The organism is Streptomyces sp. NRRL WC-3626 (assembly GCF_000718785.1).
Classification (GTDB): Bacteria; Actinomycetota; Actinomycetes; order Streptomycetales; family Streptomycetaceae; genus Streptomyces; species Streptomyces edwardsiae.
Map to the genome: position 1 here is coordinate 112,588 of NZ_JOCA01000012.1, position 83,354 is coordinate 195,941.

76 protein-coding genes, 1 rRNA gene, 1 pseudogene and 1 riboswitch (1 of these 79 running past the window's edge) are annotated in these 83,354 nt (G+C 70.9%); of the genes and pseudogenes, 35 read left to right on the plus strand and 43 right to left on the minus strand.

The features are described from left to right. A protein-coding gene (locus IF28_RS0120005; RefSeq protein ID WP_030222095.1) for a helix-turn-helix domain-containing protein crosses the window boundary here: on the minus strand, positions 1-44 show its 5' end (the start). 1,000 nt of this gene lie to the left of the window's left edge; 44 of the gene's 1,044 nt are visible here — the first part of the coding sequence; the start codon lies at positions 42-44; its stop codon lies off the left edge, out of view. A gap of 119 nt (positions 45-163) precedes the next feature. Between IF28_RS0120005 and IF28_RS0120010 the strand changes: the two genes are divergently transcribed. The 6 genes from IF28_RS0120010 to IF28_RS0120035 all read left to right on the plus strand — a co-directional run bounded on the left by IF28_RS0120010 (position 164) and on the right by IF28_RS0120035 (position 6,873). After that, positions 164-592 carry a hypothetical protein gene (locus IF28_RS0120010; protein ID WP_030222097.1) on the plus strand — a complete coding sequence of 143 codons (429 nt, stop codon included), beginning with the start codon at positions 164-166 and terminating at the stop codon, positions 590-592. Then, a complete protein-coding gene (locus tag IF28_RS0120015) occupies positions 579-1,007 on the plus strand; it encodes a hypothetical protein (protein ID WP_030222099.1) in 429 nt (142 codons plus the stop codon). The genes IF28_RS0120010 and IF28_RS0120015 overlap by 14 nt, the downstream gene beginning before the upstream one ends. 69 nt (positions 1,008-1,076) lie before the next feature. Next, positions 1,077-2,198: a hypothetical protein gene (locus IF28_RS0120020; protein ID WP_030222101.1), complete on the plus strand. Its 1,122-nt coding sequence runs from the start codon at positions 1,077-1,079 to the stop codon at positions 2,196-2,198. Beyond that, a complete protein-coding gene (locus tag IF28_RS0120025) occupies positions 2,195-2,548 on the plus strand; it encodes an ASCH domain-containing protein (protein ID WP_030222104.1) in 354 nt (117 codons plus the stop codon). Before IF28_RS0120020 ends, IF28_RS0120025 begins: the two co-directional genes overlap by 4 nt. Positions 2,549-2,758: 210 nt before the next feature. Continuing rightward, positions 2,759-6,223, plus strand: coding sequence for a type ISP restriction/modification enzyme (locus IF28_RS0120030; RefSeq protein WP_030222107.1), 3,465 nt, complete (start codon positions 2,759-2,761; stop codon positions 6,221-6,223). A gap of 131 nt (positions 6,224-6,354) precedes the next feature. After that, on the plus strand, positions 6,355-6,873 hold the full coding sequence (locus tag IF28_RS0120035) for a DUF4760 domain-containing protein (RefSeq protein ID WP_030222109.1): 519 nt from the start codon (positions 6,355-6,357) through the stop codon (positions 6,871-6,873). Between the two features lie 456 nt (positions 6,874-7,329). Here the strand turns inward: IF28_RS0120035 and IF28_RS0120040 are convergent, their stop codons facing one another. Both IF28_RS0120040 and cobN read right to left on the minus strand, forming a co-directional pair. Then, positions 7,330-7,971: a superoxide dismutase gene (locus IF28_RS0120040; protein ID WP_030222112.1), complete on the minus strand. Its 642-nt coding sequence runs from the start codon at positions 7,969-7,971 to the stop codon at positions 7,330-7,332. 220 nt (positions 7,972-8,191) lie between these two features. Continuing rightward, complete coding sequence (cobN, locus tag IF28_RS0120050) at positions 8,192-11,818, minus strand: cobaltochelatase subunit CobN (RefSeq protein WP_051713797.1); 3,627 nt, start codon at positions 11,816-11,818, stop codon at positions 8,192-8,194. Between the two features lie 52 nt (positions 11,819-11,870). Next, positions 11,871-11,948: riboswitch (cobalamin riboswitch) on the minus strand. Positions 11,949-12,050: 102 nt separating this feature from the next. Here cobN and cobG point away from each other — a divergent pair. The 3 genes from cobG to IF28_RS0120065 are packed head-to-tail and all read left to right on the plus strand — an operon-like array spanning position 12,051 to position 15,510. Then, positions 12,051-13,346 (plus strand): precorrin-3B synthase, encoded by a 1,296-nt coding sequence (gene cobG, locus IF28_RS0120055; protein ID WP_030222117.1) that lies wholly within the window; start codon positions 12,051-12,053, stop codon positions 13,344-13,346. Next, entirely contained in the window at positions 13,343-14,017 is a 675-nt protein-coding gene (locus tag IF28_RS0120060; protein ID WP_051713798.1) for a precorrin-8X methylmutase, read from the plus strand. The genes cobG and IF28_RS0120060 overlap by 4 nt, the downstream gene beginning before the upstream one ends. Beyond that, positions 14,014-15,510 (plus strand): precorrin-2 C(20)-methyltransferase, encoded by a 1,497-nt coding sequence (locus tag IF28_RS0120065; protein ID WP_030222122.1) that lies wholly within the window; start codon positions 14,014-14,016, stop codon positions 15,508-15,510. Before IF28_RS0120060 ends, IF28_RS0120065 begins: the two co-directional genes overlap by 4 nt. Here the strand turns inward: IF28_RS0120065 and IF28_RS0120070 are convergent. Continuing rightward, positions 15,495-16,283 (minus strand): cobalt-precorrin-6A reductase, encoded by a 789-nt coding sequence (locus IF28_RS0120070; protein ID WP_051713799.1) that lies wholly within the window; start codon positions 16,281-16,283, stop codon positions 15,495-15,497. The two genes, IF28_RS0120065 and IF28_RS0120070, sit on opposite strands and share 16 nt — an antisense overlap. A gap of 39 nt (positions 16,284-16,322) precedes the next feature. Between IF28_RS0120070 and IF28_RS0120075 the strand changes: the two genes are divergently transcribed. Next, positions 16,323-17,465, plus strand: coding sequence for a cobalt-precorrin-5B (C(1))-methyltransferase (locus IF28_RS0120075; protein WP_030222129.1), 1,143 nt, complete (start codon positions 16,323-16,325; stop codon positions 17,463-17,465). Here the strand turns inward: IF28_RS0120075 and IF28_RS0120080 are convergent. Genes IF28_RS0120080 through IF28_RS0120090 form a run of 3 tightly spaced genes read right to left on the minus strand, consistent with a single transcriptional unit; the run spans position 17,455 to position 19,809 of the window. After that, the gene (locus tag IF28_RS0120080) at positions 17,455-17,808 is read right to left on the minus strand and encodes a glyoxalase superfamily protein (protein WP_030222135.1); all 354 of its coding nucleotides are present in this window, start codon (positions 17,806-17,808) and stop codon (positions 17,455-17,457) included. The two genes, IF28_RS0120075 and IF28_RS0120080, sit on opposite strands and share 11 nt — an antisense overlap. Next, on the minus strand, positions 17,798-18,547 hold the full coding sequence (cobM, locus tag IF28_RS0120085) for a precorrin-4 C(11)-methyltransferase (protein WP_030222138.1): 750 nt from the start codon (positions 18,545-18,547) through the stop codon (positions 17,798-17,800). Before cobM ends, IF28_RS0120080 begins: the two co-directional genes overlap by 11 nt. Then, positions 18,544-19,809, minus strand: a complete 1,266-nt coding sequence (locus IF28_RS0120090) for a bifunctional cobalt-precorrin-7 (C(5))-methyltransferase/cobalt-precorrin-6B (C(15))-methyltransferase (RefSeq protein ID WP_030222141.1) — start codon at positions 19,807-19,809, stop codon at positions 18,544-18,546. Before IF28_RS0120090 ends, cobM begins: the two co-directional genes overlap by 4 nt. 144 nt (positions 19,810-19,953) lie before the next feature. Here IF28_RS0120090 and tsaD point away from each other — a divergent pair. Together tsaD and IF28_RS0120100 are read left to right on the plus strand one after the other, a co-directional pair. Then, a pseudogene (tsaD, locus tag IF28_RS36445) lies at positions 19,954-21,006 on the plus strand (tRNA (adenosine(37)-N6)-threonylcarbamoyltransferase complex transferase subunit TsaD). Next, entirely contained in the window at positions 21,006-21,578 is a 573-nt protein-coding gene (locus IF28_RS0120100; RefSeq protein WP_030222144.1) for a GNAT family N-acetyltransferase, read from the plus strand. Before tsaD ends, IF28_RS0120100 begins: the two are co-directional and overlap by 1 nt. Positions 21,579-21,791: 213 nt before the next feature. Here IF28_RS0120100 and IF28_RS0120105 read toward each other — a convergent pair whose 3' ends face one another. Beyond that, positions 21,792-23,147, minus strand: a complete 1,356-nt coding sequence (locus tag IF28_RS0120105; protein WP_030222148.1) for an NAD(P)-binding domain-containing protein — start codon at positions 23,145-23,147, stop codon at positions 21,792-21,794. Positions 23,148-23,239: 92 nt separating this feature from the next. On the opposite strand from IF28_RS0120105, the gene IF28_RS0120110 reads away from it, so the two are divergent. Both IF28_RS0120110 and IF28_RS0120115 read left to right on the plus strand, forming a co-directional pair. Then, positions 23,240-23,605 (plus strand): ArsR/SmtB family transcription factor, encoded by a 366-nt coding sequence (locus tag IF28_RS0120110; RefSeq protein ID WP_030222153.1) that lies wholly within the window; start codon positions 23,240-23,242, stop codon positions 23,603-23,605. Between the two features lie 50 nt (positions 23,606-23,655). After that, positions 23,656-24,081 (plus strand): arsenate reductase ArsC, encoded by a 426-nt coding sequence (locus tag IF28_RS0120115; RefSeq protein WP_030222155.1) that lies wholly within the window; start codon positions 23,656-23,658, stop codon positions 24,079-24,081. Between the two features lie 69 nt (positions 24,082-24,150). On the opposite strand, the gene IF28_RS0120120 is transcribed toward IF28_RS0120115, so the two are convergent. Further along, a complete protein-coding gene (locus tag IF28_RS0120120) occupies positions 24,151-25,656 on the minus strand; it encodes a SulP family inorganic anion transporter (protein ID WP_030222158.1) in 1,506 nt (501 codons plus the stop codon). A gap of 275 nt (positions 25,657-25,931) precedes the next feature. Between IF28_RS0120120 and IF28_RS0120125 the strand changes: the two genes are divergently transcribed. Then, positions 25,932-26,348: a MerR family transcriptional regulator gene (locus IF28_RS0120125; protein ID WP_030222161.1), complete on the plus strand. Its 417-nt coding sequence runs from the start codon at positions 25,932-25,934 to the stop codon at positions 26,346-26,348. Between the two features lie 80 nt (positions 26,349-26,428). On the opposite strand, the gene IF28_RS0120130 is transcribed toward IF28_RS0120125, so the two are convergent. From IF28_RS0120130 to IF28_RS0120160, 6 genes are all read right to left on the minus strand, one after another. After that, positions 26,429-27,694 (minus strand): ArgE/DapE family deacylase, encoded by a 1,266-nt coding sequence (locus tag IF28_RS0120130; RefSeq protein WP_030222164.1) that lies wholly within the window; start codon positions 27,692-27,694, stop codon positions 26,429-26,431. 140 nt (positions 27,695-27,834) lie between these two features. After that, on the minus strand, positions 27,835-29,244 hold the full coding sequence (locus tag IF28_RS0120135; RefSeq protein WP_030222167.1) for a HAMP domain-containing sensor histidine kinase: 1,410 nt from the start codon (positions 29,242-29,244) through the stop codon (positions 27,835-27,837). Further along, complete coding sequence (locus IF28_RS0120140; RefSeq protein ID WP_030222169.1) at positions 29,245-29,958, minus strand: response regulator transcription factor; 714 nt, start codon at positions 29,956-29,958, stop codon at positions 29,245-29,247. It abuts the gene before it with no gap. Positions 29,959-30,344: 386 nt separating this feature from the next. Further along, positions 30,345-30,971: an FMN reductase gene (locus IF28_RS0120150; RefSeq protein WP_030222172.1), complete on the minus strand. Its 627-nt coding sequence runs from the start codon at positions 30,969-30,971 to the stop codon at positions 30,345-30,347. After that, a complete protein-coding gene (locus tag IF28_RS0120155) occupies positions 30,968-32,062 on the minus strand; it encodes an LLM class flavin-dependent oxidoreductase (RefSeq protein ID WP_030222173.1) in 1,095 nt (364 codons plus the stop codon). The genes IF28_RS0120150 and IF28_RS0120155 overlap by 4 nt, the downstream gene beginning before the upstream one ends. A gap of 81 nt (positions 32,063-32,143) precedes the next feature. Next, a complete protein-coding gene (locus tag IF28_RS0120160) occupies positions 32,144-32,623 on the minus strand; it encodes a MarR family winged helix-turn-helix transcriptional regulator (RefSeq protein ID WP_030222174.1) in 480 nt (159 codons plus the stop codon). A 95-nt stretch (positions 32,624-32,718) separates the two neighbouring features. On the opposite strand from IF28_RS0120160, the gene IF28_RS0120165 reads away from it, so the two are divergent. The 3 genes from IF28_RS0120165 (at position 32,719) to IF28_RS39480 (ending at position 34,050) form a co-directional block, all read left to right on the plus strand. Continuing rightward, positions 32,719-33,054: a YnfA family protein gene (locus tag IF28_RS0120165; RefSeq protein WP_030222175.1), complete on the plus strand. Its 336-nt coding sequence runs from the start codon at positions 32,719-32,721 to the stop codon at positions 33,052-33,054. 79 nt (positions 33,055-33,133) lie between these two features. Further along, the gene (locus tag IF28_RS0120170) at positions 33,134-33,907 is read left to right on the plus strand and encodes an SDR family NAD(P)-dependent oxidoreductase (protein ID WP_030222177.1); all 774 of its coding nucleotides are present in this window, start codon (positions 33,134-33,136) and stop codon (positions 33,905-33,907) included. Beyond that, complete coding sequence (locus tag IF28_RS39480; protein WP_199809016.1) at positions 33,907-34,050, plus strand: hypothetical protein; 144 nt, start codon at positions 33,907-33,909, stop codon at positions 34,048-34,050. Before IF28_RS0120170 ends, IF28_RS39480 begins: the two co-directional genes overlap by 1 nt. Positions 34,051-34,094: 44 nt before the next feature. On the opposite strand, the gene IF28_RS0120180 is transcribed toward IF28_RS39480, so the two are convergent. After that, positions 34,095-35,288, minus strand: coding sequence for an RtcB family protein (locus IF28_RS0120180; protein WP_030222180.1), 1,194 nt, complete (start codon positions 35,286-35,288; stop codon positions 34,095-34,097). Positions 35,289-35,504: 216 nt separating this feature from the next. Between IF28_RS0120180 and IF28_RS0120185 the strand changes: the two genes are divergently transcribed. The 3 genes from IF28_RS0120185 (at position 35,505) to IF28_RS0120195 (ending at position 38,653) form a co-directional block, all read left to right on the plus strand. After that, entirely contained in the window at positions 35,505-36,308 is an 804-nt protein-coding gene (locus tag IF28_RS0120185) for a hypothetical protein (RefSeq protein WP_030222181.1), read from the plus strand. A gap of 119 nt (positions 36,309-36,427) precedes the next feature. Further along, positions 36,428-37,261, plus strand: a complete 834-nt coding sequence (locus IF28_RS0120190; protein ID WP_030222183.1) for a DUF3558 family protein — start codon at positions 36,428-36,430, stop codon at positions 37,259-37,261. A gap of 90 nt (positions 37,262-37,351) precedes the next feature. Beyond that, the gene (locus IF28_RS0120195; protein WP_030222184.1) at positions 37,352-38,653 is read left to right on the plus strand and encodes a DUF2637 domain-containing protein; all 1,302 of its coding nucleotides are present in this window, start codon (positions 37,352-37,354) and stop codon (positions 38,651-38,653) included. Positions 38,654-38,721: 68 nt separating this feature from the next. Here the strand turns inward: IF28_RS0120195 and lysS are convergent, their stop codons facing one another. Next, positions 38,722-40,464 (minus strand): lysine--tRNA ligase, encoded by a 1,743-nt coding sequence (gene lysS / locus IF28_RS0120200; RefSeq protein WP_030222187.1) that lies wholly within the window; start codon positions 40,462-40,464, stop codon positions 38,722-38,724. Positions 40,465-41,043: 579 nt separating this feature from the next. Here lysS and argS point away from each other — a divergent pair. Further along, positions 41,044-42,798 carry an arginine--tRNA ligase gene (gene argS, locus IF28_RS0120205; protein WP_030222189.1) on the plus strand — a complete coding sequence of 585 codons (1,755 nt, stop codon included), beginning with the start codon at positions 41,044-41,046 and terminating at the stop codon, positions 42,796-42,798. A gap of 88 nt (positions 42,799-42,886) precedes the next feature. Here argS and IF28_RS0120210 read toward each other — a convergent pair whose 3' ends face one another. Further along, entirely contained in the window at positions 42,887-43,789 is a 903-nt protein-coding gene (locus IF28_RS0120210; RefSeq protein WP_030222191.1) for an SAM-dependent methyltransferase, read from the minus strand. Positions 43,790-43,877: 88 nt separating this feature from the next. Beyond that, positions 43,878-45,506, minus strand: coding sequence for a helix-turn-helix domain-containing protein (locus tag IF28_RS0120215; protein WP_030222193.1), 1,629 nt, complete (start codon positions 45,504-45,506; stop codon positions 43,878-43,880). A 213-nt stretch (positions 45,507-45,719) separates the two neighbouring features. On the opposite strand from IF28_RS0120215, the gene IF28_RS0120220 reads away from it, so the two are divergent. Then, positions 45,720-46,454 carry a DUF4232 domain-containing protein gene (locus IF28_RS0120220; RefSeq protein ID WP_030222195.1) on the plus strand — a complete coding sequence of 245 codons (735 nt, stop codon included), beginning with the start codon at positions 45,720-45,722 and terminating at the stop codon, positions 46,452-46,454. A gap of 11 nt (positions 46,455-46,465) precedes the next feature. On the opposite strand, the gene hemB is transcribed toward IF28_RS0120220, so the two are convergent. Next, positions 46,466-47,467, minus strand: coding sequence for a porphobilinogen synthase (hemB, locus tag IF28_RS0120225; RefSeq protein ID WP_030222198.1), 1,002 nt, complete (start codon positions 47,465-47,467; stop codon positions 46,466-46,468). Positions 47,468-47,571: 104 nt separating this feature from the next. Here hemB and IF28_RS0120230 point away from each other — a divergent pair, with 104 nt between their 5' ends. The 6 genes from IF28_RS0120230 to IF28_RS0120255 all read left to right on the plus strand — a co-directional run bounded on the left by IF28_RS0120230 (position 47,572) and on the right by IF28_RS0120255 (position 52,214). Continuing rightward, a complete protein-coding gene (locus IF28_RS0120230; protein WP_030222203.1) occupies positions 47,572-48,339 on the plus strand; it encodes an alpha/beta fold hydrolase in 768 nt (255 codons plus the stop codon). An 11-nt stretch (positions 48,340-48,350) separates the two neighbouring features. Next, a complete protein-coding gene (locus IF28_RS0120235; RefSeq protein ID WP_030222206.1) occupies positions 48,351-49,310 on the plus strand; it encodes a D-2-hydroxyacid dehydrogenase family protein in 960 nt (319 codons plus the stop codon). Positions 49,311-49,426: 116 nt separating this feature from the next. Then, positions 49,427-49,987 (plus strand): hypothetical protein, encoded by a 561-nt coding sequence (locus IF28_RS0120240; protein WP_030222209.1) that lies wholly within the window; start codon positions 49,427-49,429, stop codon positions 49,985-49,987. Then, complete coding sequence (locus IF28_RS0120245) at positions 49,984-50,223, plus strand: hypothetical protein (RefSeq protein WP_030222212.1); 240 nt, start codon at positions 49,984-49,986, stop codon at positions 50,221-50,223. Before IF28_RS0120240 ends, IF28_RS0120245 begins: the two co-directional genes overlap by 4 nt. Positions 50,224-50,294: 71 nt before the next feature. Then, entirely contained in the window at positions 50,295-51,491 is a 1,197-nt protein-coding gene (locus IF28_RS0120250) for a membrane protein (protein ID WP_030222215.1), read from the plus strand. Positions 51,492-51,593: 102 nt separating this feature from the next. Next, entirely contained in the window at positions 51,594-52,214 is a 621-nt protein-coding gene (locus IF28_RS0120255) for a DUF4232 domain-containing protein (protein WP_030222218.1), read from the plus strand. 85 nt (positions 52,215-52,299) lie between these two features. Here IF28_RS0120255 and IF28_RS0120260 read toward each other — a convergent pair whose 3' ends face one another. The 4 genes from IF28_RS0120260 to IF28_RS0120275 all read right to left on the minus strand — a co-directional run bounded on the left by IF28_RS0120260 (position 52,300) and on the right by IF28_RS0120275 (position 55,266). Next, on the minus strand, positions 52,300-52,728 hold the full coding sequence (locus IF28_RS0120260) for an ATP-binding protein (protein WP_030222221.1): 429 nt from the start codon (positions 52,726-52,728) through the stop codon (positions 52,300-52,302). Between the two features lie 88 nt (positions 52,729-52,816). Further along, entirely contained in the window at positions 52,817-54,019 is a 1,203-nt protein-coding gene (tgmC, locus tag IF28_RS0120265) for an ATP-grasp peptide maturase system methyltransferase (protein WP_030222227.1), read from the minus strand. After that, positions 54,016-54,996 (minus strand): ATP-grasp ribosomal peptide maturase, encoded by a 981-nt coding sequence (gene tgmB / locus IF28_RS0120270; protein WP_030222230.1) that lies wholly within the window; start codon positions 54,994-54,996, stop codon positions 54,016-54,018. Before tgmB ends, tgmC begins: the two co-directional genes overlap by 4 nt. A 3-nt stretch (positions 54,997-54,999) precedes the next feature. Further along, positions 55,000-55,266: a putative ATP-grasp-modified RiPP gene (locus IF28_RS0120275; RefSeq protein WP_030222233.1), complete on the minus strand. Its 267-nt coding sequence runs from the start codon at positions 55,264-55,266 to the stop codon at positions 55,000-55,002. A gap of 205 nt (positions 55,267-55,471) precedes the next feature. On the opposite strand from IF28_RS0120275, the gene IF28_RS0120280 reads away from it, so the two are divergent. Together IF28_RS0120280 and IF28_RS0120285 are read left to right on the plus strand one after the other, a co-directional pair. Beyond that, positions 55,472-56,305 carry a helix-turn-helix domain-containing protein gene (locus IF28_RS0120280; RefSeq protein ID WP_030222236.1) on the plus strand — a complete coding sequence of 278 codons (834 nt, stop codon included), beginning with the start codon at positions 55,472-55,474 and terminating at the stop codon, positions 56,303-56,305. After that, complete coding sequence (locus IF28_RS0120285) at positions 56,302-56,508, plus strand: DUF397 domain-containing protein (RefSeq protein WP_030222238.1); 207 nt, start codon at positions 56,302-56,304, stop codon at positions 56,506-56,508. Before IF28_RS0120280 ends, IF28_RS0120285 begins: the two co-directional genes overlap by 4 nt. A gap of 57 nt (positions 56,509-56,565) precedes the next feature. Here the strand turns inward: IF28_RS0120285 and IF28_RS0120290 are convergent, their stop codons facing one another. The 5 genes from IF28_RS0120290 to IF28_RS0120305 form a co-directional block, all read right to left on the minus strand. Beyond that, entirely contained in the window at positions 56,566-58,113 is a 1,548-nt protein-coding gene (locus tag IF28_RS0120290) for an HsdM family class I SAM-dependent methyltransferase (protein ID WP_030222241.1), read from the minus strand. Then, entirely contained in the window at positions 58,110-59,696 is a 1,587-nt protein-coding gene (locus IF28_RS37905) for a restriction endonuclease subunit S (RefSeq protein ID WP_078621275.1), read from the minus strand. Before IF28_RS37905 ends, IF28_RS0120290 begins: the two co-directional genes overlap by 4 nt. Then, positions 59,693-63,283 carry a DEAD/DEAH box helicase family protein gene (locus IF28_RS0120295; RefSeq protein WP_078621277.1) on the minus strand — a complete coding sequence of 1,197 codons (3,591 nt, stop codon included), beginning with the start codon at positions 63,281-63,283 and terminating at the stop codon, positions 59,693-59,695. Before IF28_RS0120295 ends, IF28_RS37905 begins: the two co-directional genes overlap by 4 nt. A 290-nt stretch (positions 63,284-63,573) precedes the next feature. Next, positions 63,574-64,281, minus strand: coding sequence for a class I SAM-dependent methyltransferase (locus tag IF28_RS0120300; protein WP_030222245.1), 708 nt, complete (start codon positions 64,279-64,281; stop codon positions 63,574-63,576). 100 nt (positions 64,282-64,381) lie between these two features. Beyond that, complete coding sequence (locus IF28_RS0120305) at positions 64,382-64,849, minus strand: hypothetical protein (protein WP_030222247.1); 468 nt, start codon at positions 64,847-64,849, stop codon at positions 64,382-64,384. Positions 64,850-65,035: 186 nt separating this feature from the next. Between IF28_RS0120305 and IF28_RS0120310 the strand changes: the two genes are divergently transcribed. Next, positions 65,036-66,325: a helix-turn-helix domain-containing protein gene (locus IF28_RS0120310; RefSeq protein WP_030222254.1), complete on the plus strand. Its 1,290-nt coding sequence runs from the start codon at positions 65,036-65,038 to the stop codon at positions 66,323-66,325. A gap of 125 nt (positions 66,326-66,450) precedes the next feature. On the opposite strand, the gene IF28_RS0120315 is transcribed toward IF28_RS0120310, so the two are convergent. From IF28_RS0120315 to IF28_RS0120335, 5 genes are all read right to left on the minus strand, one after another. Continuing rightward, positions 66,451-68,148, minus strand: a complete 1,698-nt coding sequence (locus IF28_RS0120315; protein ID WP_030222256.1) for a uroporphyrinogen-III synthase — start codon at positions 68,146-68,148, stop codon at positions 66,451-66,453. Further along, positions 68,145-69,104, minus strand: coding sequence for a hydroxymethylbilane synthase (gene hemC, locus IF28_RS0120320; protein WP_030222258.1), 960 nt, complete (start codon positions 69,102-69,104; stop codon positions 68,145-68,147). Before hemC ends, IF28_RS0120315 begins: the two co-directional genes overlap by 4 nt. Then, on the minus strand, positions 69,101-70,801 hold the full coding sequence (locus tag IF28_RS0120325; protein ID WP_030222260.1) for a glutamyl-tRNA reductase: 1,701 nt from the start codon (positions 70,799-70,801) through the stop codon (positions 69,101-69,103). The genes hemC and IF28_RS0120325 overlap by 4 nt, the downstream gene beginning before the upstream one ends. Then, positions 70,798-71,565, minus strand: coding sequence for a redox-sensing transcriptional repressor Rex (locus tag IF28_RS0120330; RefSeq protein WP_030222263.1), 768 nt, complete (start codon positions 71,563-71,565; stop codon positions 70,798-70,800). Before IF28_RS0120330 ends, IF28_RS0120325 begins: the two co-directional genes overlap by 4 nt. Positions 71,566-71,854: 289 nt before the next feature. Beyond that, complete coding sequence (locus IF28_RS0120335) at positions 71,855-72,133, minus strand: glutaredoxin family protein (protein ID WP_030222266.1); 279 nt, start codon at positions 72,131-72,133, stop codon at positions 71,855-71,857. A 116-nt stretch (positions 72,134-72,249) separates the two neighbouring features. Here IF28_RS0120335 and IF28_RS0120340 point away from each other — a divergent pair, with 116 nt between their 5' ends. The 3 genes from IF28_RS0120340 to IF28_RS0120350 all read left to right on the plus strand — a co-directional run bounded on the left by IF28_RS0120340 (position 72,250) and on the right by IF28_RS0120350 (position 76,128). Further along, the gene (locus IF28_RS0120340) at positions 72,250-73,161 is read left to right on the plus strand and encodes an HAD family hydrolase (RefSeq protein ID WP_051713801.1); all 912 of its coding nucleotides are present in this window, start codon (positions 72,250-72,252) and stop codon (positions 73,159-73,161) included. A gap of 616 nt (positions 73,162-73,777) precedes the next feature. Continuing rightward, positions 73,778-74,626, plus strand: a complete 849-nt coding sequence (locus tag IF28_RS0120345) for an ECF subfamily RNA polymerase sigma factor, BldN family (protein ID WP_030222270.1) — start codon at positions 73,778-73,780, stop codon at positions 74,624-74,626. Between the two features lie 272 nt (positions 74,627-74,898). Further along, entirely contained in the window at positions 74,899-76,128 is a 1,230-nt protein-coding gene (locus IF28_RS0120350; protein WP_030222273.1) for a DUF5667 domain-containing protein, read from the plus strand. Positions 76,129-76,281: 153 nt separating this feature from the next. Here the strand turns inward: IF28_RS0120350 and IF28_RS0120355 are convergent, their stop codons facing one another. The 9 genes from IF28_RS0120355 to rrf all read right to left on the minus strand — a co-directional run. Next, positions 76,282-77,358 carry a lysophospholipid acyltransferase family protein gene (locus IF28_RS0120355; protein WP_030222275.1) on the minus strand — a complete coding sequence of 359 codons (1,077 nt, stop codon included), beginning with the start codon at positions 77,356-77,358 and terminating at the stop codon, positions 76,282-76,284. Further along, positions 77,355-78,434, minus strand: a complete 1,080-nt coding sequence (locus IF28_RS0120360) for an NAD-dependent epimerase/dehydratase family protein (RefSeq protein WP_030222277.1) — start codon at positions 78,432-78,434, stop codon at positions 77,355-77,357. Before IF28_RS0120360 ends, IF28_RS0120355 begins: the two co-directional genes overlap by 4 nt. Positions 78,435-78,639: 205 nt before the next feature. Continuing rightward, positions 78,640-78,738 carry a 30S ribosomal protein bS22 gene (locus IF28_RS37915; RefSeq protein ID WP_003948845.1) on the minus strand — a complete coding sequence of 33 codons (99 nt, stop codon included), beginning with the start codon at positions 78,736-78,738 and terminating at the stop codon, positions 78,640-78,642. A gap of 154 nt (positions 78,739-78,892) precedes the next feature. Then, positions 78,893-79,105 (minus strand): helix-turn-helix domain-containing protein, encoded by a 213-nt coding sequence (locus IF28_RS0120370; RefSeq protein WP_004984898.1) that lies wholly within the window; start codon positions 79,103-79,105, stop codon positions 78,893-78,895. Between the two features lie 129 nt (positions 79,106-79,234). Next, on the minus strand, positions 79,235-80,050 hold the full coding sequence (locus tag IF28_RS0120375) for a phosphatase (protein ID WP_030222279.1): 816 nt from the start codon (positions 80,048-80,050) through the stop codon (positions 79,235-79,237). Positions 80,051-80,138: 88 nt separating this feature from the next. Then, entirely contained in the window at positions 80,139-81,311 is a 1,173-nt protein-coding gene (locus IF28_RS0120380; RefSeq protein ID WP_030222280.1) for an acetoin utilization protein AcuC, read from the minus strand. Further along, a complete protein-coding gene (locus IF28_RS0120385) occupies positions 81,262-82,491 on the minus strand; it encodes an MFS transporter (protein ID WP_030222282.1) in 1,230 nt (409 codons plus the stop codon). The genes IF28_RS0120380 and IF28_RS0120385 overlap by 50 nt, the downstream gene beginning before the upstream one ends. A 60-nt stretch (positions 82,492-82,551) precedes the next feature. Beyond that, complete coding sequence (locus IF28_RS0120390) at positions 82,552-83,208, minus strand: HAD family hydrolase (RefSeq protein WP_030222284.1); 657 nt, start codon at positions 83,206-83,208, stop codon at positions 82,552-82,554. Positions 83,209-83,269: 61 nt separating this feature from the next. Then, positions 83,270-83,354: ribosomal RNA gene (gene rrf, locus IF28_RS37095) — 5S ribosomal RNA — on the minus strand; the annotation flags it as partial.

Genomic DNA, 83,354 nt, shown 5'->3' on the forward strand with positions numbered 1-83,354 from the left:
AGGGCACTCGCTTCCCGACCCGTCCATTGCTGCACGCTGACCACGGTTGACCTCCCTCCGTCACGTATAGAAGCACTCTCGGTGACGGCGTGGGACGGTAAGTGCAACGGAAGTACAACAGCAGGTCATTTCAGAGCCGTTCACGGCGGCCGACGCTTGGGGCATGGACGACGAACTCATCACCGAACGCCGCCCCGTCGCCTTCCCTCAGGTCTTCGGATACGTGCGCCACATCGCCGGCGGCCTGGCTCGCCACGCGGCTCTCGTCGACTGCCTCAGCGAGTACTGCCGTTGGCACGAGCTCAACCTGTGCGGTGTGTTCACCGAGTGCGACACCACGGTGGCCATTCGCTCCCCCGCCTTCGTCGGCCTCGTGGACGCTCTTGAACTGCCTGATACGTACGGCGCCATGATCCCGGCCCTCAGCCATCTCGGCCCCAAGAGCCTCGGCACCGAACGCAAGCGGCAGATAACAGCAAGCGGCGCCCGTCTGATCGTGGTGCGCTCCCTCAAGCCGACCACGGAATGCGCCTCTTCGCTCGGCGCGAGCCCCACCTCCAGCCGCAAGGGGACACGTGATGTCCGTCCGTGACGCGCTGCGCCGCGCCCCCATGGTCAACGACGTGCCTGGACTGCGTGTGCTGAAGGTCGGCGACGGCTGGGACGTTGTGCGTATCTCCGCCGAGACCGGCCTCCTGGCCCTGGCCTACCTTCGCGGCATTGGGACATCGGTCGGCCCGGTGCTCTACGACAGGCCCAACGAGCGCCTCTACTACGCAATCCCGACCGGTACCGCCGCCTGTTGGGACGACCTACCCGTACGGCACCTCTCCACCAACTCCTGGCTCGTCGCACCAGGCTTGGAGCTGCTCGACGACTGGATCGGCGGCTGGTGCGAGCTGCCCGACGACGACACCCTCACCGACGCGGACGCCCTCCGCACCGCGCTCCAACACCCATACGTCGCGGCTTCCAAGGAAGTAGCGCGCTCCGATGCCGGCCTCTAGGGCCCGACACCCGCCGTCCCGGCCCACCAAGCCCTCACTGCCCTCCGCCCCAACCGCAAGGGGACATCCGTGACGCCCCACCTCGTCTCACCGAACACCATCCTCGCCAACGCCCTTCTCCGTGCCGAGGACGTCCTGACCCCGCACATCCTGGCCACGCCACCCCAGCGGATCGTGCTGGTCGTGGGCACTCAGATCAACGGCGCCCCACACATCGGCACCTCCCTCGTGCAGTCCCTGGCCTTCGCCATGGCCGCCCGCCTGCGCGACCGCTTCGGCATCCCCACCGAGGTCCTCTTCCACGCCCTCGACAACGCCCCGTACGAACTGATCACCGACCCGGCAAGCGGCCACCGCTACCAACGCGCCTACGCCCAGGCCCTCGACGCCAAGGCCCTACTCGATCTCGTCACCGACCTCTACCAACCCCTGTTCATGGCACTGTCACGGCGCCTGGGCATCCCCCACCGCATCGAGACCTACACCCAGCAGCAGGCCGGCGAGCACTTCCGCCGCACCTGGCTCCGCCTCCTGCCACGTCTCGACGCCGCCCGCTGGTGGCTGGCCCCCTCCACCGGCACCCCGCACCTGCGCATCCCGTGCCCCCACCCAGGCTGTGGTTGGGCAGAGAAGTACGCGGAACACACACGGGTCCACCTCACCGACCGAGAAGAGGCCACAGTCGCCGCCGTCTGCCTCCACCACGGCCCCTACCGAACCACCATCACGCCCACCGCCGGCGCCTACCTCGACTTGGCCACCCTCTACCGCAACCTCGTCAAAGAGCTCGCCCTCACCGGCACACCGCCACACGGCACCCTGCACGTCATGGTCAAGGGCGGCGACTGGGTCTTCGGCTCCCTCCTCGTCGACGAAGCACTCCAGGCCGTCGGCCTCACTCGCGCCCAACTCCCCGCCCGACTGTTCTGCCCGCAAGTCGTCACCGACACCGGCGCGAAGCTCTCCAAGTCCCTCATCCGCGAAGGCCGAGCGCCCTTGCCGGAAGGCGCCGCGAACTGGATGCTCGACACCCGGCAATGGCCCGGCACCGTCACTGAATACGCCGATCAACTGCTGGCTACGGCCCAGACCCTGCTCTCCGACCCCCGACACTTCTTCCGCTCATACTCCGCAGCCGAGATCGGCCGCCTGATCACCGCACCAGCACCCAGGAGCATCGCTGCCCCATGAGCGACACCACCGCCCGCGTCCGCGAACTCAACCTGTACCGCCAGTACTTCGACCTCGTCGCCTCCGGCACCAAGACCATCGAGGTACGGGTCAAGTACCCGCACCTTGCCGACCTCGCCGCCGGCGACAGCATCCGCTTCCGCATCAAAGGCACGGACGAAACCTGCGAGGTCAACGTCACGCGGGTCACTGAGTATCCGGACTTCGAGGCCCTGCTGGACGGCGAAGGGCCGGCCAGTGTCAACCCGACCGCTCCCCGGGACGAACAGCTCACCAACATCCGCAAGATCTACCCACCCGAGAAGGAAGCCCTCGGCGCCCTGGCCATCCGGATAAAGCTCAGCAGCTGACGCACTGCGAGCAGACTCTCGTCTGGGCATGGCCCCACTCTCCTGCCGTGCAGCACCACTACCCCACATGCCAGGCGCTTCCTTCACCGATGCCGTTGCCGCTGAACGGACCCTCGACTCGGTACCTTCGGCGGCACTCTCGACGAGGAGTGATGTTGTGTTTACCGTGAGTTGAGGAAGATGCGGGTTGTGCTGGCCTTGGGGGGCAGGATGCAGCGCAAGGACCGGTTTCGGAGGATCGTCAGCGAATTCGGTGCGACGTGCAAGCAGGCGTTGCTGCACGGGCAGAAGGAGGCCGCGATCCGCCGAGCGGTAGAAACCCTTCTCGTCGACGCAGCAGGGGTGTTAGGGCTGCAAGCAGTCCTACACGCTGAGGTAGCCGTCGCCGCGCATCGGATACGCCCTGACCTTGCGGTGCGGATTGGAAAGTTGCCGCGCAACATCGTCGGCTATGTCGAGCTGAAGAGCCCCGACAAGAGCGTGATCCATCCCGGCGGTCTGAACCAGCGTGACCGCCGTCAATGGGAAGGCATGGCGAAACTGCCCAACCTGATCTACACGAACGGTCAGACATGGATCATGTACCGCTCCGGCCGGCACTACGGCGACACCATCCACTTCGAGGGGGATCTGCGCAGCGCCGGCTCCCGCCTACGGTTGCCGACCGCCAGTGAGACCGCCTTCGAGGCCATGCTCGTCGCGTTCTTCTGCTGGCAGCCCAAGCCGCTCACGTCGATGCGGGAAGTGGTCGCCCATGTCGCCCCGCTGTGCGCGCTTCTGCGTGATGCGGTTCACGACCGCCTCGATGCCGAAGCGAGCCTCCCACGCCACCAGCGTCCGTTCACCGATCTGGCCTCCACACTTGAGGTTGACCTCTTCCCGACCTCTGATGACCGGGACAAACGGGCGACCTTCGCTGACCGCTACGCACAGTCCGTCACCTTCGCTCTCCTGCTGGCCGGTTCCGACAGCCCTGGCAGCAACGACAAGGCATTGGTCGGTATGAGCCTGCACGAGGTGGGCCGACGCCTCGGGGCTGAGCACTCCGTCATGGGCCGCGCCTTGCAGATCCTCACCGACCAGGTCGAGGGAGAATTCCGCGACAGTCTGGACATGCTCGTCCGCGTCATTGACGCCATCGACTGGAGAAGTTCCCTCGCCGGCGAACCCGGCTTCCACATCCATCTCTACGAGCACTTCTTGCAGGAGTACGACGCCGACCTGCGCAAGGACTCCGGTACCTACTACACCCCTGCCCCGCTGGTGACGGAGATGATCCGCCTTGTTGACGAGGTGCTGGCCAACACGTTGGATTGCCCGGATGGCTTCGCCGACCCCGGTGTGTCCATCATCGACCCATCGATGGGAACCGGCACCTTCCTGACCGGCATCATCGACCTCGTCGCCCGCAAACAGTCAGAGGGCGGCAACGAAGGTTTCCGCGCCGAATCCGTGCAAGAACTCGCCAGTCGGTTGATCGGGTTCGAAAAGCAGATGGGCGCCTTTGCCGTCGCTCAGATGCGCGTGGGGCAGATGCTGCGGCACCTCAATGCCCGGGTCCGGCTGCGTGATATGCGCCTGCACCTGGCCGACACTCTCGCCGATCCATGGCGGCCCAGTGAACTCTTCGATCGCCACGGCGCCCTGTGGGGGCCTTTACGTGACGACGCCGAGGCGGCCAGCACCATCCAGCGCAACGAGCGCATCACCGTCGTCATCGGCAACCCTCCCCACCGCGAACAGGCAGAAGGTCAGGGCGGATGGATCGAGAAAGGCTCACCGGGCCGCGGTGCCCCGCCCCTGGACGACTTCCGGCTGCGCGGTGCAGCAGGCGTGTACGAAAACAAACTGAAGAGCCTGTGCACCTACTTCTGGCGATGGGCCACCCACAAAGTCTTCGACCAGCACGGCGATCACCGCCACGGGGTCGTCTGCTTCGTCAGCACCGGCGGATTCATCCGCGGCGCCGGATTCCAGGGCATGCGCTCCTACCTGCGGCGTACCTGCACCGAGGGCTGGGTCATCGACCTCACGCCCGAGACCAAGAGGCCCCCGCTCAACAGCCGCTTCTTCCCCGGAGTCCAGCAGGAGTTAGCAGTCGCCATTTTCGTCCGTCGACAAGGCGAGCGACAAGACGCACTGGCCCCCGTCCACTACACGGCCGTTCACGGCACACGTCAGAGCAAAGAAGAGCAGCTGCACAACCTGCATATCGACGGCCCCGGCTGGCGCACTTCCCGGCCTGTTGAGGCTGTCCCTTTCACACCCGCCTCCCAAAGCGGGTGGGACACCTTCCCTGCCCTCACCGAACTGATGCCCTGGTGCAAGCCCGGCATCAAACCCAACCGAAACTGGGTCATCAGCCCCTCCAGAGCCGTCCTGCGCCGACGCTGGAACCGCCTTGTCCAAGAACGCGATCCCGCCACGAAACAGGAACTGTTCAAAGAGACCCACGACCGCACCCTGGACAAGGAAGCCCTCCAGATCCCAGGTCATCCCCACCCGTCTACCCTCCTGCGCGTCGAACAGGGCCCCTGCCCCACTCCGATGCGCATCGCCCGCAGAGCCCTTGACCGCCAATGGCTCATACCTGACGGCCGCGTCATCGACCGCTCCCGCCCTGAGTTGTGGCAGGCCGACATCGACGGACAAATCTTCGTAGTCGAACAGCACACCCAGCGCTTACAGACCGGCCCGGCACTGCTATTCACAGCCCTCATTCCTGACAACGACTACTTCAAGGGAAATGGCGGCCGTGTCCTGCCACTCATGCATGCCGACCGCACCCCCAACATCACCCCAGGGCTGTTACCCCACCTCGCCAACTCCTACGGCCTCCAGCAAGTCCTTCCCGAGGACTTGCTCGCCTATATCGCCGCCGTCACCGCCCACCCCGCCTTCACCGAGCTCTACGCGGACGACCTCAACTCCCTAGGCGTACGTATCCCTCTAACCGCCGATCGTGGCCTCTGGCACGAGGCCATCAGCCTGGGACACCACGTCTTATGGGCCTCAACGTTCGGCGCGCGCTGCATCAACCCCGACGACGGCCGCCCGGCAGGCAAATCGAACTGGTGGCGGCGCCTGCACCCCGAGATCATGTACGCCCAAGAAGTCACGCCCGACACGCTCCCGTCGGCCATCAGCTACGACGTCGAACGCCAGCACCTTGTCATCGAGGGCGGCATCTTCACCGGTGTCACTCCACGCATGCGCAACTACACCACGGGCGGGCGCAACGTACTCGACAGCTGGCTCGCTTACCGTAGCGACCGCACCACCGGCAAAGTAAGCAGTGATCTCGACCGGGAGCGCCCCGAGCGCTGGGAGCCCGATTGGAGCCGGGAACTCGTCGAGATCCTTGCCGTACTCAGGCATCTCACTGCCTTGGAACCTCATCAGGAAGAACTCCTCAACCGCATCGTCGCCGCTCCCTTGATCGACGTCGCTGAACTCACCCGGCGCCGCATCCTCCCGGCACCCGAGCGCGCCCAGCACGCTCACACCGGTCCGGACCACGCGTTTCTGCCTGGCATGGAGACAGTCGATGTCCAACCGCCAGGCCCCGTCGACCCCCTGTCTCTCCCGAACGCCCCTGCGGATACCACGCAGCCCAAGCCGCACGCACCCGTGCACCCCGGGCCACGCGCTCGACGGCGTCGCGGTCCGGCCTGACTGATTGCGCCAGTAGCCAGTACCACACCGCATCCACAACGGCTCCCTCGCCAGAGGCTGCATCGCGTTCTTCGATCGGCCTCACTGCGACACGGATAAGGACCGGGAATACAACAGCTGTTAACGGAGGCATGTTGGAGATCGCAGCCCTCGTGGTGTCGCTGGTAGCGCTCGCAGTGACCGGAGCCGTCTCGTTTCGACAACTGCGGCTGACCGAGCATGCCAACACGCTGCCCGTACTTGTGGATCTCTTCCGCGAGCATCGAAGCGTGCGGCTGGCACAGGCACGGCAGGTCGTGCACGAACAGTTGTCTGCCTATGACCTGTCAGCCGGACTGGCTGGGCTACCCGAGGGTGATCGGCATCTAGTCCGTGAACTGGCCTGGTTCTACGACAATCTCGGGGCTCTGGTCGCCCACGGGGTGGTGGACATCAACCCCGTCTCCGGATACCTCGGTGGGTCGGTGATCTCGGTCTGGGAGAGCTTGCAACCGCTGGTGCAGGCCGAGCGTGCGAAGCGGGCGCAGAACGCCATGCCGGATCCGAACCGCTGGCAGGAGTACTTCGAGAACCTGTACCACCTCGTCCGCGAGACTCCTGCGGACCGAGCTCGGGCAGGAACGCATCTGTGGCGGCTCCCGCAGCACTGACCACCGACGAATGCACCGGTAATGGCCAAACGCTCCATCCCGCCAGGGCACATCCATGGCACATGAGCCTGAGAAACGGCGTTGACCCGTGAGAACTACCGAAAGGAGTTTTCCCAGGTCAACGCATATCATCTCGCGAAACGCCAGGTCAGCCCCCTTCCGCCCACAATCGCTGCACGAGTGGCAGGACTTCTCGCACCGCCTGCATGAGGCGGGGCATCAGCCGTACTGCCTGGTGTGGCCCTAGCCAGAGTCCTTGCGGGGTGGCGACGATCCGATGTTCAGCGCCGCCTCCGCAGTGGCCCATGCCGCGCGGACCGCGGTCTGAAGCCCCTGACGTCCTCGCGGGCGCGCGCACAGGAAACCCCCGCGAGTCATGTCCTCGCGGGGGTTTCCCTCATTCCGCCTGCCGGTGAAGGTTGAGAAGACGATCACGAGGCAGGACGCTTCAGAGGCTCAGGGCTTCAGCAGCAGTACGTCGGTGCGGGCCTTGGCGGCCTCGTAGCGCTTGGCCACGTCCTGCCAGTTGACGACCGCCCACATGGCCTCGATGAAGTCGACCTTCTGGTTCTTGTACTGCAGGTAGAAGGCGTGCTCCCAGGCGTCGAAGACCAGGACCGGCACCGAACCCTGGCCGACGTTGCCCTGGTGGTCGTAGACCTGCTCCACGATCAGCCGGCCGCTCAGCGGCTCGTAGGCGAGGACACCCCAGCCCGAGCCCTGCGTGGTCGCGGCGGCCTTGGTGAGCTGGGCCTTGAAACCGGCGAAGGAGCCGAACGACTCGGCGATCGCGTCGGCGAGGTCGCCCACACCGTCGGCGGCCAGGGGCTCGCCGCCACCGTCACCGGTCATGTTGTGCCAGTAGATCGAGTGCAGGATGTGGCCGGAGAGGTGAAAGGCCAGGTTCTTCTCCAGACCGTTGATGGAGCCCCACTGCTCCTTGTCCCGCGCCTCGGCGAGCTGCTCCAGCGTGTCGTTGGCTCCCTTGACGTACGCCGCGTGGTGCTTGTCGTGGTGCAGCTCGATGATCTGCGGGTTGATGACCGGCTCGAGCTCCGAGTAGTCGTACGGAAGCTCCGGGAGCGTGTACACCGCCATGTCCAACATCCTCCGACGTTATTGCCACTGATGTGCAACTGCACGCTAACAGCAGCAGCGGTGATTGCTGATCAGGCATTGGTCCTAGGCCCGGTGTCGCACAGCGCCGCTCTGGTGGACGCGGTGAGCCGGATCGAGGAACTGGCCGGGCTGCGCCCCGGAATGTCGGGGTCGCTGCTGGTCTACGGCCTGTGCTCCGGCTGCGCCGCCTGAGAAGTCCTCAGCCCTCGCCTTCCAGATCGCCCTCCGTCTCCAGGTACGCCTGGCGGAGGGCGTCCAGGACCGACGGATCCGGCTTCTCCCACATGCCCCGCGACTCCGCCTCCAGCAGGCGTTCCGCGATGCCGTGCAGCGCCCAGGGGTTGGCCTCCTGGAGGAACTGACGGTTGACCGGGTCCAGGACATAGGTCTCGGTGAGCTTGTCGTACATCCAGTCGGCCATGACGCCCGTGGTGGCGTCGTAGCCGAAGAGGTAGTCGACGGTGGCGGCCAGCTCGAAGGCGCCCTTGTAGCCGTGGCGGCGCATCGCCTCGATCCACTTGGGGTTGACCACGCGGGCGCGGAAGACCCGGGAGGTCTCCTCGACCAGTGTGCGGGTGCGGACCGTCTCGGGGCGGGTGGAGTCGCCGATGTACGCCTCGGGGGCGGTGCCGCGCAGGGCGCGGACGGTGGCGACCATGCCGCCGTGGTACTGGAAGTAGTCGTCGGAGTCGGCGATGTCGTGCTCGCGGGTGTCGGTGTTCTTCGCGGCGACCGCTATGCGCTTGTACGCCGTCTCCATCTCGTCGCGGGCCGGGCGGCCGTCGAGTTCGCGGCCGTAGGCGTAGCCGCCCCAGACGGTGTAGACCTCGGCGAGGTCGGCGTCGGTGCGCCAGTCGCGGGAGTCGATGAGCTGGAGCAGTCCGGCGCCGTAGGTGCCGGGGCGGGAGCCGAAGATGCGGGTGGTGGCCCGGCGTTCGTCGCCGTGTTCGGCGAGGTCGGCCTGCACGTGGGCGCGGACGCGGTTGGCCTCGGCGGGCTCCTCCAGGGAGGCGGCCAGGCGTACCGCGTCGTCCAGCAGTCCGATGGTGTGCGGGAACGCGTCGCGGAAGAAGCCCGAGATGCGCAGGGTGACGTCGATGCGGGGGCGGCCCAGTTCCTCGTACGGGATGGGTTCGAGGCCCGTGACGCGGCGGGAGGCCTCGTCCCAGACGGGTCGGACACCGAGGAGGGCGAGGGCCTCCGCGACGTCGTCGCCGGCGGTGCGCATGGCGCTCGTGCCCCACAGGGAGAGGCCGACGGAGGTGGGCCAGTCACCGTTGTCGGCGCGGTAGCGCTCCAGGAGGCTGTCCGCGAGGGCCTGACCGGTCTCCCAGGCGAGGCGGGAGGGGACGGCCTTGGGGTCGACGGAGTAGAAGTTGCGGCCGGTCGGCAGGACGTTGACGAGGCCGCGCAGTGGGGAGCCGGAGGGTCCGGCGGGGACGAAGCCGCCGTTCAGGGCGTGGACGGCGTGGTCGACCTCGGCGGTGGTGGCGGCGAGGCGCGGGACGACCTCGCGGGCGGCGAACTCCAGGATCGCGGCGACCTGTTCGCCGTGTCCGGTGGGTACGGCCGCCGGGTCCCAGTCGGCGTCCTCCATCGCCTGGACCAGGGCGCGGGCCTGTTCCTCGGCCGCGTCGGCCGTGGTCCGGGTGGCGGCGGACTCGTCCAGGCCGAGGGCCTCGCGCAGGCCGGGCAGGGCGGTGGCGCCGCCCCAGATCTGGCGGGCGCGCAGGATGGCGAGGACGAGGTTGACGCGGTCGGCGCCGGTGGGCGGGTTGCCGAGGACGTGCAGGCCGTCGCGGATCTGGGCGTCCTTGACCTCGCAGAGCCAGCCGTCGACATGGAGGATCATGTCGTCGAAGCCCTCGTCGTCGGGGCGGTCGTCCAGGCCGAGATCGTGGTCGAGCTTGGCGGCCTGGATGAGGGTCCAGATCTGGGCGCGGATCGCCGGAAGCTTGGCCGGGTCCATGGCCGCGATCTGGGCGTACTCGTCGAGGAGTTGCTCCAGGCGGGCGATGTCGCCGTAGGAGTCGGCGCGGGCCATCGGCGGGACGAGGTGGTCGATGAGCGTGGCGTGGACGCGGCGCTTGGCCTGGGTGCCCTCACCGGGGTCGTTGACGAGGAACGGGTAGATCAGGGGCAGGTCGCCGAGGGCCGCGTCGGGGCCGCAGGCGGCGGACAGGCCGGCGTTCTTGCCGGGCAGCCACTCCAGGTTGCCGTGCTTGCCCAGGTGGATCATCGCGTCCGCGCCGAAGCCGCCGTCCTCGGCGCGGGCGGCGATCCAGCGGTAGGCGGCGAGGTAGTGGTGGGAAGGCGGCAGGTCGGGGTCATGGTAGATGGCGATGGGGTTCTCGCCGAAGCCGCGCGGGGGCTGGATGAGGACCAGCAGGTTGCCGTGGCGCAGGGCGGCCAGGACGATGTCGCCCTCGGGATTGCGGCTGCGGTCGACGAACATCTGGCCAGGGGGCGGGCCCCAGTGCTCCTCGACGGAGGTGCGCAGCTCCTTCGGAAGGGTCGCGTACCAGCGCTTGTAGTCGGCGGCCGGTACGCGCACCGGATTGCGGGCGAGCTGCTCCTCCGTCAGCCAGTCCTGGTCGTGGCCGCCGGCCTCGATGAGCGCGCGGATCAGCTCGTCGCCGTCGCCGGAGACGAGACCCGGGACCTCGCCGCCGGTGCCGAAGTCGTACCCCTCCTCGCGCAGCCGGCGCAGCAGGGCGACGGCGCTGGCGGGGGTGTCGAGGCCGACCGCGTTGCCGATCCGGGAGTGCTTGGTCGGGTACGCGGACAGGACCAGCGCGAGGCGCTTGTCGGCGGCCGGGATGTGCCGCAGGCGGGCGTGGCGTACGGCGATGCCGGCGACGCGGGCGGCGCGCTCGGGGTCGGCGACGTAGGCCGGGAGTCCGTCGGCGTCGATCTCCTTGAAGGAGAACGGGACGGTGATCAGGCGGCCGTCGAACTCGGGTACGGCGATCTGGCTGGCCGCGTCGAGCGGGGAGACGCCCTCGTCGTTCTCCTCCCAGGCGGTGCGGGAGCCGGTCAGGCACAGGGCCTGGAGGATGGGCACGTCCAGGGCGGTGAGCGCGCCCGCGTCCCAGGACTCGTCGTCGCCGCCGGCGGAGGCTTCGGCGGGCCTGGTGCCGCCGGCCGCGAGGACGGTGGTGACGATGGCGTCGGCGCCGCGCAGTTCCTCGATCAGTTCGGCCTCGGGCGCCCGCAGAGAGGCGACGTACAGCGGCAGGGGGCGGCCGCCCGCGGCCTCCACCGCGTCGCACAGGGCGTGCACGAAGGCGGTGTTGCCGCTCATGTGGTGGGCGCGGTAGTAGAGCACGGCCACCGTCGGGCCGTCGCCGCCGCCCGGTTCGCGCTCCAGCGGACCCCAGGCCGGTGCGGGGGCGGGCGCCTCGAAGCCGTGGCCGGTGAGCAGGACGGTGTCGGACAGGAAACGGGCGAGCTGTTCCAGGTTGGCCGGTCCGCCGTGGGCGAGGTAGGCGTGTGCCTCGGCCGCGATACCGACGGGGACGGTGGAGGCGGCCATCAGCTGGGCGTCGGGGGCCTGTTCTCCGGTGAGGACGACGACCGGGCGGCCGTCGGCGAGCAGCAGGTCCAGGCCCTCCTCCCAGGCACGCAGCCCGCCGAGGAGACGGACGACGACCAGGCCGACGCCGTCGAGGAGGGCGGGCAGGTCGTCCAGCGGGAGACGGGAGGGGTTGGCGAAGCGGTAGGGCACCGGGCCACCGGCCGCGCGGGCACTGAGCAGGTCGGTGTCGGACGTCGACAGGAGCAGGATGCGGGGGGAGGCGAGGGAACCCCCGGACGATGGCAGCATGCGGCGTCTGGCCTTCCTCGGGGTCCGCGCCCCGGGCGGTGAAGGACGGCGGGAGTTCCTGGCTCGCCCGGCCTCACAGTGGCCGGACTCACAGTGGCGGGACCGCGCCGGGTTCGCACCGGGCTTCCTCCCCTGTCGCCGTCATGGCGGCGGTGGACCGGGTGATCCACCTGAGCAGCATAGTAAGGGGCAGGGCAAGAGGGCAGGGCATACAGCCGGTGTGACGGTCGGTATGCTCGCCGCCGTGTCCACAGCTCCCCCGCCCTCATCGTCCCAGGCCACACCGGCCCCGCGGGACCGCGGTGACGCCTGCCCGGGAACGCTGCGGCTGCACGCCGCCGACGACGGCGCCCTGGCCCGGGTCCGTGTGCCCGGCGGTGTTCTGACCACCGGTCAGGCGCACGCCCTCGCGGACGTGGCCCGACGGCTGGGCGACGGCGAACTTCACCTGACCTCGCGCGGCAACGTGCAGTTGCGCGGGCTCCCCGACGCGTGCGGCGGGGAACTGGCCGGGCTGCTGGACGCGGCCGGCCTCCTCCCCTCGCCGGAGCACGAGCGGGTGCGCAACGTGGTCGCCTCACCGCTGTCCGGGCTGGACGGGCGTGGGACGCGAGAGGTGCGGCCCTGGCTCACCGCCCTGGACGCGGCGCTGTGCGCGAGCGCGGCGTCGCGCGGACTGTCGGGACGGTTCCTGTTCGCTCTCGACGACGGGCGCGGGGACGTGGCCTCGCTCGGTGCCGACGTGACCGTGCGGGCCACGGCCGACGACGGTGCGCTCATATCCCTGGGCTCGGCGCGGGAGTCACTGCGGGTCGCCGGGGACGACGCGCCGCGAGTGGCACTGCTGGCTGCCGAGGTGTTCCTGGAGTTCGCGCGGCACGGCGGCGAGCGGGTGTGGCGCATCGACGAACTGGGTTCGCGGGCCGCAGAGTTGGCACCCGCCGTACGGCGCCGTCTGACCGAGTCGGGGATCGGCTGTGTCCGGGCCCGGCAGGACACGACGGTCACGGGTGGACCGCCTCCCGGCGTCATCGGGTCCGCGCTCTGTGTCCACGCCCCGCTGGGGCGTCTGACCGCCTCCCAGTGGCGGGAGCTGGCCGAGGTCGCCCCCGGTGAACTGCGTCTGACTCCCTGGCGCGGCATCGTCGTCCCCGCCCCGGACATGACCGCGTCCGAACGGGACGCGGCCCTCTCCCGTCTGGCCGCCACGGGTCTCGTCACCGATCCTTCCTCCCCCTGGCCGGGCGTCGGCGCGTGCATCGGCCGGCCGGGCTGCGGCAAGTCCCACGCGGACGTACGCGCCGACGCCGCCCGCACCCTCGCCGCCGCGAGCGGGTCCCGCCTCCCCCTGTACTGGTCCGGCTGCGAGCGGCGCTGCGGCCACCCTCGTGGCGACCGTGTCGACGTGATCGCCACCGCGGAAGGCGGCTACCGCCTCACGGGAGGGGACGGGGACGGACCGCCCCGCACCACCGACCTCGACGATGTCTCCCGCCTCGCCACCGCCTTGGCGGCGATCACCTCATGAGCCGTACCACTACGACCGAGAGCAGCGAGAACAGCACCGTGATCCCCTACGACTACGAGAAGGACGGCGCGGCCATCTACCGCCAGTCCTTCGCGACCATCCGCGCGGAAGCGGACCTCGCGGGGCTGCCCGCGGACGTCAGCCAGGTCGCGGTCCGGATGATCCACGCCTGCGGCATGGTCGACCTCGTACGCGACCTCGCGTACACCCCCGCCGTGGTGGAGCGTGCCCGCGAGGCACTGCGCGCCGGCGCGCCCGTCTTCTGCGACGTGCGGATGGTGGCCAGCGGCGTGACCCGCAAGCGGCTGCCCGCGGACAACGACGTGCTGTGCACGCTCTCCGACCCCGCCGTCCCGGAGCTGGCGGCCAGGCTCGGCACCACGCGCAGCGCCGCCGCCCTGGAACTGTGGCGGGACCGGCTGGAGGGTGCCGTGGTCGCCGTCGGCAACGCGCCGACCGCGCTCTTCCGCCTGCTGGAGATGATCGAGGAAGGGGGGCCCCGCCCGGCCGCCGTCATCGGCGTACCCGTCGGCTTCGTCGGCGCCGCCGAGTCCAAGGACGCGCTGGCCGCCCATCCCTCGGGACTGGAGCACCTTGTCGTACGGGGCCGTCGCGGAGGCAGCGCCATCGCCGCCGCCGCGATCAACGCAATCGCGAGCGAGGAAGAATGAGCGGCAAGCTGTACGGGGTCGGGCTCGGGCCCGGCGACCCCTCCCTGATGACCGTGCGGGCCGTCGAGGTCATCGCCGAGGCCGATGTGATCGCGTACCACAGCGCCCGGCACGGCCGGTCCATCGCCCGCTCCATCGCGGCGAAGCACCTGCGGGACGACCACATCGAGGAGGCGCTGGTCTACCCGGTCACCACGGAGACCACCGACCATCCCGGCGGCTACCAGGGCGCCATCGACGACTTCTACGCCGAGGCGTCGGCCCGGCTGGCCGCCCACCTGGAGGCCGGCCGCACGGTCGCGGTCCTGGCGGAGGGCGACCCGCTGTTCTACGGCTCCTACATGCACATGCACAAGCGGCTCGCCGACCGCTTCGACACCGAGGTGATCCCCGGCGTCACCTCCGTCTCCGCCGCCGCGGCCCGCCTGGGCACTCCGCTCGCCGAGGGCGAGGAGGTGCTCACCATCCTGCCCGGCACCCTGCCCGAGGAGGAGCTGACCGCACGGCTCGCCTCGACCGATGCCGCGGTCGTGATGAAGCTGGGCCGCACCTTCCCCAAGGTGCGCCGGGCGCTGGAGGGTTCCGGACGGCTCGGTGCCGCCCGGTACGTGGAGCGCGCCACCATGGCGGGGGAGCGTCTCGCGGAACTGGCGGAAGTGGACGCCGAGTCGGTGCCGTACTTCTCGGTGGCGGTGCTGCCGAGCCGGGCCGACGCCGAACCGGCTGCCCCCGCACCGGAGTCGGCGGGCGAGGTCGTCGTCGTGGGGACGGGTCCCGCCGGCCCGCTGTGGCTGACGCCCGAGACACGCGGCGCGCTCGCCGCGGCGGACGACCTGGTCGGCTACACCACCTACCTCGACCGGGTGCCCGTACGCCCCGGCCAGCGCCGGCACGGCTCCGACAACCGGGTCGAGGCCGAGCGCGCCGAGTTCGCCCTGCAACTCGCCGGGCGGGGGCGGCGCGTGGCCGTCGTCTCCGGCGGCGACCCGGGCGTCTTCGCGATGGCCACCGCCGTGCTGGAGGCCGCGTCGCAGGACGCGTACGCGGACGTGCCGGTGCGGGTCCTGCCGGGGGTGACCGCCGCCAACGCGGCGGCCGCACGCGCGGGCGCCCCGCTCGGCCACGACTACGCCACGATCTCCCTGTCCGACCGGCTCAAGCCCTGGGAGGTCATCGCCGAGCGGCTGCGCGCGGCGGCCTCGGCGGACCTGGTGCTGGCCCTGTACAACCCCGGATCGCGCAGCCGGACCTGGCAGGTGGGCAAGGCCCGCGAACTGCTCCTCGAACACCGGGCCCCGGACACACCGGTGGTGGTCGCCCGCGACGTGGGCGGAGCGGACGAGCGGGTGCGGGTGGTACGGCTGGCGGAACTGGATCCGGCCGAGGTCGACATGCGCACGATCCTGCTGGTCGGCTCGTCCCAGACCCGGGCGGTACGGCGTGGGGACGGCGAAGAGGTCGTCTGGACGCCCCGCCGCTATCCGGAGACGTGAGGACCGCACCGCCGCGCGGACGGGTGGCGTGCGAGGGCCTCTCGCACCCACCGCGCCGCCCGAGCGGGCTCGGTCACCACCGGCACCCCTTCGGGCATCGCGGGTCTGCGCACCACGACCACGGGCAGCCCGGCCTCACGGGCGGCGGTCAGTTTCGGGGCGGTGGCCGCGCCGCCGCTGTCCTTGGTGACCAGGACGTCGATCCGGTGCCGGCGCAGCAGCTCGCGCTCCCCGTCGAGGGTGAACGGGCCGCGCTCCAGCAGCACCTCCATGCGGGACGGACACGGTGCCTCGGGCGGGTCCACGGACCGGACGAGGAACCAGAGATCGTCCAGGCCGGCGAAGGCGGCCAGACCCGTCCGCCCCGTGGTCAGGAAGAAACGTCGCCCGAGGGAAGGCAGCAGTCCGGCGGCTTCGGCCAGGGAGCCGGCCCCGTGCCAGACGTCTCCCTCGACCGGCACCCATCCGGGTCGGCGCAGTGCCAGCAGGGGAACATGGGTGATGGCGGCGGCCTGAGCCGCGTTCGAGCTGATCGTGCCGGCGAAAGGGTGAGTGGCGTCGATGAGCAGGTCGACCGTGTGCTCATGGAGCCAGGCCGCGAGTCCCCCGGCTCCCCCGAAGCCGCCGACACGCACCTCACCGGGCGGTGTCCTGGGGGCGGAGACCCGTCCCGCCAGGGAGTTCGTCACCCGCAGCCCCGGCAGCGCTTCGGCCGCCAGCCGTTCGGCGAGACGGCGGGCCTCGGTGGTGCCGCCGAGGATCAGCACGTGCACGGCAGCTCCTTCATCCGTTTCCCTTCCTGGAAGTGAGGCATGAGCGGCGAGGCCAGGGGCGGTCGCAGCGCCCAACTCAAGCACACCGGTCTGCGCCACGGCTGGACCACCGGGGCCTGCGCGACCGCGGCGACGACGGCCGCGTACACCGCGCTGCTGACCGGCGACTTCCCCGACCCCGTGGCGATCACGCTGCCCAAGGGGCAGACGCCGTCGTTCGCGCTCGCGGCAGAGGAGCTGACGGCCGCGTACGCGATGGCGGGGATCGTGAAGGACGCCGGTGACGACCCGGACGTCACCCACGGCGCGCTGGTCCGGGCCACGGTACGGCGGCTGCCCGCGGGCTCCGGTGTCGTCTTCCGGGCGGGTCCCGGCGTGGGCACCGTCACCCGGCCCGGCCTGCCCCTCGCGGTCGGCGAACCGGCCGTCAACCCGGTCCCCCGCCAGATGATGCGGGACCACGTCGCCGCCGTCGCCGAGCGGCACGGCGACAGCGGCGACGTCGAGATAACCCTCTCCGTCGACCACGGTGAGGAGATCGCCCGGTCCACCTGGAACCCCCGCCTCGGCATCCTCGGCGGCCTCTCGGTCCTCGGCACCACCGGCATCGTCGTCCCCTACTCCTGCTCGGCATGGATCGACTCGATCCGGCGCGGGGTGGACGTGGCACGGGCCGCCGGCCGTACGCACGTGGCCGGCTGCACCGGGTCCACCTCGGAGAAGACGGTCGTCGCCGAGTACGCGCTGCCCGAGGACGCCCTGCTGGACATGGGCGACTTCGCGGGCGCCGTGCTGAAGTACGTGCGCCGTCACCCGGTGGAACGGCTCACCGTCTGCGGTGGCTTCGCCAAGCTGTCCAAACTCGCCGCTGGGCACCTGGACCTGCACTCCGCCCGTTCCCAGGTCGACAAGGGCTTCCTCGCCGCACTCGCCCGGCGCGGCGGCGCGGACGAGACCCTGGCCGGCGAGGTGGCGGAAGCCAACACCGGCCTCGCCGCACTGCAGCTGTGCCAGGCGGCCGGGGTCCCGCTGGGCGACCTGGTCGCAACGACGGCCCGTGACGAGGCCCTGTCCGTGCTGCGCGGGGCGCCCGTCGCGGTCGACGTGATCTGCATCGACCGCGCGGGAACGGTGGTGGGCCGCAGTACCGTCGCCCGGGCGCCCGGTCCGGCTACTCGGTGACCGGACCCACCCGGAGGCGGTTTCCGTCCGGGTCACGCAGTTCGAGCTCCCGCCCCCACGGTGCCTCCTCGGGGTGGACACCGAACTCGGAGGCGACCGCGTCCAGGTCGGCGACCCTCAGGTACACCAGGGTGTCCGGCCGCGCGTCCCCCTCATGCTCCGACAGGTACAGCCGGACCCGGCCGCGGGCCACCTCGGTGAACACCGGGAGCCCCGGTTCGAAACGGTGCTCCCACCGCTGGGCGAACCCGAGCCGCGCGTACCAGCGCACGGCCACCGCGGCGTCGCGCACCCGAAGAACAGGGACGGCCTCCTCGGCGCACACGGGAGCCTCAGCAGGCATGCCGCTCCCGCTCCGGCGAGTACAGGTGGCTGTCGTGGAACTCCTCCGCTCCCAGGGTCCGGCCGACCATGATCACTGCCGTGCGCAGCACCCCGGCCTCCTTCACCTTCTGGGCGATCTCGTCGAGGGTCCCGCGGATGATCAGTTCGTCCGGGCGGGAGGCGTAGGCGACGACGGCCGCGGGGCAGTCCGCGCCGTAGTGCGGCAGCAGTTCCCCGACCACGCGGTCCACGTACTTGGCGGCCAGGTGCAGCACGATCAGCGCGCCGCTGCGGCCGAGGGTGGCCAGATCCTCGCCCTCCGGCATGGCGGTGGCCCGGTTGGCGACCCTGGTGAGGATGACGGTCTGCCCGACCGTCGGCACGGTCAGCTCCCGCTTGAGGGAGGCGGCCGCCGCGGCGAAGGCGGGTACACCGGGGACGACCTCGTACGGCACCCCGGCCGCGTCGAGACGCCGCATCTGCTCCGCGACCGCGCTGAAGACGGACGGGTCGCCGGAGTGCAGTCGGGCCACGTCGTGGCCCTCTTCGTGCGCGCGGACGAGCTCGGAGGTGATCTCGTCCAGGTTGAGCTGCGCCGTGTCGATCAGCCGTGCGTCCGGCGGGCATTCGGCCAGCAGCTCGCGCGGGACCAGGCTGCCCGCGTACAGGCACACCCGGCAGGCGGCGAGCGTCCGGGCGCCCCGCACCGTGATCAGGTCGGCGGCCCCGGGGCCGGCGCCGATGAAGTACACGGTCATATGTCTGCTCCTGGGGACGGGTCGACGGTCTTCTCCACGGCCCACTGGGTCACCGGCATCGCCTGTCGCCACCCGGTGAAGCCGCCCACGGGCACGGCGTGCGCCACCGCGAGGCGCACCAGCTCGCCTCCGTGGCGTCTGCGGGCGTCGGCCAGCAGTGCCTCGGACTCCAGCGTCACGGTGTTGGCGACCAGCCGACCGCCGGCGGGAAGCGCGTCCCAGCACGCCTGAAGCAGTCCGGGCGCGGTGAGCCCGCCGCCGATGAACACGGCGTCCGGCCGGGGAAGCCCGGTGAGGGCCCCGGGCGCGGCGCCGGTGACGACGCGCAGACCGGGCACACCGAGACGGTCGGCGTTGCGGACGATGCGCTCGGCGCGCACGCGGTCGTGTTCGACGGTGACGGCCCGGCAGGAGGGGTGGGTGCGCATCCACTCGACGGCGATCGAGCCGGAACCGCCGCCGATGTCCCACAGCAGCTCACCGGGGGCCGGGGCGAGCGCGCCGAGGGTGGCGGCGCGGACGTGCCGCTTGGTGAGCTGCCCGTCGTGTTCGAAGGCCTCGTCGGGCAGTCCGGGGACCGCCCCCAGGCGCAAGGCACCAGGGGCGCGGTGGCACTCGACGGCGACGATGTTGAGGGGGTCGCACGGCACCTGCGACGGCCAGCCGTCGGCGGTGACGGCCTCGGTCGTCCGTTCCCTCACTCCGCCGAGCTGTTCCAGCACCCGCATCCGGCTGGGGCCGAAGCCCCGGTCCCGCAGCAGGGCGGCGATCTCGCCGGGCGTGCCGGCGTCCGCGCTGAGCACGAGCAGGCGGCGCCCTTCGTGCAGGGCCGCGGCGAGGCGTGCGGCGGGGCGGCCGACGAGTGTGACGACCTGGACGTCCTCCACGGGCCAGCCGAGGCGGGCACAGGCGTGGGAGACGGACGAGGGATGCGGCAGAACACGCACCATGCCGGGGCCGAGCACCTCGGTGAGGGTGCGTCCGATGCCGTAGAACATGGGGTCGCCGCTGGCCAGGACGGCGATACGGCGATCCGTGTGCGCGGCGAGCAGGCCGGGGACGGCCGGCCGCAGCGGGGAGGGCCAGGGCACACGCTCGGCGGCGCACTCCGGCGGCAGCAGACCGAGCTGACGCGGACCGCCGACGACGACCTCCGCGTCGAGCAGGGCCCGTCGTGCCGCGTCTGGCAGTCCGTCCCAGCCGTCGGCGCCGATCCCGACGACGAGCACGGCGGCGGTCGGTGCGGATCGGGCGGCGGTCACGTATCGGTACCTCGGGATCGGGGCGGGCGTCGAGGAGGCACTCTACGGGGCGGCCGCCTGCGCGAAGCCGTTCGGGTGCACATCACCGGGGATCTTATTGCACACTGTTTGCAACAACTTATGTAGTGCAGGAAAGGGTGGGCGATGAGGTCTGCGGTGGTGCTGGGCGTCGAGTCGTCCTGCGACGAGACGGGCGCCGGTCTGGTCCGGGACGGTCGGCTGCTGGGGCACGCGGTGGCGTCGAGCATGGACGAGCACGCCCGCTTCGGCGGAGTGGTGCCCGAGATCGCCTCCCGCGCCCACCTCCACGCACTGCGTCCGGTCGTCCTGAAGGCACTGGACGAGGCAGGGCTGCGGCTGTCCGACATCGGGGCGGTCGCCGTGACCACCGGTCCCGGACTGTCGGGGGCGTTGCAGGTGGGTCTCGCCGGTGCGAAGGGCATCGCCTACTCGCTCGGCGTCCCTCTGTACGGCGTGCACCACCTGGCCGGACACGTCGCCGCCGACACACTGGAGCACGGCCCGCTGCCGAACCCGTGCATGGTGCTGATCGTCTCCGGCGGCCACACCTCGCTCCTCCTCGTCCGCGACCTCGCCCGGGACCGGATCACGCACCTCGGGGACACGCTCGACGACGCCGCCGGGGAGTGCTTCGACAAGGTGGCGCGGGTCTTCGGGCTGCCGTATCCCGGCGGTCCGGCCATCGACCGGACAGCGCGAGCGGGGGATCCTCGCGCTGTCCCCTTCCCGCGCCCGCTCCCGGGGTAGTACGACTTCTCCTTCTCGGGGCTGAAGACCGCGGCGGCCCGCTGGGCCGAGGGTCACGCGGGACGTGAGCTGCCGGTGGCCGACGGCGCGGCCTCGCTCCAGGAGGCCGTCGCGGACGTGCTGACCCGCAAGGCGGTGGCCGCCTGCAAGGAGCACGGCGTGGACACCCTGGTCGTGGTCGGCGGCGTCGCCGCCAACTCGCGGGTGCGCTCGCTCGCCGAGGAGCGCTGCCGGGCGGCCGGGATCGAGCTGCGGGTGCCGCCGCTGCGGCTGTGCACCGACAACGGCGCGATGATCGCGGCCGTCGGCGACCTCCTGGTCCGGGCGGGAGCCGAACCGGCGCCGCTGGACGTGTCGATCGACCCGTCGGCGCCGCTGGAGTACGCAGCCCTGCACCCGCTCGCCACCGGACGGACGGTGGCCGCCTGATGAGCGCCGACATCCGCATCCACACGGACGCCCGACTGCTCGCACACACCGACGCGCTGCGATCGGTCTACGTCGACGCCTTCTGCGCCCCGCCCTGGAACGAGGACGAGGGCCGGGCGACGGAGTTCGCGGACCGGCTGCCGACGAGCGTGGGGCGACCCGGGTTCACGGCCGCCACCGCCGTACGCGACGGGGAGACGATCGGCTTCGCCACCGCCTGGACCACCCCTGATCCCTTCCCCACGAACAGCAGCTACCCACAGGTCACCGCCGGCCTCGGTCCCGCGTACACCGCGGACTGGCTGTGCGGCGCCCTGGAGGTCGACGAACTGGCCGTCCGTACCGCCGCCCGCGGCACCGGAGTCGCCCGTGACCTCCTCGAAGCGGTGACCGCGGACGCGCCCGACGGGCGGGCCTGGCTGCTGACCTGGGCCCAGAACCCGCGGGCTCTGGCCTTCTACCGCCGCCAGGGGTGGACGCAGGTCACCCACCCCGCCCCCGACGGCGAGGGCGTCGTCGTCTTCCTCGGCCCGCGCCACCCCGCCCGGCCTCTCGCCCCACTTCCCCTGTAAGTCCCCGGAGCCCCGTCTTGCGTACCGCCGAGATCCGCCGCCGTTTCCTCGACTTCTTCGCCGAGCGCGGCCACACCGTGGTCCCCAGGAACGGGACCACCGCTGTCCGGCTTGCAACCGGTACCTGGGTACAGGTCAGGAAGCGGTCGGGTCTGGCGGTGGAGCGCCTCGAGCTCCGTGTCGGCGAGCTCCGTGTCGACGTGCCGACGCTGGTCACGAGCCGCAGCAGCCGCCCGTCGTGGGCGGTCCGAGCTGGACGAGCCGGGGTTCGGGGGTGGCGCAGCAGCCGCCGTCGTCGGCCGGGGTGTCGAAGAGGCCCGCGCCGCCGCAGACGCCGGTCTCGGGAAGGGTGAGTTCGACGCGGTCGGCGGAGTCGAGGTCGCCCGCGATGGCGGCGGCGACGGAGCGGACCTGCTCGTACCCGGTCATGGCGAGGAAGGTGGGGGCGCGGCCGTAGGACTTCATGCCGACCAGGTAGATGCCCTGTTCGGGGTGGGAGAGTTCGCGGTGGCCGTGGGGGTAAACGGTGCCGCAGGAGTGCTGGTTGGGGTCGATCAGCGGGGCGAGTCCCACCGGTGCCTGGAGGCGCGTGTCCAGGTTCAGCCGGATCTCGGAGAGGAAGGACAGGTCGGGGCGGAAGCCGGTCAGCGCGATCACCTCGTCCACCGGGTCGAGGCGGCGGCCGTCCTCGCCCACCAGGACGACGCGTCCGTCACCGGCGCGCTCGAACGCCTCGGTCCGGAAGCCGGTGACCGCGTCCGCGTGCCCCTTGCCGACAGCGGCCTTCGCGGCGAGGCCGAGGGCACCGCGGGCGGGCAACTGGTCGGCGGTGCCGCCGCCGAAGGTGGAGCCGGAGATGCCGCGGCGCAGGACCCACACCGCGCGCGTGCCCGTGCCGTCCCCGGACTCGGCCAGCTCGGCGAGGTAGGCGAGCGCCGTGAACGCGGAGGCGCCGGAACCGATGACGGCCGTGCGCTTGCCCGCGTAACGGGCGCGGACGGCCGGGTTCTTCAGGTCCGGCACGCGGTACGTGATCCGGTCGGCCGCCGCCTTCTCACCGAGCGCGGGCAGGCCGCTGCCGCCGGCCGGGCCGGGCGCGGTCCAGGTCCCGGAGGCGTCGATCACCGCGCGGGCGAGGACACGCTCCTCGCGGCCGCCGGCGTGCTCGACGTGCACGACGAAGGGCTGATCCTCGCGGCCGGCGTCGACGACACGGTCCCGGCCCGCTCGGGAGACACCGGTGACGACGGCCCCGGTGCGGACCTTGTCACCGAGGGCGTCGGCGAGGGGCCGCAGATACCGCTCGGCCCAGTCACCGCCGGACGGGTACGTCGCCGGGTCGGGGCGCGTCCAGCCGGTGGGGGCCAGAAGCTTCTCGGCGGCCGGGTCCACGACCTCACCCCAGGTGGAGAACAGCCGTACGTGACTCCACTCGCGAACGGCCGCACCGGCCTGTTCCCCCGCCTCCAGAACGAGGGGCTCGATACCGCGCCCGACGAGGTGGGCGGCCGCGGCGAGCCCGACGGGTCCGGCCCCGATGACGACGACAGGGAACTGCTGGGCGCTCATGATGCTCGGTCTCCTTGAAAGGTCACCTTGATTCGACGTCTGTCGATACAGCCGAGCTTGCACCTCATATCGACGAGTGTCAACATAGACGCATGTCGAAGTCTGAGGTCGAGGAGCTGCCCGTACCGCGGGGCGGCGACGTCGTACCGTGCTGCCCGCCGATCACGGCCGGGGAGTTGTCGCAGGCGGACGCGGAGAGGATGGCCGCCATGTTCAAGGCGCTGTCGGACCCGGTGCGGCTGCGACTGTTCTCGAAGATCGCCTCCCACCCGGGCGGCGAGGCGTGCGTGTGCGACATCGCGGACGTCGGCGTCTCCCAGCCCACCGTCTCCCACCACCTGAAGAAACTCCGCGAGGCCGGCCTGCTCACCTCCGAGCGGCGCGGCACCTGGGTCTACTACCAGGTCGCCCCCTCCGTGGTGGCGGGCATGGCGGCACTGCTCGACGTACGCGACTGAACCCAGCCCCGGCCGCCGCCGAGTCCCCCTCACGATTCGGGAGCACCCCGATGCCCGACACCCCCGGCACGAAGCCGTCCGTCCTGTTCGTCTGCGTCCACAACGCCGGCCGTTCCCAGATGGCCGCCGCCTGGCTGACCCACCTGGCCGGCGACCGTATCGAGGTCCGCTCCGCCGGCTCCGCGCCGGGTGCCGGGGTCAACCCGGCCGCCGTCGAGGCGATGGCCGAGGCCGGCATCGACATCTCCGCCGAGATCCCGAAGGTCCTCACCGTGGACGCGGTACGCGCATCGGACGTCTGCGTCACGATGGGCTGCGGCGACACCTGCCCGGTCTTCCCCGGCAAGCGCTACCTCGACTGGGCCCTGGACGACCCGGCCGGCCAGGGCGTCGAAGCCGTCCGCCCGATCCGCGACGAGATCAGAACCCGCGTGGAGGCCCTCATCGCCGAGATCGACGCCGAGCCCGACGTGTGACCGGCGGGTGGAGGGGGCGAGGTCCGCACCCTCCGGTCGCCGCGGGGTGCCGATGCGCTCCGGGCGCGGTCAGTGGCTGCCGGTGAGCTCGCCGGTGAGGCGCGCGTGGAGGTCGGCGCTCGGGTCGTTCAGGCCGGTGATCCGCACCGTCTTGCCGCGCTGGGCGTATTTCGTCTCGACGGCGTCCAGCGCCGCGACCGAGGAGGCGTCCCAGACGTGGGCCCCGGACAGGTCGATGACGACCCTGTCCGGGTCGCCGGCGTAGTCGAACCGGCCGACGAGGTCGTTGGAGGAGGCGAAGAACAACTCGCCGGTGACGGAGTAGACGACCGTTCCGCCGTCCGGGTCGGTGACCGCGGTGACGTCGGCGAGGTGGGCGACGCGCCGGGCGAAGACCACCATCGCCGTGACGGAGCCGACGACGACGCCGATGGCGAGATTGTCGGTGGCCACCACACAGACGACGGTGACGGCCATGACGACGATCTCCCCGGCCGGCATCCGCTCCAGTGTCTTCGGGGCGACGGAGTGCCAGTCGAACGTCGCGAACGACACCATCACCATCACGGCGACCAGGGCGGCCATGGGGATGTCGGAGACGACCGGCCCGAAGACGATGCACAGCACCATCAGGAACGAGCCCGCGAGGAAGGTCGACAGACGGGTGCGGGCGCCGGACACCTTCACGTTGATCATCGTCTGGCCGATCATGGCGCAGCCGCCCATGCCGCCGAAGAAGCCGGTGACGATGTTGGCGACGCCCTGGCCGATGGACTCGCGGGTCTTGGAGGAGCGGGTGTCGGTGATGTCGTCGACGAGCTTGGCCGTCATCAGGGACTCCATCAGGCCGACCAGCGCCATGGCGAGGGCGTAGGGGGCGACGGTGGTCAGGGTGTCCAGCGTGAACGGCACGTCGGGCAGGCCCGGGACGGGGAGGGACGAGGGCAGTTCGCCCTTGTCGCCGACGGTGGGCACCGCGATGCCGGCGGCCACGGTGATGACGGTCAGGACGACGATGGAGACCAGCGGCGCCGGTACCACCTTGGTGACCTTCGGGAAGAACACCATCAGCGCGAGCCCGCCGAGGATCAGCGGGTAGACCGCCCACGGCACGTCGTACATCTCCGGCACCTGGGCCATGAAGATCAGAACGGCGAGCGCGTTGACGAAGCCGACCATGACCGAACGCGGCACGAACCGCATCAGCTTGGCCACCCCCAGCGCGCCCAGGGCGATCTGGAAGACACCGGCGAGGATGACCGCGGCGACCAGGTAACCGAAGCCGTGCTCACGGTTCAACGGCGCGATGACGAGGGCGACGGCGCCGGTGGCGGCGGAGATCATCGCCCGCCTGCCGCCGACGACGGAGATCGTGACGGCCATGGTGAACGACGCGAACAGGCCGATCGCCGGGTCGACCCCGGCGATGATCGAGAACGAGATCGCCTCGGGAATCAGGGCCAGCGCGACGACCAGGCCGCCCAGCACCTCGGTGCGCCAGACCTTCGGGTCGTTCAGCCAGTCGGGCTTGAGGCCGCGCAGCCGCGCGGCGGGGGACAGTACGGAGGAGGACAAGGAGCCGGGTACCTGTCGTGCTCGGGCACGCCTGTGCCGGGACGGGAAGGAAAGGGGCGGGCCGCGCCGGTGGTGCGTCGGCTCGTCTCGCGGAGTCGGGGCGTCAGGGGGTCACGGCGGACAGGCGGCGGCGATCGACGCCATGGACTCGCGCACGCTCTCCCCTGCGAGAATCGGATCTTCGCCGGAGGCGCCATCGGCCCCGGCACGACAGCGGCAACTCTACCCTAACGTTAGGGTAGGGATCGGTTGGGCCGTACGCGGGAGGACACGTCGTGGACGACAGGCACATGCAGATCGGCGAAGTCGCCGCGCGCACGGAGCTGTCCCTGCGCACCATCCGCCACTACGAGGAGACCGGCCTGGTCATCCCCTCGGCCCGCTCCCAGGGCGGCTTCCGCCTCTACACGGAGGCCGATGTCGCCCGGCTCATGGTCATCCGCCGGATGAAGCCGCTCGGCTTCACCCTGGACCAGATGCGCGACCTGCTGGAGGCCACCGACCGCCTCGACGCGGCCGACGACACGCTCGACGCCGCTGAGCGCGACGCCCTGCTGGACCGCGTCCGCGCCTACCACCAGGCCGCCGCCGACCAGGTCGACAAACTACGCGTCCAGCTGTCCCGCGCCGAGGAGTTCGCCACCACCCTGAGCGCCCGGCTGGAGCAGACCGGGTCCACGGCCCGCTCCTGAAGCACGGTGCCCCCTGGCCGTCGGCGGTGTGAAGGCGCCGGACATCGCGGTACCCGCCGCGCTCCCCGGCCGCCCGGCGGCTACTTCGTCCCGACCGTCCGCAGCACCGTCAGGATCAGGGTCCGGGCCGCCTCCGCCGTCTCGCGCAGGGACACGTGTTCGCGGTCGCTGTGGGCCACCGCGATGTCGCCCGGGCCGTACTGGAGGGTCGGGATGCCGGCGCCGGTGTAGTGGCGCAGGTCGCTGCCGTACGCCGCCCCGCGCCGCCTCGGCCGGGGGCGGCCCGTCGCGTCCGCGTACGCGTCGCGGACGACGTCCGGCAGCGGATGGCCCTCGGGCAGCCGGCCGCTCGCGAACTGACCGCCCGGCCAGGTCACCGTCGCTGGGTGGTCGCGCAGCCAGGGGTCCGCGGCGCAGGCCCGCGCGACGTGGTCCTCCAGCGCCGCGCGGGCGTCCGCCGGGTCCTCGTCCAGGCGTACGCCGAGCCTGCCCTCCGCGACCAGCAGGTCGGGCACGCTGCTCGCCCAGTCACCGGCGCGTACGGTGCCGACCGACAGGGCGTACGGGATCGGGTACTCGGCGAGCAGCGGGTCCGGGGCCCGGTTGCGTTCCGTCTCCAGGGCGGTGAGCGCCTTGTGGAGCGGGAGGTAGGCGTCGACGGCGCTGACGCCCTGGTCGCGGGAGCTGCCGTGTGCCGCCTTGCCGGGGACGGCGATACGGAAGGTGAGCGCGCCCGCGTTCGCCGTGATCAGGGTGGACGCGGTGGGTTCGGCGATGACGCAGGCGTCGCCCAGGTGGCCGCGGCGCAGGGTGGCGAAGGCGCCGAGGCCGCCGTCCTCCTCGCCGACGACGAAGTGCGCGGCGACCCGGCCGCGCAGGCGTATGCCGGCGGTGCGTATCGCGGCGAGGGCGGCGAGGTGGGCCGCGAGGCCGGCCTTCATGTCACAGGCGCCGCGTCCGTGGACGAGGTCTCCGGTGACGCGGGGGACGAACGGGTCGCCGTTCCACGCGGTCGGGTCGCCCGGCGGTACGACGTCGACGTGGCCCTGGAGGATCAGGGTGGGGCCGTCGCCGCCGTCGGGGGTGGTGCCGACCAGGCCCCAGGCCTCGTCGCGGGGGGCCTCCGTGCCGGGGTAGCCGGGGGCGGTGCGGAGGTCCGGGAGGTCTATCTGCCAGAGGTCGGTGTCCATGCCGAGCCATTCCAGGCGGCCGGCGAGTTGGTGCTGGAGTTCTGATTCGGCGGGGGTGCCGGTGACGCTGGGGACGGATATCAGCTCGAGGAGTGTGCGGGTGAGGGAGTCCTCGTCCAGGGCCGTGAGTGCGGCGGCTTCCTCGTCTGTCAGCACGGTGACCTTTCGTCGGGTGGGGGGTGCGGTTATGCGCGGCGCACCCGCAGTCATCCTGCGCAGCTCGCCGTGGGGGTATGCGTCGTGGGGCTGGGGTTCGGCGGGGAGCGCTGTGCGGCGCGCCTGCGCGGGGGCGTGTGTCAGTCGCCGCCCACCGTGAAGCCCGTCACCGTCCCGCCGCCCTCGCGGGGGAACGCGTACGGGGCGCCTCCGTGGGAGAGGGCTACCTCGCGGACGATGGAGAGGCCCAGGCCCGAGCCCGGCAGGGAGCGGGCGTCGGCGGCTCGGTAGAAGCGGTCGAAGATGCGGGTCAGGTCGTCGGCGGAGATGCCCGGCCCTCGGTCCCGTACCTCGACCCGGACCGTGCCCGGACGCGCCGGGCCCGCCACCCGGATCTCCACCGGGGCCCGGCCGCCCCGGTCGAACTTGACCGCGTTCTCCACCAGGTTGGACAGCGCCCGCGTCAGCATCGCCGGCCGCCCGTCGGTCGTCGTGTCGCCGCTCACCTCGACCACGAGCTCCCGCCCCGTACGCCGCCGGGCGAGCGCCGCTACCTCCTCGGCGATGTCCGCGAGGTCGACCCGCTGGGGCGGCTCGGTGTCGGACTGGCCGGCCGCGAGTTCGACGAGCTCGTTGACGAGGTCGGTCAGCTCGCGGGCCTCCTGCGTGAGATCGGCGACGAGTTCCTCACGGGTGCCGGGCGGCAGTTCGTCGATGCGGCGCAGCAGCGAGATGTTGGTGCGCAGCGAGGTCAGCGGCGTACGGAGTTCATGGCCCGCGTCCTGGACCAGTCGGCGCTGGTCCTCCTCGGACTGGGCGAGCCGGCCCAGCATCCGGTCGAAGGCGCGGCCGAGGCGCCCCACCTCGTCGTATCCGGCGACCGGCACCTGGATGCCGAGCCGCCGGGTGCGGGCGACGGCCTCGGCGGTGTTGGTGAGCACGACGAGGCGGCGGGTGATGCGCCGGGCCAGCCACCAGCCGAACAGCCCCGCCCCGACCACCACCGCCGCCATCAGGATCAGCGTGCGCCGCTGCAGGGCCCGCAGGAGATCCTCGGTGTCGCTGAACTCCTGCGCGACCTGCACCGCGCCCCGGCTTCCGCCCAGCGCGACGGTGGCGACGCGGTAGACGTCGTCGCCGACGTCCACGCCCGCGTGCACGACCACCCGCCCGGCGGTGGCGGCCCCCGCGACCCGCCGGTCGGCGTCGACCACCGGCAGCCCCGGATCGCCGGGATCGAGGACGACGCCGTCCGGCCCCAGCACCTGGACGTCCGTCCGTGCGGGCCGCACCAGGTCGTGGCCGGGAGCGGCGGACGAGAAGTCGAGCGGTGACATCCGGTTCTCCCGGACCTCGTCCCGCAGGTCCTGCACGACCTCGTCGAACACGGACTGCTGGTCCACCCGCACCAGCCGGGCGGCCGCGTTGTAGGACAGGATCCCGACCAGCACCGTGATGGTGGCCGTGACCGCCGCGAACGCGACCGCGAAGGTGGTACCCAGGGACAGCAGCCGCAGCCTGCGGCGGGAGACCGGCCGTCCGTACGACACTCAGCCCTCCCGCAGCACGTAACCCACCCCGCGCACCGTGTGGATCAGCTGCGGCGCGCCGGGCTCGTCGAGTTTGCGGCGCAGGTAGCCGACGTAGACGGCGAGGTTCTTGGAGCCGGGGCCGAAGTCGTAGCCCCAGATGCGGTCGTAGATCGTGGAGTGGTCGAGGACGATGCCGGCGTGCCGGATCAGGAGCTCCAGGAGTTCGAACTCGGTGCGGGTCAGCTCCAGTTCGCGGGTGCCCCGCCAGGCGCGGCGGGCCTGTGGGTCCATGCGCAGGCCGGCCGCCCCGAGGAAGCGGCCGGAGGGGTCCGGTTTCGGCTCCGCCGCAGGCTCGGGTACAGCAGGCGCCGCGCGGCGCAGCAGGGCGCGGAGGCGGGCGAAAACCTCCTCGACGTCGAACGGTTTGACGACGTAGTCGTCCGCGCCGGCGTCCAGGCCCGCGATCCGGTCGGCGGTCTCCACCAGGGCCGTCAGCATCAGTACGGGGGTGCTGTCGCCCTCGGCGCGCAGGACCCGGCACACCTGGAGTCCGTCGATGCCGGGCATCATCACGTCCAGGACCAGGATGTCGGGGCGGCTGCGGTGGGCCTGGGCGAGGGCCTCGACGCCGTCGGCCACGGCCGTGACGCGGTAGCCCTCCAGGGTGAGGGCCCGCTCCAGGGCGTTGCGGATCGCGCGGTCGTCTTCGGCGAGGAGAACGGTGTGCGGCACGCGGCCCAGTGTGCCAAGCCGGGTCCCCCGCCGGTCGTGGCGGACGGGATCGGGGGTGCTTCTTACTCCGCTCTCACCCGGTGGGGGGCACGTGGTGGCCGTGGGCCGTCCGGCCGCGTTCCTCGTCGTTCGCCGGTGCGGCGGCCGCGGGCGGGAGGGGCTTGAGCCGGGGGTTTCCGCCCCCGCCGCCCCATCCCATCCCGTCCCGTCCCCTGGGGCGCTGTCCCCAGGCCCCTGCGGCGGCCGCGGGCGGGAGGGGCTTGAGCCGGGGGTTTCCGCCCCCGCCGCCCCATCCCATCCCGTCCCGTTCCCGGGGGCGCTGCCCCCAGACCCCCGCGGCGGAGCCGCACGTCAGCTCAGCCCCGCGCCCCACTTACGCGCGCGTCTCAGCCCGCCGGTCGCAGCGCCGCCAGCCGTTCCTCGAACGGGGTGACCTCCTCGAAGGAGTCCCGCCTGGGGAGCGGGCGGGCCGTGGACAGGCCCGCCATCAGGGTCGCGAGTTCGCCCGCCGCGCGGTCGATACGGCCGTCCAGGCCCTCCGCGCCCCAGTCCTCCGAGGCCGCGTAGACGCCGGTCGGGACGACGACGGCCCGCAGGTAGGAGAAGAGCGGCCGCAGCGCGTGGTCCAGGACCAGGGAGTGCCGGGCCGTGCCGCCGGTCGCCGCGATCAGCACCGGCTTCCCGGCGAGCGCGTCGGGGTCACTGACGCTCAGCGCGTCGAAGAACGACTTGAACAGCCCGCTGTACGACGCCGAGAACACCGGCGTGACCACGATCAGCCCGTCGGCCCCGGCCACCGCGTCGAACGCGGCGGCCAGCGCACCGGCCGGGAACCCGTTGGTGAAGGTGTGCGCGATCTCCACCGCGAGGTCGCGCAGCTCGATCACCCGCACGTCCGCCGGCCCGGGTTCCGGCGCCGTCGCGGCCGGGGCGGCGACCGCGGCGAGGCGTTCGCCGAGCAGCCGGGTGGAGGACGGGACGCTCAGCCCCGCCGACACGACGACGAGCTTCATGCGCCGACTCCTTCCTTCTTCTTCGCGCCGGCCAGCAACGAGGCGTGGACGGGCGCGTCCGGCACGTCCGCCGGACGGTTCTTCGCGAACTCCTTCCGCAGCACCGGCACGACCTCCTCACCCAGCAGGTCGAGCTGCTCAAGGACGGTCTTCAGGGGCAGTCCGGCGTGGTCCATCAGGAACAGCTGGCGCTGGTAGTCACCGGCGTACTCGCGGAACGACAGCGTCTTCTCGATGACCTGCTGCGGGGAGCCCACGGTCAGCGGGGTCTGCTGGGTGAACTCCTCCAGCGACGGGCCGTGCCCGTAGACCGGCGCGACGTCGAAGTAGGGGCGGAACTCGCGCACCGCGTCCTGCGAGTTCTTCCGCATGAACACCTGCCCGCCGAGCCCGACGATCGCCTGCTCGGGGGTGCCGTGCCCGTAGTGGGCGTAGCGGGCCCGGTACAGCTCGATCATGCGCTTGGTGTGGTCGGCCGGCCAGAAGATGTTGTTGTGGAAGAAGCCGTCGCCGTAGTACGCGGCCTGCTCGGCGATCTCCGGCGAGCGGATCGAGCCGTGCCACACGAACGGCGGTACGCCGTCCAGCGGGCGGGGCGTGGAGGTGAAGCCCTGCAGCGGGGTGCGGAACTTTCCCTCCCAGTCGACGACGTCCTCACGCCACAGCCGGTGCAGCAGCGCGTAGTTCTCGACGGCGAGGTTGATGCCCTGGCGGATGTCCTTCCCGAACCAGGGGTAGACCGGGCCGGTGTTCCCGCGCCCCATCATCAGGTCCACCCGGCCGTCGGCCAGGTGCTGGAGCATCGCGAAGTCCTCGGCGATCTTCACCGGGTCGTTGGTGGTGATCAGGGTGGTCGAGGTGGAGAGGACCAGCCGCTCGGTGCGGGCCGCGATGTAGCCGAGCATGGTCGTCGGCGAGGACGGCACGAACGGCGGGTTGTGGTGCTCACCGGTCGCGAAGACGTCCAGGCCCACCTCCTCGGCCTTCAGCGCGATGGCGACCATGGCCTTGATGCGCTCACGCTCGGTCGGCGTACGACCCGTGGTCGGGTCGGGCGTGACATCCCCGACGCTGAAGATCCCGAACTGCATCCCGCTCACCCTCCAGGTTGTTTACGGTTCAACTATACCCCTGGAACGGTGCACCCGGCCGGACTATTCCACCCACCCGCACTACCCCTCGGCGAACCCCGACCGCAGCCGCGCCGCCTGCTCCGCACCGAACTCCGTCGTACGCCGCATATGGTCGATGAACAGCGCCAGCTGCCCGTCGTCGAGATCGTCGAACAACGCGAACCAGCCCCCGCCGACCCGCTCCCACACCCGCCCGAACTCCGCCGCCTTCTCCGGCACCACCGCCACCAGCACCACCCGGCGGTCCCCCGCGTCCCGCTCCCGCACCACCTGCCCCGCCCGCTCCAGCCGGTCCACCAGCCGCGTCGCCGACCCCGTCGTCAGCCCCGTCAGCTCCGCGACCCGGCCCGTGGTCACCGGGCCGCCCTCCAGCGTCAGCAGGTTCAGACACTGCACATCGGTCGGATGCAGCCCCAGATGATCCGCCAGCGCCTGGTTGAACAGCGCGTACGCCGCCACGTACCGCCGCGACACCACACCCAGCTCCGCCAGCAGCCAGGCCCGCGTGACTCCCGCCATCCGCGGCTCCTCTCCACTCCCGCGCAGGTATCCCACCCCCGGCCCGGCGGCAGGCGCCGCCCATCGGGTGACAGGCGGAATGCGAAGCTGCCCCCATGCTCATCCTGCGCTCCGCCACCCTGTTCGTCCTCGCCGCCGTACTCGAGATCGGCGGCGCCTGGCTGGTCTGGCAGGGCGTACGCGAGAACCGGGGCTGGATGTGGGCGGCCGGCGGTGTCCTCGCCCTCGGCGCCTACGGCTTCGTCGCCACCTTCCAGCCCGACGCCCACTTCGGCCGCGTCCTCGCCGCGTACGGCGGCATCTTCGTCGCCGGCTCCCTCCTGTGGGGCGCGGTCGCCGACGGCTACCGCCCGGACCGCTGGGACATCACCGGCGCCCTCGTCTGCCTCACCGGCATGGCCCTGATCATGTGGGCCCCGCGCAACGGCTGACACGCCCGCCGGTCACCCGGCCGGCCCCGTTTATGCTGGCCGCGACCGCACACGCACGCACCCGCCCGAGGAGCAGCCCATGGCCGCCGCACCGCCCGCCGCGTCCCGTATCGCCGTCGTCACGGGTGCGAGCAGCGGAATCGGCGCCGCCACCGCCCGCCGCCTCGCCGAAGCCGGCTACCGCGTCGTCCTCACCGCCCGCCGCAAGGACCGTATCGAGGCCCTCGCCGAGGAGATCGGCGCGGCCGGCCACACGGCCACCGCCTACCCCCTCGACGTCACCGACCGCGCCGCCGTCGACGAGTTCGCCACCGCCTTCAGGACGATCGGCGTCCTCGTCAACAACGCCGGCGGAGCGCTCGGCGCCGACCCCGTCGCCACCGGCGACCCGGAGCAGTGGCGCACGATGTACGAGACGAACGTCCTCGGCACCCTCAACCTCACCCAGGCCCTGCTCCCCAAGCTGGACGCGAGCGGCGACGGCACGATCGTGATCGTCTCCTCCACCGCCGGCCACGCCACCTACGAGGGCGGCGGGGGCTACGTCGCCGCCAAGCACGGCGCCCACGTCCTCGCCGAGACCCTGCGCCTGGAGATCGTCGGCCGCCCGGTGCGCGTCATCGAGATCGCGCCCGGCATGGTGCGGACCGACGAGTTCGCCCTCACCCGCTTCGGCGGCGACACGGAGAAGGCCGCCAAGGTCTACCAGGGCGTCGCCGAACCCCTCACCGCCGACGACGTCGCCGACACCATCACCTGGGCGGTCACCCGCCCGCCCCACGTCAACATCGACCTGATGGTGGTCCGCCCCCGCGCCCAGGCGTCCAACACCAAGGTCCACCGGGAGTCCTGATGCCCGCCGACGAGACCGAACAGCGCCGCCTCGCCCTGGAGAAGAAGCGCGAACGCTACGTCTGGTACTACCTCGGCTACTTCCTCTTCGGCATCCACATCGTCGCCTTCGTCATGATCTACGCGGTCATGCACGCGAAGTAGCGGACTCCCGCGCGGAGTCCGCTACTTGACGTCCCGCCGTCGCGTCAGCCCTTCACGCAGACGACCTGCTTCAGCTTCGCGACGACCTCGACGAGGTCCCGCTGCTGGTCGATGACCTGCTCGATCGGCTTGTAGGCGCCCGGGATCTCGTCCACGACGCCGGAGTCCTTACGGCACTCCACGCCCCGTGTCTGCTCCTCCAGGTCCTTCGTCGAGAAGCGCCGCTTCGCCGCGTTGCGGCTCATCCGCCGACCCGCGCCGTGCGACGCCGAGTTGAAGGACGCGGCGTTCCCGAGACCCTTGACGATGTACGAACCCGTGCCCATGGAGCCCGGGATGATCCCGTAGTCGCCGGAGCCCGCGCGGATCGCGCCCTTGCGGGTCACCAGCAGGTCCATGCCGTCGTAGCGCTCCTCGGCCACGTAGTTGTGATGCGCGCTGATCTCCTGCTCGAAGGTCGGCCTGGCCTTCTTGAACTCCTTGCGGATCACGTCCTTCAGGAGCGCCATCATGATCGAGCGGTTGCGCTTCGCGTACTCCTGCGCCCAGAACAGGTCGTTGCGGTACGCCGCCATCTGCGGGGTGTCCGCGACGAAGACGGCGAGATCGCGATCGACCAGACCCTGGTTGTGCGGGAGCTTCTGCGCGATGCCGATGTGGTGCTCGGCCAGTTCCTTGCCGATGTTGCGGGAACCGGAGTGCAGCATCAGCCAGACGGAGTCGGACGTATCGACACAAACTTCTATAAAATGATTTCCGGAGCCCAGCGTTCCCATCTGCTTGGTCGCCCGCTCCTCCCGGAACTTCACCGCGTCCGCGACCCCGCCGAAGCAGCCCCAGAAGTCGTCCCAGCCGGCCGTCGCGAAGGCGTGGAAGCGGGTCGGGTCGACCGGGTCGTCGTGCATGCCGCGGCCGACCGGGATCGCCTGCTCGACCTTCGAGCGGAGGCGGGACAGGTCGCCCGGGAGGTCGTTGGCCGTCAGGGACGTCTTCACCGCGGACATGCCGCAGCCGATGTCCACGCCCACCGCCGCCGGACACACCGCACCCCGCATCGCGATGACCGAGCCGACCGTGGCGCCCTTGCCGTAGTGCACGTCCGGCATGACCGCCAGGCCCTTGATCCACGGCAGGGTGGCGACATTGCGCAACTGCTGGAGCGCGCCCTCCTCCACCGTCGCCGGATCCGCCCACATCCGGATCGGCACCTTCGCACCCGGCAGTTCCACGTACGACATAACGTCCCCATTCCCCCGTAAGTCATCAGAAGTCACGAACCGCAAAACCGGCGCCGAGGTCGACGAAAAGGGATGACGGACCGGCGTCCACGGCAGTGCGTGCGATACACATTGTCTGCCGGGGACGCCCCCGTGCGGCAAGCGATTAACCAGCGGGGACACTGGTAGGACCCGGCGGGCTCCGGCCCGCGCCCCACCGTCGAGAGGAGCCCGAACGTGCAGCGCAAGGCGTACGTATCCGGCGTCGCCGCGCTCCTGGCGGCCGTCCTGACCGGCTGCACCGGCAGCCCGGACGACGGCGGTCAGTCGGACAACTCCAACCCGGGAAGCGCCGGTACGGCCACGCAGGCGGCCCAGCCCGGCCGGTACGCCACGCTGCCCGAGCCGTGTGGTGTGGTCGACGACGCGACGCTCGACCAACTCCTGCCCGGCATCGGACAGATGGCCGACCTGGACAAGCGCGAGAAGGCGTACGCGGGCGCGGCGACGCTCACGTACGACACCGACCGCAAGGTGGGCTGCCGTTGGAAGGTGGAGTCGGCGGAGGCGACCGACCATCTGCTGGTCGACTTCGAGCGGGTCGTCTCGTACGACAACGCGGTCAGCGACGACGCCCAGGCCGGGGAACTCTTCGCGACGAAGCAGTCGGCGGCGCGGCTGCCGGAGCCGACGGTGACGTCCACGGAGTCCGGTGCGCCGTCCACCGACCCTTCCGCCGGCCCGAGTTCGTCGGGTTCCGCGTCGCCGGACGCCACCTCGCCGTCGGCCCCGCCGACCGACCTCCAGCCGCGGCTGCTGGAGGATCTTGGCGACGAGGCGTTCCTCGACGACGAGCTGGACAGCTCCGGTTCGACCGCCAAGCAGCGCACGGTGACTGTGGCGTTCCGCACGTCCAATGTGATCGTGACGATCGAGTACGCGGAGCAGCCGATGACCGTCGGTGTCGTCCCGGACAGCAAGGAATTGCAGGACAGGGCAAGGAAACTGGCCGCCGAGCTGGCCGACTCACTGGGCGGCTGAGCCCGGTTCACGGCTCCTGCGCCCCCGCTCGCAAAGCACCCGAAGGTGGGCCGCCCGGGTGGCTCACCGCGTACGGTGACCCCTCGGACCCCGTTTTGACCGCAGGGAACACGAGCGTCATGAGTGAAGGAACCATGCAGCGACGAGTACAGCGAGACCCGCGTAACAAGCAGGCGAAGCGTTTCACCCGCGTCCTTGTCTGCGCGGTCGCCGTCCCCCTGGTCGCGGCCGGCTGCTCCTCGGACTCCGGCTCCGGCGACGGCAAGGACAAGGCCGCCTCCGCGTCGGCCTCGAAGTCGGCGAGCCCGTCCCCGACCGTGCGGGCGGCGGCGTACAGCAGGCTTCCGGAGCCGTGCGCGGTGCTGTCCGAGAAGACCCTGGACGATCTGGCGCCGAAGGCGAAGAAGGGCAAGGAGGGCTCCTCGGACGACGTCTCCACCCGGGGCAGTTGCTCCTGGAGCAGCCTGGCCAACAACGGGGTGAAGGGTTCGCAGTTCCGCTGGCTGAACGTGTCGCTGCTGCGTTTCGAGTCGGACACCACGCGTGGCGCGGGCGACAAGCTGGCCGAGAAGTACTACGACAAGCAGGTGCGGGACGCCCAGTCCGCCGAGGGTGCGAAGAACTCCCGGGCGGAGCCGGTGAGCGGGACCGGTGACGAGGCGACGGCGGTGCGGTACGACCTGAAGAAGAAGGAAGGCACCTTCAAGCAGCAGACGGTCGTGGCCCGCGTGGAGAACGTGGTCGTCACCGTCGACTACAACGGTGCCGGTCTCGCCGGTGACAAGACGCCGTCCGCCGACGATCTGATGAAGGACGCGCAGAAGGCGGCGAAGGAGGCGGTGGCCTCGGTGACGAAGGCGAACGGGACGGACGCGGAGCCGTCGGAGTCGTCCTCGAAGTCGCCGTCCGCGAAGCCTTCGGCGTCCGCTTCGGAGTCGTCGGCCAAGAGCTGACCCGGCTCCGAATCGGCACCGGCCACTCGTCCACCGCACACATGTGCCACTCTGTTGCGCGCAACAACAGGCACTGGGAGGGGAGTACGGGTGGCCGCGCCACTAGAGCTGACCCGGACGCATCGCGTTCTCATCGGCATGGTCGTCTTCGGTGCCGTCATCATCGCCGGCATCGGGTTCGCGGGTTCGTACGCGGCGGTGCGGGAACTGGCGCTGAAGAAGGGCTTCGGGAACTTCAGTTACGTCTTCCCGATCGGCATCGACGCGGGTATCTGCGTACTGCTGGCCCTGGATCTGCTGCTGACCTGGATCCGCATCCCGTTCCCCCTGCTGCGGCAGACGGCGTGGCTGCTGACGGCGGCGACGATCGCGTTCAACGGCGCGGCGGCGTGGCCGGATCCGCTGGGTGTGGGTATGCACGGCGTGATCCCGATCCTGTTCGTGGTGTCGGTGGAGGCCGCCCGGCACGCGATCGGCCGGATCGCCGACATCACCGCCGACAAGCACATGGAGGGCGTCCGGCTGACCCGCTGGCTGCTGTCCCCGGTGCCGACGTTCCTACTGTGGCGCCGGATGAAGCTGTGGGAGCTGCGCTCCTACGAGCAGGTGATCAAGCTGGAGCAGGAGCGTCTGGTGTACCAGGCCCGTCTCCGTTCCCGTTTCGGCCGCGCGTGGCGCCGCAAGGCCCCGGTCGAGTCCCTGATGCCGCTGCGGCTCGCCAAGTACGGCGTCCCTCTGGCGGAAACGGCTCCGTCGGGCCTGGCGGCGGCAGGCATAGAGCCGGCCCTGATACCCCCGCCCCCGCAGCTGGCCGCTGCCGACGCCGACGCAGCTGTGGGCAGTCGTGCCGCCGGGGCGGCACGGGTGGGCACAGCTGCACCTCAGAGCGAGCAGCGGCTGGAGCTCGAGGGCAACCAGAACCCCGGGCCCCCGAAGGACACGGCCCAGGACCAGAACCAGTGGCTGCACGCCCGCGACCCCCGCACCGTCGAGTACCAGGGCGGCTACGACCCCACGTACGACCCCGACGAGGAGTACGCCCGCTGGTACGCGGAACAGCAGCAGGCGGAGCAGTACCAGGACCAGTACCAGGAGGAGCCCCCGCTCCAGGAGCCCTCTCCGGAGGAGACCGGCAGCTTCCCCATCCCCGTCGTCCCCGGCGGCCGCACCCGCGAGCTGGGTGAGGGCGGCGGCACCCCCGACCCGGACGAGGAGGCGTACTACCAGGTGTTCCGTCAGTCGATAGACGGCAGCTACCCCACGCCCCGTGTCCTGGGCGACAACATCCAGGCGACCTACGGCACGACGCTGAACCCGAGCGACCTGAAGTCCCTCGCCGAACGCTTCCAGGCCCGCCACACGGCGGAACTGGAAGAGGACCACATCGCCTGAGAGCGGGTACGACGGAGGGGGCGCCCGGTACGACACCGGACGCCCCCTCCGTCGTGGAACCGGGAGCCCTACTCCCCGAGCAGCCCCCGCACCCGCTCCTGGCCCACCGCCAGCAGCAGCGTGGGCAGTCGCGGACCCGTGTCCCGCCCGACCAGCAGCTGGTAGAGCAGGGCGAAGAACGACCGCTGGGCGGTCTTGATCTCCGCCGGCAGTTCCTTGGGCGTGGCGTCGGCGGAGAAGCCTGCCTGGACCTTGGGGACGCCGTAGACGAGGTGGGTGAGCCCGTCGAGCGACCAGTTGCCGGCGAGCCCGTCGAGGAGGAGGCGCAGCGACTGCTGTCCCCGTTCGTCGAGCGACTTCAGCAGTTCGGCGTCGGGCTCGGCGCGGACGATGGTGCGCTGGTCGGCGGGGACCTGGGTGTTGATCCAGGCCTCGGCCTTGTCGTAGCGCGGGCGGGCCTCGTCCAGCGAGCCGAGCGGGTTCGCCGGGTCGAGGTCGCTCAGGATGCGCAGCGCCTGGTCGGCGTGGCCGGCGGTGATGTCGGCGACCGAGGCGAGCGTGCGGTACGGCAGTGGCGTCGGCGTGCCGGGCAGCTCACCGCTCGCGGTGCGTACGGCACGGGAGTGGGCGGCGACGTCGGCGGGCAGGGCGGAGCCGTCGGCGACCTTGCCGTCGAGGCGGTCCCACTCGTCGTAGAGGCGCTGGATCTCCTGGTCGAAGGCGATCTTGAAGGACTGGTTGGGGCGGCGGCGGGCGTAGAGCCAGCGCAGCAGCTGCGGCTCCATGATCTTCAGGGCGTCGGCCGGGGTGGGCACGCCGCCCTTCGACGAGGACATCTTCGCCATGCCGCTGATGCCGACGAACGCGTACATCGGCCCGATCGGCTGCTTGCCGCCGAAGATCCCGACGATCTGGCCGCCGACCTGGAACGAGGAGCCGGGCGAGGAGTGGTCGACGCCGCTGGGCTCGAAGATCACGCCTTCGTAGGCCCAGCGCATGGGCCAGTCGACCTTCCAGACCAGCTTGCCGCGGTTGAACTCGCCGAGCCGCACGGTCTCCGAGAAGCCGCAGGCCGTGCAGGCGTAGGTCAGCTCGGTGGAGTCGTCGTCGTAGGCGGTGACCGTGGTGAGGTCCTTCTCGCAGTTGCCGCAGTACGGCTTGTACGGGAAGTAGCCGGCGGAGCCGGAGCTGCCGTCGTCCTCGGCGGCGGCGCCGGAGCCCTCGGCGGCCTCCAGCTCGGCCTCGTCGACCTGCTTCTGCTGCTGCTTCTTCGCCGGGGCCTTCTTGGTGCGGTACTGCTCGAGGATGGCGTCGATGTCCCGCCGGTGCTTCATGGCGTGCAGGATCTGCTCGCGGTAGACACCGGTGGTGTACTGCTCGGTCTGGCTGATGCCGTCGAACTCGACGCCCATCTCGGCGAGGGACTCGACCATGGCGGCCCTGAAGTGCTCGGCCCAGTTCGGGTGGGGGGAGCCCTTCGGGGCGGGGACGGAGGTCAGGGGCTTGCCGATGTGCTCGGCCCAGGACTCGTCGACGCCGGGGACACCGGCCGGGACCTTGCGGTAGCGGTCGTAGTCGTCCCAGGAGATCAGGTGCCGGACCTGGTGGCCGCGGCGGCGGATCTCGTCGGCGACGAGGTGGGGGGTCATGACCTCGCGGAGGTTGCCGAGGTGGATGGGGCCGGAGGGGGACAGCCCGGACGCGACGACGACAGGTTTCCCCGGGGCCCGACGCTCCGACTCCTCGATGACGTCATCCGCGAAACGGGAGACCCAGTCGGTGGTCTCGGTGCTCTGAGCCACGATCGGCACGTCCTTCTTTCTGCTCGGGCAGCCCATACGGTCGCAAGGCTGACCGCCCCATTCTCCCAGCAACGACGGCAACGACGAAAACGCCTTTTCACCAGCGCCCTGAGGGACACGGGCGTATCGACACGCGCCTCAGCCGCGCGGGGCCACCGGCCCGCAACCGAGCGTCTCGCACGCGGCACGGACCAATGCCCCCGGACGCGACCAGCGCCCCAAAGGGGCGCGGGACCGTATCGACATGCGGCTCCGCCGCGCGGACACGACCAGCGCCCCAAAGGGGCGCGGGGAACTGCGCGACCAGCCCCCACCGGCCCGCAGCCAAGCGTCTCGCGGCCGGCGCAAGCCGTATCGATCTGCGGCTCCTGCCGCGCGGACGCGACCACCCCCTCCAGGGGCGCGGGACCGTATCAACATGCGGCTCCGCCGCGCGGGCGCGACCAGCCCCCACCGGCCCGCGGCCAAGCGTCCCGCCGCGGGGGCGCGACCGGCCCCCACCGGCCCGCGGCCGAGAAAACGCCTTTACCCCCCGTGGGATACTGACCGTGTCTATCTGAACCCACGAGGAGAACGGCACCCACCCCTATGGCCTCGGTCACATCGCTCACCGATCTCGTCAACCAGCAGCTGACGTCCGCCCTCTCGGCCACCCAGCCGGATGCCGACCCGCTGCTGCGACGAAGCGACCGGGCGGACTTCCAGGCCAACGGCATCCTCGCGCTGGCCAAGAAGGCGAAGGCGAACCCTCGGGAGCTGGCCACGCAGGTGGTCGGCGGCATCGCCACCGGCGACGACCTGATCAAGGACGTCGAGGTCTCCGGCCCCGGCTTCCTCAACATCACCCTCGCCGACCGTGCGATCACCGAGAACCTCGCCGCACGGCTCGCCGACGGCGACCGCCTCGGCGTGCCGCTGAAGGCGGACGCGGGCATCACGGTCGTCGACTACGCCCAGCCGAACGTGGCGAAGGAGATGCACGTCGGCCATCTGCGCTCCGCGGTCATCGGCGACGCCCTGCGCGGCATGCTCGACTTCACCGGCGAGCGGACGATCGGCCGGCATCACATCGGCGACTGGGGCACCCAGTTCGGCATGCTCATCCAGTACCTGTTCGAGCACCCCGGCGAGCTGGCCCCGGCCGAGGACGTCGACGGCGAGCAGGCCATGTCGAACCTGAACCGGGTGTACAAGGCGTCGCGCGCGGTCTTCGACGCGGACGAGGAGTTCAAGGAGCGGGCCCGTAAGCGGGTCGTCGCCCTGCAGTCCGGTGACAAGGAGACGCTCGAGCTGTGGCAGCAGTTCGTGGACGAGTCGAAGGTCTACTTCAACTCCGTCTTCGACAAGCTCGACATGGAGATCCGCGACGAGGAGATCGTCGGCGAGTCCGCGTACAACGACGGCATGCCCGAGACGGCCCGGCTCCTGGAGGAGACGGGCGTCGCGGTGCGTTCCGAGGGCGCGCTGGTGGTGTTCTTCGACGAGATCCGCGGCAAGGACGACCAGCCGGTTCCGCTGATCGTGCAGAAGGCCGACGGCGGCTTCGGCTACGCGGCCTCCGACCTGACCGCGATCCGCAACCGGGTCCAGGACCTGGACGCGACCACGCTGCTGTACGTCGTCGACGTGCGCCAGTCGCTGCACTTCAAGATGGTCTTCGAGACCGCCCGCCGGGCCGGCTGGCTCGGCGACGACGTCACCGCGCACAACATGGCCTACGGCACGGTGCTCGGCGCGGACGGCAAGCCCTTCAAGACGCGTGCGGGCGAGACCGTACGGCTGGAGGACCTGCTGGACGAGGCGGTGCAGCGGGCGGCCGAGGTCGTGCGGGAGAAGGCGCGGGATCTCACCGAGGACGAGATCCAGGAGCGGGCCACGCAGGTCGGCATCGGGGCCGTGAAGTACGCGGACCTGTCGACGTCGCCGAACCGGGACTACAAGTTCGACCTGGACCAGATGGTCTCGCTCAACGGTGACACGTCCGTCTACCTGCAGTACGCGTACGCCCGTATCCAGTCCATCCTCCGCAAGGCCGGCGAGGTCCGCCCCGCCGCCCACCCGGAGCTGGGGCTGCACGAGGCGGAGCGCGCGCTGGGGCTGCACCTGGACGCGTTCGGGGACACGGTCTTCGAGGCGGCGGCGGAGTACGCGCCGCACAGGCTGGCCGCGTACCTGTACCAACTGGCGTCGCTGTTCACGACGTTCTATGACAAGTGCCCAGTGATCAAGCCGCAGCCGCCGCAAGACGTGGCGGAGAACCGGCTGTTCCTGTGCGACCTCACGGCCCGCACACTGCACCGGGGCATGGCCCTGCTGGGGATCAGGACGCCCGAGCGGCTCTGAGCGCCCGGCGCGCGACGAACGGGCGAGGCCCGTCCTCCCCCCGGGGGGAGGACGGGCCACGCCCGTTCGTCGTTCCGCGGCGGAGGTCTCAGGCCTTCGTGGCGACGGCTCCGTAGACGTTGATGTCGGCGTCGGTCACGTCGTTGATGTCCTCGTAGCGGACCCGTTCGATGGGGTCGAGGCGCTCCAGGTAGGAGTCCTCCGGGCGCTCGGGGACGGGGGCGGCGTGGTCGGGGCGCCAGTGGTGCACGGGGACCACGCCCGGGTCCACGATGTCCAGGGAGCTCTCGGTGAAGAACCGTTCCACGTCCGCGCGGGTGCGCAGCACGAAGGTGAACCCGCGTTCGGTGTACGTCCGTTGCACCGCCCGGATGTTCTCGGGGTTCAGGTCCTCGGTGAGGTGGCTGAGCACCACGCGGCTGCCGGAGGGCAGCGCGTCGACGAGTTCGCGCACGATCGGGTAGGCCTGCTCGTCCTCGACGAAGTGCAGGACGGCGACCAGGCACAGGGCGATGGGCCGGTCGAAGTCCAGTGTCTTGGCGGCCTGTTCGAGGATGACGGCGGGGTCCTTGAGGTCCGCGTCGATGTAGTCCGTACGTCCCTCGGGGCCGCTGGTGAGCAGGGCGCGCGCGTGGGTCAGCACCACCGGGTCGTTGTCGACGTAGACGACGCGGGAGTCGGGGGCGACGCGCTGGGCGATCTGGTGCACGTTCTCGGCGGTGGGCAGGCCGGTGCCGATGTCGAGGAACTGGTGAATGCCGTCCTCGGTGACCAGCGTGTTCACCGCGCGGCGCAGGAAGTCCCGGTTGTGGCGTACGTCGAGGTATCCGCGCGGGTTGGCCGCGAGGCCGGCGGCCGCCGCCGACAGGTCCGCCGGGTAGTGGTCCTTGCCGCCGAGGAACACGTCGTAGACCCGGGCCGGATGCGCCTTGCTGCTGTCGATCCGCCGCTGCAGCTCGGTGGGATCCTGACTGAGGGCGTCTCCGGTCATGGGTGTCTCCCCTATGTTCGATCGTCGGGCTGATGTTCAACAACCTAACGTGCGGCCGGACTTGGTGGTGCCCGGTCCGCACGGTCGGCTATTCGAGCGTCGTGCTGCCCTCCGGGACCCACCCCTCGCCGCCCAGCGGGAACTCGTACGCCGGGCGCCCGTTGTTGCCGCTGGTGCGGAAGGGGCGCCCCTTGTCGTCGACGGTGAGGGTGCCGCTGCGGGAGCCGCTGGACCACTCCAGCTCCAGGTACCAACTGACGTCGTACGCCGAGGCGTCGGCGGTGATGTAGTAGATCTCCGGGTCGGATTCGCTCACCTTGAACGGGAAGTCCTGGTGCCCGGCCTCCGGGGTGAGGGCCGGCCGGGCGGCGTCCAGGGCGACGGTGAAGGAACGGGTGGGCACGCCGCCGCCGCAGCCGACGCCGGGGTAGCCCATGACGAAGTCGTTCCAGGCGAGCGGCGACCGCTTGCCCGCCACCCGCACGGTGAGCCCCTTCACGACCACCGTCTCGTCGCCGGTCCCCTGCACGGTGAGCCGCACATACTGTTCGTCCGAGGAGACGGCCCCGAACGCGCTGACCCACGCGGGCGCACCCTGCTCGACGGGCGGCGGCTCCACCTCACCCGCGGGCCTGTTGATCAGATACCGCTGCACGCAGGGGCTCTCCCACACGTACGGGTCGGCCTGCACGGTCAGCGGTACGACGTCAGGGGCGCCGTCGTCCGCGGGGGTGCTGGGCGCGTTCGCCGGGGCGCGGGGGGCCTCCTTGTCCTTGGCGGAGGGGGACGCGGAGGCCGAGGGGGATGCGGAGGCGGACGCGGACGCGGTGACGTCCTTCTTCCGGCCCGCCCCGGCATCGAGGGTCGCGGCGCCCGCCGGGTCCTTCCGGTCGCCCCCGCCGCCGTCGCCACCGCCGTCCGGCAGCCCCAGAGCGAGCGTGACCCCGCCGAGCACGGCGGCGACGGCGATCCCCGCGAGGACGGCGGTACGGGTACGACGGCGGGACCGGACACGGACCGCACCGGGACCGGTGACCACGGGGACACCGTCGTCCTCACCGGTCCCGGGGCCCGGGGCGCCATCCCCCGCCGGGATTTCCGCCTCCGAGGCCTCCGTTACCGGGACTCCCGACTCCGACGTCCCAGCCACCGGCATACCCGCCACCGAGGCACCTGCCCACGAGGACCCGGCCTCCGGGGACCCCGCCACCGGGGGCCCCGCCTCCGAGGCCCCGTCGGCCGGGGTCCCCGACTCCGGCGTCCGCGTCACCGGGGCTCCCGTCCCAGAAGTCGCCGGGGTTTCCGGATCCGAGGGGCCCGCCTTCCGGCTCGCCCCCTCCACTCGTTCGGTCCCCGCCTGCCCGGATGCCCGCTGCCCGGCCGCCGAAGGGGCGCCGCCCGCTTCCCGCTCCCCGGCCGCCGCGTCCTCCCCCGGATCTACGGCAGGCGCGGGCGCCCCCTTCCGCCCCCGCACCGCGTCCGCCAGCACCCAGCTCCGGTGCAGCTCGACCAGTTCCTCGGGGCCGGCCTTGCACAGCCGGGCCAGCCGTTCCACCGGGGCGTACTCGTTCGGTACCGCGTCACCGTTGCAGTAGCGGTGCAGGGTCGACGTACTCATGTGGAGCCGTTTGGCGAGCATCCCGTAGCTCAGCCCGGACCGTTCCTTCAGCGCCCTCAACCGCGCGGCGAACTCCGCCGCTGCCGTGTCCCGCGACACCGTTCCTCCCACCCCATATCCCATTCCGCCGTTCCAGGGGACGTTCGTTTTCCCAGGTCAACAGTGGTCCGAGCGTTCCAGCGTCCCGGATGGCCCGCCAGGTCTGGCGGCCGGGACGAATCACCGGACAAGCTCTGGTCATCCAAGCACGCCGCTCCCGGTCACCGGTCGAGCGGCAGTGCCGAACCCCTTGTCGACGCAAAGGAATTCGCCATGCGCACGTCCCGCATCCGTCTGTTCGCCGCCACCGGTGCCGCCCTCGCCGCCCTCGCCCTCACCGCCTGTGAGGACGGCACGGGCACCGAGGACGAAGGCGCGGGCACCGGCACGTCCCAGCCGAGCGCGTCGGCGACCACGGACACGCCGTCGGACTCCGCCAAGGACCCCTCGAAGGAGGACACCACCTCGAACGCCCCGGCCCAGGCCGGCGGGGGCAAGAACGGCGGAAACAAGGGCGCCGGAGGCAGCGGCACCAGCACCGGCACCGGCACCGGAGACAAGGACGACAACGCCCCGGAGAACCGCGTCTCCTGCAACGGCTCCAACACCACCGTCGACGCCCGCCCGGTCCCCCGCCCCGTCAACCACATGCTGATCACGGTCAAGAACTCGGGTTCGAAGACCTGCGACCTCACCTACTACCCGGTGCTCCGGTTCGACGAGATGCAGTGGGTGCCGCAGCCGATCGAGGCGTCGAAGCCGCAGGCCGTGGTCACCCTCGCACCGGGCGAGACGGCGTACGCGGGCGTGCTGTTGTCGGCCGCCGACGGCAGCGGCGACGGCGGCGACACCGCCCACAAGCTCACCGTCGCCTTCCAGGGCAGGACCCCGAACAGCGACGGCGGCCCGTCGGCCGTCCCGGGCCTGCCGGCGGACGGCGTGTACTACGACAGCAGCATGGCGGTGACGTACTGGCAGCAGTCGATGGCCGACGCGCTCACCTACTGAGCCCGCCGAACCTACTGAGCGGCACCCAGCCTCTGGGCCACTTCGGTGGCCCAGTAGGTGAGGATGTTGCGCGCCCCGGCCCGCTTGATGCCGGTCAGCGCTTCGAGGATCGCCCGGTCCCGGTCGATCCAGCCCTTCTCGGCGGCGGCCTCGATCATCGAGTACTCACCGGAGATCTGGTACGCCACCACCGGCACGTCCACCGAGTCCGCGACCCGCGCGAGAATGTCCAGATAGGGACCCGCCGGCTTCACCATCACCAGGTCGGCGCCCTCCTCCAGGTCGAGCGCCAGCTCGCGCATCGACTCACGGACGTTCGCCGGGTCCTGCTGGTACGTCTTGCGGTCGCCCTTGAGCGAGGAGCCGACGGCCTCGCGGAACGGGCCGTAGAAGGCGGAGGCGTACTTGGCGGTGTAGGCGAGGATCGCGACGTCCTCGCGGCCGATCTGGTCGAGGGCGTCGCGGACGACGCCGATCTGCCCGTCCATCATCCCGCTGGGGCCGACGATGTGGGCGCCCGCGTCGGCCTGGACCTGCGCCATCTCGGCGTACCGCTCGAGCGTGGCGTCGTTGTCGACGCGGCCCTGCTCGTCGAGGACCCCGCAGTGCCCGTGGTCGGTGGTCTCGTCGAGGCACAGGTCGGACATGACGAGCAGGTCGTCGCCGACCTCCGCCCGTACGTCGCGCAGGGCGACCTGGAGGATCCCGTCCGGGTCGGTGCCGGGCGTGCCGACGGCGTCCTTCCTGGACTCCTCCGGCACGCCGAACAGCATGATCCCGGAGACCCCGGCCGCCACGGCCTCGGCCGCCGCCTTCTTCAGGCTGTCGCGGGTGTGCTGTACGACGCCGGGCATGGCCTCGATCGGCACGGGTTCGCTCACGCCCTCGCGGACGAAGGCCGGGAGGATGAGGTCGGCGGGGTGCAGCCGGGTCTCGGCGACCATGCGCCGCATGGCGGGGGTGGTACGCAGACGCCGGGGCCGCGTGCCGGGAAAGGATCCGTACGTCGTCATACCACTACGCTACGCCCGCCCCTCCCATGCCTTTGCCGACGCGGAGTCGGCCCGTGCCCCCGGCGGGTATACGGTGCCGGCATCACGCCCGAAAGGATCACACCGTGCACAGCGCCGCCGTAACCGCCGAAGGTGACCGCATCCGCTGGGTGGAGCTGCCCGGCCGGGACCCGGCCCGCGTCTACGTGCACGGACTGGGCGCCAGCTCCCCCGCCTACTTCGCCGCGACCGCCGTCCACCCGCTCCTCGCGGGTCACCGCTCGCTCCTGGTGGACCTGCTGGGTCACGGCCACAGCGACCGTCCCGTCACGTTCGCCTACACCCTGGAGGACCACGCGGACGCGCTCGCCGCCGCGCTGCGGGCGGCCGGCGTCACGGGGGCGGACTTCGTGGCGCACAGCATGGGCGGCTCGGTCGCCGTCGTGCTCGCCGCCCGGCATCCGGAACTGGTCTCCCGGCTCGTCCTGGTCGACGCCAACCTCGACCCGCTGCCCCGCGTGCCCGGCGCCCTGGGCAGCAGCGGTATCGCGGCGTACACGGAGGAGGAGTTCGTGGCGGGCGGCTGGCGTGAGGTCCGTGACCGGGCGGGCGCGCACTGGTGGTCGACGATGCGGCTGGCGGGCCTGGAGGCGCTGCACCGCAGCGCCTCCCACCTGGTCGACGGCACCGATCCGACGATGCGTGAGCTGCTGCTCGGGCTGCCGGTGCCGCGCACGTTCCTGTTCCCGGAGGCGGATGCCCCGTTCCCCGGCGCGGACGGGCTGACGGCCGGGGGTGTGTCGGTCGTCCCGGTCCCCGACTGCGGGCACACGATCATGCTGGACAATCCGGAGGCGTTCGCCCGAGCCGTGGCGGAGGCGCTGGCCCCTTAGGAAGGACTTCCGTGCTGCTTCGCTGTGCCGTGCTCGACGACTTCCAGAACGTCGCCACCACGATCGCCGACTGGAGCCCCCTCCGGGACCGCGTGGAGGTGACGTCCTTCACCGAGCACCTCGCCGATGAGGACGAACTGGCCGCGGCGCTCGCGGACTTCGACATCGTGGTGACCCTGCGCGAGCGTGTCCCCTTCCCCGCCTCCCTGCTGGACCGGCTCCCCCGGCTGAGGCTGATCGTCGCGTCCGGCATGCGCAACTCGGTCATCGACTACGCGGCCGCCGAACGGGGCGGTGTCACGGTGTCCGGCACCCAGAGCTTCCCCACCCCGCCGGTGGAGCTGACCTGGGCGCTGCTGCTCGGACTCGCGCGGGGCCTCGTCACGGAGCACAACACCCTGCGTGCGAACGGCCCTTGGCAGTCGACGGTCGGCGCCGACCTGCACGGACGCCGGCTCGGTCTACTGGGGCTGGGCAGGATCGGCGGCCGGGTGGCGCGGGTCGGGCTCGCCTTCGGCATGGAGGTCACGGCGTGGAGCCCGCACCTCACGAAGGAGCGTACGGACGAGGCGGATGTGGAACTCGCCTCTTCCAAGGAGGAGTTGCTTGCCAGTGCCGACTACGTCTCGCTCCACCTGGTCCTGGGCGACACGACCCGCGGCCTCCTGGGCGCCGCCGAACTCTCCCTCATGAAGCCCACCGCGTATCTGATCAACACCTCCCGCTCGGCCCTCGTCGACCAGGACGCACTGCTCACGGTGGTGCGGGAGGGCCGTATCGCGGGCGCCGCCGTCGACGTCTTCGACACCGAGCCACTCCCCGCCGACCACCCGATGCGCACGGCACCCCGCCTTCTGACGACCCCGCACCTCGGCTACGTCTCCGACCTCAACTACCGCACGTACTACACCCAGGCGGTCGAGAACATCGAGGCCCACCTCGCCGGCACCCCCCTCCGCCGCCTCGGCTGACACTCCTTCGATGCCACGGCTCCCGGTGCCGGTCGCCGGGAGCCCCGTCGCTTTCCCCGTACGAACCGGTCCGGTGGGGAAGGGTGAACTGCACGAGGTACCGGGCGAGGGGGAGCATGTCGCAGACACCGAGGGACCGCTGGGCGATCCCGCCGAAGATCGGCTACGTGAACGCCGCGCAGAACGCGCACTTCGTCGCGGCCCCGCTGCTGGCGGCCGCGGCGATCGGCATCGCGGGGGTGATGGCCGCCGACGGCGACAAGTTCCGCTGGCCCGGACCGGCCATGCTGCTGATGACCGTGTGCGCCGTGCTCTTCGTCTCCTGCATCCAGAGCAGCTTCAACGCGGCCACGCACCTCTTCAACCCCGCTGACCTGGACGCCTGGTACGGCACGTCGGAGAAGCCGCCGGACACCGTACTGATGCAGATCCAGCAGCGTGACTTCCAGATCTGGAAAAGCTCCTCGCGCAGGGCGGTCAGGCTCTACAACTGGGGTGTGGTGACCCTCGGTTCGGGTACGGCCGTCGCGCTGTCCCCGCCCGGGAACGCCTCGTCCGCGCACGCGGTCTGCCGCTGGGCCGCCTGCGCGTTCGTACTCGTGGCCACCCTGCGCGTGGCAGCCGCCACGGCGACGGAGGCCCGACGCAGGCAACACGGCCGGAGGAACGCATCATGAGTTACGGCGTCGACTGGGACGACGACTTCGAGGACCGCGCACGGACGTACTGCCCCCTCTGCCAGGGCGCGTACATGCCCGAATGGAGCGGGCAGGAAGCCCACTTCGGCCACACGGGGAACTGCGACGCGCGCATCCTCCCCACCCGGACCCTGCTCCGCCTGTACGACAGCGCGACCGCCGTCCGCGAGGAGGTCGCCCGCCGCCGCTCGGAGGGTTCCACCGGGCCGAGCTGATCGCGGGACGCTAGAATGTGCGGGTCGGCCTTCGGCGTCCGCCCCGGCGGAAGCGTCCGGAGGCTTTTTTCATGCCATCCGACGCCTCCGCACCCACCACCACCTACCGCGCCCTGCTCCGCAACCGGGAGTTCGCCGGCCTGTACGTGAGTTTCACGCTCACGGTCGCCGCGAGCACCTTGTCGGGCTTCGCCCTCGGCACCCTGGTCGACGCGCGCACCGGCTCCCCGTTCCTGACGGCCGTGAGCATGTACGGCGCCACCTTCGCGACCGTGCTCGGCGCGATGACGCTGATGTCGGTCGCCGACGGAAACCGCCCCCGCCGCACCCTCGTCGCACTCCAGTGCGTCTCACTCGCGGGCGTGGCCGCCCAGGCGGTCCCCGGCCTCCCCCTGACCGCCCGCTTCGCCCTCCTCCTGGTCCTGGGCTTCTTCCAGTCCCTGGGAACCGGAACCCGGATGGGCCTCCTCGCCGAGGTGGTACCGGCCACCGCGTACGTCCCGGCGCGTTCGCTGATGAACATCACCTCGGGCGGCACGGCCGTCCTGGGCTACGCGCTCGGCGCCGTACTCCTGCGCCACCTGACCCCGCAGGAGGTCTTCCTCACCGCGGCGGCCCTGACCGGCGCGGGGCTGGCCGTGGTCGCGGCGACCGCCCGGGACCACTCGATCCGCCCGCCCCGCCGCCCCGGCCTGCGGCAGACGTGGACGACGAACCGCACCCTCCTGTCCCGCGGCGGCCCGCGCGCCCTGCTGCTGAACCTGTGGGTCCCGAACGGTCTGATCGTCGGCTGCGAGGCCCTGTTCATCTCGTACGCCCCCGGCCACGCCGGAATCCTTCTGGCCGCCGGCGCCGCGGGCATGCTCCTCGGCGATCTGACCGTGGGCCGTCTGCTCACCCCCGCCGCCCGCGCCCGCTGCGCGTTCCCGCTGCGCCTCCTCCTCGCCGCCCCCTATCTGCTGTTCGCCCTCCGCCCACCGCTGCTCCTGGCGACGGCCGCCGTGTTCCTCGCGAGCGCAGGTTTCGCCGCCACGCTCCCCCTCCAGGAGCGCCTCCTGGCCGTGACCCCCGCCGGGGTCCACGGCCAGGTCCAGGGCGTCGAATCGGCGGGCCGCATGACCTGGCAGGGCATCGGCGCGGCGGTGGCGGGCGCCCTGGCCCAGTACATGACCCCCGCCACCGCCATCACGGCCCTCGCGGCGACCTCGATCGCCCTCACACTCGCCTCCCGCCCCTATGTGCGGATGACGATTGCGGGCGGTGTGTAACAGGGGTAACAGCGGCGTAGCAGCCGACAGTTGGACGAAACGCCTCTCGCACCGGCCCCCTCTTGCAGGTCAGAACGCCCGACCTACACCGAGGAAGACACCATGCGCGTCAACAAGCTCACCATCGCAGCCCTGGCCGTCGTCGCGGGTCTCTCGCTCACCGCCTGCCAGAACGACGACGAGGCCGCCGCCGTGGATCAGAGCAAGCCGTCCGTCTCCTCCACCGAGGGCTCGGACGACTCGGCGCAGGGCGAGGCGAAGGAACCGGCCGCGAAGGAACCGGCCGCAAAGGAACCGGCCGCGGCCGGCAAGTGCCGCACCGACGAGCTGGACATCAAGGCGCAGGACAGCACCATCGACGGCGACGAGCTCAGCACCGTGGCGGTGACGTTCACCAACGGCGGCGGCCACGACTGCTCGGTCGGAGGGTTCGCGGGTGTGGACCTCAAGACGAATGCGGGAACGGTGTCCGCGGAGCGCTCGGGCGAGCAGGCCCCGGCGACGGTCCTGAAGGACGGCGAGTCGGTCTCCTTCTACATCTCCTACCCGGCCAACGACACGGGCGGCTCCGGCGTCCGCATCACGGGCCTCGTGGTCACCCCGCCCGACGAGACCAAGTCGGTCACCCTCGACTGGCCCGGCGCCGCGTCCCTGCCGGTCACGGAAGGCCCCGGCACCCCGGTGAAGGTCGGCCCGATCGGCAGCGCGGGCCAGGGCGGCTGACGCACGAAGGGGAGCGGACGGTGCGCTCCCCCCACGGCCGCCGGGGGTTCCGGCATCGCGGGGAAGCGGCTGACGAGCTCCCGGATCACCGGCCGAGGTCCAGCTCCGCCCACACCGTCTTGCACGGCACCGGGCCCGTTCGTACGCCCCAGCGGTCGGCCAGTTCCTCGACGAGGAGCAGGCCGTGGCCGGACTCGGCAGGCTCCGCCCCGGCGGCCACTCGTGCCTGCGTGGGCAATTGATCGCCCTGGGGGTCGGTGACCTCGATACGAAGGGTGGCGGGTGCTGTGACGGTGAGGCCGAGCCGGAAACTCCGGCCTGCCACACGCCCGTGCACGACGGCGTTCGCTGCGAGTTCCGCGACGATCAGCCTGGCCGGATCCAACGGCAGGCCCCAGGCGACCAGTTGCTCGCCGGCGAGCAGGCGGGCGAGTCGGGCCGCCCGGCGGGTGGCGGAGAGCGGCACGGTGAACTGGTGGAGCGGGGTGCGCGGTACGGCGATTCCTTGATTCATGTCACTCAGTGTGTCCAGTCACGCGCCGACCGTGAAGGCGAGTGGCCCGTGCGGCCGGAGGCTGTCCGGCTCCGTCCGGGCCATCTCCTCAGAGCGACGGCAGCGGAAGGCAGGGCACGCGCGGGTGCCGCAGGTGCTGTCCGCCGTCGTGGACGCACAGGGTGAAGGTCTCCGGTCCCGGCCGCCCTGCCGTGTCGTAGGCGTCCAGAACGCGCTCGACCCGTTCCCACAGCCGCACCGGACCTCCCTCCCGCACCTGCCAACCGCCGTCGCCGTCCGGCGTCAGCGCGGCGGCCGACCCGCCGACCACGTCGATCAGATGCAGGACATCGCCGACGGCGGCCAGTTGGGCGTCGGACACGGCGCCCTGCACGAGGAAGCGCAGGTGGAAGGCCTCCTCGGTCGCGGCGGTGATCCGCTCGGGACCGTGCCGGGCGGCCCGTGCCTCCCCCGGCAGCCCGGCCGCCCAGTGGGCGGGGTTGCCGAAGGCCGGCGCCGCGTGCGTACGCGCCGTCATGAAGGAGACCGTGCCGCCCAGCAGCCGCCCCTCGGCGGTGCCGTCCCCGGCGACCGTGAGCAGGACTCGGGCGTACCCGTAGAGCCAGCCGGAGAGGGTCAGAAGGATCTTCCCACCCGGCCGGGTCTGGGCGACCAGGGCCGGGGGCACGGCCCGGAAGGAACAGGCCGCGACGATCCGGTCGAACGGGGCCTCGGGCCAGTACCCGTACAGCCCGTCCGCGACCGCGAGGGTGGGTGCGTAACCGCAGCCGTGGAGCGCGTCCGCGGCCCGCTCCAGCCGGTGCGGGTCCACCTCGATGCTCGTCACACCGGCAGAACCGAGGCGTTCGCAAGCGAGCGCGGTCGAGTAGCCCGTCCCCGTACCGATCTCCAGCACCGTGTGCCCTTCCCGGACGTCGGCGTCGGCCCACATCCGCACCACGAGCGAGGGCAGGGTGGAGGACGAGGTAGGGGCACCGCCGAACCGCTCGACCGGGTTCTCCCAGTCGGGTTCGTCACCGTCGAACTGCGTGATGAGCGTGGTGTCGGAGTACGCGGCGGCCAGCCAGCGCCCGTGGTCGAGCGCGGCGGTGACCGGCTGCCACACGGTCAGCCCTTGCCCGTTTCGCTCGTCGGCGGGCAGATAGAAGCCGGGCACGAACCGGTGCCGGGGCACCTTCTCCACCGCCGCCCGCCAGGCCGGATCGTCCAGCACCCCGCGTACGGCGAGGTCCTCCGCCATGATGGCGCGCAGCCGCGCGGCATCGGTTTCGAGGTCGACGGGCAGCGTCATGAACGGCCCTTCCTTTCCACGGTGAGGAGATCGGCGAACGCCTCGGTGATGTCGTAGGCGTCGGGAAGCCAGCCCCACTGGCCGTTCGGGTTGCACTCGATCGCCGTCCAGTGTTGCGGGTCGTCCCCGTCCCCGGTGAGCGCGAAGTCGAAGCAGCCGAAGACCAGACCGAACGAGGCCAGGTAGGCGTGCAGCGCGGCCTCGACGGGCGGCGGCACGATGATGGGCGCGTGGAGCAGGGCGCCCCAGTCGCCCCGGCGCCAGTCCAGCGCACCGTCGGGTGCGGCGATCTGCTGGGCGAAGACACGACGGCCGACCACGGTGACGCGTACGTCACCGGTCTTGGGGATCTCGGCCTGGAACAGGTGGGCGGTCACGGTGAGCGTGTCGTCGAAGGTCTCCGGGTCGACCCGCTGGGTCCAGATCGCCCCGGCGCGCCCGTCGTCGCCGGTGGGCAGGCCGCGGAACGTCTTGCAGACGACGGGACCGTGGACGGCGGCGAACTCCCGCGCCACCTCTCGGTCGTTGGTGATCAGCGTCGGAGGAATCCTCAGCCCGAGCCGGGCGAACCTTCGGAGCTGGCCGGGCTTGGACTCCGCGCGGGCCACCGCGGCCGGGTGGTTGACGTACCGGGCGCCGGGCAGGGCGTTCAGGACGCCGCCGAGCCCGTGCCGCGCCTCGGCGGCGGCGAAGTCCCTTTGCTGCCGGGGCAGATGCGCGAACCGGGTGCCGTAAGGAGTGGGACGACGGCAGTACACCGCCGCCACCTCCCCCGGCTCCACCTCCCGGCTCGCCGTACGCAGCCGCCCGCTCCACACCGGACGCTCCGCCTCGATACGGAAGCCGAACGTCAGGGCGGACCCGATGTCGGCTGGGTCGACACGGACGACGGGCACCTCGCGCTCGTTCAACGCGGCGACGACCCGGTCCGCCGTGACGTCCTCCAGCGCGGTGACGACCAGGACAGTGGAAGCCATCGGTCAGTCCGATTCGTAGTCGGTGGTGCTGTCGTCCTGCGTCTGGGACTGCGGACCGTTCCCGTCACCGCCCCCGGACACGGAGGCGGTGCTGGTCGTCCTCGACGTCCCGTGCTTGCCCATCTCGACCGGCCTCCCGGCGGCGTCGGCATAACGGGCGGTCTGCGTGACGGGGTCGAGCGTCACCGTCGCATACGGCGGCGGCCCGACCGGCAGCCGATCGGTGACCAGGCGCAGCGCCCAGGGGGCCTCGGGGGCGAGTGTCGTCATGGGGATCCCTTCTCTGTCCGCGATGCGGAGTTCAGGATTGTCGCCACCCAGTGTGCTCACGCGTGCGCACACTGTGAATACGGGCAGCTCGTACGGCCGCCGGCTGTACGCCAGGTGTCTGGTTTCTGTCCGCCCTGCCCGGGGTGACCGGGCGCGGGCGGCCGGAGTTGGTCCGGGGAAGGGCGCGCGACAGGAGGCGGCAGACATGAGCGGGTGGGAAGCGGGGCTGGACGACGAAGAGGCCGGGGCCGTGATGCGGACGGTCACCCGGCAGTTGAAGCTGTGGCGGGAGGCGGCCGGCCTCACCCAGGCGGAGTTCGGGGCGGCGATCGGGTACGGAGAGGAGCTGGTCTCCTGCGTCGAACGGGGGCGGCGGATTCCCCGGCCGGAGTACTTGGACGCGGCGGACGAGGTGCTGGGGGCGGGCGGGAAGGTTGCGGCGCTCAAGCAGGACGTGGCGGAGGTCCGGTACCCGAAGAAGGTGCGGGACGTGAAGCGCCTGGAAGCGGAAGCCGTGGAGATCTGCTCCTACAACAACTGCGTCATCGATGGACTCTTGCAGACCGAGGCGTATGCACGAGCTGTGTTCAGCTCTCGACGACCGCAGTTCGCAGAAGAGGAGTTGGAGCAGCGGGTAGCCGCTCGGCTGGATCGCCAGGAGATCTTCTGCGCCCCAAAGGCCCGCCCCCTCTTCAGCTTCGTGCTGTGCGAAGCGACGCTGCGCCGCCTGATCGGGGGCAAGATGGTGATGCGCAACCAGCTCGAACGGCTGTCGGAAGTGGCCAGGCTGCGGAACGTCGACCTACAGGTGCTGCCCCTGAGCCGGGAGGAGAACTCCGGCCTCGGCGGCCCCTTCCGACTGCTCAAACTCAAGGACGGAGCGGCCGTGGGGCTGAGCGAAATCCAGCTCACCAACCGCGTGATCACCGACCCGAAAGAGACCACGGTCCTCGACATGCGCTATGGGATCATCCGGGCGCAGGCTCTCACACCACGAGAGTCGCTGGCCTTCATCGAGAAAGTGCTGGGAGAGTCATGACCCTCAAGCCCTCTGACGGAGCCGATGGCAAGCTGGAGTGGATAAAGAGCAGCTATAGCTCGGACGACGGTCCGTCTTGCGTCGAGGTCGCCACCACCCCGGCGATCATCCATGTGCGCGACTCCAAGGTTCCGGACGGCCACCGCCTTGCCCTCACCCCCACCACCTGGGCCGCCTTCCTGCCGTACGCGTCCGAGCGCTGACGTAGCAAACACAAGTGGCCCGCACCCGGATGCACGGGTGCGGGCCACGTCTGCGTGTCAGTCGACGACCGGAGCCGCCTCCGTCGTCGCCCCCTCTCCCCGAGCCTGCTGCAAGGTCTCCGCGATCGCGGCGAACTCCTCCAGCGCGGCCTGGAGGTCCTCGACGATCTCGGCGGCCAGTACCTCGGGCGCGGGCAGGTTGTCCGCGTCGTCGAGGCTCGGGTCACGGAGCCAGGTGATGTCGAGGTTGGCCTTGTCGCGGGCGACCAGTTCTTCGTACGTGTACGCCTTGAAGCGCTCCGTCTCGACGCGCTTGGAGCGGTCCTCGTCAGGGCGGTAGCACTGCACGAAGTCTTCGAGGTGGGCCCGGGTGAGGGGGTTCTGCTTGAGGGTGAAGTGCTGGGCAGTACGGAAGTCGTAGACCCACAGCTTCTCGGTCCACGCCTTCTCGGGACGGGCCGGCTTGCGTTCGAAGAACAGCACGTTGGCCTTGACGCCGCCCGCGTAGAAGATGCCGGTGGGCAGGCGCAGCAGCGTGTGGACGTCGTACTCCTTCAGCAGGCGCCGGCGGATGGTCTCACCCGCGCCGCCCTCGAAGAGGACGTTGTCCGGGACGACGACCGCAGCCCGGCCGTGGATCTCCAGCAGCGAGGCGATGTGCTGGACGAAGTTGAGCTGCTTGTTGGTCGTGGTGACCCAGAAGTCACGGCGCTCGTAGGCGATCGCCTCACGGGCAGCCGAGCCGTCGTCACCGTAGACGGTGATCGACGACTTCTTGCCGAAGGGCGGGTTCGCCAGGACCAGGCTCGCGCGCTTGGTGGGCGGGGCGATGAGGGCGTCACGGTCATGGATGAGGGTGGGCCCGGTGGGCTGACCGATGCCGTGCAGGAAGAGGTTCATCGCGGCGAGACGGGCGGTGTTCCTGACCAGCTCGGTGCCCCAGATGCCGCCGCTGCTGAGGTGCTTGCGCTGCTCAGGGGTGAGCCGGTTGCCGTACTCGTTGAGGATGTACTCGGCGGCGGCCAGCAGGAAGCCGCCGGTTCCGCTGGCGGGGTCGGTGATCGTGTCGTCCGGGGTGGGGCGGACGCAGTCGATGATGGCCTGGATCAGCGGGCGCGGAGTGAAGTACTGACCCGCGCCCGACTTGACGTCCTCCGCGCCACGGGAGAGCAGTTCCTCGTAGGCGTCGCCCTTGATGTCGGTCTTCTGGCCGGACCAGCTCTCCTTGTCGATCAGGTCCTTGACCAGGCGCTTGAGCTTGGCGGGATCGTGGATGCGGTTACGGGCCCCGTTGAAGATCAGGTGGAAGGTGGTGCCCTTGCGCTGGGCTCCGAGGTCTTCGAGGAGCTGCGTGTAGGCGGCTTCGAGCTCGGCACCGTCGTTGTTCAGCAGCTCGGGCCAACCACGTCCCTCCCAGACTGTCCCCTCGGGCATGATCTGCTCGCGGAACATCGGCGGACGGGACTGCGCCTCGTGCGCCATCTTGAGGAACACGAGAAGCGTCAACTGCTCGACGTAGTCGATGGTGGAGACACCGTCGTCCCGCAGGACGTGGCAGTAACTCCAGAGCTTGTCGACGAGCCGACGGGCCTCGGTCGTGGTCACGAGGGCATCTCCAGGTCAAGGGTGGGCTGAGTGGCAGTGGTGAGGGTGGGGGCACCAGCCCTGGGGTGCGGGGGTGCGTCCGACGCGGGTGCGGTGTCCAACGTGTGCTTCTGCTGAGCGGGCGCCCGGCGAGGGCTCCGACGCCGGGCCTTGTAGGCTCCCGCCGCTTCCCGCTCCGCACGAATGCGGGCGAACAGGGCTTCAGCGGGCTCGTCAGCAGAGTCTTGGGGAACCAGACGGCCAGCGAAAGCCTCAGTGAGGAAGGAACGACGGAGAAGAGCGGCTTTCACTCCCTGCTGACGAATCCCTGAATTCAATCTCAGCGCCGCCGAGTGATGAGATTCGACGACATCAAGAATTCGCCGCTGCTCGGCCTCCGGAGGAAGAGGAATCGGCATGCCTCCGAGCTTCGTACCATTAACGTTCGCCTGTCCGACTTGCTGGGTAGCAACCGATCTAATATAACGTCGCCCCATAGGGCTATTGATCACCAAGTTCACCCATTCAGGATCAACTCCAGGCAGGAATCGACAACGAATAAGATAGGAAGCAAAGGCCATCCGACCAAGCTCACCTCGATATACGGCAGATTTGCCAACCAACTCGATACTGTTAGTCCTATTGAAGAGGAGGTCGCCATCCTCAAGGCTAAACTTCGCCGCATCTGGATGACCAGCCGGAATGTACTTCAGGACGCGTGGGTCAATTTTCCCATCTTGAATGTTTCCCATTCGCAAGACAGGGACATCGCCAGCTTTCGCCATTTCGGACGTCTTTGTCGAGGAGCCGTATTCGATAAGCGCCGAAACCTCGTCAAGCGATGCGACGGTCCAGTTTCCGGGGACCTCCGGTACTGGACCCCCCAGGGGAGCGGCCTTGAGGCGACGCCCCTTCACTACGCCAATTCGCGCATGACGAATCGATTCGACTAGCGCGTGCCCGGTACCCTCATCGACCAACGCCTCAGCCAGCTTGCCCTTGGTGGCCAGATCCGCGACAAGCCTCCGGTACTGAACGCTGCGCCGAGAAGATTTCGCAAGCCCACGTTCCCCCGACTCGATTTTGGAAATCTGCTCCTCAAGCATGGCAACGATGCGTCGCTGTTCTTCCAGCGGCGGTACACGCACGGGCAAGCGTTTTAGCTGCTGCTGCGGCAGGTGCTTGATCGTACTGCCGGTAGTGAACTTTCCGAAGCCTCCTGTGACATTCAGGTATTCAAGGTAGTAGCGCAGGTAACTGGAACTGACACCACCAAGCGGCCGGACTCTGTGCAACGCCTTCTGGAAGGCGAGGTATTTACCGTCGTCACCTTCGAATACGGCACACCGTCCGACCTCTCCACCTTCACAAACCAGAAGATCACCACGACGGACACGGAAGAAATCCTGCTGTCCCGGTGGGATCGACATGGTCAATACATCTTCTGTGTCGATCCTCCCCCACTGCACATTGACGTTACGCAGATACGGGACCGGATGGTCGCCCTCCTTCTTTCGGTCGAGCATCTTCCCAAGCGTCGAGTCGGCAATATCGCCAAGCGTCGCCCAAGCCCACCCCTCCGGCAGCTCCGAAGGAATACTCACGCGCCCAACTCCCGTCCCAGCTCATCCAAAATCTCAGCCCCCCGATCCGCCCCGAACTCCCGAAGGAACCCGTCCACGCCCCCGCGCTCGATGAAGGGTACGTCCTTCAAATGCTCGGGCTCGATCGCCGCATCCGTCGCTATCACGTCGACCATGCGGTCCAGCCACCACACCTGGTCCTCCGTGAACACCGCCCCCGCCTGCTCCTGCCGGGCCCGCCACGCCGCGTACCGTTCCTCCACCAGCGCCCGGTACGGCCGTACCTCCTCCTCCAGCCCCAGCTCGAACCGCAGCAGCCCGATCAGGTCGACCACCCCCGCGGCCCCCCGCGGATGCCGGGCCGCCTTCCCCAGCTGCACGTACGCGTCGTACAGCCGCCCCGGGGTCCACTGGAACGGAGGACGCTCGATCTTCCGGGCGAGGTCCTTCAGCCGCCGGTAGACCTCCTTCGGATCGCGCCGCTCGCTGAACGCGAGGTTGAAGGCCGCGATCTCGTCCTGGTGCTCCTTGATGTACTGCTTCCAGGACGTCACTCGCCGCATCGCCAGCTCGTCGGCCGTGATGCCGCGCGCCTCCTTCACCTCGTCCACGCTCACCTCGTCTATGACGATGTCGTGCGCCCGGCGCATGGACATGAGCCGGTCCCGCAGCTCACGGTTGGAGGCGATCGGCTTCAGCGCGTCCAGCATCTCCTGCCGTACCTGCGCCTGCCCGCCGATCCGCCGGGCCCGCTCCTGTTGGTCGGGGTCGACGGACCGGACAAGACCGCCCACGATCTCCCGCAGCGGCCGGCCGGCCAGCTCCTCGACCTCTTCCCGCTCCTCGGGAGTGAGCTGCCGGTCGAGCCGCGCCAGACGACCCGCGAGCGTGGCGACCTCGTCCTCGGTCATCGCCAGGCCCGCCGTCTTGGCCATCAGCCGCTCCAGCGGGATCTTCCGCTCGGAGACCCGGACCAGCGGGCGCGCGTCCACGCGCGGGGAGTCCGTGACGCCCACCGCGTCGACGATCACGAACCGTTCCTTCACCTCGGCATCCGGCGTGACCGCCTGGAACTCCGCCGGGTCGATGGTCCGCGAGCCACGCCCCTTCATCTGCTCGAAGTAGGCCCAGCTCTTGACGTCCCGCAGGAAGAAGACACACTCCAGCGGCGGGATGTCGGTCCCCGTGGCGATCATGTCGACGGTGACCGCGACGCGCAGCTCGGGGCTGTTGCGGAACGCCTTGATCAGCTCGGCCGGCCGCTTCGCCGCGTGCGTGATCTTCCGGCAGAAGTCGTCGCTCTCCCCGAAGACCTGCCGCACCATCTGCACGATCTCGTCGGCGTGGTTGTCGTCCACGGCGAAGATCAGCGTCTTGGGCACGTGCGTGCGCGCCCGCTGCACCTCCCCCTCCCCCACCGGCGGGAAGATCTCCGTGAACAGGTGCTGGCGGAACGTCTCGACGACGAGCTTCAACTGCCCCTTGCTGATGACCTGACGCCCCAGCTGGGACGCCTTCCACTCCAGGTCCTCCTCCAGCTCCTGGTACCGCTCGCGGCGCGTCTTGCGCTCCCGCATCGGGACCACCGTCTCCGCCGGGATCGTCCCGCCGTTCTCCCCCAGCTCCGTACGGATGCGGAAGACGTCGAAGTCGACGTTGACGCCGTCGGCGACGGCCTGCTCGTACGGGTACTCGCTGACCAGGTTCTGGAAGAAGAAGCCGAAGGTCTGCTTGACCGGGGTGGCGGTCAGGCCGACCAGGTGGGCGTCGAAGTACTCCAGGACCGCGCGCCACTTGCCGTAGATGGAGCGGTGGCACTCGTCGATGACGATCAGGTCGAACGCCTCGGGCGGCAGGTCCGGGTTGTAGCCGACCTCCACCGGCTCGTCGACCAGGTCGTAGCGGTCCAGGGCCGCGTCCTCGCGGTCGGCGCTCGGCACCTCGCGGCCCGTGAGCGCCAGCCACAGCCGCTGCACCGTGGACACCACCACGTGCGCGGAGCCCAGCACGGTGTCCCCGGCGAGCCGCTGCACCACGTACAGCTCGGTGAACTTGCGGCCGTCGTCCGGGGTGTCGAAGTTCTCGAACTCGGTGGCGGCCTGGCTGCCGAGGTTGTTGCGGTCGACCAGGAACAGGATGCGTTTGGCGCCCGCGTGCTTGAGCAGCCGGTAGCTCTCGCTGACCACCGTGTACGTCTTGCCGGCGCCGGTCGCCATCTGGATCAGGGCGCGCGGGTCGTCCTTGGCCAGGGAACGCTCCAGGCCGTTGATGGCGGTCACCTGGGCCGGGCGCAGGTCCTCCGGGTCGAGGAAGGTCTCCGGCAGGCGGCGCATCCGGGCCCGCAGGGTCGGCGCGCCGTGGTCGGCCTCGGCCTCCTCCACCCAGCGGGCGATCGTGTCCGGCCGGTGCACGGCGAAGACCTCACGCGTACGCGGCGACGGGTCGAGCGCGTTGTGGAAGCGGACGGTGTTGCCGTCGGCGACGTACCGGAAGGGCAGGCTGGCCCGCCAGGCGCTGAGCTGCTGGCTGCGGGTGAGGCCGGTGGCGTAACGAGAGGCCTGCTCCATGGCGGCCTCCAGGTCGGCGCCCTCCCGCTTGGCCTCTATGACGCCGACCAGGCGCTGCTCGACGTAGAGGAGGTAGTCGGCGCGGCCGACGGCGGTGGAGACCTCCCGGACGGCGACGCCCCTGCCCGCGAAGAGGTTCTTGGCGACGTCGTCCTGGACGGCCCAGCCCGCCTTCTCCAGGACGCGGTCCAGCTCGGCGCGGACCTGCGCCTCGCTCATCGGCGGGCGGGCGGCCTTCTGCGCCTGCGCGATGAACTCGTCGCGCCGCGAGGCCCCGTCCAGCGGGCGGGCGGCCGAACGGGACTCCATCGCCGGAGCCGTCAGCTCGGTGATCTTTTCGCTCAGTTCAGCGATCAGGTCGTGCAGCGCGGCCCGCTCGGCCTCCGCACGGGCCAGTTCCGCCTCGGCCTGCTCGCGGGCGGCCTGCTCGCGCTCCAGGCGGCTCTGCTTGCCGTCGTAGCTGAGCCGTGCCTCCTCCAACCTCCGGCGGTAGGCGTCGAGTTCGGTACGCAGTTGCTCCAGCTCGCGCTGGTCGGCGACGGACTCGGGCGCGGGCGCGGCGGAGGGCGGTGCGGGTGCCAGGAACACCCTGTGCGTGGTGTCGGACTGGTCGAGGGAGCGGTGCAGCCAGTCACCGAGGCGGAAGCACAGCTCCACGGACTGGAGCGCCTCGCGGACGTTGGCGTAGTACTCGTGGACGGCCTTGTTGCCCGTCGTGCGGATCGCCTCGAACCAGGCGCGCACCTGCGGGACGAGGACGTCAGCCCTGGTGAGCGCGTTGATCCGGTCGACCTGCCGGGGCCCCGGCACGGTGACGCCGAGGAGCGTGACCAGGTGCCGGGCCATGATCTCGCCGAAGAGGCGGGCCTTCACCATGGCGGCATGCGGGTCCGTGTGGACGTACGACTCGGCGGAACAGCCCAGCGTCACCAGTAAAGGCTCGTGCCCGAGCAGGTGACCGAAGTTGGACGAGCCCGCCGCCAACCGCGCGACCTGCTCGTCGTCCCCACCCGACGAACCGCCGACCACCGCCGTCACCATGTACTTCCCCCCAGGTCCCTGGTCGTCATGTCAATGAGCAAAGCCTTGCAGGATGACATGAACAGGGTGGCATCGCAAGGGATTCGAAAGGACGGCCGGATGAGTCACGCCACCGGCCATAGCCGTCCACTGCGGCGGGGACGTCGCCGCAGTGAGCTGAAGTCGAGGTCCAGGTGTGGGTCGGTGGCCCACCCCTCCAGAGCCGCGCCACGGTGCTCGTGTGATGAGCAGGACATCCCGAGTCGCCGGGGCAGGCTCATCGCCGACGCAGCGACCGTCCCCGGCGGCGTTTACGGCAGCGGACCACGCCGTGCGGTGAGCAGCAGCGTGTCGGCTGCTCGCGGCCTCTGCCCGGCGGGCAGGAGGTCGCCGCTGATCCGGGTGAATCCGGCCTCGTCGAGGAGCTTGGCCCACACATGCTCCTGGAGCACCCAGCGGCGCATCGTGGCCGGCTCCCCGTCCGGGGTCCTGGCCGGAATGTCGGCATGCTCCACGTCGGGCTGTGCGGGCGCCCCGCCGAGATAGTGGGCGAGAGTGGAGAACACCAGCCGTCCGCCCCGCCGCAGCGCGGACGCCGCCGCCGGCAGCAGTTGACGCGGCTCGGTGAAGTCGACCGCGCCGAACATGCTGTAAAGCACGTCGTACGTGTCGGGCGCCGCCTGCAAGTGCTCCACCACGTCCGAACGCACCAGTTGCAGGCGCGGCGCGAGATGGCCGTACAGGTCCGTGGCCATGGCGTGCTGGGCGGGTGAGGCGTCGACGGCAACGACCCGGGCGGGCCGGTGGTGGACGGCCAGGTGGGCGGCGTGCCGGGCGGCGCCCGCGCCGAGGTCGGCGACGCACAGTCCGGACAGGTCACCGAGGATGTCCGGACCGGGCCCGCGGTCCTGGCCCCAGGCCCACCGGAACGTGTCGGGCACGGTCCGGTCGGTGGTGTGGCGGGCGCGGCCGTAGTGGTGCCACAGGTCTGCAGAGGTGGGGGCTGTCACTCGCCCCATGGTGGCGGGCACGGCCTCCGGGCGGGCCGGTTCGCGGGAATCTCAACCGGACGTGCCCTGGGCTCCGGCGGCCGGCCGGAGTCCAGGACACCCGGGCGGCTCAGTGGGAGTCGCTACCGGGGTGACACGGGCTGCACTTGGCGGCGTCCTGCCACAGCGACAGGTCGACCTCCCAGCCGTCGGCCGCGACCCTGTGCGCGGTCTTCATCACGGAGCCGTCGTTCTTGAAGTCGACCTCGGGCACGTGGTGCAGGAAGTGCCCGCCGTTGAAGCGATCGCACAGCTCGGCGTACGCCACGGTGTCCAGGATGATCGTGTGGACGCCGATGTCGATGAGGGAGCTCGGCGCCAGGCCCAGTTTGTCGCCCCGGTGGTTCATCGCGGTCAGCAGGTAGGCGTAGCCCTGCCCCAGCACCCGGGCCGCCATGACCGAGTCGTACGGGTGGTCCCGCATGAGGAGACCGACCTGCTTGTTCCACAGGGCGGCCGGCACGACCTCCCGCGCGGAGCGGATCGGGCCGGTCGTCGGGCAGGCGGCCGGGACGGTTGCAGCGGTGCTGGTTGCCATGGTGCCTCCGATGGACGGCGCCCCGCGGATCGGGGCGATGCACCCAGGGCACCGCACCGGCCACGCCGACTGTGATCAATTCTCGCCGCTCGCATGGCGTTTGCACGGTGTGAAAGCGGTCTCGACGCGGCCCGTGCAGCGCCTCTACCGTGGGACGCCCCCGGTAGTGCGGCGTGGGAGGGTCCGGTGTTCGTCGACCCGCTCTGGAACAGCACGAGAGCACGCGAATTAGCCGCCCAGCGCCGCCCCGGCGCGCTGATCCGGCTCGGCCGCGAGCACCGAGCGTGGACACTGGCCGTACTCGGCGGCCGCATCGGCTGCTCGCCGGCCACCGTCTCGCGGCTCGAACGCAGTGCGCGGGTGGTCGACTTGGCCCTGGTGCACCGTGCCGCGCTGGAAGTCGGCGTGCCCCGACACATGCTGGTGGCTTCTCTCGCGCCGCCGTCCCCCGCAGCTCCGGCGGCCACTAGAGTGACGGCCAGTCCGCGTGACGCCGAGGAGGACCCCATGCGCCGCCGTACGCTGCTCACCGCCACGGCGGCCGCCGGACCGGTCGCCCTGCTGACCGGCCTGGACGACGCGCTCGCCAACACTCCAGCCCCTGTCGGCACCGGGCCCCTGGACGCTCGCCTGTCCTCCGCCCGGACCCTGTACGACAAGGGCGGACACGGTCAGCTCCTCGCCGCGCTGCCCGCCCTCATCGCCGACGGGCACAGCGCAGCCGCGTCCCGGCAGAGCCTCGACCAGGCCCGGCTCTCCTCGGTCTACAGCCTCGCCTCCGCCGTACTCATCAAGCTCGGCTCCTACGACCGCGCCCGCCTCACCGCCGACCGCGCCCGTACCTGGGCCGAAGTCTCGGGCTCGCCCCTCGCCGCGGCGGCCGCTGCAAGGGAACTGGCGATCGTGCTGCGCCACCAGGACCGTCACGCCGACGCCCAGCGGCTCATGACATCGGCGGCCGCCACCGTCGAGGCCACCGGGCTGCGCACGGAGGCAGCGGCGGCCGCCTACGCGCAGATGCTGTGCACCCTCGCCTACACCGCCGCCCGGGGCGGGCAGCGTGCCGACGCACTGGCGATGACCGAAGAAGCCCGCCGAGCCGCCCGCCGGCTCCCCGGCACCGCCCCGGCAGGCCGCCTGTTTCCGATCAGCCCAGCCGCCGTCGACCTGTACGCAGTCGGCGTGCACTGGGCCCTCGGCGACGCGGGCGCCGCCCTGGACGCGGGGAAGAACCTGCGCGCCGACCAGTTCCCGACCGCCGAACGCAAGGCCCGCATGGGCACCGACATGGCACGCGCCTGGTGGGCATGGAACCGGCCAGAACAGACGGCCCGCGCCCTGCTCAACGCCTACCGGGCCAGCCCCGGTGAAGTACGCGACCGGCCGGCGATCCGCAGCATCGTCGACGAACTCACCGAGCGGCACCCGCGGACCACAGGCGTACGGGAACTCCACACCGCCGTGACCCGGGCCTGAACAGGTACTGCAAGACGTGGGGCCACTTGCCGGATGCCCGAGGGCTGTCGCCCATCTCCCGACACGTTGGTGACGTCGGAGGCCGGACGAAGAAGGGCGCCCCCGAAAGGGCGCCCCTACTCACCTCACGTTGTAGACCGGCGTCTCCGTGCCCCCGGGCGCCGCTCGCTCGGGCGGGTCACCGGGTCGCCCGCGTCCAGTGCCGCCAGGCGGCGCCTGGTGCCGAAGTCGGCCAGGGCTTCGGCCAGCTTGTGGACCGACGGCTCGGGGGCCATCACGTCCACGCGCAGGCCGTGCTCCTCCGCCGTCTTCGCCGTGGCCGGGCCGATGCAGGCGATGACCGTCACGTTGTGCGGCTTGCCGGCGATGCCGACCAGGTTCCGGACCGTCGACGAGGACGTGAACAGGACCGCGTCGAAACCGCCGCCCTTGATCGCCTCACGGGTCTCCGCCGGAGGCGGCGAGGCACGCACGGTGCGGTACGCCGTGACGTCGTCGACCTCCCAGCCCAGCTCGATCAGCCCGGCGACCAGGGTCTCCGTGGCGATGTCGGCGCGCGGGAGGAAGACACGGTCGATCGGGTCGAAGACCGGGTCGTAGGGAGGCCAGTCCTCGACCAGACCACGGGCGGACTGCTCACCGCTCGGGACCAGGTCGGGACGTACGCCGAAGTCGATCAGCGCGGCGGCCGTCTGGTCGCCCACCGCGGCGACCTTGATACCCGCGAAGGCGCGCGCGTCGAGACCGTACTCCTCGAACTTCTCGCGGACCGCCTTCACCGCGTTGACCGACGTGAACGCGATCCACTCGTAGCGGCCCGTCACCAGGCCCTTGACCGCCCGCTCCATCTGCTGCGGGGTACGCGGCGGCTCCACCGCGATGGTCGGGACCTCGTGCGGTACGGCACCGTACGACCGCAGCTGGTCGGAGAGCGACGCCGCCTGCTCCTTGGTCCGCGGCACGAGCACCTTCCAGCCGAACAGCGGCTTGGACTCGAACCACGCGAGCTCGTCGCGGCGGGCGGGGGCGCTGCGCTCACCGACCACGGCTATCACCGGGCGGCCGCCGTCCGGGGACGGCAGCACCTTCGCCTGCTTCAGCGTCTGCGCGATCGTGCCGAGCGTCGCCGCCCAGGTGCGCTGCCGGGTCGTCGTACCGGCGACGGTGACCGTCATCGGGGTGTCGGGCTTGCGACCGGCGGACACCAGTTCGCCCGCCGCTGCCGCCACGGAGTCGAGCGTGGTGGAGACGACCACCGTGCCGTCCGACGCTCCGACCTCCGTCCAGCACCGGTCGGACGCCGTACGCGCGTCGACGAACCTGACGTCCGCGCCCTGGGCGTCCCGCAGCGGCACACCGGCGTACGCGGGCACGCCGACGGCGGTCGCGATACCGGGGACGACCTCGAACGGCACCCCGGCCGAGGCGCACGCCAGCATCTCCTCGGCGGCGTACGCGTCGAGTCCGGGATCACCGGTCACCGCACGCACGACCCGCCTGCCGCCCCGCGCGGCCTCCATGACAAGATGTGCCGCATCCCGCATCGCGGGGGCACCAACGGTTGTTGACGCGCCGTCAACGACCGTCAGCTGGGGCGTGCCCGTGCCCGGTTCCGACAAGTCGGAGTCCGTGTGCACTTCGGCGACGCCCTGCCTCGCGTGCGTGCGTACGACGTCGAGCACCTCGTGCTCGGCGACGAGAACGTCCGCGTTCGCCAGCGCCTCCACGGCGCGCAGGGTCAGCAGTCCCGGATCCCCGGGTCCGGCACCGAGGAAGGTGACGTGCCCGTGTTCCGGAGGGGCGGGAAGGGTGGTGGGGCTCACTGTGCTCGCTCCCCCATCAGACCGGCCGCGCCCTGCGCGAGCATCTCGGTGGCGAGTTCGCGACCGAGCGCCATCGCCGCCTCGTGCGTCTCGGGCACGGGACCGGTGGTGGACAGCTGCACCAGCGTCGCGCCGTCGGTCGACCCGACGACGCCGCGCAGGCGCATCTCCTTGACAACCCGCCCGTCGGCCACGAGGTCGGCGAGCGCACCCACGGGTGCGCTGCAGCCGGCCTCGAGGGCGGCGAGCAGGGAACGCTCGGCCGTCACGGCGGCCCGCGTGAACGGGTCGTCGAGTTCGGCGAGCGCGGCGATGAGTTCCGCGTTGTCCGCGGTGGTCTCGACCGCCAGTGCTCCCTGGCCGGGAGCGGGCAGAACAGTGTCGACCGACAGGAAGTCGGTCACCTCGTCGCTGCGGCCGACCCGGTTCAGCCCGGCGGCCGCCAGCACCACGGCATCGAGGTCGCCCTTGGTGACGTACCCGATGCGGGTGTCGATGTTGCCCCGGATCGGGACCGTCTCGAATTCCATGCCGTGGCTGCGCGCGTACGCGTTCAACTGCGCCATGCGGCGCGGCGAGCCGGTGCCTATGCGGGCGCCGCGCGGCAGATCGTTCAGCTTCAGCGCGTCCCGTGTGATCATCACGTCGCGCGGGTCCTCGCGCACCGGGATGGCCGCCACGACCAGCTCGTCGGGCTGCGTGGTCGGGATGTCCTTCAGCGAGTGCACCGCGAAGTCCACCTCGCCCCGCGCCAGCGCCTCGCGCAGCGCGGCGACGAACACGCCCGTGCCGCCGATCTGCGCGAGGTGTTCGCGCGAGACATCGCCGTACGTGGTGATCTCGACGAGCTCGACGGGCCGTCCGGTCACCTGGCTCACGGCTTCCGCCACCTGCCCGGACTGGGCCATGGCGAGCTTGCTGCGCCTGGTCCCCAGCCTCAGTGCCTTCTCAGTCATGCCGGCCCTCGGTTCCTTGCGTTCTTCTCGGTGCTTTCCTCGGCTCGGGAGACGGAGGCCACCGTCTCGGGGTCGAGGTCGAACAGGGTGCGCAACGCGTCCGCGTACCCGGCGCCGCCGGGCTCGGCCGCGAGCTGCTTGACCCGGACCGTCGGCGCGTGCAGCAGCTTGTCGACCACGCGCCGCACGGTCTGGGTGATCTCCGCGCGGTGCTTCTCGTCCAGGCCGGGAAGCCGCCCCTCCAGTCGGGCGATCTCGCCGGCCACCACATCGGCCGCCATGGTGCGCAGGGCGACGACGGTCGGCGTGATGTGCGCCGCCCGCTGTGCCGCCCCGAACGCGGCGACCTCGTCGGAGACGATACGCCGGACCTGGTCCACATCGGCAGCCATCGGAGCGTCCGCGGACGCTTCCGCGAGCGACTCGATGTCGACGAGCCGGACCCCGGCGAGCCGGTGTGCGGCCGCGTCGATGTCCCGCGGCATCGCCAGGTCCAGCAGGAACAGTACGGGCGCGGGGCGCGGCGGTACGGCCACCGGCTCCGGGCGGCGCCGCTCGGGGATCCGGCCGACGGTGGACGCGGTCGCGGCGAGCGCGCCGATCAGCTCGGCGTCGGCCTCCGGGCCGGTCCGCTCGTTCTGCCGGCGCTCCACGGTCGTACCCGCGGCCCACGCGGCGTGCTGCTCCAGCGTCGCCGTGTCCATGCCCGCGACGGCGGCCTCGCCCATCACGGAGAAACCGGGCTGTACGGCGGACAGGTCCAGCGGGCAGCCGTCCTCGGTGCCCACAGAGGTGGGCGGGAGGGCGGCCGCCTCGGACGCCTCTTCGTCCAGGTCGATGACCTGCAGCTCGCCCATCCGGCTCTCGACGCCCGCGGCGATCGCGTCGGCCGTCAGCACCAGGCCCGTCGCACCGGTGCAGGAGACGACGACGTCGGCACGTGTCAGCTCGAACGGCACCGATCCCATCGGAACCGCGCGGGCCAGTACGTCCGTATCGTCACCCTCGGCGAGGATCTCGGCCAGCCGCTCGGCGCGGTCGGACGTGCGGTTGGCGATCACGATCTCGCCGACACCGGCCCGCGCGAGCGTGGCCGCGGCCAGCGAGGACATCGAACCGGCACCGATGACCAGCGCCTTCTTGTCCCGGGCCCAGCCCTCGACGGGCGCGCCGGCGGCCAGCTGCTCCAGGCCGAACGTGACCAGGGACTGCCCGGCCCGGTCGATGCCGGTCTCGGAGTGGGCGCGCTTGCCGACCCGCAGCGCCTGCTGGAACAGGTCGTTCAGCAGCCGCCCGGCGGTGTGCAGTTCCTGCGCGCGGGCGAGCGCGTCCTTGATCTGGCCGAGGATCTGCCCCTCGCCGACGACCATCGAGTCCAGGCCGCAGGCCACCGAGAACAGGTGGTGGACGGCACGGTCCTCGTAGTGCACATAGAGATAGGGAGTGAGCTCCTCCAGGCCGACCCCGCTGTGCTGGGCGAGCAGCGTGGACAGCTCGGCGACACCGGCGTGGAACTTGTCCACGTCGGCGTACAGCTCGATGCGGTTGCAGGTGGCGAGGACCGCTCCCTCGGCGGCGGGTTCCGCCGCGACCGTGTCCTGCAACAGCTTGACCTGCGCGTCCACGCCCAGCGAAGCCCGCTCCAGCACGCTGACGGGCGCGCTGCGGTGGCTCAGTCCTACGACGAGGAGACTCATGCCGGCATCACGGCGGGTACGTCCCCGTCGGGCCCCTGGTCGGTGGCGGAGTCCCGGCGGGCGGCGGCCGGGGCGGGGGCGGACGTCTGGGCGGTGGCCTCCTCGCCGGCCTTGCGCTGCTCGTGGAAGGCGAGGATCTGCAGCTCGATGGAGAGGTCGACCTTGCGTACGTCGACACCGTCCGGGACGGTCAGCACGGTCGGCGCGAAGTTCAGGATCGAGGTGACACCGGCGGCGACGAGTCGGTCGCACACGGGCTGGGCGGCACCGGCGGGGGTGGCGATGACGCCGATCGACACGCCGTTGTCCTGGATGATCGACTCGAGCTCGTCACTGTGCTGCACCGGGATGCCGGCGACGGGCTTCCCGGCCATCGCGGGGTCGGCGTCGATCAGCGCGGCGACGCGGAAACCGCGGGAGGCGAACCCGCCGTAGTTGGCGAGGGCCGCGCCGAGGTTTCCGATGCCGACGATCACGACCGGCCAGTCCTGGGTGAGCCCGAGTTCGCGGGAGATCTGGTACACGAGATACTCGACGTCGTAGCCGACGCCCCTCGTGCCGTAGGAGCCCAGGTAGGAGAAGTCCTTGCGCAGCTTCGCGGAGTTGACCCCCGCGGCGGCCGCCAGCTCCTCCGAGGAGACCGTGGGCACCGAGCGCTCGGAGAGCGCGGTGAGGGCGCGGAGGTACAGCGGAAGGCGGGCGACGGTGGCCTCGGGAATCCCTCGGCTACGGGTCGCCGGTCGGTGAGTTCGGCCAGTTGCCACGGTGCTCCTGCGGGTAGAGCGGGGCTTCAGGCGGTCATACGTCCCCGGACCGCCCCGTCGCATGCAGGCTATGTCTTTGTGAACGCGTGCACAAAGATTGTGTCCGATTTGCCCGGCCAACGTGACCGGGGTCACGCGCCCCCGGCGCACTGCTGCGGAACCGGCGCACGAGCACCACCGTTCCTTTCCTTCTGGGGGCAAAACCGCACACTCTCCTCTGCGAATCCCGCCCCCGAGACCAAGACACCATCGATCCTAAGCGACCTTCCAGCCATTTTGGACTGGCCGGTCAGTCTGTCAAGGCCTTGCGGAGACGGTCCTCGTTCACACGCCAGAACGTGTGCTGGCGGCCGTCGACGAGCACGACGGGGATCTGCTCCCAGTAGCGGTCGTGCAGCTCCTGGTCCCGGGTGATGTCCTTCCCCTCCCACGGGACGCCGAGCTCCGCGCACACCTTCTCCACCACCACCTGCGCGTCGTCGCACAGATGACAGCCGGGCTTGCGGACGAGGGTGACGAGCCGGTCCCGCGAGGCGGCCGGGGTCGTGCTGCGGAAGAGAGGACTCATACGGGCCATTGTCGCGCGCGGCCCAGTACGGGCCTTAACGCCACGGACCCGGAGAGTTCACGGCTTGCGAACCTCTCTGCGACGGAACACCCCGGCCGACTGGCTATGCTCACGCCATGGCCGCTCTCGGATGGCTCACTCCCCGTAGGCGCTCCGCCACGGCGCGCAGCGTTTTGGCAGGCGAGGCCTCGGCGGAGGCAGCACGCAAGTCCACCCAGGAAGTTCCCGAACGCGAACTGGAGTTCCCGGTTCCCGGGGACGAACGGGCCGCCGCGTTCTTCGACCTGGACAACACGGTGATGCAGGGCGCCGCCCTGTTCCACTTCGGACGGGGCCTGTACAAGCGGAAGTTCTTCGAGACCCGCGACCTCGCCCGGTTCGCCTGGCAGCAGGCGTGGTTCCGGCTGGCCGGGGTCGAGGACCCCGAGCACATGCAGGACGCCCGCGACTCCGCGCTCTCCATCGTCAAGGGCCACCGCGTCGCCGAGCTGCAGTCCATCGGCGAGGAGATCTACGACGAGTACATGGCCGAGCGGATCTGGCCGGGCACCCGGGCACTGGCACAGGCACACCTGGACGCGGGGCAGCGGGTGTGGCTGGTGACGGCGGCGCCGGTGGAGATCGCGCAGGTGATCGCGCGCCGGCTGGGGCTGACGGGAGCGCTCGGCACGGTCGCGGAGTCGGTCGACGGCGTGTACACCGGCAAACTGGTGGGCGAACCGCTGCACGGCCCGGCGAAGGCGGAGGCGGTACGCGCGCTGGCGCTGGCGGAGGAACTCGACCTCGGCCGCTGCGCCGCGTACAGCGACTCCCACAACGACATCCCGATGCTGTCGCTGGTGGGCCACCCCTACGCGATCAACCCCGACTCCAAGCTCCGCAAGCACGCCCGGCGCATGGACTGGCGTCTGCGCGACTACCGCACCGGCCGCAAGGCGGCCAAGGTGGGCATCCCCGCAGCAGCGGGCCTGGGCGCGGTGGCAGGCGGCACAGCAGCCGCCATCACCCTCCACCGCAAACGCCGCTGACCCAAACGCTCCGCGCCCCCCACTCCACCCTCCGCCCTCCGCGGGCAGTCGTGCCGCTGGGGCGGCACGGGTGGGCGCGACGGCACCCCGCAAGCGCCGGGCCGCGCGAACACCCCCCGCTCCACCCCAACACCGGGCACCTGCCCAACCCCTCCGCACGGGTGGGCGCGACGGCACCCCGCAAGCGCCGGGCTGCGCAAACACCCCCGCCCAGCCCTCACCCCGGGCCACCGGTCAACGCCCCCACCCCGGGCCACCGGCCAACACCCCCGGCCCGACCCCGGCGACAGAACCGGCCAACCGGTCAACACCCGCCCAATCCAACTCCCCCACCCCGCAACCCCCCTGTCCTGCACAGTTGGCTGAACACGGCCACAACCCGCCCCACCCCACCTCCATTCACGACCATTTCCGTTCACCAACCGATCAGCACCCCACCCCCAACCCACCACCAACCCGTACCGAAACAGACGGAACCGACGATTTAAGCAACTCGGTGTAGCGGCACCTGCACGAAGCGTTATTCTCCTCAGACGCATTCCGGACCCCACCCATCATCACCACGGGTGAAAGGTCCCCCACTGCACGTGATGGAAGCTCTGCCTCTGGGAGTCCCGTGTACCCACACGTCGGGGTTGACGCCTCGGGCCTGGCTAAGCTGCGCGCGACAGTCGCGACAGCCCGAGACCTGCTGCGCGGCATCGCCCCCGCCGCGCACACGGTCCCCGCGTTCGCCACCGCCCCCGCCGCCGGCCCGTGTTACGCCCTCGCCGACGGCAGCGCCGCGTTCGGCGGCCGTGGGCGCCACGCCACCCACCCCACAACCCCCGCCGCGGCCAGAGGAGCCGCCGTCAGGGGAACCGCCGCACGGACGACCTCCGGCACCCCCGCCGCCCGGCGCCCCGCCGCGGACAGCGACAGCGCCCGCATGATGGACCTCGTCGAGCGCGCCCAGGCCGGCGAGGCCGAAGCCTTCGGACGGCTGTACGACCAGTACAGCGACACGGTGTACCGCTTCATCTACTACCGCGTCGGCGGCAAGGCCACCGCGGAGGACCTCACCAGCGAGACGTTCCTGCGGGCACTACGCCGCATCGGCACCTTCACCTGGCAGGGCCGCGACTTCGGCGCCTGGCTGGTGACCATCGCCCGCAACCTCGTCGCGGACCACTTCAAGTCCAGCCGCTTCCGCCTCGAGGTCACCACCGGCGAGATGCTCGACGCCAACGAGGTCGAGCGCTCCCCCGAGGATTCCGTTCTCGAGTCCCTGTCCAACGCCGCCCTCCTCGATGCCGTACGACGACTCAACCCCCAACAGCAGGAGTGCGTCACGCTCCGATTCCTCCAGGGTCTGTCCGTCGCCGAGACCGCCCGCGTCATGGGCAAGAACGAGGGCGCGATCAAGACCCTCCAGTACCGCGCCGTACGCACCCTCGCCCGCCTCCTCCCGGACGACGCCCGCTGACCCGACCAGCCACCCACCACCCACCACCCGCCCGCCGACCGGAACACGCTCCGCGACATCCAACTCACGGTACGTGAAACCCGGTTGGCTTCCTCATTCGGTCATCCCATGTCCGTAACCCAAGTGCCGCGCCACTCGTTGTGCGGGATACAGGCTCCCTGTGGTCACCCCCTGACCGACTTCGATCACTCGATCGTGTGGCCGTGGTCAGGGCGGGGAACCCTCAGGACCCCCTGGGGAGTCGACCGTGATGACGAGAGGAGGTGCCGCCAGTGATCGCGAACGTATCGGCGCACCGGCGGGCGAACGCCTTCGCCCAGGCCCTGGAGGAGCAGTCCGACCAGGGTTCGGCGGCCGAGCAGTCCGAAGAACCGGCGCCGGCCCCGGCCGGCGCCGCCCAGGCGGAGCAGACACAGCTGCTCGCGCTGACCTCGGACCTCGGCGCGCTGCCCAAACCGGAACTGGACCCCGAGGTCAAGGTCGTCCAGCGGGCCCAGCTGGTGGCCGCGTTCGAGGCCATGCTCCAGGAGGGCACCGCGGCGGGCGGGGCGACGGATCAGTCCGTACGGGAACAGCGCTCGCGCAGAGGCGCCCACCGGGCGACCCCGCTGGGCAGACTGCGACCACGATCAAGGCTGGCCAAGGGGCTCACGGCGGGCGGACTCACCCTCGGTGTCGCCGCCGGCGCCCTCGGCGGAGTCGCCGCCGCGAGCTCCGACGCCCTGCCCGGCGATTCGCTGTACGGCCTCAAGCGCGGCATCGAGGACGTCAAGCTCGGCCTCGCCGACGGAAACGACGAGCGCGGCCGGGTCTACCTCGACCACGCCTCCACCCGGCTCGGCGAAGCCCGCCGGCTGATGGAGCGCGACCGCAGCGGCCCCCTCGACCACGAGTCGCTCGGCGAGGTCCGCCGCGCCCTCTCCGGCATGCGGCACGACGCCGCCGAGGGCCACCGGCTGCTGCGCGAGGCGTACGAGCGCGACCCGAAGTCCCTGGGCCCCATGCAGGCGCTCTCCTCCTTCTCCCGGTCCCACCGGCAGGCCTGGGGCACCCTGCGCGACCGGCTGCCCGTGCAGCTGGGGGATGTGAGTCAGCAGGTCACGTCGGTGTTCGACGCCATAGACGAAGACGTCGCCCCCCTACGGTCCCTGCTCCCCGAGCCCTCCACCGGCAAGGGCGACGACGGCACCCGGCGGCGCGACTCCGAGCCGACGCCCGGCACCCCGTCCGGCGCGGCCTCCGAACAGTCCCCCGGCACGGACACCTCGGGCGAGAACAGCACGGGCCCGTCCGCTTCCACCGCCCCCGACCGCGAGGACGACAGCCTGCTGGGCGGCAACACGGGCGGCCTGTTCGATCCCCCCAGGCAGAACGACACGGCAACGACCCCTCCGCCGCCCACAGACAACCTCACCCCGCCCCCGGCCCCCGACATCACCCTCCCGCCCCTCCTCCCCGGCCTGCTCCCCGGCCTGGGAATCGAAGCGGAGGACACGGAGTAGCGCGGGAAACAGCAGTTCCCCGCGCCTCCGCAACGCCGTGAGGTACGGCGCCCCAAAGGGGCGCGGGGAACCACGCGACAAGCCCCCACCGGCCCGCACCCACCACACCCAGCGCACCCCACCGCGGAGCCCGGAGTTGGTTGAGGCGCAGCCTCAAAAGAACACCGACCGCCGCTGCACCAGCAATTTGTACAGCGTGTGCTGAATCTGCTCCCGAACCTGATCCGTCAGATTGAACATCAGCATCGGATCATCCGCCGCCTCCACCGGATACCCGTCCGTCGCGATCGGCTCACCGAACTGAATCGTCCACTTCGTCGGCAACGGGATCGCCCCCAACGGCCCCAGCCAAGGAAACGTGGGCGTCAACGGGAAGTACGGAAACCCCAGCACCCGCGCCAGCGTCTTCGCGTTGCCGATCATCGGATAGATCTCCTCCGCCCCCACGATCGAGCACGGAATGATCGGCGCGCCCTGCCGCAACGCGGTCGAGACGAACCCGCCCCGCCCGAACCGCTGCAACTTGTACCGCTCGCTGAACGGCTTCCCGATGCCCTTGAACCCCTCCGGCATCACGCCCACCAACTCCCCCTGCGCGAGCAGCCGTTCGGCGTCCTCCGCACAGGCCAGGGTGTGCCCGAGCTTACGGGCGAGCTCGTTGACCACCGGCAGCATGAACACCAGGTCCGCCGCGAGCAGCCGCAGATGCCGGTCGGCCGGATGATGGTCGTGGACGGCGACCTGCATCATCAGCCCGTCCACCGGCACCGTCCCGGAGTGGTTGGCGACGATCAGCGCACCGCCCTCCGCCGGAATGTTCTCGATGCCCTTCACCTCGACCCGGAAGTACTTCTCGTACATCGGGCGCAGCAGCGACATCAGGACCTGGTCGGTGAGCTCCTCGTCGTAACCGAAGTCGTCGACGTCGTACTCCCCGGTGAGCCGGCGGCGCAGAAACGCCAGCCCGCTCGCGACGCGCCGCTCCAGACCACCGGAGCCGTCGCCGGCGCTGACCTCGACCTGCTCCTGGGCCTGCTCGTCCGCACCGCTCACCGGATCATCCTCCGGCACGGACGCCACTCCCGGCAGTGGCTGGACCTCCCCGACCGCCGCGGGCTGCCCGGTGCCCTGGCGCCGGCTCCCCGCACCCCGGCGGCGCGAGGGGCGCTGCGCGGCACCCCCGCGAGAGCGGTGGTCGTCGTCGAACGGAATGACCTTGGCGTCCGTCATCGTTGCAACGCTCCTCGGTTGGCGCTCTGCGTCGGGAGGTGAGAGCCGCCCGGCACGGGCAGCGCGGCGATCCGGTCGACGGCCCTCGCGACCGTCTCCGGCGGAAGCAGTCCGGGGCCACGGCTGCGCACGAAGTCCGCAAACGTTTCAGCAGTCGAGTACTTCGGGGTGAAGCCCAGCGTCTCCCGCATCTGGTCCGTCGACACCACCCGTCCGTGCGTCAGCAGCCGGATCTGTTCGGGCGAGAAGTCCGTCATCCCCAGCGTACGCACCAGCGAGCCCGCCCAGGTGACCGCGGGAAGCAGCAGCGGCACCGTGGGCCGGCCCAGCCTCCGCGCACACTGCGACAGCAGCAGAACGCCGTCACCGGCGATGTTGAACGTGCCGCTGTTGAGCGTGGAACGCCTCGGTTCGTGCGAGCCGATCCGCAGCACCTCGATGACGTCGTCCTCGTGCACGAACTGCAGCCGCGGGTCGTAGCCGAACACGGTCGGCAGCACCGGCAGCGAGAAGTACGAGGCGAGCGGGCTGTCCGCGGCCGGGCCCAGGATGTTGGCGAACCGCAGCACGCACACGGCGACATCCGGACGACGGCGCGCGAAGCCGCGCACATAGCCCTCGACCTCGACGGTGTCCTTCGCGAAGCCGCCGCTCGGCAGCGACTTGGGCGGGGTCGTCTCGGTGAAGACCGCGGGGTCGCGGGGCGCCGAACCGTAGACGTTGGTACTGGACTTCACCACCAGCCGCCGGATGTTCGGCGACTTCTGGCAGGCACCGAGGAGCTGCATGGTGCCGATGACGTTGGTCTCCTTGAGCGTGGCCCGGCTGCCACTGCCCAGCGGTGTGCCGGTCACGTCGAGGTGGACGACCGTGTCGGCGCCCGCCTCCGCGAGCACCCGCGCGATGCCGGGCTGCCGGATGTCCGCCTGGACGAACTCGGCGCCGCCCAGATGATGCCCGGGCGGGACCGCGTCCACGGCGACGACCCGGTCCACCTCGGGATCCCGCAGAATCCGCCGGACGAAACGGCCGCCCAGCGGACGGGCCACCCCGGTCACGAGCACGACCTTTCCCAAGATCAGCGCCTTCCTCTCGCCCTGCCCCCGACGGCCAACCTAGCGGGTCGCCGTAGCTCTGTGGTGTCGACCGGATACTTGAAGTGATGACATCCCCGGGACGTACGAATGCCGGACGCACCCATGAGATCGCGGACATACGAATGACAGCAGCCCCCCACCGGTGTGCGGTGGGGGGCCACTGGACACGCTCTCGCGCTGTCGCTTACTTCTTGTTGCGACGCTGGACGCGCGTGCGCTTGAGCAGCTTGCGGTGCTTCTTCTTGGCCATCCGCTTGCGCCGCTTCTTGATAACAGAGCCCACGACTACCCTCGCTCACTTCTCATCACTCGGTGTTTGGGCGCCATGGGCCCACACGACCTACGAGGGGCTAGCCTACCCGCCCGAGCGCTGAGACCGTAATCGAGGTGACCGGGGAGGCCCCTGAGTGCCCGATGAAGGCCTCCCCGGATCGCCGTCAGGCGGTTTCCACCCCCACGTAACTCTCGCGGAGGTACTCGTGAACCGCTTGCTCCGGGACGCGGAAGGACCGCCCCACCCGGATCGCGGGCAGATGACCACTGTGCACCAGCCGGTACACGGTCATCTTCGACACTCGCATCACCGAGGCGACTTCCGCCACGGTAAGGAACTGAACCTCGTTCAGAGGCCTTTCGCCAGCTGCAGCCATGACACACCTGAACCTTCCGCACTCGACGGCCACCGGCTTCCCCTTCCGGTGACTCTTCGTCGCTGCGTGCTCACTCCCCAATGTAGGGGCGGGTGATGCGAGTGGGGAAGAGGTGCACCCATCGGCGGCCTACTGTGACAGACACGCTCGATTGAGTACGTAGCGGGTCAGCGGCAGGTAGTAATCGGACCGCACACCGTCATCAAGTGGAACGACGAGTGCGACGAGCCCCTCGGCCTCACCGACGAACGGCGCGGGGTCGTTCACATCGGCCGTCCCGATGGCCTCGAACCCCAGCTGACCTGCACCGCAGACCCAGCCATGGTCTCCGATCACCAATTCCGGAAGCGGCCCGCCGGCATCCGCCGCCGCGGCGAGCGCGGTCCGAACCGGGAGGGGGGAGTGCGTGTGTGCGCCCGGCTCACAACCGGGGCGTTCCGCGGTCGCGCTCCGGACGAGCCCGACTCCCCGGACGTAGTCGAGGTTGCGGGTACGTAGACCGAACCGGGTCGTTATGTCGACAGAGCGACCCTGCGCGGGGGTGAGGACGGCACATCCCGCCGCCGACAAGGCGTCTGCCAGAGCGACGTAGAAGCCGAGCATCCGGTGCGGATGTCCGGTGCCGAGCAGCACCGGCCCGCCACGCTCCGCGACGACCGCCAGCCGCTCCGCGAACGCGTCCAGGGCGGTCAGGGTCCGCTCGGGGTCGATCACATCATGGCCGAAGGTGCGCGCGGGGTCGTCCAGAACCCCGCATCTCTCCGACATCAGAGCGAGCAACTCCCGCTCGCCCCATACCCGTTCGGGGTCCAGTCCGATCAGCAGGCGCGGATCCCGCGCGGCGAACAGCCGATAGCTCCGCAGGCTCTCCTCCCGCGTGGTGCCCACGACCCCGGCGAGCCGGGCGGTGAGAAGATGCGCGCGAAGCTCGGCGGTGGTCTGCACGGAAGCGATGGTCCGGGATACGGGGCCGGGGCGGGCCGGAAACGGCGGGACATCGCACGGTCGGCGTAACGGAACATCCGTACGGCCGTCAGGGCAGCAGCCCCCGCAGCGGGAAGGCCGCCCGCCGAGCCGCCAGGATCGCCTGGTCCAGCCGGTCCGCCGGGTCGTACCCCTCGTCCCACCCGGCCCACGACACCGGCCACCGCCCGTCCGTCATCCGCCGCGGCGCCGGCAGCCGGGTCCGGGCGTACACCTCCTGCCGCCAGCCCTCCGGGATCATCGTCGTCGGGTCCACCGGCCGTTCGGCCGCGATCCCCACCAGATGCGTCCAGGACCGCGGCACCACCTCCACCACCGCGTAACCGCCGCCGCCGAGGGCCACCCAGCGGCCGTCGGCGTACTCGTGCGCCAGCTCGTGGCACGCCACCTGTACCGCCCGCTGCGCGTCCAGCGACACCGCCAGATGGGCCAGCGGATCCTCGAAGTGCGTATCGGCACCGTGCTGCGTCACCAGTACCTGCGGCCGGAAGTCCGCGATCAGCTCCGGTACGACGGAGTGGAACGCCCGCAGCCACCCGGCGTCGCCGGTCCCGGCCGGCAGGGCGACATTCACCGCGCCGCCCTCGGCACCGGCCGCACCCGTCTCCTCGGGCCATCCCGTCTGCGGGAACAACGTCCGCGGATGCTCGTGCAGGGAGATCGTCAGCACCCGCGGGTCCTCCCAGAACGCCGCCTGCACCCCGTCCCCGTGATGCACGTCGACGTCGATGTACGCGACCCGTTCGGCGCCCAGCTCCAGCAGCCGCGCGATGGCCAGCGCGGCGTCGTTGTACACACAGAACCCGGAGGCCGCACCCGGCATGGCGTGATGCAGCCCGCCCGCGAAGTTCACCGCGTGCGGCGTCTCCCCACGCCATACGGCCTCCGCCGCGCCCACCGACTGCCCCGCGATCAGCGCGGACACCTCGTGCATCCCGGCGAACGCCGGATCGTCCACCGTACCCAGCCCGTACGACTGGTCCGCCGACGCCGGGTCGGCCGACGCGGCCCGCACCGCCTCGATGTAGTCCTCCCGGTGGACGAGCCGCAGCGTCGACTCGCCGGCCGCCTTCGCGGCGACCACCTCCACCTCACGGTCGAGCCCGAGGGCACCCACCAGGCTCCGGGTCAGCGCCAGCCGGACCGGGTCCATCGGATGGTCCCGACCGAAGTCATAGCCCGTTACCGCCTCGTCCCACATCAGCTGTGCGCGCCCGCTCATGCCCGCCACCGTATCGGTCCGGTTGATCCACGAACGACTTGGCGTACACCAGTGTCACCAGCACCAACACCATCGGCACCAGCATCGCCCCGCGATAGCTCCAGGCGTCACCCAGCGCCCCCACCAACGGCGAACCGATCAGAAAGCCCACATAATTGAAGACATTGAGCCGCGCCACGGCAGCGTCCGAGGCCCCCGGACGCCCGCTCTCGTGGGCCCGCCGCCCGGCCGCCGCGAAGGTCTGCGGCACCAGCACACACAGCCCGAGCCCCAGCAGCGTGAACCCCAGCATCCCCACCCACGCACCGGACGCCCCCGCCACCACGGCGAACCCCACCGCCGCCACCAGCGCCCCCGCCCGCACCACCGCCACGGCACCGAAGCGCCGCACCCCGACATCCCCGATCGCCCGCCCCAGCAGCGTGGTGACCATATAGACGTTGTACGGGACGGTCGCCAGCTGCTCCGAACTCCCCAGCACGTCCTGGAGGTACTTGGCACTCCAGTTGGACACCGTCGAGTCCCCGATGTACGCCACCGTCATGACCAGACACAGCGGCAACAGCCACTTGAGACCGCCGCCCGCGCCCTTCCCGGTCTCCTGCGTGTCCTCCTCGGCCGCGGGACCGTCGACGTACCACCGGCTCCCGACCAGCGCGGCCGGCAACAGCAGCAGCACCACCGGGAGATACGACACCCACAGCGCCAGCTCCCCATGGGCCCCCACCCACGCGAGCGACGCCCCGACGATCCCGCCCGCGCTGTAGGCGGCATGGAAACTCAGCATGATGCTGCGCCCGTACGTCCGCTGGAGACTCACCCCGAGCATGTTCATCGAGGCGTCCAGCACGCCGACGGCCAGCCCGAACGCGGCCAGAGCCACGCCGAGCACCGCCATCCGCTCCCCCGCCCCCACACCGAGCAGGGCCAGCAGCACGACCGGCTGCGACCACCGCAGCAACCGGCTCGGCGGTATCCGCTTGACCAGCCGCTCCGTCGTGACGCTTCCGATGCCCGCCAGGATCGGCACGGCGGCGAGGAAGGCCGGCAGCAGCGCGTCGGACACCCCGTACCGGTCCTGGATGGCGGGAATCCGCGTCACGAGCAGAGCAAAGGCGACGCCCTGCACCAGGAAGCTGAAGGCCAGTGAGGCCCTGCCGCGCCGCAGCACATCAGTCATGGCGGCGAGCGTAGGGCGCGGGGGTACCGGTGGGTAGATCCAGTCAAAGATGAATTGGATTCAGCTTCGAGGCGGTGAGAGCAGGGCGGCCAGCTCCCGCATGTCCCCGAAGAGCCGTGCGGCCGCGCCCAGTTTCCCGGCGGGCGTCATCGCGGTGAACCCGTACACGTCCATTCCGGCCGCGACCGCCGCCTGGACGCCCAGCGGACTGTCCTCGACGACGAGGCACCGCTCGGGTGTCACGCCCATGCGTGCGGCCGCGTACAGGAACAGGTCCGGGGCCGGCTTGCCCCGGCCCACGTCCTGCGAGCTGAAGACGCGCTCGTCGTCGAACCACCGGTCGAGCCCCGTGGTGCGGTGCCCGACCCGGATCCGCTCATGGCTCCCGGACGACGCCACGCAGTACGGCATCCCGTCGGCGGCCAGCTTCTCGAGTACGTCCGTGGCGCCGACGACCGGCTTCAGCTCCCGCTCGAACGCGGCGAAGACCCGGGAGTGGAACACGTCGTCGAAGTCCGCCGGCAACCGCCGACCGGTCCTCTCCTCCACGAGGTCGTGCACACGGTGCATGGCGGAGCCCATGTAGTCCCGAATGGAGTCGTCGTACGACGTCGGGTGCCCGAGCTCGGTGAGATAGGCGGCCAGGAGCCGGTTGGAGATCGGCTCACTGTCGACGAGCACACCGTCGTTGTCGAAGATGACGAGGTCATAGCGCATGCCTCGACCCTAAACGCAGAAAACCCCGCACCGTAATGGTGCGGGGTTTTCTACAATGATTGTTCGGCGGCGTCCTACTCTCCCACAGGGTCCCCCCTGCAGTACCATCGGCGCTGTAAGGCTTAGCTTCCGGGTTCGGAATGTAA

What these genes read in the sequence shown, in the direction of transcription:
- IF28_RS0120010 (WP_030222097.1), top strand. Translation starts at nt 164, where the DNA reads ATGGACGACGAACTCATCACCGAACGCCGCCCCGTCGCCTTCCCTCAG.
- IF28_RS0120015 (WP_030222099.1), top strand. Translation starts at nt 579, where the DNA reads ATGTCCGTCCGTGACGCGCTGCGCCGCGCCCCCATGGTCAACGACGTG.
- IF28_RS0120025 (WP_030222104.1), top strand. Translation starts at nt 2,195, where the DNA reads ATGAGCGACACCACCGCCCGCGTCCGCGAACTCAACCTGTACCGCCAG.
- IF28_RS0120030 (WP_030222107.1), top strand. Translation starts at nt 2,759, where the DNA reads ATGCAGCGCAAGGACCGGTTTCGGAGGATCGTCAGCGAATTCGGTGCG.
- IF28_RS0120035 (WP_030222109.1), top strand. Translation starts at nt 6,355, where the DNA reads ATGTTGGAGATCGCAGCCCTCGTGGTGTCGCTGGTAGCGCTCGCAGTG.
- IF28_RS0120040 (WP_030222112.1), bottom strand. Translation starts at nt 7,971, where the DNA reads ATGGCGGTGTACACGCTCCCGGAGCTTCCGTACGACTACTCGGAGCTC.
- cobN (WP_051713797.1), bottom strand. Translation starts at nt 11,818, where the DNA reads ATGCTGCCATCGTCCGGGGGTTCCCTCGCCTCCCCCCGCATCCTGCTC.
- cobG (WP_030222117.1), top strand. Translation starts at nt 12,051, where the DNA reads ATGCTCGCCGCCGTGTCCACAGCTCCCCCGCCCTCATCGTCCCAGGCC.
- IF28_RS0120060 (WP_051713798.1), top strand. Translation starts at nt 13,343, where the DNA reads ATGAGCCGTACCACTACGACCGAGAGCAGCGAGAACAGCACCGTGATC.
- IF28_RS0120065 (WP_030222122.1), top strand. Translation starts at nt 14,014, where the DNA reads ATGAGCGGCAAGCTGTACGGGGTCGGGCTCGGGCCCGGCGACCCCTCC.
- IF28_RS0120075 (WP_030222129.1), top strand. Translation starts at nt 16,323, where the DNA reads ATGAGCGGCGAGGCCAGGGGCGGTCGCAGCGCCCAACTCAAGCACACC.
- IF28_RS0120080 (WP_030222135.1), bottom strand. Translation starts at nt 17,808, where the DNA reads ATGCCTGCTGAGGCTCCCGTGTGCGCCGAGGAGGCCGTCCCTGTTCTT.
- cobM (WP_030222138.1), bottom strand. Translation starts at nt 18,547, where the DNA reads ATGACCGTGTACTTCATCGGCGCCGGCCCCGGGGCCGCCGACCTGATC.
- IF28_RS0120100 (WP_030222144.1), top strand. Translation starts at nt 21,006, where the DNA reads ATGAGCGCCGACATCCGCATCCACACGGACGCCCGACTGCTCGCACAC.
- IF28_RS0120105 (WP_030222148.1), bottom strand. Translation starts at nt 23,147, where the DNA reads ATGAGCGCCCAGCAGTTCCCTGTCGTCGTCATCGGGGCCGGACCCGTC.
- IF28_RS0120110 (WP_030222153.1), top strand. Translation starts at nt 23,240, where the DNA reads ATGTCGAAGTCTGAGGTCGAGGAGCTGCCCGTACCGCGGGGCGGCGAC.
- IF28_RS0120115 (WP_030222155.1), top strand. Translation starts at nt 23,656, where the DNA reads ATGCCCGACACCCCCGGCACGAAGCCGTCCGTCCTGTTCGTCTGCGTC.
- IF28_RS0120150 (WP_030222172.1), bottom strand. Translation starts at nt 30,971, where the DNA reads ATGAAGCTCGTCGTCGTGTCGGCGGGGCTGAGCGTCCCGTCCTCCACC.
- IF28_RS0120155 (WP_030222173.1), bottom strand. Translation starts at nt 32,062, where the DNA reads ATGCAGTTCGGGATCTTCAGCGTCGGGGATGTCACGCCCGACCCGACC.
- IF28_RS0120160 (WP_030222174.1), bottom strand. Translation starts at nt 32,623, where the DNA reads ATGGCGGGAGTCACGCGGGCCTGGCTGCTGGCGGAGCTGGGTGTGGTG.
- IF28_RS0120165 (WP_030222175.1), top strand. Translation starts at nt 32,719, where the DNA reads ATGCTCATCCTGCGCTCCGCCACCCTGTTCGTCCTCGCCGCCGTACTC.
- IF28_RS0120170 (WP_030222177.1), top strand. Translation starts at nt 33,134, where the DNA reads ATGGCCGCCGCACCGCCCGCCGCGTCCCGTATCGCCGTCGTCACGGGT.
- IF28_RS39480 (WP_199809016.1), top strand. Translation starts at nt 33,907, where the DNA reads ATGCCCGCCGACGAGACCGAACAGCGCCGCCTCGCCCTGGAGAAGAAG.
- IF28_RS0120180 (WP_030222180.1), bottom strand. Translation starts at nt 35,288, where the DNA reads ATGTCGTACGTGGAACTGCCGGGTGCGAAGGTGCCGATCCGGATGTGG.
- IF28_RS0120190 (WP_030222183.1), top strand. Translation starts at nt 36,428, where the DNA reads ATGAGTGAAGGAACCATGCAGCGACGAGTACAGCGAGACCCGCGTAAC.
- argS (WP_030222189.1), top strand. Translation starts at nt 41,044, where the DNA reads ATGGCCTCGGTCACATCGCTCACCGATCTCGTCAACCAGCAGCTGACG.
- IF28_RS0120210 (WP_030222191.1), bottom strand. Translation starts at nt 43,789, where the DNA reads ATGACCGGAGACGCCCTCAGTCAGGATCCCACCGAGCTGCAGCGGCGG.
- IF28_RS0120220 (WP_030222195.1), top strand. Translation starts at nt 45,720, where the DNA reads ATGCGCACGTCCCGCATCCGTCTGTTCGCCGCCACCGGTGCCGCCCTC.
- hemB (WP_030222198.1), bottom strand. Translation starts at nt 47,467, where the DNA reads ATGACGACGTACGGATCCTTTCCCGGCACGCGGCCCCGGCGTCTGCGT.
- IF28_RS0120240 (WP_030222209.1), top strand. Translation starts at nt 49,427, where the DNA reads ATGTCGCAGACACCGAGGGACCGCTGGGCGATCCCGCCGAAGATCGGC.
- IF28_RS0120245 (WP_030222212.1), top strand. Translation starts at nt 49,984, where the DNA reads ATGAGTTACGGCGTCGACTGGGACGACGACTTCGAGGACCGCGCACGG.
- IF28_RS0120250 (WP_030222215.1), top strand. Translation starts at nt 50,295, where the DNA reads ATGCCATCCGACGCCTCCGCACCCACCACCACCTACCGCGCCCTGCTC.
- IF28_RS0120255 (WP_030222218.1), top strand. Translation starts at nt 51,594, where the DNA reads ATGCGCGTCAACAAGCTCACCATCGCAGCCCTGGCCGTCGTCGCGGGT.
- IF28_RS0120260 (WP_030222221.1), bottom strand. Translation starts at nt 52,728, where the DNA reads ATGAATCAAGGAATCGCCGTACCGCGCACCCCGCTCCACCAGTTCACC.
- tgmC (WP_030222227.1), bottom strand. Translation starts at nt 54,019, where the DNA reads ATGACGCTGCCCGTCGACCTCGAAACCGATGCCGCGCGGCTGCGCGCC.
- tgmB (WP_030222230.1), bottom strand. Translation starts at nt 54,996, where the DNA reads ATGGCTTCCACTGTCCTGGTCGTCACCGCGCTGGAGGACGTCACGGCG.
- IF28_RS0120275 (WP_030222233.1), bottom strand. Translation starts at nt 55,266, where the DNA reads ATGACGACACTCGCCCCCGAGGCCCCCTGGGCGCTGCGCCTGGTCACC.
- IF28_RS0120280 (WP_030222236.1), top strand. Translation starts at nt 55,472, where the DNA reads ATGAGCGGGTGGGAAGCGGGGCTGGACGACGAAGAGGCCGGGGCCGTG.
- IF28_RS0120285 (WP_030222238.1), top strand. Translation starts at nt 56,302, where the DNA reads ATGACCCTCAAGCCCTCTGACGGAGCCGATGGCAAGCTGGAGTGGATA.
- IF28_RS0120295 (WP_078621277.1), bottom strand. Translation starts at nt 63,283, where the DNA reads ATGGTGACGGCGGTGGTCGGCGGTTCGTCGGGTGGGGACGACGAGCAG.
- IF28_RS0120300 (WP_030222245.1), bottom strand. Translation starts at nt 64,281, where the DNA reads ATGGGGCGAGTGACAGCCCCCACCTCTGCAGACCTGTGGCACCACTAC.
- IF28_RS0120305 (WP_030222247.1), bottom strand. Translation starts at nt 64,849, where the DNA reads ATGGCAACCAGCACCGCTGCAACCGTCCCGGCCGCCTGCCCGACGACC.
- hemC (WP_030222258.1), bottom strand. Translation starts at nt 69,104, where the DNA reads ATGACTGAGAAGGCACTGAGGCTGGGGACCAGGCGCAGCAAGCTCGCC.
- IF28_RS0120325 (WP_030222260.1), bottom strand. Translation starts at nt 70,801, where the DNA reads ATGAGTCTCCTCGTCGTAGGACTGAGCCACCGCAGCGCGCCCGTCAGC.
- IF28_RS0120335 (WP_030222266.1), bottom strand. Translation starts at nt 72,133, where the DNA reads ATGAGTCCTCTCTTCCGCAGCACGACCCCGGCCGCCTCGCGGGACCGG.
- IF28_RS0120340 (WP_051713801.1), top strand. Translation starts at nt 72,250, where the DNA reads ATGGCCGCTCTCGGATGGCTCACTCCCCGTAGGCGCTCCGCCACGGCG.
- IF28_RS0120355 (WP_030222275.1), bottom strand. Translation starts at nt 77,358, where the DNA reads ATGACGGACGCCAAGGTCATTCCGTTCGACGACGACCACCGCTCTCGC.
- IF28_RS0120370 (WP_004984898.1), bottom strand. Translation starts at nt 79,105, where the DNA reads ATGGCTGCAGCTGGCGAAAGGCCTCTGAACGAGGTTCAGTTCCTTACC.
- IF28_RS0120380 (WP_030222280.1), bottom strand. Translation starts at nt 81,311, where the DNA reads ATGAGCGGGCGCGCACAGCTGATGTGGGACGAGGCGGTAACGGGCTAT.
- IF28_RS0120385 (WP_030222282.1), bottom strand. Translation starts at nt 82,491, where the DNA reads ATGACTGATGTGCTGCGGCGCGGCAGGGCCTCACTGGCCTTCAGCTTC.
- IF28_RS0120390 (WP_030222284.1), bottom strand. Translation starts at nt 83,208, where the DNA reads ATGCGCTATGACCTCGTCATCTTCGACAACGACGGTGTGCTCGTCGAC.